Annotated in this window: 82 protein-coding genes and 2 pseudogenes (2 of these 84 running past the window's edge); 40 read left to right on the top strand and 44 right to left on the bottom strand. The window is 70.5% G+C overall.

The features are described 5' to 3' along the window. Positions 1-396 carry the 3' end of an alpha/beta hydrolase gene (locus OG521_38820; GenBank protein ID WUW26403.1) on the top strand. The gene continues 402 nt to the left of window position 1, outside the view, so 396 of the gene's 798 nt are visible here — the last part of the coding sequence; its start codon lies off the left edge, out of view; the stop codon is at positions 394-396. A gap of 140 nt (positions 397-536) precedes the next feature. On the opposite strand, the gene OG521_38815 is transcribed toward OG521_38820, so the two are convergent. The 4 genes from OG521_38815 to OG521_38800 form a co-directional block, all read right to left on the bottom strand. Continuing rightward, the gene (locus OG521_38815; protein WUW26940.1) at positions 537-1,199 is read right to left on the bottom strand and encodes a class F sortase; all 663 of its coding nucleotides are present in this window, start codon (positions 1,197-1,199) and stop codon (positions 537-539) included. Positions 1,200-1,289: 90 nt separating this feature from the next. After that, positions 1,290-2,117 carry a hypothetical protein gene (locus OG521_38810; protein ID WUW26402.1) on the bottom strand — a complete coding sequence of 276 codons (828 nt, stop codon included), beginning with the start codon at positions 2,115-2,117 and terminating at the stop codon, positions 1,290-1,292. A 196-nt stretch (positions 2,118-2,313) separates the two neighbouring features. Further along, positions 2,314-2,622, bottom strand: coding sequence for a hypothetical protein (locus OG521_38805; GenBank protein ID WUW26401.1), 309 nt, complete (start codon positions 2,620-2,622; stop codon positions 2,314-2,316). Between the two features lie 426 nt (positions 2,623-3,048). Next, positions 3,049-3,639: a CGNR zinc finger domain-containing protein gene (locus tag OG521_38800; GenBank protein WUW26400.1), complete on the bottom strand. Its 591-nt coding sequence runs from the start codon at positions 3,637-3,639 to the stop codon at positions 3,049-3,051. 107 nt (positions 3,640-3,746) lie between these two features. On the opposite strand from OG521_38800, the gene OG521_38795 reads away from it, so the two are divergent. The 4 genes from OG521_38795 to OG521_38780 all read left to right on the top strand — a co-directional run bounded on the left by OG521_38795 (position 3,747) and on the right by OG521_38780 (position 6,905). Next, positions 3,747-4,385: a LysE family translocator gene (locus tag OG521_38795; protein WUW26399.1), complete on the top strand. Its 639-nt coding sequence runs from the start codon at positions 3,747-3,749 to the stop codon at positions 4,383-4,385. 120 nt (positions 4,386-4,505) lie between these two features. Then, positions 4,506-5,231 (top strand): DUF2625 domain-containing protein, encoded by a 726-nt coding sequence (locus tag OG521_38790; protein ID WUW26398.1) that lies wholly within the window; start codon positions 4,506-4,508, stop codon positions 5,229-5,231. A gap of 70 nt (positions 5,232-5,301) precedes the next feature. Continuing rightward, complete coding sequence (locus OG521_38785) at positions 5,302-5,937, top strand: DUF2461 domain-containing protein (protein ID WUW26397.1); 636 nt, start codon at positions 5,302-5,304, stop codon at positions 5,935-5,937. 293 nt (positions 5,938-6,230) lie between these two features. Continuing rightward, on the top strand, positions 6,231-6,905 hold the full coding sequence (locus tag OG521_38780; protein ID WUW26396.1) for an AIM24 family protein: 675 nt from the start codon (positions 6,231-6,233) through the stop codon (positions 6,903-6,905). Positions 6,906-7,091: 186 nt separating this feature from the next. On the opposite strand, the gene OG521_38775 is transcribed toward OG521_38780, so the two are convergent. Further along, the gene (locus tag OG521_38775) at positions 7,092-8,594 is read right to left on the bottom strand and encodes an MFS transporter (protein WUW26395.1); all 1,503 of its coding nucleotides are present in this window, start codon (positions 8,592-8,594) and stop codon (positions 7,092-7,094) included. 111 nt (positions 8,595-8,705) lie between these two features. On the opposite strand from OG521_38775, the gene OG521_38770 reads away from it, so the two are divergent. Beyond that, a complete protein-coding gene (locus OG521_38770) occupies positions 8,706-9,218 on the top strand; it encodes a MarR family transcriptional regulator (GenBank protein ID WUW26394.1) in 513 nt (170 codons plus the stop codon). 15 nt (positions 9,219-9,233) lie between these two features. On the opposite strand, the gene OG521_38765 is transcribed toward OG521_38770, so the two are convergent. Continuing rightward, a complete protein-coding gene (locus OG521_38765) occupies positions 9,234-9,953 on the bottom strand; it encodes an MBL fold metallo-hydrolase (GenBank protein ID WUW26393.1) in 720 nt (239 codons plus the stop codon). A gap of 168 nt (positions 9,954-10,121) precedes the next feature. Here OG521_38765 and OG521_38760 point away from each other — a divergent pair, with 168 nt between their 5' ends. The 3 genes from OG521_38760 to OG521_38750 all read left to right on the top strand — a co-directional run bounded on the left by OG521_38760 (position 10,122) and on the right by OG521_38750 (position 13,721). Further along, entirely contained in the window at positions 10,122-10,565 is a 444-nt protein-coding gene (locus OG521_38760) for an SMI1/KNR4 family protein (protein WUW26392.1), read from the top strand. Between the two features lie 671 nt (positions 10,566-11,236). Then, complete coding sequence (locus OG521_38755) at positions 11,237-11,908, top strand: enoyl-CoA hydratase-related protein (GenBank protein ID WUW26391.1); 672 nt, start codon at positions 11,237-11,239, stop codon at positions 11,906-11,908. A gap of 409 nt (positions 11,909-12,317) precedes the next feature. Then, positions 12,318-13,721 (top strand): DHA2 family efflux MFS transporter permease subunit, encoded by a 1,404-nt coding sequence (locus OG521_38750; protein ID WUW26390.1) that lies wholly within the window; start codon positions 12,318-12,320, stop codon positions 13,719-13,721. Positions 13,722-13,960: 239 nt separating this feature from the next. Here the strand turns inward: OG521_38750 and OG521_38745 are convergent, their stop codons facing one another. The 3 genes from OG521_38745 to OG521_38735 all read right to left on the bottom strand — a co-directional run bounded on the left by OG521_38745 (position 13,961) and on the right by OG521_38735 (position 16,941). After that, positions 13,961-15,331, bottom strand: a complete 1,371-nt coding sequence (locus tag OG521_38745) for an NtaA/DmoA family FMN-dependent monooxygenase (protein WUW26389.1) — start codon at positions 15,329-15,331, stop codon at positions 13,961-13,963. 10 nt (positions 15,332-15,341) lie between these two features. Then, the gene (locus OG521_38740) at positions 15,342-16,454 is read right to left on the bottom strand and encodes an LLM class flavin-dependent oxidoreductase (protein WUW26388.1); all 1,113 of its coding nucleotides are present in this window, start codon (positions 16,452-16,454) and stop codon (positions 15,342-15,344) included. Between the two features lie 346 nt (positions 16,455-16,800). After that, positions 16,801-16,941, bottom strand: a complete 141-nt coding sequence (locus tag OG521_38735) for a hypothetical protein (protein WUW26387.1) — start codon at positions 16,939-16,941, stop codon at positions 16,801-16,803. A 235-nt stretch (positions 16,942-17,176) separates the two neighbouring features. Between OG521_38735 and OG521_38730 the strand changes: the two genes are divergently transcribed. Continuing rightward, a complete protein-coding gene (locus tag OG521_38730) occupies positions 17,177-17,998 on the top strand; it encodes a DUF1684 domain-containing protein (protein ID WUW26386.1) in 822 nt (273 codons plus the stop codon). Positions 17,999-18,143: 145 nt separating this feature from the next. Here OG521_38730 and OG521_38725 read toward each other — a convergent pair whose 3' ends face one another. Continuing rightward, the gene (locus tag OG521_38725) at positions 18,144-19,049 is read right to left on the bottom strand and encodes a S41 family peptidase (protein WUW26385.1); all 906 of its coding nucleotides are present in this window, start codon (positions 19,047-19,049) and stop codon (positions 18,144-18,146) included. 57 nt (positions 19,050-19,106) lie between these two features. Between OG521_38725 and OG521_38720 the strand changes: the two genes are divergently transcribed. After that, positions 19,107-19,649 (top strand): winged helix-turn-helix domain-containing protein, encoded by a 543-nt coding sequence (locus OG521_38720; GenBank protein ID WUW26384.1) that lies wholly within the window; start codon positions 19,107-19,109, stop codon positions 19,647-19,649. 150 nt (positions 19,650-19,799) lie between these two features. On the opposite strand, the gene OG521_38715 is transcribed toward OG521_38720, so the two are convergent. From OG521_38715 to OG521_38690, 6 genes are all read right to left on the bottom strand, one after another. Continuing rightward, the gene (locus OG521_38715) at positions 19,800-20,711 is read right to left on the bottom strand and encodes a carbohydrate ABC transporter permease (protein ID WUW26383.1); all 912 of its coding nucleotides are present in this window, start codon (positions 20,709-20,711) and stop codon (positions 19,800-19,802) included. Further along, positions 20,708-21,649, bottom strand: a complete 942-nt coding sequence (locus OG521_38710) for a sugar ABC transporter permease (protein WUW26382.1) — start codon at positions 21,647-21,649, stop codon at positions 20,708-20,710. Before OG521_38710 ends, OG521_38715 begins: the two co-directional genes overlap by 4 nt. Then, entirely contained in the window at positions 21,646-23,037 is a 1,392-nt protein-coding gene (locus OG521_38705; protein ID WUW26381.1) for an extracellular solute-binding protein, read from the bottom strand. The genes OG521_38710 and OG521_38705 overlap by 4 nt, the downstream gene beginning before the upstream one ends. A gap of 110 nt (positions 23,038-23,147) precedes the next feature. Next, positions 23,148-24,245: a racemase gene (locus tag OG521_38700; protein WUW26380.1), complete on the bottom strand. Its 1,098-nt coding sequence runs from the start codon at positions 24,243-24,245 to the stop codon at positions 23,148-23,150. A gap of 85 nt (positions 24,246-24,330) precedes the next feature. Further along, positions 24,331-27,636, bottom strand: a complete 3,306-nt coding sequence (locus tag OG521_38695) for a discoidin domain-containing protein (protein ID WUW26379.1) — start codon at positions 27,634-27,636, stop codon at positions 24,331-24,333. A gap of 468 nt (positions 27,637-28,104) precedes the next feature. Continuing rightward, positions 28,105-28,926: an FCD domain-containing protein gene (locus tag OG521_38690; GenBank protein ID WUW26378.1), complete on the bottom strand. Its 822-nt coding sequence runs from the start codon at positions 28,924-28,926 to the stop codon at positions 28,105-28,107. Between the two features lie 363 nt (positions 28,927-29,289). On the opposite strand from OG521_38690, the gene OG521_38685 reads away from it, so the two are divergent. The 7 genes and pseudogenes from OG521_38685 to OG521_38655 all read left to right on the top strand — a co-directional run bounded on the left by OG521_38685 (position 29,290) and on the right by OG521_38655 (position 35,387). After that, positions 29,290-30,132, top strand: coding sequence for a fumarylacetoacetate hydrolase family protein (locus OG521_38685; GenBank protein ID WUW26377.1), 843 nt, complete (start codon positions 29,290-29,292; stop codon positions 30,130-30,132). Position 30,133: 1 nt separating this feature from the next. Further along, the gene (locus OG521_38680) at positions 30,134-30,919 is read left to right on the top strand and encodes an SDR family oxidoreductase (GenBank protein ID WUW26376.1); all 786 of its coding nucleotides are present in this window, start codon (positions 30,134-30,136) and stop codon (positions 30,917-30,919) included. Between the two features lie 122 nt (positions 30,920-31,041). Next, positions 31,042-31,366: pseudogene (locus OG521_38675) on the top strand (L-rhamnose mutarotase). A gap of 111 nt (positions 31,367-31,477) precedes the next feature. Continuing rightward, positions 31,478-32,314, top strand: a complete 837-nt coding sequence (locus OG521_38670) for an amidohydrolase family protein (protein WUW26375.1) — start codon at positions 31,478-31,480, stop codon at positions 32,312-32,314. Between the two features lie 30 nt (positions 32,315-32,344). Next, entirely contained in the window at positions 32,345-33,310 is a 966-nt protein-coding gene (locus OG521_38665) for an aldo/keto reductase (protein WUW26374.1), read from the top strand. Positions 33,311-33,416: 106 nt separating this feature from the next. Next, positions 33,417-34,643: a low temperature requirement protein A gene (locus OG521_38660; protein WUW26373.1), complete on the top strand. Its 1,227-nt coding sequence runs from the start codon at positions 33,417-33,419 to the stop codon at positions 34,641-34,643. 189 nt (positions 34,644-34,832) lie between these two features. After that, positions 34,833-35,387, top strand: a complete 555-nt coding sequence (locus tag OG521_38655; protein WUW26372.1) for a hypothetical protein — start codon at positions 34,833-34,835, stop codon at positions 35,385-35,387. A gap of 103 nt (positions 35,388-35,490) precedes the next feature. On the opposite strand, the gene OG521_38650 is transcribed toward OG521_38655, so the two are convergent. Further along, positions 35,491-35,931 carry an ATP-binding protein gene (locus OG521_38650; protein ID WUW26371.1) on the bottom strand — a complete coding sequence of 147 codons (441 nt, stop codon included), beginning with the start codon at positions 35,929-35,931 and terminating at the stop codon, positions 35,491-35,493. A gap of 260 nt (positions 35,932-36,191) precedes the next feature. Here OG521_38650 and OG521_38645 point away from each other — a divergent pair. From OG521_38645 to OG521_38635, 3 genes and pseudogenes are all read left to right on the top strand, one after another. Further along, positions 36,192-37,079 (top strand): annotated as a pseudogene (locus tag OG521_38645) (serine/threonine protein kinase). A gap of 33 nt (positions 37,080-37,112) precedes the next feature. After that, positions 37,113-38,669 (top strand): MFS transporter, encoded by a 1,557-nt coding sequence (locus tag OG521_38640; GenBank protein WUW26939.1) that lies wholly within the window; start codon positions 37,113-37,115, stop codon positions 38,667-38,669. Between the two features lie 213 nt (positions 38,670-38,882). Then, a complete protein-coding gene (locus OG521_38635) occupies positions 38,883-39,665 on the top strand; it encodes a VOC family protein (GenBank protein ID WUW26370.1) in 783 nt (260 codons plus the stop codon). Positions 39,666-39,821: 156 nt separating this feature from the next. Here the strand turns inward: OG521_38635 and OG521_38630 are convergent, their stop codons facing one another. Then, entirely contained in the window at positions 39,822-40,607 is a 786-nt protein-coding gene (locus OG521_38630) for a metalloregulator ArsR/SmtB family transcription factor (protein WUW26369.1), read from the bottom strand. A 233-nt stretch (positions 40,608-40,840) separates the two neighbouring features. Between OG521_38630 and OG521_38625 the strand changes: the two genes are divergently transcribed. After that, positions 40,841-41,446 (top strand): maleylpyruvate isomerase family mycothiol-dependent enzyme, encoded by a 606-nt coding sequence (locus tag OG521_38625; protein WUW26938.1) that lies wholly within the window; start codon positions 40,841-40,843, stop codon positions 41,444-41,446. Positions 41,447-41,546: 100 nt separating this feature from the next. Here the strand turns inward: OG521_38625 and OG521_38620 are convergent, their stop codons facing one another. Together OG521_38620 and OG521_38615 are read right to left on the bottom strand one after the other, a co-directional pair. Next, positions 41,547-42,683, bottom strand: coding sequence for a beta-N-acetylhexosaminidase (locus OG521_38620; GenBank protein ID WUW26368.1), 1,137 nt, complete (start codon positions 42,681-42,683; stop codon positions 41,547-41,549). 151 nt (positions 42,684-42,834) lie between these two features. Next, the gene (locus tag OG521_38615) at positions 42,835-43,716 is read right to left on the bottom strand and encodes a GH25 family lysozyme (GenBank protein ID WUW26367.1); all 882 of its coding nucleotides are present in this window, start codon (positions 43,714-43,716) and stop codon (positions 42,835-42,837) included. 463 nt (positions 43,717-44,179) lie between these two features. Here OG521_38615 and OG521_38610 point away from each other — a divergent pair, with 463 nt between their 5' ends. Then, positions 44,180-45,427, top strand: a complete 1,248-nt coding sequence (locus tag OG521_38610; protein WUW26366.1) for an FAD-dependent oxidoreductase — start codon at positions 44,180-44,182, stop codon at positions 45,425-45,427. A gap of 174 nt (positions 45,428-45,601) precedes the next feature. Here the strand turns inward: OG521_38610 and OG521_38605 are convergent, their stop codons facing one another. The 3 genes from OG521_38605 to OG521_38595 form a co-directional block, all read right to left on the bottom strand. Beyond that, positions 45,602-47,383 (bottom strand): ThuA domain-containing protein, encoded by a 1,782-nt coding sequence (locus OG521_38605; GenBank protein WUW26365.1) that lies wholly within the window; start codon positions 47,381-47,383, stop codon positions 45,602-45,604. Next, a complete protein-coding gene (locus tag OG521_38600; GenBank protein WUW26364.1) occupies positions 47,380-50,202 on the bottom strand; it encodes a PQQ-dependent sugar dehydrogenase in 2,823 nt (940 codons plus the stop codon). The genes OG521_38605 and OG521_38600 overlap by 4 nt, the downstream gene beginning before the upstream one ends. A 291-nt stretch (positions 50,203-50,493) precedes the next feature. Continuing rightward, positions 50,494-51,759, bottom strand: a complete 1,266-nt coding sequence (locus tag OG521_38595; GenBank protein ID WUW26363.1) for an MFS transporter — start codon at positions 51,757-51,759, stop codon at positions 50,494-50,496. A gap of 100 nt (positions 51,760-51,859) precedes the next feature. Here OG521_38595 and OG521_38590 point away from each other — a divergent pair, with 100 nt between their 5' ends. Further along, complete coding sequence (locus tag OG521_38590; GenBank protein ID WUW26362.1) at positions 51,860-52,312, top strand: helix-turn-helix transcriptional regulator; 453 nt, start codon at positions 51,860-51,862, stop codon at positions 52,310-52,312. Positions 52,313-52,401: 89 nt separating this feature from the next. Here the strand turns inward: OG521_38590 and OG521_38585 are convergent, their stop codons facing one another. Further along, entirely contained in the window at positions 52,402-52,731 is a 330-nt protein-coding gene (locus OG521_38585) for a UBP-type zinc finger domain-containing protein (protein ID WUW26937.1), read from the bottom strand. 387 nt (positions 52,732-53,118) lie between these two features. Between OG521_38585 and OG521_38580 the strand changes: the two genes are divergently transcribed. Then, positions 53,119-53,700 carry a fasciclin domain-containing protein gene (locus tag OG521_38580; protein WUW26361.1) on the top strand — a complete coding sequence of 194 codons (582 nt, stop codon included), beginning with the start codon at positions 53,119-53,121 and terminating at the stop codon, positions 53,698-53,700. A 219-nt stretch (positions 53,701-53,919) separates the two neighbouring features. On the opposite strand, the gene OG521_38575 is transcribed toward OG521_38580, so the two are convergent. The 3 genes from OG521_38575 to OG521_38565 form a co-directional block, all read right to left on the bottom strand. Continuing rightward, positions 53,920-54,969, bottom strand: a complete 1,050-nt coding sequence (locus tag OG521_38575; protein WUW26936.1) for a spore photoproduct lyase family protein — start codon at positions 54,967-54,969, stop codon at positions 53,920-53,922. A 532-nt stretch (positions 54,970-55,501) separates the two neighbouring features. Then, complete coding sequence (locus tag OG521_38570) at positions 55,502-57,106, bottom strand: serine/threonine protein kinase (GenBank protein ID WUW26360.1); 1,605 nt, start codon at positions 57,104-57,106, stop codon at positions 55,502-55,504. Positions 57,107-57,343: 237 nt separating this feature from the next. Then, positions 57,344-57,964, bottom strand: coding sequence for a TetR/AcrR family transcriptional regulator (locus OG521_38565; protein ID WUW26935.1), 621 nt, complete (start codon positions 57,962-57,964; stop codon positions 57,344-57,346). A 142-nt stretch (positions 57,965-58,106) separates the two neighbouring features. Here OG521_38565 and OG521_38560 point away from each other — a divergent pair, with 142 nt between their 5' ends. Next, complete coding sequence (locus tag OG521_38560) at positions 58,107-59,153, top strand: aldo/keto reductase (GenBank protein ID WUW26359.1); 1,047 nt, start codon at positions 58,107-58,109, stop codon at positions 59,151-59,153. A 51-nt stretch (positions 59,154-59,204) separates the two neighbouring features. Here OG521_38560 and OG521_38555 read toward each other — a convergent pair whose 3' ends face one another. Both OG521_38555 and OG521_38550 read right to left on the bottom strand, forming a co-directional pair. Beyond that, on the bottom strand, positions 59,205-60,101 hold the full coding sequence (locus OG521_38555; GenBank protein ID WUW26358.1) for an aminoglycoside phosphotransferase family protein: 897 nt from the start codon (positions 60,099-60,101) through the stop codon (positions 59,205-59,207). Between the two features lie 112 nt (positions 60,102-60,213). Beyond that, positions 60,214-61,230 (bottom strand): LuxR family transcriptional regulator, encoded by a 1,017-nt coding sequence (locus OG521_38550; GenBank protein ID WUW26357.1) that lies wholly within the window; start codon positions 61,228-61,230, stop codon positions 60,214-60,216. 202 nt (positions 61,231-61,432) lie between these two features. On the opposite strand from OG521_38550, the gene OG521_38545 reads away from it, so the two are divergent. From OG521_38545 to OG521_38520, 6 genes are all read left to right on the top strand, one after another. After that, positions 61,433-64,243, top strand: a complete 2,811-nt coding sequence (locus OG521_38545; GenBank protein WUW26356.1) for a M4 family metallopeptidase — start codon at positions 61,433-61,435, stop codon at positions 64,241-64,243. Between the two features lie 220 nt (positions 64,244-64,463). Beyond that, positions 64,464-66,359 carry an MBL fold metallo-hydrolase gene (locus tag OG521_38540; protein WUW26355.1) on the top strand — a complete coding sequence of 632 codons (1,896 nt, stop codon included), beginning with the start codon at positions 64,464-64,466 and terminating at the stop codon, positions 66,357-66,359. Between the two features lie 85 nt (positions 66,360-66,444). Further along, the gene (locus OG521_38535) at positions 66,445-67,464 is read left to right on the top strand and encodes a DUF389 domain-containing protein (protein WUW26354.1); all 1,020 of its coding nucleotides are present in this window, start codon (positions 66,445-66,447) and stop codon (positions 67,462-67,464) included. 180 nt (positions 67,465-67,644) lie between these two features. Then, a complete protein-coding gene (locus tag OG521_38530) occupies positions 67,645-70,179 on the top strand; it encodes a S8 family serine peptidase (protein ID WUW26353.1) in 2,535 nt (844 codons plus the stop codon). After that, positions 70,179-73,103, top strand: a complete 2,925-nt coding sequence (locus OG521_38525; GenBank protein ID WUW26352.1) for an FG-GAP-like repeat-containing protein — start codon at positions 70,179-70,181, stop codon at positions 73,101-73,103. Before OG521_38530 ends, OG521_38525 begins: the two co-directional genes overlap by 1 nt. 186 nt (positions 73,104-73,289) lie before the next feature. After that, positions 73,290-73,970 carry an AroM family protein gene (locus OG521_38520; GenBank protein ID WUW26351.1) on the top strand — a complete coding sequence of 227 codons (681 nt, stop codon included), beginning with the start codon at positions 73,290-73,292 and terminating at the stop codon, positions 73,968-73,970. A 5-nt stretch (positions 73,971-73,975) separates the two neighbouring features. On the opposite strand, the gene OG521_38515 is transcribed toward OG521_38520, so the two are convergent. Beyond that, positions 73,976-74,758: an IclR family transcriptional regulator gene (locus tag OG521_38515; GenBank protein WUW26350.1), complete on the bottom strand. Its 783-nt coding sequence runs from the start codon at positions 74,756-74,758 to the stop codon at positions 73,976-73,978. Between the two features lie 253 nt (positions 74,759-75,011). Here OG521_38515 and OG521_38510 point away from each other — a divergent pair, with 253 nt between their 5' ends. From OG521_38510 to OG521_38500, 3 genes are all read left to right on the top strand, one after another. After that, positions 75,012-76,634, top strand: coding sequence for an OPT/YSL family transporter (locus OG521_38510; GenBank protein WUW26349.1), 1,623 nt, complete (start codon positions 75,012-75,014; stop codon positions 76,632-76,634). Positions 76,635-76,705: 71 nt separating this feature from the next. Beyond that, a complete protein-coding gene (locus OG521_38505) occupies positions 76,706-77,770 on the top strand; it encodes a DUF917 family protein (GenBank protein WUW26348.1) in 1,065 nt (354 codons plus the stop codon). Further along, complete coding sequence (locus OG521_38500) at positions 77,763-79,223, top strand: M20/M25/M40 family metallo-hydrolase (protein WUW26347.1); 1,461 nt, start codon at positions 77,763-77,765, stop codon at positions 79,221-79,223. Before OG521_38505 ends, OG521_38500 begins: the two co-directional genes overlap by 8 nt. Before the next feature lie 95 nt (positions 79,224-79,318). Here the strand turns inward: OG521_38500 and OG521_38495 are convergent, their stop codons facing one another. The 6 genes from OG521_38495 to OG521_38470 form a co-directional block, all read right to left on the bottom strand. After that, the gene (locus OG521_38495; GenBank protein WUW26346.1) at positions 79,319-82,903 is read right to left on the bottom strand and encodes a S8 family serine peptidase; all 3,585 of its coding nucleotides are present in this window, start codon (positions 82,901-82,903) and stop codon (positions 79,319-79,321) included. Between the two features lie 19 nt (positions 82,904-82,922). Then, positions 82,923-86,513 carry a S8 family serine peptidase gene (locus OG521_38490; GenBank protein WUW26345.1) on the bottom strand — a complete coding sequence of 1,197 codons (3,591 nt, stop codon included), beginning with the start codon at positions 86,511-86,513 and terminating at the stop codon, positions 82,923-82,925. A gap of 416 nt (positions 86,514-86,929) precedes the next feature. Continuing rightward, complete coding sequence (locus OG521_38485) at positions 86,930-90,673, bottom strand: S8 family serine peptidase (GenBank protein ID WUW26344.1); 3,744 nt, start codon at positions 90,671-90,673, stop codon at positions 86,930-86,932. A gap of 147 nt (positions 90,674-90,820) precedes the next feature. Next, a complete protein-coding gene (locus OG521_38480) occupies positions 90,821-91,678 on the bottom strand; it encodes a helix-turn-helix transcriptional regulator (GenBank protein WUW26343.1) in 858 nt (285 codons plus the stop codon). A 222-nt stretch (positions 91,679-91,900) separates the two neighbouring features. Continuing rightward, a complete protein-coding gene (locus OG521_38475) occupies positions 91,901-95,197 on the bottom strand; it encodes a S8 family serine peptidase (GenBank protein WUW26342.1) in 3,297 nt (1,098 codons plus the stop codon). 269 nt (positions 95,198-95,466) lie between these two features. Next, complete coding sequence (locus OG521_38470; protein ID WUW26341.1) at positions 95,467-99,219, bottom strand: S8 family serine peptidase; 3,753 nt, start codon at positions 99,217-99,219, stop codon at positions 95,467-95,469. A 195-nt stretch (positions 99,220-99,414) separates the two neighbouring features. Between OG521_38470 and OG521_38465 the strand changes: the two genes are divergently transcribed. Continuing rightward, positions 99,415-100,245 carry a helix-turn-helix transcriptional regulator gene (locus tag OG521_38465; GenBank protein WUW26340.1) on the top strand — a complete coding sequence of 277 codons (831 nt, stop codon included), beginning with the start codon at positions 99,415-99,417 and terminating at the stop codon, positions 100,243-100,245. A 25-nt stretch (positions 100,246-100,270) separates the two neighbouring features. Here OG521_38465 and OG521_38460 read toward each other — a convergent pair whose 3' ends face one another. From OG521_38460 to OG521_38430, 7 genes are all read right to left on the bottom strand, one after another. Next, a complete protein-coding gene (locus OG521_38460) occupies positions 100,271-104,362 on the bottom strand; it encodes a S8 family serine peptidase (protein WUW26339.1) in 4,092 nt (1,363 codons plus the stop codon). A 341-nt stretch (positions 104,363-104,703) separates the two neighbouring features. Then, positions 104,704-106,191 carry a long-chain fatty acid--CoA ligase gene (locus OG521_38455; protein WUW26338.1) on the bottom strand — a complete coding sequence of 496 codons (1,488 nt, stop codon included), beginning with the start codon at positions 106,189-106,191 and terminating at the stop codon, positions 104,704-104,706. A gap of 117 nt (positions 106,192-106,308) precedes the next feature. Then, positions 106,309-108,021 (bottom strand): aldehyde dehydrogenase family protein, encoded by a 1,713-nt coding sequence (locus OG521_38450; GenBank protein WUW26337.1) that lies wholly within the window; start codon positions 108,019-108,021, stop codon positions 106,309-106,311. A gap of 70 nt (positions 108,022-108,091) precedes the next feature. After that, on the bottom strand, positions 108,092-109,393 hold the full coding sequence (locus OG521_38445) for an MFS transporter (protein WUW26336.1): 1,302 nt from the start codon (positions 109,391-109,393) through the stop codon (positions 108,092-108,094). Between the two features lie 167 nt (positions 109,394-109,560). Next, positions 109,561-110,490, bottom strand: a complete 930-nt coding sequence (locus tag OG521_38440) for a TauD/TfdA family dioxygenase (protein ID WUW26335.1) — start codon at positions 110,488-110,490, stop codon at positions 109,561-109,563. A 412-nt stretch (positions 110,491-110,902) separates the two neighbouring features. Next, positions 110,903-111,505 carry a TetR/AcrR family transcriptional regulator gene (locus OG521_38435; protein ID WUW26334.1) on the bottom strand — a complete coding sequence of 201 codons (603 nt, stop codon included), beginning with the start codon at positions 111,503-111,505 and terminating at the stop codon, positions 110,903-110,905. Between the two features lie 106 nt (positions 111,506-111,611). Then, complete coding sequence (locus OG521_38430) at positions 111,612-112,121, bottom strand: NUDIX domain-containing protein (GenBank protein ID WUW26333.1); 510 nt, start codon at positions 112,119-112,121, stop codon at positions 111,612-111,614. Between the two features lie 176 nt (positions 112,122-112,297). Here OG521_38430 and OG521_38425 point away from each other — a divergent pair, with 176 nt between their 5' ends. Together OG521_38425 and OG521_38420 are read left to right on the top strand one after the other, a co-directional pair. Then, positions 112,298-112,723 carry a hypothetical protein gene (locus tag OG521_38425; GenBank protein WUW26332.1) on the top strand — a complete coding sequence of 142 codons (426 nt, stop codon included), beginning with the start codon at positions 112,298-112,300 and terminating at the stop codon, positions 112,721-112,723. 170 nt (positions 112,724-112,893) lie between these two features. Then, on the top strand, positions 112,894-113,295 hold the full coding sequence (locus tag OG521_38420) for a hypothetical protein (protein WUW26331.1): 402 nt from the start codon (positions 112,894-112,896) through the stop codon (positions 113,293-113,295). A 68-nt stretch (positions 113,296-113,363) separates the two neighbouring features. Here OG521_38420 and OG521_38415 read toward each other — a convergent pair whose 3' ends face one another. Continuing rightward, entirely contained in the window at positions 113,364-113,786 is a 423-nt protein-coding gene (locus OG521_38415; GenBank protein WUW26330.1) for a GFA family protein, read from the bottom strand. A 185-nt stretch (positions 113,787-113,971) separates the two neighbouring features. Between OG521_38415 and OG521_38410 the strand changes: the two genes are divergently transcribed. Both OG521_38410 and OG521_38405 read left to right on the top strand, forming a co-directional pair. Next, on the top strand, positions 113,972-114,511 hold the full coding sequence (locus tag OG521_38410) for a winged helix-turn-helix domain-containing protein (GenBank protein ID WUW26329.1): 540 nt from the start codon (positions 113,972-113,974) through the stop codon (positions 114,509-114,511). Then, positions 114,508-115,343 carry the 5' portion of an MFS transporter gene (locus tag OG521_38405; protein ID WUW26328.1) on the top strand. It continues 499 nt past the right edge of the window, so only the first 836 of its 1,335 coding nucleotides appear in the window; the start codon lies at positions 114,508-114,510; its stop codon lies off the right edge, out of view. The genes OG521_38410 and OG521_38405 overlap by 4 nt, the downstream gene beginning before the upstream one ends.

The following is a 115,343-nucleotide window of genomic DNA, read 5'->3' as shown; positions in this document are numbered from 1 at the left end:
CGCGACCTGCTCCGCTCAGGCGACCTCGAACGTCTGGCCGCGTTCGTGTCCCTGATCGGGCTGAGCGCCCCTGCCTTGGAGGCCATCGGTCAGGACGACCTCGACACTGCCTTGAAGACCACCGCGACCACGATCCCGCCCGGCACACTCGGACAGCTGGACCTGCTTATCGATCAGGTTGACGTCCGCGAAGACCTGGCTGCCGTCACGGTGCCGACCCTGATCATCTCCACCACGTTCGACCAACTGGTCACGCCCTCCCACCACCGGCAACTCGCAGACACGATCCCGGGTGCCGAGTACGCCGAGCTCCCCACGGGGCACCTGCCTTTCGCCGAGCGCCCCGAGGAATGGTCCGCGCTCCATCTCGACTTCCTCGGCAACATCTCCACCTGACGGCGGCCCCACGGCCACCCAAGACGCGTGGTGGGCGAGCATCGCACCGAACTCGCAAGCTTCCCGGTGTCGGTGGCCTCGCAGGCCCCACGAGCTGAACAGCCCAAGGCCGTTCACACGTCACAGACACCAAACGATGTCTAAGTGTGGCTGCCGGTGAGCGTGGCGTAGACGACGACGTTGTCGGTGTAGCGGCTGTCCTTCTTGGAGTAGTCGCCGCCGCACGTGATCAGGCGCAGTTCGGCGCGGCCGACATTGCGGTAGACCTCGACGGTGGGGAACCGGTCCTTGGGATAGCGGGCGGTTCGGTCGACGGTGAACTCAGCGGTTCGCCCGTCCGCGCGCCTGACGTCGATCCGGTCGCCGGGGTCGAGCCGGCCGAGCGCGAAGAACACCCCAGGGGTGCCGTTCCACGTGACATGCCCAGCGATCACGGCGGGGCCGGTCGCTCCGGGAGCGGCTCCAGGGCGGTACCAGCCGGCCTTGGCCGGGTCCCGCGGGGTCTCCATGGCCCGGTTCCTGCCGAGGTCGAGCATCTCCAGTGTCGAGGACACCTTGAGAGAGGGGATCGCGATGCTCACGGGGCGGGATACGGACAGAGCCGCGGTGTCCGGCGCGGCCGATGATGTCGCGGGCGGGTCCGGCTGCGCGGTGGGTTGTGCGGTGGCGACCGCCCGGCCCTTGTCGGTGGCAGGAGGCGGGGTGGGCTGCTGCCGGCTGGTTCCCAGAGCCAGCAACAGCCCACCGGTCAGGAGGAGGGCGACAGCGGTGACGGCGATCGTGACGTTGCGCCGCCCGGACATCGTGCGGTGCTCGCCGTCGTCGCGTGTGCCCTTCATTGCTTCACCTGTCCCTGCGTCCGGCTGTTACGGGGCGTCGATCGGTGCGAAGACTCAGCTGTCGTGCCGGACCGATGCCGGGCGCGTCCGGCGGCGCAGTACGAACAGCCCACCTGCGGCAAGGACGGCCGCGCCACCCGCTGCGAGCAGACCGGGCGCCTCCACGCCCTCGGTGGACCCACTGCCGGTCTCGACACCGCCCACGGGCATGGAGCCGACGGCAGCCCCCTTGACCATGCCGCAGCTCGCCGGAGCCGTGGCCTCCTGCGGAAGCTTCGGGTCGAGCTCGCTCTTCCCCTTGCCGAAGTCGTACTTGGCGTTGCCGTTCGGGTCGATGCCGTGCTGGACGACGTGCAGATCCTTGATGTGATCGGCGACGGCCTGCGAGACGGTGATCGTCCGGGAGTAGCTCAGTTTGCCGTCCTTGTCCGCCACGGGCATCCGGTCGACGGCGAGGCCACTGCCCTTGGAGGTGTCTCCCTTGGTCGTCAGGGAGATGTTGATGTCTCCGTACATCGGCAGGCCCTCGGCGGTGGTGATGATGCCGTCGCCGTTCTTGTCCGCGCTCTTGTCCGGGCAGCGGAAGTCATGGCCGTCGGTCGAGCCGTGGATGTGCTGGGCGTGCGGCATGCCCGGGACCAGGCCCTCGGCCTCGATCTTGACGGTGAGCTTGTCGCCCTCCACGCTCACCAAGGCCGTGCCACTCGCTCCGGAGTCGTTCAGTTGCGCCAGGTCGATCTGGTACGTGTCGCCGTCTGCGGCCTTCGTGGTGTCGCCCGCGACATGGCCGTCGTGCGCCATGGCAGGTACGGAGATCCCGAGGGTCAGTGCGGCGGGCACAACCAGCAGAGCGGTGCAACGAGTTGAACGGCGGAGTATCACGTAAACGCATCCCCTTCCGGCGGTTCCAGTACGCAATCGGAACCGCGTTCGGTCGCTGATGTCGTCTATTCGTCGCCGCCGACGGAAAGGATTGGTCCGAGCACGACAATTTCGGCCGCACGAGCCCACTGGGCGCGTGGACCGGGACGTGATCGAAGAGGTGGACGTGCACGTGGGGCTGGCTGTTGACCCACTGTCAGAGGTCGCTGTCGATCCCGGTGACGGCAGGCGTCCCCAACGGTGCGTCCTCCTCCGCCAACCCCGTCTCCCGCAGGGCGCGGGATACCAGCCCCACGGCATCCAGCTCCGCCTGGTACCGGTCCCCGGCCTCGACTTCGAGGCGGATGGAGAAGGTGCCGTCATCGTTGACGCTGAGCAGGTCGAGCCCTTCACTCTCGCTCAGGTCCGTGTGCTGACCGGCCAGCTTGCCCTCCAGAGTCGCGCGGGACGTGTCCGTGATGCCGGCGACAAAGGTTCCGGGCACGGTGATGAAAAAGGTGGTCATGACAGCTCCTCACGTACGGCGGATGATTTACACGTATCGCTCCGGCTTCCCTGATTCTCGGAAGTTATCGAGGAAGTCGCCGTGAGACCGATGATCAGGCACCGCGGCCTGTCCGTGCCGCAACGACGCCGACAACCCTGGCCCTGCCACGGCCCTGCTCATCGAGACAAAGCCCGGCCTCCTGCGCGCCTCGGGCACTCTCGTACTCCGCCCGGAACGCCGTTCGGGCATTCACCATGGATGGGCAGACGAAGGGCCGGCCTTCCACGACGCACGCGGCCTGGTCCCATGCCTGAGGCTCGACCAAGGAACGTTCGTGCCCCGAGAGGCCCGCCGTCGCCCCAGGGCGCTCACCGCACTCACCGCATGGGATACCGGCCAGTCATGGCCGGGGACGCTGCTTCAGCGCCCCAACCCCGCCTCCGGTCAGCTCCCATCGGTTCGCGGAGCCCTCGTTGTCCGGCTGGCTGTCGTGCGGGAGGTCTCTTCTGTCTGCCGGCTGCGGAAGGCCGCGACGCGCGCGCGGTTCTGGCAGGTGACGGAGCAGAAGCGGCGCCGGCCCCCTGGCGATGCGTCGATGTAGACGTCGGCGCATCGGCGTCCGGTACACAGGCCGAGCCGCTCAGCACTGTGGTCGGAGAGGTACTGGCGCAGGGTGATGGCCGCGGAGGCGAGGACCGCGTTCCCGCTCGCCTCGACGAACCATCCGGGCTGCAGACGGTCGGTCATGGTCCGCACGGTCGGACGGACTGCGGTGTCCGTCAGAAGCGCAGCGATCAGCCGGGCGCGCTCGGCGAGATCGGGAGTGGCGAACACGGGATGCAGGCGATCCGCGGTCTCCGCCAGTTCCCGTTCGGTGAGCACAGCGCTGACCGGCATCAGACCGGCAAGGCGCTCGGCCATACCCGCGCAGTTCGGATACGCCTGTCCTCCGCGGCCGTCCGCGACGCGCGGGGCGGTACCCCACTCGTTGACCAGTGCGGCCAACGTCTCCAGCGGCATCGCCTCGATCATCATCACCATGTCCCCACCGTAACGCGAAGGGTGGGACCTATGCGTTGCACGCTTCATTGACATGACGTAACGTATTGAAAACATTCTACGCGTTACAGGGGTGGTTTGACGTGATCGATCCCGCGGTTCTCCCCGGATATCTCACGGCAGTGCTGCTGGTCACGGTCCCTCCCGGGCCCGACAACGCGTACATCGTCGCGGTTGCCGTGGACCGGGGTCCCCGCGCCGGCGTGCTCTCCGCTCTGGGGATGTCGCTCGGCATGGTCGTGCATGTCACGGCGGCTTCGCTCGGGCTGGCCTTCCTGCTGCAGTCGACACCGGCTGCTCTGACCGTGATACGCCTGGGTGGAGCCGCCTATCTGACCTGGCTCGCGATCACCACTCTGCGAACTGCCAGGCAGTCCGGCCTTGTCGCGCAACCCGCGCCCTCGGATCGGCGAATCCTGGGGCAGGCTGTCCTCACGAACCTCACCAACCCCAAAATCATTGTGTTCTTCGCCGCGTTTCTGCCGCAGTTCGTGCGACCTGGGAACGGTCCGACCGGCGTGCAGTTCCTCACCCTCGGCGTGATCTTCCTGCTGGTGGGCCTCACCTGGGACAGCGTCATCGGCCTGTTCGCGGGACGGCTCGGCGCAACCCTCAGACGCGGAAGCCGCGCAGCCACCGTTCTCGGCATCTCGGCGGGAGCAACTTTCGGGGTACTGGCTCTGCTCCTGATCCTTCAGATCGTGCACCCCGATGCCACATGACCCGGACGCGAACCCCGTCGCACGCCGGTTGACGAACCCTCCGCGAACGGCTCCAGGCCGGCACGTGGCCGAGCCCGTGATGAGGTGCTGAGGCGCCGAGGGAGGTGCGACCATCCTGGGATGCGAGAGATCGACGAGTTGGTCAATGTGGATGATCCGGCGTGGCGGGAGCTTGAGGAGATGCTTTCGGCAAGCTCCGTGCCCGTTCAGGCGCTGCCGGTCGATGTTGACGAGGGCCGCCGATGTCTTCTGCAGTTGCAGGTCACGGCGCGTTCGATGCTGGGTGCTCTGGCGTTGAACACCGGCGGGCTGCTCGTCGACAACGGATGGATGCGGGTGTTCGGTGGGGGTTCGGTCATCAGCGGAGGGCTCCCGAGCCTGGGGACGACCAACCGCTTCCCCGCCGGCTTCGATCCGGTCTGGCACCCCGCGACGGGTCTGGTCGTCGGCCATGACGTCGTGGGTGGGGTGTTCGCGCTGAACGGTGGTGATCCTGCGGCTGCGGGCCGGCCTGGAGGGCCCGGGCAGATGACCTACTTCGCTCCCGACACCCTTGAGTGGGAAGCGATGGAAATGGGCCACTCCGGATGGGTTTCCTGGTTGCTGTCGGGCCGGTTGGAGACGTTCTACGACGGCCTGCGATGGCCCGGCTGGCGTGAGGAAACTGCGGCCCTGGCCTTCGGTGAGGGCATCTCCGTGTATCCGTTCCTCTGGAGCAAGGAGGCGCGGGACGATCTCGCGGCGACGAGTCGGCGACCTGTGCCGATGCGTGAGGTCGTCGGAGTCGCTGCGGACTTCGCCCGGCAGATGGGGCCGTCCGACCCCGGGTTCCTCGGCGACGTGTGACCGGGCCCCGCCGTCACAGGACACCGGGCGTGATGGCCCGCCGGGCCCACCGGTGAGCTATCCTCCGCGCATGCGCGACCAGTTCACCGGATGGCCGGAGCAGGCCATGGACGTGTTGTGGCAGCTCCAGGGCGAACCGGCCCAGGCGACCCGCGAGCGCCTCCGCGCGGACCGCGAACGCCTGGTCCGGCAGCCGATGATCGCCCTGCTCAACGAGCTCGCGGACGCCGTCCCCACGTACGAGGACTTCTCCGTCTGGCACTACCGCACCGACTCCTGGTGGTGGCAGCACCAGAGTGCGGTGATCCGGCTCGGCCGCAAGATCGAGATCGGTCTCCGGTTCTCTCTGGACGGCCTGCGGATCCAGGGCGCCTGGTGGTACCCCGACCCCGGCCAGGTGGACACGTTCCGCACGGCCGTTGCCTCCGAGGGCAGCGGTCGCGAGCTGTCCGCCATCGTCGACGAGCTGCGGAAGAAGGGCTACGACATCTCCGGGGACGTGATGAAGCGTCCCCCGCGCGGCTGGCCGACGGATCATCCCCGTGCGGACCTGCTGCGCCACCGCTCACTGATCGCCGCCCGCGATCTCGGCTGCGAGGAGTGGCTGCACACCCCCGAGGCGGTCGACCGGGTGCTGTCGGCCGCCGCGGACCTGGACGCCCTGTTGTCGTGGCTGGTCCACCACGTGAAGCGTGCCGCTTCCTGACGGCGGGGGGGGGCGACATGCGGCACGGGAGCCCACACCCGTGATGCCGGTGACTGCATGGGGTGCGGATCTCTGGCGCACGGCCAACGCCTCGTGGTCCCCGGTGGCGGGATGGTCTCGACGGGCCTTCCCACCCCGGGCGAGGGCTGATCGGGACCAGGATCGGGCAGGAGCCGATCAGGCCCCAGGCAGACGACCTCGTCGACGGTGTGCAACACCTTGGTTCTCTGCGAGCCCTAAGCGGAGTTCGCCCGTCCGTGACTGCGTGGTTGCGGTGGGGGCACCCGAGGCTCATGCAACGAAATCTCTTCGATCCCGAGAACATCATCCAGCCGGCCGAGACCCTCGGTCTCACGCAACAGAACCCGATGGCGGTGCGGTACGCGGTCAAGGGCGATGCATACGCACGCCAGGGCACGATGGTCGCCTGGCGCGGCTCCCTGGAGTTCGAGCGGAAGGGCCAGGGCGTGGGCAACTTCCTCAAGCGCGCCGTCACGGGGGAAGGCCTGGCTCTCATGAGGGTGACCGGCGAGGGCGAGGCGTGGTTCGCCTCGGACGCGGCCCACTGCTTCCTCATCGACGTGGACGAGAACAACGGCCTGACGGTCAACGGCAAGAACGTACTGTGCTTCGACGCCTCGCTGAGCTACGACATCACCACGGTGAAGGGCGCCGGGATGGCGGGTGGCGGCCTCTTCAACTGCGCCTTCACCGGTAGCGGCCGACTGGCGCTGAGCAGTGCGGGCATCCCCCTGGTACTGCCGGTCTCCCCGCACGCACCAGTGTTCGTGGACACCGATGCGGTCGTCGCGTGGACCCCGCGGCTGAGCACGTCGCTGCACCGTTCGCAGGGAATCGGCTCCATGCTGAAGGGCGGCTCCGGAGAGGCGGTCCAGCTCAAGCTGGAAGGCGAGGGAGTCGTCGTCGTCAACCCGGGTGAGCCGAAGCCGGCGCAGCAGGCGTCCTGACCGGCTACGGGAAACGTCTTCCGCCGAAGACCTCCCGGACGAGGACGAACCAGGCCGTCATCGTCGAGTCCGCTCACCGCCGGATGTTCGCTCACTCGGTGGCCTGAGCCGCTCCGCCCTACGACGGCGGCCCGAACCCGTACGGGCTGACCGGGCCGCTCGTCGTACGCCTTCCCCGGGCCGGACTCACGCGGTGAGGTGCTGCTTGGTGACGGAGCCGCCGGCAGCGGCCTCAGGTGCAATGCCGTGCTGTTCTTCTTCAGGACGGGCGTTCTTGGGCAGCAGGAAGGTGATGGCGAGGAAGACCAGCAGCAGACATGCCTGGACGATCAGCGCGCGGTGGAAGCCGCCGGTGAAGTCACCGGTCTCGGCCCGGGCGAAGAACACCGAGCCGAAGACCGCGACGCCGATGGAGCCGCCGACCGCCTGGACCGCCGAAAGGACACCGGAGGCGGATCCGATCTCGTCGTCGTCGACTGCGGCCAGGATGAAGCTGAACAGGGCGGCGATCACCATGCCGGCGCCGATGCCCGCCACCGCCACGCCGGGAACGATGTCCCAGATCGAGAACGAGGCTGCGTCGAGGCCGTCCAGTTCGAACCACAGCACGGCGGCGCCGCACAGCTGAATCAGTGGTCCGATCTGCAGCACCTTGCGGCCGATCCTGTCCGCGAGGAACGCTCCGCTGATGGCGCCCCCGATCGCGGTGCCCACCGCGAGGGGCAGGTTGCCGAGTCCCGCCTCACCGGCGGTGAAGTGCCGGCCGATCTGGAGGAACAGGGTCAGCACGAGCTGGGTGCCGATCAGTCCGCCGAAGAACAGAGCGATTCCGCTGAGGCCGACGGTGAAGGCCGGCTTGCGGAGCAGGCCCGGGGTCACCAGCGGCTCGCGGCCCGCGGCGGCCGTGCGGCGCTGCTGGAGGGCGAAGAGGGCGAAACCGATCGCCGAGGCGGCCATGGACAGCCACGTCCACAGCGGCCAGCCGTTCTCCTGTCCCTGGTTCAGCGGCAGCACCAGCAGGGCGCAGGACATCACGACCAGGGCGGCCCCGGTCATGTCGACCCGTACCGTTCGGTCGCCCGCCTTCCTGGGCACGAACTTCGCGGCGACGACCAGCGCCGCGATTCCGATGGGCAGGTTGACCAGGAACACCGACCTCCAGCCCAGGCCGAAGAAGTCGCCCTCGATGAGGAAGCCGCCCAGGACCGGGCCGATGATGCCGCCCAGACCGAGGACCGGTCCGAAGATCGCGAAGACCTTGGTGAGCTCGGGGCCGGAGAAGTTCTCCCGCAGCAGGCCCAGGCCCTGGGGCAGCAGCATCGCTCCGGCGATGCCCTGCAGCAGGCGGAAGGCGATCAGCGACTCGATGTTCGGCGCGATCGCACACAGAAGCGAGGCCGCGGTGAAGGCGGCCAGGCCGATCAGGAACATCCGACGCCGGCCGTACCGGTCGCCGAGCCGGCCTCCGAGCACGAGGCCGGCGCCCAGGGTGAGGGCGTAGCCGCCGATCACCCACTGCAGTCCGACGGAACCGGCCCCGAGCGATTTCTCCAGGTCCGGTCCGGCGACGTTGACGATCGAGGCGTCCAGGAGATCCATGATCTCCGCGACGATCATCACTGCCAGGATCAGCCAGCGCCACCGGTAGGGCTCGGTCGTCTCGTCGGGGGTGGGAGATGGGTCACGCACGCCAGATACCTCCATGGTGAAGTAATTCCACGATGAAGGTAAAGTGATGGCGGTAGGTTGTCAAAGCGAAGCGACTGTGCGGACCGCACGGCAGGGAAGAAGGGCAGAGGCATGGAGGAAGCCGTGCGCGACAGCGTCGCGGAGCAGCGCGAACGGCTGATGGAATCGCTGAGGATCTACGGCGGCCACTACGCCGAGTTCGGCCGGCGCTTCGCCGCCTGGCTGGACCTGCACTCCACCGACGCAACCGCGGTCCTGGAGATCGCCGCCGCCGAGGAGCGTGGCACTCCCCTGTCGCCGGCCCGGCTGAGCGAGCGGATCTCCCTGTCCACGGGCGCCACCACCGCACTCCTGAACCGCCTCGAAGCGGCGGGGCACATCACACGCACCCGCGAGCACTCCGACCGGCGCGTCGTCACACTCCGCAGCGGCGCGCACATCCAGGAACGAGCGGACGAGTTCTTCGACCCGCTCTCCCAGCGCCTCGACGCCGCGATGTCGCACTACCCGCCCCAGCTCCTGGAACGGTTCGAAACGTTCATGGCCGACCTGAACACCGCCATGGACAGCCACCTGAGGGATCAGGACTCGGTGACACCGCCTCCGCCGTCCCGGTCGCAGTAGGCGGATGAGCTCGGCTCACACCCAGTCCTTCTCCGGAGTCGCCGCCCGCAGCACCTCGCTCGCACCTTTCAGCACCGGCTCGCCGTGCGGGACGCACAGTGCTTCCACCTCCAGTGAGGCCAGCCGCCTGAAGGAGGCGATGGCCTGCTGCCTGTCCACGTTGAACGGACCGAGGATCGCCCGCCCCTGCGCGGTGGCGACGATGTCGCCCGGGAACAGGACTCCACTGGAAGGGAGGTGCAGCGCGATGCTTCCCGGGGTGTGTCCGGGCACGTGCAGGACCTGGACGGGCTCGCCCCAGCCTTCGATGCTGCCTCCGTCGTGCAGTTCCACATCCACCGCCACATGTTTCAGGGGCTGGCCGTACGCCTCGGAGAACCCCGCCACGATCTGCTCGTGGAGCGCGCGTTCCGGGCCGGTGTGTACGGGCTGGGGTTCGGGCGCCGTGCCGCGGATGAACGGGGCGTCCACGGCTCCGGCGAGGACGCGAGCGCCGGTGGCCTCAACGAGGTCCGCGGCCGAGCCCATGTGGTCGATGTGCGAGTGCGTGAGCACGATCTGCCGCAGGTCCTGCGCCCGGCCGCCGAGCCGCGCCAGAGCATCCAGGATCGCGGGTGCCGAACCCGGCATGGCGGTGTCGACCAGGCCGAAACCGTCGGGCAGGCGCACGAAGTGGACGTGTCCGACCGGGAAGGCCAACTGCCAGATGGCAGGGGTGACCTGGGTGAGTTCCATGGCTCGACGCTAGCGTGGGGGCCGGACAATGTCCGGGCACTTCCGCCGCCGGCGAATTGCGCGCAGCGTGAACGCGGAGGCCGGACCGCGCGGGCACGACACGGGCACGCCCCGCCGGGTGCTTGCGGTTGCATTGCCTTCCCCGACGATCGATACGATCATCGACCGATGTGGAACGAGTTGATCACTCAGCACGCCGGCACGGACGAGGTCGGGTTCACCGCTCCGGCTACGGATGACGCGCTGCGCGAGGCCGTCGAACTCCTTGGGCACCCGCTGCCGGACATGTTGGCCTCGGTGCTGCGGGAGAGCAACGGCATCCTGGGCGAGGACGGCTTTCATCTGGTGTCGCCGCTCGAAACGATCATTCAGACGAACCTGGAGCTTCGGCGCTCCTTCTCCGACCAGTACATGGCCTTCGATCAACTGGTCTTCTTCTCGGACATCCCGGGTAATGGCGATCTGTTCGGCATCGTCCTCGTCCCCGGGCAACATGATCAGGTGTTCCTCTGGGAGCACGAGACGGACAGCCGCAGGTGGGCAGCCCCTTCGGTCGACGAGTTCCTGAAGCGATGGCTGAACGGAGTGCTTCCCGAGCAGCTCGACCGTTGATCCGGGGCCGGTTCAGGTCGCGCATCACGGCCGACCGCACCACCGGATCCATGCCGGCAGCTCAGCCGGCGTTCGCCCGTCACGGCAGGCCCGGCGACCCTTGCGCTGCGCCGACGTCGGCGGCCGCGCCGACCCCGCGACCTGGCTTCTGAAGCGCCCTGCGTCGCAGGAGACAAGGCCCGCAATCACCCTCGCCGCCGAGCCCTTTCCGTACGCATGCGACTCCGCCAGAGCCGAACGATCCACGGAACGGATCCCACCCATGCCGCCACCCCTCTTGCGTACCCCACGACAGACCCCATAAGTTACCGGCAGGTAGGGACAGTTGAAGTGGGCCCCGCACATTCGGTCGGAAGGGTGGTGGGACCGTGAGGCCCCGCAACCCCGCAGGAGTGACGGCCGCGACCAGGTTCTCGGCGCCACTGTGCTGCCACGGAGATACGAGGCGAGCGCGACCGGCATCGACCGCGTCCTCGCCCGTCGCCGAGCCCCTCGGGTCCGGCTTGCCACCACTCCCCCATCGACGACCCTCTCCTCCACCCCCTGCATGACCGCCCGAGTACCGATCCCGCGTTCCGACCCAAGGCGTAGCCCGCAGACCTCGACCCGGATCACCTCACATCAGGCCAGATCTGACCTGACCCGACCTGACCAGTCACGAAAGAGACGTCATGCCCTCACTCGACCGCCAAGACAACGTCTTCGTCCTCGACCTCGGAGACGGGGAGAACCGCTTCCATCCCGACTGGCTCACCGCCGTCGCCGCCGCGCTCGACGAGGTGGAGAAGGCGGAAGGCCCTCGCGCCCTGGTCACCGCAGCCACCGGCAAGTTCTACTCCAACGGGCTCGACCTGGACTGGCTGTTCGCCCACGCCGACCAGCACCAGGAGTACGTCGCCTCCGTCCACGAACTGTTCGCACGGATGCTCTCGCTGCCGGTCGTCACGGTCGCCGCGCTGCAGGGGCACACCTTCGCCGCCGGTGCGATGTTCTCCCTCTCCCACGACTTCCGTGTCATGCGCGCCGACCGCGGCTACTGGTGCCTGCCCGAAGCCGACATCAACATCCCCTTCACTCCCGGCATGTCCGCGCTCATCCAGTCCCGCCTGGCCCCGCAGACCGCGCACAAGGCCATGCTCACCGCCCACCGCTACGGCGGCGCCGACGCCGCTGCCGCCGGGATCGTCGACCAGGCCCTCACCGAGGAAGCCGTGCGCTCCACCGCGATCGAGATCGCCCAGGCACAGGTGAACAAGGCCGGCGACACCCTCGGCACCATCAAGGCCCGCATGTACGCCCCGGTCCTGGCCACCCTGCGCGACACCACCGACCCGCTCGGCTGAGCCGGCGCCCCACCGACGTCACCACTCCCGTCTGCACAGCGGAAGGCCTCGACCGGGCTCCGACGTGCCTGCCTGCGCACACCCCATTACCGGCCTCATGCCGGCGGAACAGCGGGTGGTACGGTCCTGCTCAATAAAGGTTCATCGGTTTTCCGAACCATCATGTAGTCCGGTGTGAGGGTGGGGGCGCCCGGTTGCATTCCGACCTCAACAGGGCTGAAGTCTCCCGTTTGAGCAAGGCTCCACGACGGTCGCGGCCATCCGGCAGCTCCAGGGCGTGGACGGGCCAGACGACCGGGATGGTTCTGTCTTTCCCTGGAAAGGTTGAGAAGTGACCGCTTCACAACAAAGCGAGAGCAGTCCCCCCAAGGCCGACTCCCAAGACCGCCTGGACAAGAGCGTTCTCCTCGTGGCCGGCGTCATCGTGCTGGGCGGGATCATGTCGATCCTCGACATCACGGTGGTGTCGGTCGGACTGCAGACGTTCCAGAAGGAGTTCCACGCGACCTCGGCCCAGGTGGCCTGGACGATGACGGGCTACACCCTGGCTCTGGCGAGCGTCATCCCGCTCACCGGCTGGGCGGCCGACAGGTTCGGCACCAAACGTCTCTACCTCCTGGCGATCGTGCTGTTCGCCGCCGGCTCCGCGCTGTGCGCTGCCGCCACCTCGCTCGAGATGCTCGTGACGTTCCGCGTCCTCCAGGGCCTCGGCGGCGGCATGTTGATGCCTCTCGGCATGACGATCCTGACGCGTGCCGCGGGCCCCGAGCGGGTCGGCCGGGTGATGGCAGTACTCGGCATCCCGATGCTGCTCGGCCCGATCTTCGGTCCCATCCTCGGTGGCTGGCTGATCGACGCCGCCTCGTGGCACTGGATCTTCCTGATCAACGTACCGATCGGTGCGATCGCCCTGGCCTATGCGGCGATCGTTCTGCCCAAGGACCGTGTGCAGCCGTCGGAGACCTTCGACTGGCTCGGCATGGTGATGCTTTCGCCGGGGCTCGCGACCTTCCTGTACGGCGTCTCGTCCATACCCGAGACCGGAACGGTCTGGGCCGCCAAGGTGCTGGTTCCCGCAGGCATAGGGCTGGTGCTCATCATCGCGTTCGTGCCGTGGGCCCTGCACCGGCGCAACCTTCACCCGCTGGTCGACCTGCGCCTGTTCCTCAACCGGGACATGAGCATCTCGGTGATCGCGATGTCGCTGTTCGCCGTCGCGTTCTTCGGCGCCAGCCTGCTGTTCCCGCTCTACTTCCAGCAGGTGCGCGGCGAGTCGGCGCTGGACTCCGGACTCCTCCTCGCACCGCAGGGCGTGGGGGCGATGATCACGATGCCGATCGCCGGCATGCTCGCCGACCGGATCGGCCCCGGCAAGATCGTGTTGACCGGCATCGCGGTGATCACGGTCGGCATGGGGATGTTCACGCAGCTGGCCTCCGACACGTCCTACGCGTACATCATCACCGCGCTCTTCGTGATGGGCCTCGGAATGGGTGCCTCGATGATGCCGATCATGGCATCGGCGCTGGCGACTCTGACGGACCACAACGTCGCCCGCGGCTCGACGCTGATGAACATCGTCCAGCAGGTCGCGGCCTCGATCGGCACCGCCCTCTTCTCGGTGCTCCTCACCAACGGCCTCAAGGACGTCGACGCGACCACGCCTTCCGGGATTCAGGCACAGATGGGTGACGCGTTCGCCTCGGTGTTCCTGGTGGCGACCGTCCTGATCGCCTTCTGCCTGGCCCCGGCCGCCTTCCTGCCGCGCAGGAAGGTCAAGAACGCGGACCCGACCGTGCTGGTGGGCCACTGAGCCGGCGGCCTCAACGAGATAGGTGACGTCGGCGCCGGTCTCTTTCCTGTCGACGCGGATTCGGCCGTAAGGCGGTTCCGGCACGCTGAGAGGGAACGTAGGCGGGTTGCCGCGGCGGGCGATGTCCGGCTGAAGACCCTGGCGCCGCCCGCGCCTCCTATGTCACCGACGGCGGCACCACCGTGGCCCGCGCCCTTCTGTGGGCGCGAGGCGCGGTGGTTTCGTCGTCTCCGGGTACGTCAGACAGTGCCGGCGGCGGGCAGCGGGGGCAGGTCGAGGTGGTCCCGCAGGGTGGTGCCCCTGTATGCGGTGCGGTACACGCCCCGCTCCTGGAGCTCCGGGACGAGCTTGTCGACGATGTCCGTGATCGACGCCGGCAGCAGATGCGGGAGCAGGTTGAAGCCGTCGACGGCACGCGTGCGCACGTAGTGGGCCCATTCGTCGGCGATCGTCGAGGGGGTCCCGACGAACGTCGGGTGGCCCGGGGACACCTCACGCACCAGCTCGACGATCGACAGGCCGCGTTCGGCGGCCATCTCTCGCCACTTCCGGATGAGGGCCAGTTTCCCGCTGCGCAGCTCGATCGCGATCGTGCCGCGAGAGGGGTCGAGTTCCCCCTCCACCGGCTCGATGCCGGGGAGCGGGCCGTCCGGATCGTAGGCGGACAGATCGGTGCCCCAGTACTGCTCCAGATACGCGACGGCCCGCGGGCCGTTGACCTGCTCGTCGCGCACCCAGCGCGCCTTCTCCTCCGCGTCCGCCCGGGTGTCGCCGAGGACGAGGCTCGCACCCGGCAGGATCCGCAGCGACTCCGGTGAGCGGCCGTGGCGGGCCAGCCGGTCGCGCAGGTCAGCGGCATAGGCGACCGCCTTCCCGTACTCGGTGTTGGCGGAGAACACCACGTCGGCGTGACGGGCGGCGAGTTCCCGGCCCCCGTCCGAGTCCCCGGCCTGGAACAGCACCGGGCGCCCCTGACGGCTGCCCGGCACAGTGGCCGTGGCGCGGAATCGTACGAGGTCGCTGTCCCGCTCCACCGGGCTGATCGCGCCCGGCCCGGCCCATCCTGCGGCCCGCCCGTCGGCCGCCACCGCGTCCGGCGCCCAGGAAGCCCACAGCTCCTTTGCCGCATCGACGAACTGTCCGGCACGCTCGTAACGGCGCTCGTGCTCCAGCCAGCCGCCGTGGCGGAAGTTGGCCCCGGTCCAGGCGTTGTCGGTGGTGACGATGTTCCATCCGGCCCGCCCCTCGGACAGCAGGTCGAGGCTCGCCAGCCTGCGGGCCAGGTCGGCCGGGTAGTTGTAGGTGGTGTTCTGCGTCGCCACGAGACCGATCCGCTCGGTCACCGCGGCGAGCGCGGACAGCTGGGTGATCGCGTCGGGGCGGCCGGCGACGTCCAGGTCGAAGACCCGGCCGCGGTTCTCCCGTACCCGGAGCCCCTCGCCGAGGAAGAACGCGTCGAACAGGCCGCGTTCGAGCGTCTGGGCGATCTCGACGAAGGTCTCGATCGCCGTGTGCGAAGGCGCGTCCGGGTCGGACCAGATCAGCTGGGGACCGACGCCGGTGAAGAACACACCGAGGTGAACGTGGGCTTCGGGGTTGCGTTCGTTCATGGCACTCACCTCAGGAGCTCGCGGCCGCCGCGGCGGCGAACCGGTTGGCGGGACGGGGAAGACCGAGCGTTTCGCGCAGGGTGTTGCCGGGCCGGGGTGCGCGATGCAGTCCGGCGGCGGCCAGGGCCGGCAGCACATGTTCGGTCAGGACCGGCAGGTCAACGGCGAGTACGGCGGGGTGCAGCCTGACACCGTCGACCGATTCGGCGAGTTCGCGGAGCAGTTGCACCAGTGCCTCGGCGGAGCCGACATGGCGCAGCCGTCCGGACTCGGGCCAGTCCGCCGCTTCGTTCAACGCGGCGAGCCGGTCGGTGGCGGGTGTGTCCGCGTCGAGGACCACCTCCACCTCGGCGAACACCAGCGGCGCGCCCGCCGCCCTGGCCTCCGCCGCGCGGGCCGCCAATGCGGCGGCGTCGGGGCGCCCGACCAGGACCACGTCGGCGCGCGCGTCGGCGTCCAGTGCGTCCGGGACCAGGACGACGATCTGGCCCTGCGGTGGACGCGGCGTGATCAGGGGGCCCTTGACGGTGAAGGAGGCGCCCTCGAAGTCGATGTGGTGCACCCGGTCCGCGTCCAGGAACCGGCCGGTCGCGACGTCCTTGATGACCGCGTCGTCCTCCCACGAGTCCCACAGGGCGCGGGCGGTGTCGACGACGTCGGCGGTCTCACGGAGCTGCGCGGCGGCGGGAAGCGCCTCTCCCCCGACGGTGGCGAGGTCGTCCGCGCCGGCCGCCGCACCGACCAGCCAGGCGGCCCGGCCGCGCGAGGCGTGATCGAGACTGGCCAGTTGCGTGGCCAGGTGGAACGGTTCCGTGGTGGTGACGTGGAGGGTGGGGGCGAGCCCGATGCGGTCGGTCAGCTGCGAGACGTACGCCGCCCGGGTTCCGGCCTCCACCCGTCCGGCCGCACCCGGACCCGTAGCGGGCGGGAGTGGCGAGTCGTCGAAGGTGGCGAGGGCGAAGCCCGCCTCCTGGGCTGCGGCGACCACGTCCCGCAGGGCCCGGGGAGCCAGGATCGCTCCGGGTGGACGCCCCGAGTGGCGCCAGGCGGCAGGGTGGGTGCCGTCGCCGTCCACCTCGAGGGCGAGGTGCAGGCCGGGACGGCCGGCCGCGTGGTCAGACATGGAACTGCCTCCGGTTGAAGTCGGTTCAGCAAGGCGTCTACGGGACGTGGGCGCGAGTGGGACGTGAGCAGGCGTGGGACGGCGGTGGCGCCCGATGGCCTGGAAGCCGGAGTGAATGGCGCGATCAGCGCGTTGGGACGCGGCGGCCGCGCCGTCCGGGACCAGTGCGGCACGCACACACCCACACCCCGGCAGGCCCGCCAAGCCGGACGCGGCAGTCGTGGACCACGGGCGTCGCGACAGGCGTCAAGCCGGGTGGGTGCGAGGGTGGATGGCGTGGCGGGACGCGTGAGGCGCGTTCAGGTCTCCACGTTCGACGGCGGAAACGGAGACGGCCGGGGCGCGGTCAGCGGCCGGTGGAGGTCCTCGGACACAGCGCGCTGCTCACGCGGAGGAGGTCGACATGGCGCCGGGCCACTCGCAGCTCGAAGGACCCGCCGTGGTGCGGCACGGCGCCGTCGCGCTCGTCGGTCGCTCGCGTCTGCATGCCGGTCACCTCGCATCCCTCGGCCCGGTCAGCAGCTCGGGATCTGCTGCTGATGCCAGTGATTTCGGCTCACGTTAGCCGTTCGGCTCGCGTTGAACAATGCCGTGCCAGAGGACCGGTCAGGATCCGGTGACCGATCCGGGAATGGGGCGCGGGCCCCGGGGAGTTGCATGATGCGGCAGTACGCCGGCCGGGCAGTCGGGCCCGGCCCATGAGCGCACACCGAGGAGTGGACATGACCGTCCAGGACATCGACCGGGTGAGTTTCGTCCAAGAATGGGAGCAGTGGCACCGCGCCCACGAGGCGGTACTCGCCGCACCGCACGGGTTCCTCGCGATCACGAGCCTGCACTGGCTGAGCAGCGAACCGACCCGCTTCGATGACGCCCCCGGAGTCTGGTCGACCTCGGCGGACGGGGTGGTGGTCGACCTGGCGGAGGGCGAGGAGCTGACCGTCGACGGCACAGCGGTCCGCGGCCGGTACGAATTCGGCGTCCTCGCCGAGCGCACCGGCGTGAACGCCGGCTTCGGTGACGCGGTCATCGAGGTCGCCAAGCGCGGCGGGCACGACATCCTGCGGCCCCGCCACCCCGGGAACGCACTGCGCACCGCCTTCACCCGCACCCCCGTCTACGCCCCCGACCCCCGCTGGCTCGTCACCGGACACTTCGTCCCCTTCGACGAACCACGCCAGGTGACCGTCGGCGCGGCGGTCGAGGGCCTGGAGCACGTCTACGACTCCCCCGGCCGGATCGAGTTCGCACTGGGCGGTGCGGTGCACCGGCTCACCGCGTTCAACGGCAGGGATCCCGGCAGCCTTTCGGTGCTGTTCACGGACCGGACCTCGGGTGTGACCACGTACGCGGCGAACCGGTCCCTGCAGGTCGCAGCCCCTGACGGGGAGGGCAGGGTGGGCCTCGACTTCAACCGGGCCGCGAACCTGCCCTGCGCCTACACGGACCTGGCGACCTGCCCGCTGCCGCCCGCGGAGAACCGGCTGCCGGTGGCGGTCGAGGCCGGGGAGAGGATCCCGCTGGAGCGCGGCGGACAGCCCTGATCACCGGGGACCGAGGGCTGCGCCCGCGGTCCCCGACGGGCGGCGCACGGCGGCAGATTCTTCATACGAATGAAACGACGCGGCCGGACGTGCGCCGCAAGCGCCGTCTCCCCGTGTGAAGGGGACCGTCGAAGGTGTGCGCGGGTCAGCCTGCCAGCCGGGCGAGGGCCATCGCGTGTGCGTGGTCGAGGGAGTCATCGGCGGCGCACGGGACGTCCGGCTGCACACCGGTGCCCTCCCAGTTCGTGCCGGAGACCGGGTTGATGGCACGGCCGACCGGGACGGTGGCTTCCAGGTGCGGGTGCACGGTCCAGCCCTGGCAGGGATGCGCGCCGCCGCGGGTGCGCTCGCCGACGACCACGGCGCGGCCGAGCTGCTGGAGGTCGTACGCCAGCTCTTCGGCGGCGGAGAACGTGCTGGTGCCGGACAGCACGTACAAGGGCTTGCTGCCGCCGAAGCGCGCGCCGGGGACGTACGGCAGGCTCCAGGACTGCTCGCTGCGCTCGCCCGCGCGCCAGTACATGGAGTTGAGGTGGGTGCGCTCGTCCAGGAGGTAGCTGCACACGAAGGCGACCGTGTCCGGGTCGCCGCCCCGGTTGCCGCGAAGGTCCACGATCAGCGCCTGGGCGCGGGAGGCCACGGTGAGGGCGGCGCTCAGCGGCTCCGCGGCCCACTCCAGCGGAAACAGCATCGGTGCCAGCTCCACCACGGCGACGCCTCCTTCGAGCAGTTCCACCCGGGGCGCACCGCCCAGCGAGGCGTCGAAGTCGCGCCGCATCGCGTCCAGCGTGGCCGCTCCCTGCTTCGGGGGCACCGGGTCGGCGTGGTGCTTCAGCCTCAGGTGCCGGTCGCCGTTGAGGGACTGCAGGTCCGCGGTGACCAGAGGAGCGAGTTCCCCGGCGTCGCCGACGTCGTAGGCGCCCTCCGTGAGGCGTCGTTTCAGCAGGCCGGCGAGCTGCTCGGCTATCTCCGGGAAAACGTAGTGCTCGGTCAGCAGCCGGGCTGTCTCGTCGATGACGGAGGCGGGCTGAAGCTTCGGCAGAGTCGTCATGGCAGGGAGTAGAGCACCACCCTTGCGAAAGCGTCAACAATTTTAGACACTTTAGGTATGCGCGATCAGCCTTCCTATCCGCCGCCTCCCGAGGACGTTCTGGAGATCGGCGCACCTGAGCAGTTCGCGGCGCTCTCCCACCCGTTGCGCCAGCGGTTGCTCTTCGCCCTGGGCCACCGGCCTGCCACCGTCAGGCAGCTGGCAGCGCAGCTCGACGCGAAGAAGGGCAACGTGGCCCACCACCTCAAGGTGCTCCGCGATGCCGGGCTGATCCACGTCGCCGAGACCCGCCAGGTCCGCGGCGGCACCGAGCAGTACTACCAGCGCACGGCCCGCCACATGCTCGTCGCCGAGCCCAGGGCGGCAGGCACCGCCGCGATGCTCGCCGCGGTGGCGCAGGAGCTGGACCTCGCTCCCGTGGAACCCCACCTGACACTGCGCCACCTGCGGCTCAGTCCCGAGAAGGCGCGAGAGCTCGGCGAAGCCCTCGCCGCTCTCGTCGACGAGGCCGAGGAGGGCGCTGAGGACCAGCCGGTGCACGGGGTACTGGTGGCGTTGTATCAACAGGCTTCGCCGGCCGGCGCTCCCGGTTCCGTCTAGCGTCCGTTGGCATCGGGCGCCGGCGCACCGGATCAGCGGGATCGACCGGACTTCGTCCACGAGTCGTCGGCACCGCGCTCGGACGCCGCGACGCGGCGGGTGTTCCTGACGCCCTCCGAGGGCTCGGACACCCGCCGCTGCGGCGTGCGCTCACTCCTTCGTCGCTCCCGCGAGCATGCCGGAGACGAGGGTGCGCTGTGAGAAGAGGAAGAGGACGAGAACCGGGAGGATCGCCACGACGATCGCCAGCGCCAGCTCGGGGATCGTGATGTTGAGGCCCGCGCCCGCGACCGGGTTGAAGCTCGGCGTCGAGGTGAGGAGCTGGTTGAGGCCGACCTGGACCGGGAACTGGTCGCTGTCCGGCAGCACGAGGTAGGGCAGGAAGAAGTTGTTCCAGTTACCCACGAAGCTGAAGAAGGCGACGAGCCCGACGACCGGCTTGGCCAGCGGCAACGCGATCTTGGTGAAGAGCTGCCACTCGTTGCAGCCGTCCATGCGCGCCGCCGAGAGCAGGTCGCGCGGCAGGCTGCTGCCGAAGTAGATGTACACGAGATACACGCCGAAGGGGTAGAACGAGAAGGGCAGGATCACCGACCAGACCGTGCCGATGAGGTGGAAGTTGTTCAGCTCCAGGAAGACGGGGAGGACCAGCGTCGCCTGCGGCATGATCATGGTCACGAGGGTGACGGTGAGCAGCGTCTTGCGGCCTTTGAACTTGGTGAGTGCCAGCGCGTAGCCGGCCGTGATGCTGACGGCGAGCGTCAGGATCAGCGAACCGCCGCTGTAGATCGCCGAGTTCAGCAGCCAGTGCGCCATGACGCCGTCCTGGAAGTCGAACAGGTGCTTCCAGGCGGTGCCGATCTGGCCGAGGGAGCCGAAGGAGAGCGGGTTGTCGTGCGTGATCTGTCCGGCCGTCTTGCTGGGCGCGAGCAGCAGCCAGATGACCGGCAGCACGAAGAAGACCAGCAGCACCGCGAGGAGCGCGCCGATCACCGCGAACGAGAGGAACTTGGAGGGGCGTGCCAGCCGGCCGGTGCGGGCGGCGAGGGGGATGTCGGTCATTTGTCGTCCAGGGAGAACAGGTTGGAGCGTGCGACCAGCAGACCCGCGGCGATGAGACCGAGGCTCAGCAGGAAGACCGAGATGGCCGCCGCTCCGTTGAAGTCGCCCTGCTGGAAGGCGAACACGAAGGCGAGCTGGTTCGGCGACCACGTGGGGCTCACGCGGCCGAGGCTCGCGGTCTGGAGCAGCTGGGGCTCGACGAAGAGCTGGGTGCCGGTGGCGAAGGCCATGATCGCCATGTAGACGATCCACTGGCGGATCATGGGGATCTGGATGTGCCAGACGGTGCGCCAGGGTCCGGCCCCGTCCATCCGGGCGGCTTCCAGGACCTCGTCGGGGATGTTGTTGAGTGCCCCGTACATGACGACCATCCAGCCGCCCGCGCCGGTCCAGAAGGCGATGAGCATGAGGATGACCGGCAGGTGTCCCGGTGCGAGCACCGCCGCGAAGGAGTGCATGCCCATGGCTTCGAGGAGCCAGGAGACCGGGCTCACGTCCGGGTCGAGCATGAAGAGCCAGACGAGGACGCTCGCCACCCCGGCGAGGGCGCCGGGGATGTAGTAGAGGAAGCGCAGCAGGGCGGAGGTGCCGGGGCGGATGCGGCCGCGCAGGACGACCGCGACGAGGACCACGAGAACGACGAGGACCACGAGCCACAGCACGAGGTAGACCAGCATGTGCTCGAAGGCGGGCAGGAACCGGTAGTCCTTGGCGACCTTCGTGAACTGGTTGAGGCCGGTGAACTGGCCCCGGTCGTTGGTGAAGGCGAGGTAGAAGGAGTAGGCGGTCGGGAAGACGCCGAAGGCGAGCAGGAGCACCGTGTATCCGGCGACGAAGAAGTAGCCCGCGTTGAGCCGGCGGCCCCGCGGCCGCGACGGCGCGGAGCCGTCGCGGGGCGGAGTGCCGGTGGAGACGCGGGGGGTCTCCAGGACGGTCATTCGTTGGTCACCTGGTATCCGTCGGCCTTGGCCTCGTTGCTGATCTCCTTCTGCCAGTCGGGCAGCACCGAGGTGAGGCTCTTGCCCTCGGTCAGCTTGGGCAGCACCGCGCTTGACCAGGCGGTGGCGTCCGGGAACTTCGTGTTCGACCAGCCGGTCCACACCGCGTCGGCGGCGCTCCGGAAGACCTCGCTCACGTCACCGGCGAAGTAGGAGCTGTTCGCCGGGTTCTTCAGCCACGCCTGGGCGGCCTTGGTGTACGCGGGGTAGGTCGGCGCGGCGCTCTGGTTCTCGTCCGAGGTGGTGAGCCAGGTGGCGAGGTCGGTGGACGCCTTCAGGTTGTTGCTGTGCGAGGAGACCATCCACACACCGCCGCCGACGTTTCCGGTGCTGGCGGTGGTCTCGCCCTGCCACTTGAGCGGGGGCGCGACGGCCATCGTCTTCGAGGGGACCTTGAAGGCGGTCTTGAAGAGGTACTGGCCGTACCAGGACGGGCCGTAGGCCATCAGGACCTTGTCACCGCTGTTCTTCGCGAAGCCCTGCGAGAAGAAGCCCTTGGTGGTGACGGCCTTCGCGTCGATCAGGTTGTCGAGGAGCTTCGCGGTGCGCGTGCAGTTCTTGTCGGAGAGGTTGCTGCGCAGCGTGTCGGGCTCGGTGAGCTGGTACGCGGGGCACTTCGTGGACCAGAAGTAGGACTCGTGCGAGTTGGTGTCACCGACCGATCCGACGAGGTAGCCGGGGTGCTCCTTGCCGACCTTCTTGCCGAGCGCCTCGTACTCCTCCCACGTCGTGGGGACCTGGTAGCCCCACTTGTCCATGAGCGGCTTGTTGTACCAGAGGACGACCTGGGCGATGTCGTTGCGCAGGCAGTACGTGTGACCGTTGAACTCGCAGGGGGTGAGGGAGCCCTTGGCGAATCCGTCCAGGGTCGCCCGGGGGACGAGCTCGTCGTCGAGCGGCGCGGCGAAGGGCTGCGCGCCCGGCTTCGTCGGCTGCGAGGCCCAGGTGACGTCGGTGGGGGAACCGAAGACGACGTCGGGCCAGCCCTTGTCGGTGCGGTCGAAGAGCTGCACCTTCGACTGGAGGTAGGTGGAGCCGTCGGCCCCGCCGTCGTAGGTGACGATCTTCATCTTCGTGTCCGGGTGTGCCTTCTGGTACGCCTGGACGGAGGGCAGCCGGGTGGAGTCGGCCCACACGGTGATCTGCGAGCCCTCCTTCTGCTCGGCCTGCTTGAAGTCCTTCGCCGTGGCCGGGGAGCTGCCGGTGTCCGAGGTGGTGTCCGCGCTGGCGCAGCCCGCGAGGAGCGCCGCGGCGGTCAGGGAGAGCACGGCGGCGGCGGTGCGGGTGGCACGGGCCCGGCCGGCTCCGGCAGATCGGAGAGACCTCATTGTCCTGCCTTTCGTTGTACGGGGAGTCTGCGGTGAGGGGGCGGTGCGCCGGTGGGGCGGGCGCCGGGGTGTCCGCCCGCACGGGGGCGCGGGCGGGGCACCCACGTCGTTCAGCGCGGGGTTTCGACGAAGGGCTCCAGCGTCTTGCCGTAACCCAGACCGAGCGGGAGGGAGATGCCGGGTGCGGTGGGTGCGTGCACCAGGCCATCGGCATCCACGTGGCGCTCGCGCACGACGTGCGCGGAGGTCACGAGGGACTCGTAGTAGGTCGTGTTGGGGATCGCCATGCACAGGTGGTGGTTGGGCAGGTCCGAGCCGTGCACCTCGGCGCGGAGCTGGAAGGAGTCCGCGAGGTGCGCGATGCGCATGGCCCCGGTGACTCCGCCGCGCAGGTTGGTGCTGGCCCGTACCCCGAAGGTGGCTGCCCCGGCCTTGATGAAGTCGGCGGCGTTCATGTGGGCGCCGTCGGAGGTCTCGGCGACGAGCAGCGGGATGTCCACGCACTCCGCGAGCCGCCGGTAGGAGCTGATGCTGAACTCCCGCATCGGCTCCTCGTACCAGAGGTAGTCCGCCTCCGAGAGCGCCCGGCCCAGGTGGATGGCGTCCGGGAGGTCGAAGCCGGCGGAGCCGTCGTACATGAGCGGGACGTCGGGGCCGACGTGCTCGCGCAGCGCGAGGCAGAGTGCCGCGTCGCGGCGGGCGTCGCCCCAGGCGTGGAGCTTGATGCCCCGGTAGCCCAGCGCGAGGCTCTGGTCGGCGACGTCGAGGAACTCCTCGGTGTTCGCGAAGGTCGAGGTCGAGGCGTAGGCCGGTATCGATGTGCGGTAGCCGCCGAGCAGCCGCCACACGGGTTCGTCGTAGTAGCGGCCCGCGAGGTCCCACAGGGCGGTGTCGATGAGGCCCAGGGCCGGGAGCGGGAGTTCGTGGATGCGGTCGAGCTCCCAGACCCGGTGCCACAGCCACTCGCGCTGGAAGGGGTCCGCGCCGAGCAGTTCCTCGCGGAAGACCACGTCCACGAGGCTCGTCAGCATGGCGTACGCGCCCGGCCGGGCGAACAGCGCGACGCCTTCCGCACCTTCGTCGGTCCCGAGGTGCAGGACCGCACCGTCGCCCACCCGGGCGCTCCCGGCGAGCCCTTCCCGCCACAGGAAGGGAGGGTCGGCGGGCGGTACCTCGACCCGGTGCACTTCGACGCTGGTGATCTTCATGAGTGGCTTTCGTCTCGTCTTTCCTGTGCGTCCGCGATGACGGCGGCGGGGTGGGGGCCCGTCGTGGGACGGGCCCCCGGCTCCCCTAGAAGCCGCCGTAGGCGCGGATTTCGTAGATGCTGGCGCCGTTGCCGCTGGAGCCGGTCACGGTGAGCCGCAGGTAGCGGGCCTCCACCGGCTGTTCGGCGACGGCGTTGTCGGTCTGGGTGGTGGTGGCCTTGTCCGTGCGGTCGGCGAAGGTGGACCACTCCTTGCCGTCGGCGGAGTACTCGACGCGGTAGCGGTAGCCGCCGCTCTTCTCGAAGGTGGTGACGACCGCGGAGACCGGGGTGCTCGTGCCGAGGTCGACCTGGATCCAGGAGGGGTCCGGCAGGAAGAGGCCCTGGGCCCAGCGGGTGCCGTTGTCGCCGTCCACGGCCTTGGCGGGCGTGTTGCCCTCGGAGTCCGAGGAGGCGGTGGCCTCCTTGTGGAGGGCGAGGTCGGTGTCGGCGGGGGTGGTGACGACCGCCTCCGGGCTCGCGGGCGAGGTGTTGAGTGCTTCGTCCCGCGCGGTCACGGTGAAGGTGTAGCGGGTCTCGGGTGCGAGCCCGTCGATCCGCAGCGAGGTGTCTCCCGTGACGGCGACGCGCTTGCCGTCCTGGAGGACCGCATAGCTGGTGACACCGTTGTCGTCGGAGACGGCCGGCCAGTCGAGCCGGACGCTGCCGGGGAGCAGGACCTTCGCGGTGAGGGACGTGGGCGCGGTGGGGGCGGTGCGGTCGGTGACCTTCGCCTTCGTGCCGTAGACCCGGAAGTCGAAGATGCTGCCGCCGTTGCCGCTGGTGCCGGTCAGGGTGAGCCGGACGTAGCGGCCGGTGACGGGGGTGGTGGCATGCGCGTAGTCGGTCGCCTCGGTGGTGTCGGCACCGGTGCGGTCGACGAGCGGCTTCCAGTGCACCTCGTCGGGCGACACCTCGACGCGGTAGCGGTAGCCCTTGCTCTTCTCGAAGGTGGTGATGGCGCCGTTGACGTCGTACGAGGCGCCGAGGTCCACCTGGATCCAGGAGGGGTCAGGCAGGCCGAGGCCCTGGGCCCAGCGGGTGCCCGGGTCGCCGTCCACGGCCTTCGCCGGCGTGTTGCCCTCGGAGTCCGAGGAGGCGGTGGCGGGGTGTCCCAGCGCCAGGTCGTCGCCCTTGGGTGTGCGTACGACGGTGGTGGTGCTGTACGGGGACTCGTTGCCGGCCGCGTCGCGGGCCCGGACCTGGAAGCGGTAGGTGGTGTTCTGCTTCAGGTTCGCGATGCGGACCGCGGTGGAACCGGAGGCGCTGACGAGCTTGCCGTCGAGGTGGACCGTGTAGCCGGTGACGCCCTTGTCGTCCTTGGACGCGGCCCAGCTGAGATCGGCCACGGTCGGGAAATCCGTCGTGACCTTGGGTGCGCCGGGCCTGGTGGGCGGAGTGCGGTCGGTGACGACGGGACCCGGGTCGAGGTGCTGGTAGGCGGGCTCCAGTCCGGCGTTCTTCACGATCGAGGCGGGGAGCTGGTCGCAGCCGCCGACCTTGACGTTGTCCTGGACGGTGTTGTCGAAGCTGCCGCCCTGGACCGAGTAGCCCTGGTTGTCCGTGAAGTTGCCGGAGGCGTTGTTCTCGATGCCGTGGTTCATCAGCATCCACTGGTACGCCACGCCGCAGAACGCGTTGTTCGTGTTCGTCCAGCCACGGCTCATCTCGTCGTGGTAGACGGCGCCGTAGGCGGGCTCGGGGACTCCGTGGATGTAGTTGTCGCTGACCCGGCCGCCGGGGTTGGCGCCGAGCGTGTAGACCGCGCCACCGTCCGCCTGGTGCTTCATGATGTCGCCGATCTCGTTGTACGAGATGACGGTGTTCCGGCTGGTGGTCGGTGTCGTGGCGACGGGGACCTTGCCGTTGCCGACGTACGAGGGGTTGCCGCCCTTGTCGGTCAGGCCCCAGCCCCAGCCCGCCGAGATGCCGCTGTAGGGCAGGTCGTAGACCTTGTTGTGCGTGATCGTGGTGTGGTCGGTGTAGCCGGCGAGGATGCCGAGCGAACCGCGGTACTGGTCGGCGGCCCGGGTCACGACGTTGTCGGTGACGGTCGTGTCCTTGACCACGTTGCGCTTGTCGGCCGGGTGGGCGTCGTCGTAGTAGTCGACGCCGCCGATCTGGATGCCGGTCGCGGATATCTGCCGGAACACGTTTCCGGTGATCTCGGTGGACTGGCTGCCGGTGTTGAGGTTGAGCCCGGCCGCGCCGAGGTGCGTGAAGGTGTTCCCGGTGAAGGAGACGTCCCGGGTGAAGCCGGTGTTGACGGCGCCCGGTGTCTTCTTCCAGTCGAGCCTGGTCGAGTCGAAGTCGGGGTTGTCCGCGCCGACCATCCGGAAGCCGGCCTGGCCCTCGACGTGGCCCTCGTCGGAGCTGGGGTCCAGCCAGGTCGAGTGCGAGAAGGTGAGGCCGTCGAAGGAGACGTCCCGGACGGGAGCCGCCGCGGTGCCGTTGAGGTCCACGAGGTCCTGCACGGTGGGCACGGTGACCTCGGCCTGGCCGATGTCCTGACCCTGCTTCGGGTAGTAGAAGACCTCCCCGGCCGCGTGGTCGATGTACCACTCGCCAGGTGTGTCGAGCAGCTCGCGGGCGTTCTCCAGCCAGGTCGGAGTGGTGATCTCCTGGCCTTCCTGGAGGTTCGCGTTGTTCCAGCACGGCTGCCGCATGGTCATGGTGTGGCCGTTGACCGACTCCACCGGGCAGCGCATCAGCTTCCAGCCCCAGCTGCTCACGACCTCCAGGTCGGAGGGGTGCTTGAGGTGGGTGAGGCTGTCGTCGGTGAACGTGTAGCCGGTCTTCGTCTTCTGCCAGCCGCCGGGCCACTCGTTCTCGGTGCGCGCACGGGTCTGCGGCTCGCCGTCCACGTAGAGCTGCCGGGCCTGGAGGTCACCGATGGGTGCCTTGAAGACCTTGCCGTCGCCGTCGGCGGGCTGCCAGCCGGTGATCTGCCTGCCTCCGCTGATCACGGGGTGCGCGCCGCGGGCGGCTGCCCAGGTGACGGTGGAGCCGTTCGTGCCGGAGTCGCGGGAGTCGAGGACGAGTGTGCGGTTGAGGCGGTACGTGCCGTCGGCCAGCTCGATCCGGATGTCACCGTGCACGCGCTTCTTGACCGTGCGCACGTGGTCACGGGCGTGTTCGAGCGTCTTGAAGGGGCGCGCGGCGGTGCCGGTCCCGGAGTCGCTGCCGTGCGGGGAGACGTGCACGGTCAGGGCCGGGCGCGGTGCCGCGGCGGGCGCCGCGGAGGCGGCGGGGGCGAGCGGCAGCACGAGGGCGGCCGGGGTGATGAGTGCTGCGGCGAGTGCGGCTCTTCGCAGCCTGGTGGGCAGGGCGTTGTTCTCAGGGCGTGTGGACACGGGTATCCCATCGCGTAAGGACAAGCTGTCCGGACCCCGGAGCGGCTGGCTCCGGGTCTGGGGGCCGGGCCGGCCGCTCCGGGGCCGCGGGGGCGGCGGCCGGGGGCATGGCACCGGGAAGGTGGCCGGAGCGATGCTCAGGCCGAGGACCGGTGTCCGTCCGTCCCGGAACGGGACACCGGTGTGCGGGGAGGGGCTGTACGGCCGCCGGCGGCGCGGATCAGGTCACGCGCGGACCGGGAGGGCCGAGGGCCCGGAAGGGGCCACCCCACGGGGGATGCTGTTAGGCGGTATCGAGGTGTGGCTGCGGTGCTGCCTTTCGTGGTGCGGGCTCCCCGGGCGGGTGGCTAGCGGGGGTACGTGCCGGGCGGGGGCGCCCCGTCCTGACGGGGCGCCCCGCGCGGCCCGCGGTGGCTCGTGCTGCTCGCGGGGGCCGGTGGGCCGCCCTCGCGCGGTGGTGGGTGGGCCTCAGGAGGCCGAGGCGGCGGGCGGGTCGGCCTGCTGCCCGGGTGATCCCGGCGGCTGCGTCCGCTCGTCCATGTGGAAGAGCCGGTCGCGGATCTTTCGTTCGAACTGCCGCCGGGTCGTGGCGATGTGCTCGGCCATGAGCACGGCGGCGCGTTCCGCCTCGCCGGCGGCGACGGCCTCGGCGATGGCGAGGTGCTGCTCCGCCGCCACGTCCAGCGAACCCGGCGCGTCCCCGTGGAAGAGCAGGACGTCGGACTGGGACGCCAGGCGGCGGATGTTGCCGATGCTCGACCGCAGGAACACGTTGTGCGCGGCCGCACCGACGGCGTCGTGGAAGGCCGCGTCGGCCGCCGCGAAGCCGTAGGCGTCACCGGCACGCGCGGTGCTCGCCGTGGTGGTGGCGCTGTTCCTGATCTCGCGCACCTCCAGCGGGGTGGCGAGCGAGGCCGCGCGACGGGCGGTCTCGGTCTCGATCACCGTGCGGTAGTCGAGCAGCATCAGCACGTGCTCCATGCTGGTCGGCCGGAAGTGCACGGTCTGGTCGCCGTCCACCAGGCCTCCGGCCGACTCGGCCACGAAGATGCCGGCGCCGCGCCGCACGCTCAACCTCCCGATCCCCGCGAGGGTCTTGACGGCCTCGCGCGTCACGTTGCGTGAGGCGCCGAGGAGTTCGGCGAGCCTCTGCTCGGTCGGGAGCCGGTCCCCGGGGCGGAGCTGCTGCTCGGCGATGTGATTGAGCAGCTGTTCCGCGACCCGTTCGTACCCGGGCCGGTAACGGCCCGGTTCGTGGCTCCCGTCCGGCGTCTGCCTCGGCGCTCCCACGGCACTCCCCTCCAGTGGTGATGGATTAATCAGGTTCATCGGCCGCCGCAACTATTGCATCTGCGTTACGCGTTCGGAAGATGTGGCGGAAAGAATCTTTTAGTCACCTGATCAAAACGGATTATAGGCTCATCAAAAGGGCTTTCAATCGGCCGCATTGCGCCAAATGGATCAGACTCTTATGGTCCTGGCGTACCGAAGTACGCCGGATGACGCCGCTCGACGCCCGCCGGCCACGCCTGCCGGCGCACTTTCGCCGGCGCACCTCCGGTCCACCCTCCGGCAACGCCTCCGGTCGTCTTCCCCGACGACCGCGCGTCCCCCTCGCTCACAGCCCTCGCTCCTCCCTGCGAAAGGACCGCGATGAAACTCGCACGCATCGGCGCCCCCGGCGCGGAACGGCCGGTGGTCTCCGGCCAGGACGGCACCTGGCGTGAACTGGCGCCCGTGCTGGACGGCGCCGACCTCACCCCGGCGTCGCTCGCCACCGCCCTCGCCGTACGCGACCTCGGCTCGCTCCCCGAGTTGACCGGTCCCGTCGAGCGCTTCGGTCCCCCGCTCGTATCCATCGGCAAGATCGTCTGTATCGGCCTCAACTACCGTCAGCACGCGGCCGAGACCGGCGCCGAGGTCCCGGGCGAGCCGATCGTCTTCCTCAAGACCCCGGACACCGTCGTCGGCCCGGACGACGAGGTGCTGATCCCCCGCGCCTCCGTCAAGACGGACTACGAGGTCGAACTCGCCGTCGTCATCGGCCGCGAGGCCCGCTACCTCCCCGACGCGGCGTCGGCCGACGCCTGCATCGCCGGATACGCCATCAGCAACGACGTCTCGGAGCGTGAGTTCCAGCTGGAGCGCGGCGGCCAGTGGGACAAGGGCAAGAACTGCGACACCTTCAACCCGCTCGGCCCCTGGCTCCTCACCGCCGACGAGGTGCCGGACCCGCAGGCCCTCGGCCTGCGCCTGTGGGTCAACGGCGAACTCCGCCAGGACGGCGGAACGCACGACATGATCTTCGGCGTCCACGAGATCGTGCGCTACCTCAGCCACTTCATGACCCTGCGCCCCGGCGACATCATCAACACCGGCACCCCGGCCGGTGTCGCACTCGGCAGCCCCGAAACGCCCTACCTGCACCCCGGTGACGTCATGGAGGTCGAGATCGACGGCCTCGGCCGCCAGCGCCAGACCCTCGGAAAGGCATGAGATGACCACCGCCCCGGACTCCACCGCCACCGTCCCCGCTCCCCTCGCCGGGCTGCGCGCCCTCGTCACCGGCGGCGCCTCCGGCCTCGGCCGCGCGACCGCCCTGCGCCTCACCGCACACGGCGCCCGCGTCGTCGTCCTGGACCGCGCGGGCGAGGCCCCCGAAGGCACGGCCGGACTCGTCCGCGCCGACCTCGCCGACGACACCTCGGTCCGTGCGGCCGTCGCCGAGGCGCTCGGCGTGCTCGGCGGCCTCGACATCCTCGTCAACAACGCGGGGATCGGCGCCCAGGGTGCCGTGGAGGACAACGACGACGCCGAATGGCACCGCGTGCTCGACGTCAACGTCGTCGGCCTCGTCCGCGTCACCCGCGCGGTTCTGCCCGCGCTGCGCGTCTCCGCGCACGGCGCCGTCGTCAACATCGGCTCCATCGCCGCGACCGCCGGGCTCCCGCAGCGCGCCCTGTACACCGCGAGCAAGGGCGCGATCCTCTCGCTGACCCGCGCGATGGCCGCGGATCTGCTCCCCGAGGGCATCCGCGTCAACGCCGTCAACCCGGGTACGGCCGACACGCCGTGGGTCGGCCGGCTCCTCGCGAGCGCCGACGACCCCGCCGCCGAGCAGGCCGCCCTCGCCGCCCGCCAGCCGCACGGCCGTCTCGTGAGGGCCGACGAGGTCGCCGAGGCGGTCGCCTACCTCGTGTCACCCGCGGCCGCCTCCACGACCGGCACCGCCCTCGCCGTCGACGGCGGCATGGACGGCCTCCGCCTGCGCAAGGAAGGGTGAGCGCCGTGCCCGAACAGCCCTCCGCTCCCGCATCCGCCACTGCTGCCAGGGGCGCTGCACCCGGGACAGGTGCCCCGACGCCCGGGGACACCGGGTCCGATACGGCCTGCGCACCTCGTAGCGTGCGCCGCTTCGCCTCCGTCATCCGGCTGCGCCCGGAGAAGGAGGCCGAGTACCGCGCCCTGCACGCCGACGCCTGGCCGCAGGTCCTCGCCACCCTCAAGCGCGCCCGGATCGGGAACTACTCGATCTTCCTGCGCGACGGACTCCTCTTCTCCTACCTGGAGTACTACGGCGAGGACTACGACGCCGACCAGGCACTCATCTCGGCCGACCCCGCCACACTCCGCTGGTGGGAACTGACCGACCCCTGTCAGCAGCCGGTGGAGAGCGCCGCGTCCGGCGAGACCTGGGTGCCCCGCCGAAGAGGTCTTCCACCTGGACTGAGGCCCGGGGGCACCACTCCCCGGGGCCCCGGCCCGTCCCGCACCACCCGCACACCCCCGTGCCGTACGCGCCCGCACCGCCGCACGGCACGGGCCGGCCCGAAGGACGACCGTGCGCATCGACGCCCACTTCCACCTCTGGGACCTGGGCCGGCACGAACACGCCTGGACCCGCGAGAGCCCTGTCCTGCACCGCAGCTACCACCCCGCCGACCTGCGCCCGGCGCTCGCGGCGGCCGGTGTCGACCGCGCCGTCCTCGTACAGACCGTGCCCGAGCCCTGGGAGACACCCGAACTCCTGGCCCTCGCCGAGGAGGAGGAGTTCATCGGCGCAGTCGTCGGCTGGAGCGACCTCACCGACCCCGACCTGCCCGCCGCCCTCGACCGGCTGCGCGGCCGGCCCGGCGGCCGTTTCCTCACCGGGCTGCGCCACAACGTCCAGGACGAACCAGGCACCGCGTGGTTCACCCGTCCCGAGGTACGGCAGGGGCTGCGCGCGCTCGGCGCGGCGGGACTCGCGTACGACCTCCTCGTCCGCCCCGATCAGCTCACAGCGACCGTCGCGCTCGTCCGCGCGCTGCCCGATGTGCGCTTCGTCCTCGACCACGCGGGCAACCCCGTCATCGGGCCGCGCCCCGCCCCCGGGTGGACCGCAGCGATGACGGCCCTCGGTGAACTCCCCAACGTAGCCGTCAAGTTCTCGGGTCTCCTGACCCGTACCGGGGAGACCGGCCCCGCCACCGCCCTCGCCCCCTACGCGGCGACTCTGCTCGGCGCGCTCGGCCCCCGCCGCGTCCTCTTCGGCTCGGACTGGCCCGTGTGCCGTCTCACCGCCGAGTACGACGAGGTCCTCGCCGTCACGGAGGAACTCCTCGCCCCGCTCGCCCCCGCCGACCGGGCCGCCGTGCTCGGCACCAACGCGGCCGCGTGGTACGCGGTACGCGACTGAATCCCCCCGGTACGGAGTACGGAGTCCACCATGACCAGCCCTCACCGCACCCTCGGCCGCAGCCAGGTCAGAGTCAGCCCGCTCGGCTTCGGCGCCGCCCCGCTCGGCAATCTCTACTCCCCCCTCGACGAGGAGACCGCCCGCGCCGCCGTGGACGCCGCCTGGGACGCGGGCGTCCGCTACTTCGACACGGCCCCGCATTACGGCCTGGGGCTCTCCGAACGCCGCCTCGGTGCGGCCCTGCGGGCCCGCCCGCGAGCGGAGTTCACCGTCTCCACGAAGGTCGGACGCCTCCTCGAACCGCACCCGTCACCGACCGGATCCGACCTCGCCGCCGGCGGCTTCGCCGTCCCCAGCACACTGCGCCGCCGCCCCGACTACAGCCGCGACGGCGTCCTGCGCAGCCTGGAGGCGAGCCTCGAACGCCTCGGCCTCGACCGCATCGATCTCGCTCTCGTCCACGACCCGGACGAACACATGGACACCGCCCTCGCCGAGTCCCTGCCCGCCCTCACCGAACTGCGCGCGCAGGGTGTCGTCGGCGCGATCGGGATCGGCATGAACAGCGTGGAACCGCTGCGCCGCTTCGTCGCCGAGGGCGACCCGGACGTGGTGATGGTCGCCGGGCGCTGGACCCTCCTCGACCGCACCGCCGCCCCGCTCCTCGCGGAGTGCGCCGCGCGTGAGGTCTCCGTCATCGCGGCGGCCCCCTTCAACTCCGGTCTGCTGAGCACCGATCACCCCGGAGCGGGCGGGCGCTACGACTACGGCACGGTGCCCGCCGCCGTCCTGGACCGGGCCCGGTCCCTCGCCACCCGGTGCGCGGAACACGGTGTCCCCCTCCCCCGCGCCGCCCTCTGCTTCCCTCTGCGCGAGCCGGTCGTCGCCTGCGTCCTCGCCGGCTTCCGCACCCCGGCGGAGGTCTCCTCGGCAGCCACCCACCTCACGCACGGGGTCCCGGAGCACTTGTGGCACGAACTGAACGCGACGGACTGACGGTCCTCCGCACTCCGCTCCCCGACACGGGCGGGCCGCGGTGGCCACGTGGGACGGATGGCGTGGCTGGGCACCCCTCGGAACGGGCGCCGATTATGGTGACAAAGTGTCATATGTACAGAGAGCTGAACCCTCGCAGCGGCCCACGGCCGAGGAGCGCCATGCCACATGGCTGGAGCTCTTCTTCGATCTGATCGTCGTGACCGGCACGGCGCAGCTGGCGCACGTGCTGCACGGTGAGCCGTCCCTGGCCGACGTCGGGTTGTTCACGCTCCTCTATCTGGCGTTCTGGACGATCTGGATGTGCTTCACGGTCTACGGGAACGTCGCCGGTGACCGGGCGCGCACCCGGACCATGCTGCTGGGCATGCTCGGCATGGCCGTCCTGGCCGCGTCCGTGGCGGGCGTACATGAGGGCGAGCACCTGCGGGCGTTCGCCGTCACCTACGTGGTGCTGCGCTTCGTGGCGAGCGGGGCTTGGCGGCGGCGCGGCCAGATGCTGGTGGACTGGCCCGTCGCGCAGTTCAGCGCGGGCGTGACGCCGTGGATCGTGTCCATCTGGGTGGACGGCCGGGCGCGTTACTGGCTCTGGGGTGCGGGTCTGGCCATCGACCTGTGGGCCACGCTCAGCTTCTCCGCCCACAAGCTCCAGGAGAATGCCGAGGCCCGCCGCGCCGCGGTCGAGCGGCGTGCCGAGAAGCGCGGCGGCATCAGTGAACGCGACAGCCAGCGGCTCGACTTCACGCTGGCCCACGTCGATCCGGTCCATCTCGGTGAGCGGCTGGGCCTGTTCACCATCATCGTGCTCGGCGAGGGTGTCGCCCAGCTCGTGACGGTGGGCTCGGAGGCGGACTGGGATCACACCCTGCGGTCGATCGGAATCGCCGGATTCCTGCTGCTGGTGTCCATCTGGTGGCTGTCGCTCGTGCGCGGCTACGGCGGCGTGCCGAACCTGCGCGAGTCCGCCCTTCCACCGCGCCTGGTGCTCCTGCTCCACTGCGTCACCAACGGCGCGCTCACCGCCCTGGCCGCCGGCCTCGGCGCGTCGATGGAACACCTCCACGGCGAGCTGACGGAGAACGTGCGCTGGGTACTGTGCGGGAGCTTCGCCACCTACCTGGTGATCAGTCTGGTGGGTGCGGTGGTGTCGCGGCGGGCGGCGAAGGTTCCGGTCGGCTGGGGCGGACTGCTCGGCCACGTGCTTCCGCCCCTCGCCCTGTCGCTGACGCTCGGAGCCTTCGGGGGCAGGTTGCCCGCGGTCGCAGTGGTGTGGCTGCTGGTCGCCGGGGTGGGCTGGAGCCTGCTGGGGCATGTGGCGCGACGACGTACCTGATCACTGCCGCTGGTTTCAGGCTGCCCACCTCGCCGCGCAGCGCCCGGCGTACCACGGAGCCGATGTTTCCTGCTGCCCGGTGATGGCCACCGTCCCCAGCCCCACTGCACACCTCCGCCGTTCGACCTCGGCGACAATCCTCTCACCACCAGCCACGGCACCCGCCGCACGGGAAATAAGGGGGAAGCGATGACATTGCATTCCGATGTGGCCGAGTTGCTCGCAGGGGCCGGCATCCTCGACGTGAACGTCGACGATGCCGTCGCGGACGAGCACGTGCGATCGTCCGCGTACCGGCGCGTCGTGCTGGTCACCACTTCCTCGCGCAGCCGCGACGGAGATCGCAGGATCGTGGCCACGATCCTGCGCGATCCCCTCGAAATGGTGTCCAAGTCGGCCGTGGTCGCCCTGGTGGACGGGGTCGCGACGAAGGTGACCGGCCCTGCCGAGTTCCGGCAGTGGGCGGCCGGACTGCTGCCGGAGATCGCCGCGCTCAAGACGGAGGGGTACCGCGAGTTCATCCGGCGTCGCGTCCACGACTGGCTGTTCCTGCTGTCCATCGAGGACGGCCATGTGCCGACACCGGTCGAGCTGTCGGAGGTCACGGACTGGATGCAGCGCGTCCTCGCCGAGGGTTCGACATCGCCCGCGGTACTCGCGCTGCTCGCCGAGGCGGGCAGCAGGAAGAAGATCCGGAACATCGCGATGAACCGAGCCGGGAGCCGCGAGCTGAGATCGCGATGAGTCGGCGGTGGCCATGGGCCGGTGCGCGGGCTGCCTCACTCACGAGAGGGGCGGGCGTCATGTCCGAAGCCGATTCCGGCCTCGGGCCGCTTCGGCCCGGGGCTCAGCTGACGTCCCCGTCGTGCCGGGGCTTCGGAGCCCCTGGTGGCACGAAGCAGGCGGTGACGGTCTTTCCCGACGCCTGCGGATGCGTGGCCCAGCCGTCGGCGAGGGCGTCGACGATGGCGAGTCCCCGTCCTCCCGTCGTCGTGAGGTCCTCCGCCCGCTTGGCAGGGGGAACGGGGTCCGAGTCGTGGACGCTGACGTGCAGACAGTGACTGTCCCAGGTGAGGACCAGCTGGGCGTCGCTGTGCGCGTGCACGTGTGCGTTGGTGATCAGCTCCGAGACGCTGAGCAGAATGTCGTCCACTGTGTCGGGGGCCTTCTCGGTCCACTCCAGGGACATCAGGTGCCCTTGCGTCCAGCGGCGGCCGGCCCGCACTCCTTCCGACACCGGAAACGATTGTGCCCATCCCACCGCGCGCAGCGACGTGTCCTTCACCATCTTCCCTCCCTGGCTCTGTTCCCCTCACGCCTACCCCGGGCCTCCAAGAACACCCGGGGCTCCGGCCACACAGGCGGGCGGGCGAGCGGTGCGGGTTCCGGCGCAGTGAGTACGGTCAAGCGACCGCCCGATCCGAAGTCGCTTTGAATGAAGGCCACTTCGAGGATGTCAGCGGAGAGGGCGCCCAGCCGGACCAGGATTGCGGTGACAATTCTCCCGATCGCGCTCCGCCATAGGATAGTTGGCCTATCTTACTCCTCGTGAATCCTCTGACCTCCGAAGACCCGGCCCGGCTGGGCCCGTACCGTCTGATCGCCCGGCTGGGCGAGGGCGGCATGGGCCTGGTCTATCTGGGCCGGTCCGAAGCCGGACGCACCGTGGCCGTCAAGGTCGTGCAGGCCGAGTACGCGGGGAACCAGGAGTTCCGCAGGCGATTCGCCCGTGAAGTGGCGGCCGCGCGCCGGGTGGGCGGCCGCTGGACCGCGGAGGTGCTCGACGCGGATCCCGACGCCGCGGTCCCCTGGGTGGCGACCCAGTACATCCCGGGCCCCGACCTGAGCACCGTGGTCTCCAAGGACTTCGGCCCCTTGCCCGAGCACTCGGTCCGCACTCTCGCCAACCGCCTCGCCCTCGCTCTGCAGGCGGTGCACGAGGCGGGTCTGATCCACCGTGACCTCAAGCCGTCCAACGTCCTGGTCACCGTCGACGGGCCCCGGGTCATCGACTTCGGCATCGCCCGGGCCATGGACAGCCTCGCCGGGGACAGCCTGCACACGCGCACGGGCATGTTGATCGGTTCCCCGGGCTTCATGTCGCCGGAACAGGTCCGCGGCCTCGACCTCACCCCGGCCAGCGACATCTTCTGCCTGGGGGCGGTCCTCGTCCACGCGGCCACCGGGCGTCTGCTCTTCGGCGCTGCCGACACCGGCCTGCCTGCCCATCTGTTCCGGATCGCCGAGGACGAGCCCGACCTCACCGGCGTGCCGGCGAGCCTGGCCGATCTCGTACGCGCGTGCCTGGAGAAGGACCCCGCGAAGAGGCCCACCCCCCAGGAGGTGGCCGCGCGCACCGCTCAGGACTCGACGGCGGAATGGCTGCCGGGCGCGGTCCTCGCGCAACTCGGTCGCCACGCGGCCCAACTGCTGGACTACGCACCCGAACTGCCCGTCGACGCCCCCGAGGTGCGCCCGGACCTTCTGGTCAAGGCCGCGCTGCCCCCGCCGCCCGCCTACGCTCCGACGGCCCCGGCGCAGCACGCCCCGCCACCGGGATTCGGGCCGCCGCCCCCGGGGACCTGGCCCACCCACTCCTCCCCCGCCCTTCGGGACGAGGCGCCGCCGCATCCCCTGCGCTGGTGGGGGCTGGCGGTGATCGCCCTGGTGCAACTGATGGTGCTGTTCGACGCGACGGCCTTCAACATGGCCTCGCCTGCCGTCCAGGCCGACCTGGGGATGAGCGGCGACGGCCTGACCTCGTTGTTCACCGCGTACACGGTGTCCTTCGGCGGCCTGCTGCTGATCGGTGGGCATCTCGCGGATCGCGCAGGCCCCAGACGTGTGTTGGTCATCGGCCTCGTCGGATGCGTGCTGGCGTCCGCGATCGCCGGCGTAGCCGGCGGTTCCGGGCAGCTGCTCCTGGCCCGCTTCCTCCAGGGCGCCTCCGCCGCGCTGCTCACACCGGCCGCGCTGTCCCTGGTGAGCACCGGATTCGCCGGCTCCAAGGAACGCGGCAGAGCGATCGGGATCTACGCCGCCGTCGCCGGTGGCGGCTCGGCACTGGGACTTCTCACCGCCGGTTGGCTCGACGCGCTCTCGTGGCGCGTCACGTTCTACGCCGGCGCCGGCCTCGCCGTCGTCGCGTTGATCGGTGCGGCGACCCTGGTGCATGAGCGTCCGGGGCGGACGGACGCCCGACCGGACACCGCCGGGATGCTGCTCGGCACCGGTGGGCTCATCGCCCTCTCCTACGGCCTCACCCAGGCCGATCCGCGCGGCTGGAGCGACCCGCTGGTCCTGGCCCTGCTGGCGGTGGGCACGGTCCTCCTCGCGGCCTTCCTGCTGCGGCAGACGGTCCGGACGGCCCCGTTCCCTCAGGAATCCGGCGCCTCGGGGCTCGACCGCCTCGGCGCGTTTCTGGCCGTGCTGCTGGCCGGATTCGGAATCATGACCTCGTTCGCGGTCGTGGAGTTCTTTCTGCGGAGCGTCCGCGGCGACTCCCCTCTCACGGCCGGTGTGGCCTTTCTGCCCATGGCCGCCGCGGTCGCCATCGCTTCCACGCAGGTGTCCGCCCGGTTGCTGCCCCGCGTGGCGCCCCGCGGCCTGATCGTGAGCGGGCTGGCGATCACGGCCCTCGGCATGGTGCTCCTGACCCGTCTCGAACCGGACGGCGCCTACGTCACCCAGGTGCTGCCCGCCCTGCTCCTCACCGGTTTCGGCACCGGTCTCGCCCTGCCGCCGGTCTTCGCCACCGCGACCGCGGGCCCCGGACTCTCCGGTGAGCGTTCCGCCGCCGTCACTGCGGGCCATCAACTGGGCCTGACGCTCGGCAACGCGCTGCTCAGCGCCGTTCTCGTCGCCGAACTGCGTCATATGTCGGCGTCCGACGACCTGACGAGTGTGTTGTTCGGGGCCTACTCCACCGCCCTCTGGTGGGCGGTCGGCGGCATGGCCCTCGCCTGTCTCGCCACCGGTCTGCTGATCACCTCCAAGGCACCCACGGAGCGTCCCCCGGGCCGGTGAGCGGCCGGGGGCGCAGTCGTCCGGCTCGGCGCACGTGGCGCGCGAGCCCGTGGGGCGGCGTCTCTCCGTGGGGCGGGCCCTTGTTGATGATCTGCTGCATCCAGGCGGTGTTCCAGGACACGCGGGCGTCGAGCGTCACTCTCGGCGCAATGGCCAGTAGCAGGGGGTAGCGTTCGACGCCACGTCGCCGGACCTCACCCAGGAGAGCACGCAATGCTCGGTACCGACTTCCGCACCGGATCGCCCAACTGGCTGGACCTCGGCAGCCCCGACGTTCCCGCGGCCGCCGCCTTCTACGGAGCCGTACTCGGCTGGCAGTTCGTCTCGGCCGGACCGGAGGCAGGCGGCTACGGATTCTTCCAGCGCGAGGGCCGTACTGTCGCCGCGATCGGTCAGCTGACCGAGGAGGGCGCCGACTCCGCGTGGATGCTGCACTTCCACACCCCCGACGTGCAGGCCACCGCCGCCGCCGTGCGCGACGGCGGGGGCAGCGTGCGGATGGAGCCGATGGACGTGATGGGCGAGGGCCGGCTTGCCCAGTTCACCGATCCGCAGGGTGCCGAGTTCGCCTGCTGGCAGCCCGGCCGCACGGCCGGGTTCGATGTGGCATCGGCCGAGAACACGCTGATCTGGGCCGAGCTGCACGTGCCCGATCCGGTGGCCGCCATCGGCTTCTACGCGGGCGTCTTCGGCTGGCGCTCGGCGGAGATGCAGGCGCCGGGCATGACCTACCGGGTGCTGAGCATCGCCGACGGCGACCAGGAGGACGGCTCCTTCGGCGGGGCGGCCCCGCTTGCGGGCGACGGCGAGAAGGCCCGCTGGGTGCCGTACTTCCACGTCCTCGACGCGGACGCGACCACCGCAGCGGTCACGGCGAACGGCGGCTCCGTGCTGATGCCCGCGGCCGACGTGCCCGAGGTCGGCCGGATCGCCTGGGTCGCGGACCCGGCGGGCGCCGTGTTCGCGCTGCTCACCCCGGACCCCCGGATGGGCTGACCGGCAGCCGGGACCCGGCCCACCGGGGACGTCAACCGTTGGGCCGGGTTTCTGCGGAGCCTTCGCGGCGCCGGCACACATCGCCAGAGGTGATGCGGCGGGGCATGCTCCGTCAGCTGTGTGCCCTCGGCACCGGCCCGTCCGGGACCGGAGCGGTCAGTCCTTCTCCAGGATCGTCTTCAGTTCCGACATCATCATGGTCCAGCCGCCGCTGACGCCCTCGAGCATCTTGGAGTCGGCCGAGGTGAAGCCGTCGTGGGTGATGGTCAGCTTGACGCCCACCTCCGCCACCTCGGCGGGCTCGATGTCGAAGGCGACCGTCGAGCGTTCCTTGACCGCCTCGGCGAACTCCGCATCGCTCATGCCGAACATCTCCTGATGCATCGGCTGCAGCGTGTGCCAGGTGTAGGCGAGCCGCTTGCCGGGTTCCGCCGCGGTGACGACCTGGCCGAGGTCCTGCGGTTCGCCGCCTTCCTCGACCGGCCACAGCACCTTCGAACCGACCTTCCAGTCGGAGGAGGGTGCCCAGCCTCCGTGGTACTGCTTCAGGAACTCCGGGCTGGTGAGCCCCTCCCAGAGTTTCTCGGGCGTGGTGTGGACGTAGATCGTGTAAACGAACTCGGGCTTGCTCATCGCCGTTCCTTCCAGGGCCTGCTTCAAGTTGCTGAGCGCGGCCATCCGGCCCCGCTCGTACTGGCCGATCCAGCGGTCGGCCAGATCGTGGATCGGCACGGGATTGAGGTAGTGCAGCCGCTCCCGGCCACGCCGTACCGTCGTGATCAGGCCCGCGCCCTCCAGCACCGCCAAGTGCTTGGACACCGCCTGCCTGGTCATGCCCAGCCCCGCACCCAGTTCGACCAGGTTCTGCCCGGCCCGCTCGTTCAGCCGGTCCAGCAGCCGCCTCCGGCTCGCATCCGCGAGCGCCTTGAACACCTCGTCCATGCCACCCGACCCCCTGATCCCCCTCACCTACAAATTGGCAACTATTTGGTTGCCTGTCAAGCCGTCGGACGGCTGTGTCGGCCCACACCGGCTGCGTCCGGGCTGCGGCTGTACAGGGCGATGAGTTCCAGTAGCCCCGGCAGTCCTACGTGGCAGAACCCGGGATCACGGAACCCGGGATCCGTGCCGCTGTGATCGACGAAGGAGAAGCCGTGACGGTCGACGTCTGGTCGATGGTTCATACAGAGCGTGCGGCCCTGATCGAGGACCTCGCGCACCTCGACGACGAGCAGTGGGCCACACCGTCTCTCTGTGACGGGTGGACGGTGCACGACGTGGTCGCCCACCTGGTGGACACGGCCCTGACCACGCGCCTGGGATTCGTCGTGGGCCTGGCCCGGGCACGGTTCGACTTCGACCGTCAGAACTCCCTGGGAGTGGCGCGCCGGCGCGGGGCCACGCCGCAGGAGACCCTGGAGCGGCTCCGTCGGGCGGCTCCGCGCAAGTCCACGCCGCCGGCCCCCCTCGACAGCCGCCTGGTGGAGGAGGTCGTCCACGGTGAGGACATCCGCCGCCCCTTGGGGCTCAGCCGCACCTACCCGCCGGAAGCCGTGGTCCGATCGCTTCGTCTGCAGACCCGTACCCCGGCGTCATTCGGCGGGGCCAAGGAACTCGTGGCCCGCGTCCGGCTCACGGCGACCGACGACGACCTGACGCTCGGCACAGGGCCGGCGGTGACCGGCCCCGCGCTCACCCTGCTCCTCGCCGTTTCCGGGCGCCGATCGGTCCTGGGCGAACTCGAAGGGCCCGGCGTCCGCACACTCGCGACGGTGGGCTGACACCGCCAGGCCGCCAGGCAGACCGGCGACTGTCGCAGGCGCCGGCTGCCGAGGAGGCCACCTGGCGTCCCTGTCCGGCCGGCCCGGGTCCTCCCAGCCCTCACAGCCCGGCGCGAAGGGCGCTCACCCGTGCGGCGGCGGCGTCGAAAGCGGTGCCGTCGAGCCGGCCGGACGTCAGGGCCTCGCTCAGCGCGGTCACCGCCTCGTCGCCCTGGGAGACGCTGCGGGAGGAGCAGAGGACGAGGTCCATGCCCGCGGCAGCGGCCAGGACGGCACGTTGCGACGTACTGCCGAAGGACTGGAGGGCGCCGGCCTCCAGAGCGTCGGTGATCGTGACTCCGGTGTAGCCGAGCCGGTTGCGCAGCTCACCGACGACGGTCGGGGAGAGGCCGGCGGGCCGGCTGGAGTCCAGGGCGGTGTAGACGGCCCAGGACAGCATGACGAGCTTGGTTCCGGCCGCGATGGCATCCCGGTACGGCGCCTCGTCTACGCTGCGGAGGCTCGCCGCGGAGGTGGTGAGGGTGACGGATCGGAGATCCGTGTTCTGGCTCGCGGATGCGGGGCCGAGGCCGGGGAAGTGCTTGGCGGTGGCGGCGACACCCGCACTCTGCTGGGCGGTGATGAAGGCCGATCCGCAACTGGCCACGGCTGCGGCGGACTTGCTGTAGGACCGCTCGTACTGGTCCGTGAAGTCGCCGTCCGCGCGGTAGACGTCGAGGACCGGCGCGAGGTTGACGTTCATGCCGACGCCCGCCAGGTTCATGCCCGCACCACTGCCGGTGAAGTCGGCCCACTGGTGCGGGTCGGCCGAGGCGCCGACGTCCTTGGCGGACATGACGGGCTCACCGGGCAGGCGGCGGATGGCGCCGCCTTCCTGGTCGGTCATCAGGAGCAGCGGCTGTTTCACGGGCGAAGAGGCGTGCGCCGCGTTCATCGACTGGATGACGCTCTCGATCTGGCTCAGGTTGTCGATGTTCTCCCCGAAGAAGATCACGCCGGCGGTGCGGCCTTCCTTGATGGCGCTCATCAGGGAGGCGGGTGGCGTGAGTCCGGGGTAGGAGTGGATGACGCACTGCGCGGCGCGCTGCTGGGGCGACAGGGCGGCGGCACGGAGGCGGGCGTTCTCGGGCATCCGCACGGCCGCTTCCGAACCGGTGGCCAGTCCCAGCCCGCCGGCCAGGGCCGCGGCTCCGGCGACCAGGGCACCGCGCCTGCTGAGGGGTGGTGTCGCACTCATGGCTTGCTCCTTCACGAACGGTCGTGGGACCGGGCCGGACCCCGGCAGGGAACGCGTGGGCCGGAGCGACCGGGTCCGGCCGCTCCGGCCCACGCCCTCGCACGGATGCCACGACCCGGAGGGTCACCGCGGTCCGGCACCGGCACCGGCATCACGGGGTGTTGTTGGCCAGAGCCAGCAGGCGGGAGCGGTCACCACTGAAGCGGTCGCGGTCGACGTTGCCCGAGACGCCGCTCACCGCGCCGGTGGAGCTGTACTGCCAGACCGTCCAGAACGGGAAGCCCGCCGGAATGCTGGGGCTGCCGGCCGTGGTCCAGTGCGCCACCCACAGGGGGCTGAGGGCGGACATGCCGTTCCAGCCCCCGGTGCAGGAGTTCCACCAGCTCGGGCTGGTGTAGATGACCACGTCACGTCCCGTGCGGGCCTTGTACGTGTTGTAGAAGTCGAGGACCCACTGCCGCATGGCCGCCTGGGAGTAGCCGTAGCAGCTGCCCTCGATGTCGAGTACGCCGGGGAGCGTGAGGTTGTCGCGGGACCAGGCGCCACCGTTGCTCGCGAAGAAGTCGGCCTGCGCCGCGCCACCGGAGACGTCCGGCCGTGCGAAGTGGTACGCGCCGCGGATCACACCGGCGTTGTAGGCGTTCAGGTAGTTGGCACTGAACGTCGGGTCCTTGTACGTCAGGCCCTCGGTCGCCTTCATCCAGGCGAACTCGATGCCCGCGCCACGGACCGAGCTCCAGTTGATGCCCCCCTGCCAGCTGGAGACGTCGACGCCCTCGGGGTTCGCCTTGAGGCCGGCGTCCGTCCCGGCGTCGAGGTGCAGTGGGCGGGTGTCCGGTTTGAAGTCCTCGCTGTCCTGGACGTAACCGACGCCCATGTAGCCCTTGCCGTACGGCACGGGGCTGTCCGGCAAGGGCGCCGATGACGCAGTGCCGGACATCAGGGCGAACAACAGCGTGGCGCTCGTACCGACGACACCAACCGCGGTGAGTCTCTTCTGGACGGACTGGAGGGAGATGCTCCGGGTCGACAAGACGGCCTCCTGCTTGTGGGGGGAGATGCGGTTCCGCGACGGTCTACGCGCGTCCAGTTGTCGCGAACACGACACAGTGAGCCACAGGAACGCATGCGCGGTAAATAGTTTTCTCGTTTCGTTAGTGGTCTATACCAGCTTCCGTCCGGATGAGCTGTACGAACGGCCGACGCCCGGCAGAAATTTTCAAACGGCGGGTACACCGTCGCGCTCCGCCGGGCAGATCTTCCGGGGGTGCATGACCGCGGTGTCGCCTGGATTCGGCGGACGGAACGTGTTCGGGTGGGGTGGTGAGGCCGGCCCGTTCATCTCGCACACGAGGAGTCGGGGCGACGCGCTCCGCGCACTCGGCGCATTCCGCTCAGGAGCGCCTCAGATGTGGTTCACCAGGCTGACGCGAAGGCGGGAGCATTCGCCTTCGCCGTGCACAGATCCGTGCCGGAGGAAGAGGAACATGACGGACATGACCACTCGGCATCGCCGGACTCCGGACGTCGTCGTCGTAGGAGCGGGCCTCGCCGGGCTGGCCTGCGCCCTGGATCTGTGCGGCTCCGGGCAGCAGGTGGCACTTCTCGAGGCGTCCGACGGCGTGGGCGGCCGCATGCGCACGGACCGGGCGGACGGGTTTCTGCTGGACCGCGGGTTCCAGGTGTTCAACACCGCCTATCCACAGGTGAAGCGGCGTCTGGCGTTGCGGAGCCTGCGGTTGCGGCCGTTCACTCCGGGCATCATCGTGCACACGCCGACCGGTCCCGTCTCTCTCGCCGACCCGACTCGGCGGCCGGAGAAGGCCGGAACGCTGCTGCCCGGCAAGGTTCTGACGGGCCGGGACCTGGCCGCGATGGCCGCGCTCGCCGCGCGTGACTCCCTGCTGCCTGCCGCATGCGTCAAAGGGCGGCCGGACCGTTCCACCGCTGACGCCCTGTCCCGCGCAGGGCTCTCGGCCAAGGCGGTCGACGAAGTCCTGCGGCCGTTCCTGTCCGGTGTGTTCCTGGAGGACCGGCTGGAGACCTCCGCCCGCTTCTTCCACATGGTGCTGCGGAGCATGGTCCGGGGAACCCTCTGCCTGCCCGCCGACGGCATCGGCGCAGTTCCCGCCCAGCTGGCCGCCGGTCTGCCCGACGGTGTCCTCCGGCTGGAGACACCGGTCGCCGGGGTCACCGCGTCGGGGGTGCTTCTGGCGGACGGCCGTGAGCTGCCGGCCGGATCCGTCGTGGTGGCGACGGAGGCCGCCGCGGCGGCCCGGCTGCTGCCCGGCCTGCCCGTGCCGGAGGGCCGCACGGTGACCACGTACTACCACGCGGTCGCGAGCTCGCCCCTGGCCGAGCCGACCTTGGTGGTGGACGGCGCCGGAACCGTACTGAACACCTGCGTGCTCACCGAGGTCGCACCCACCTACGCCCCGCCCGGAACCGCGCTCGTCTCCAGCTCGGCCCTGGGCGCCGACCGGCCCGGCGCGGGCGAGGCCGTGCTTCGACGGCTGGCCGACCTCTACGGCACCGATACCGGCCGCTGGCAGCAGATCGCCGTCCACACGGTCGAGAGGGCCCTGCCCGCGATGAACCCACCCTGGCCGCTGAGCCGTACGACACGCTTCTCACCGGGCAGGTACGTCTGCGGGGACCATCGGGCGACCGGCTCCGTACAAGGCGCGTTGGCATCGGGAGCACGGGCCGCCCGCGAAGTACTGGGCGATCTCGCGCACGGTTGACGGGAGGCGGTCCCGACCGGCTCAACGGCCTTACCAAGCGGCTTGTCGGAGAAGTGGACGAGGAACGGCGGCAGGGCGCTTCGGCGTCGTGCCCTGCCGCCGTCACCGGCCCATGGGAGCGGCCGGTCCCGGCACCGGCGCCCTCCGCGCCGTTGCCGGTGTCGAGCGGGTCACTCAGCTGGGGAGGACCCATTTCTGGTTGGCGCCCGTGCCGCACGTCCACAGGTGCAGCCTGGTGCGGTCGGCGGAGGAGACGCCCTCCGCGTCGAGGCACTTCCCGGACTGCGGGTTCCGCAAGGTTCCGTCGGCGCCCGCGGTCCACTTCTGTGCGCCGGAACCGTTGCACCCGTAGAGCTGGATCTTGGTGCCGCTCGCCGAACCACCTCCGCTGACGTCCATGCACTTGCCCAGCGCCCGCAGCGTGCTGTCCGTACCGACCGTCCACTTCTGCGCGGCCGACTGATTGCACGTGTACAGCTGGATCTGCGTGCCGTCCGCCGACGCGGCCGCGGCCACATCGACGCACTTCCCGCCGATGCCCGTGATGGCTCCCTCCCTGGGGCCGGACGCGGCGCCGAGTTCCTTGATCCGGACGTTCCGGAAGGAGACGTCGTCCCCGTCCCCGTGGTTCTGCAGGCCGATGTGGCCCTGTTGGAGGCTGCGGGCGGGGTCGGTGTTGGTGAAGTCGTTGATGCGGCGGCCGTTGAGGAAGAGCTGGAGGCGCTCGCCCTCGACCCGGATCTCGTAGGTGTTCCACTCCCCCGGCGGGTTCAGGGCCGCGTCGCGGGCGGCGAGGTCGGCGGACTTGAAGCCGTAGACGGAGCCGGTGGTGCGGTCGGGGGTGTCGGTGGCGTCGATCTGGATCTCGTAGCCGTTGTTGACGGCCGACCAGGGGTCGTCGGAGGCGGGGAAGCCCACGAAGACACCGGAGTTGTCGTCGCCCGCCTGGCGCCAGTCGAGTTTCAGGGAGTACGACGTGTACTCCTTGGCCTGGTACCAGAGGAGCCCGAGGCCGCCGCCGGAGGTCAGGGTGGCGTCGGATTCGGTGAACGCGCCCGGGCCCGCCTGCTTCCAGCCGGCGGTGCCCGCGGTCCCGTAGAGGGTGGTGTAGCCGGTCTCCGGACGGCAGTCGGCCTCGGTCAGTTCGGCCGCCCAGCGGATGCCGCCGAGCAGATGGCGGCGGAAGGCCGGGTCGGTGTACGACTCCTCGGTGTGACCGCCGCCGGTGTAGAAGGCGCGCCCGCCGGCGTAGTCCTTGCACCAGGCGATGGGGTGGTCGCCGCTCATGCTGCCGCCGCTGTAGCTGGACTCGTCGAGCGAGGCGAGGACATGGGCCGACGTACGCGGGTTGGTGCGGTAGTTGTACCACTCGTCGGTACGCTGCCAGGTCGGGCCGAGGTGGGCCGTGGCGTCGTGGGCGCGGTCCTCCACCTTGACCGTGGCGGGCTGGATCGCCGGGTGGGACTGGAACAGCGCGCCGGCCAGGCCCGCGTACCAGGTCCAGTCGTACTCCGTGTCGGCCGCCGCGTGCACGCCGACGTAGCCGCCGCCCGCCGCCATGTAGCCCTCGAATGCCGTCTGCTGGGTGGCGTCGAGGACGTCGCCGGTGGTGGAGAGGAAGACGACGGCCTCGTATCCGGCGAGGTTGGCCGGAGTGAAGGCCGCGGCGTCCTCGGTCGCGGTGACGGTGAAGTTGTTGGCCGCGCCCAGCTCGCGCAGGGCGGTGATGCCTTCGTCGATGGAGGAGTGGCGGAATCCGGCGGTCTTGGAGAAGACCAGCACGTCGTAGGCGGGATCCGCGGCGGCGGCCTTCGCCGGGGCTGATGCCGGGAGCTCGGTGGAGGCGGGTTCGGGGGTGGCGGTCGCCACAGCCGTGGGCAGCGCCGCGGCGCCGAGCAGGCCGCAGGCGGCCCAGCAGGCGAGGCGGCCGAGAGGCCGGACCGGTCGTCGTCTCATGGCAGGATCCACTTCTGGTTGGCGCCGGTGCCGCAGGTCCACAGGTGGAGCCTGGTGCGGTCCGCGGAGGACACGCCCTCCGCGTCCAGGCACTTGCCGGACGCCGGGTTCTTCAGCGTCCCGTCGGCCTGCGGGGTCCACTTCTGGGCCCCGGAGCCGTTGCACCCGTAGAGCTGGACCTTGGTGCCGTTGGCCGTGCCGGCCCCGCTGATGTCCATGCACTTGCCGAGCGCGCGAAGGGTGTCGTCGGTGCCGACGGTCCACTTCTGGGCGGCCGTCTGATTGCACGTGTACAGCTGGATCTGCGTCCCGTCGGCCGTCGCACCGGCGGCCACGTCGACGCACTTGCCGCCGATGCCGGTGATGGCGCCCTCCCGCGGACCGGTGACGCCCGAGGTGGTGACGGCGAACTCGTCCACGTCGAAGAGGGCTCCGCTGCCGCCCTTGAAGACGAGGTGCAGCGTCGTGGTGCCGGCCGGGCGGTTGGCCAGGTTCGTGGAGACGTCCTGGAACGTCTCCCAGCTTCCCGTGACGGGAACGGCCACGGACCCGAGCAGGGTGCCGGTGGGCGAGCCCGCGCGCACTTCGAGCGTGCCGCCCGCCCCGGCGGAGGAGACGCGGGCGGTCAGCTTGGTCGCGTTGTCGAGCGCGTAGGGCTTGAAGGAGATCCAGTCGCCGTTCTCGATGTTGCCCACGGTCTTGCCTCCGTGGGCCGCGGTGTGGCTGACGACCGTCACCCCGGCGGAGCCTCCGTAGTGCTCGGCCTGGCGGTGGCTGGGCTGGCTGATGTGCTCGTCGTGGCTGGTCAGGGCGGGCTGCCCGTTCGCGCCCTTGTCGGTGTACTCGGCGTCCCAGACGCCGAAGATGTTGGCGTTGGGGTCGTGCTCGCCGTCGGCGATGGTCTGTACGGTGCCGGAGCAGCCGGTCGCCGAGGTCTGCGGGTGACCGTGGCTGTCGTGGCCGATGATGAAGGTCACCTTGACCTTCGAGCAGTCGATGGTGCCGTCCTCGGGGTCGGTGACGGTCACCTTGAACGGCACCGCGGCGCCCGGGTCGACGATCTTGCCGTCGACGGGCAGCTCCAGCTTCACCGTGGGCGCGGTGTTGCCCACGGTCACGGTGACGGATGCGGTCGCCGTCCGGCCGGTGCCGTCGGAGACGGTCAGCTCAGCGGTGTACTGACCGTTGGCGGTGTAGGTGTGCGCGGGGTTGGCCGACGTGGAAGTGCCGCCGTCACCGAACTTCCAGGCGTAGGACAGCGGGTCGCCATCGGGGTCGGAGGTTCCCGCCGAGGAGAACTGCACAGCGAGCGGGGCCTTGCCGGAGGTGCGGTCGGCCGAGGCCTGGGCAAGCGGGGACCGCCCGCCGCTGACGTTCTCGATGCGGTAGACCGCGCTGTTCTCGTCCCCGTTGAAGTAGCCGGTGCCGTAGTCGAGCACGTACAGCGCACCGTCCGGGCCGAAGGCCATGTCCATGACCTGGGTGCCCTGCCAGGGGAAGGCGCTGATGGACTGCACGGTGCCGTCGCCGGTCTGTTCGATGCGCTTGATCCACTTGCGGCCGAACTCGCCCGCGAAGAAGTCCCCGTCGAAGCTCTCGGGGAACTTCACCTCGGAGGTCGAGGCCGCGTCGTAGTGGTAGACCGGGCCGCCCATGGGTGACTCGGAACCGCTGCCGAACTCCGGGACCGAGCCTCCGTCGTACGGGATCCAGGCGGGCTGGACCGGGGGGAGGTCGGTCAGGCCGGTGTTGTTCGGCGAGGTGTTCTTGGGCGCCGAGCAGGAGAACGCGGAGCCGGACGTCGAGGTGGCGAAGTTGTAGTCGACGTAGGCGTCGTTCTTGCCGGTGCAGTAGGGCCAGCCGAAGTTGCCGGCCTTGGTGATCCGGTTGAACTCGACCTGCCCGGCGGGCCCGCGGGTGGCGCTCGCGGTGCCGGCGTCGGGGCCGTAGTCGCCCAGGTAGACCGTGCCGGTGGGCTTGTCGACGGTCATCCGGAAGGGGTTGCGGAAGCCCATGGCGTAGATCTCGGGCCGGGTCTTGGCGGTGCCGGGGGCGAAGAGGTTGCCCGCGGGGACGGAGTAGCCGCCGTCGGCGTTGACCTTGATCCGGAGGACCTTGCCGCGCAGGTCGTTGGTGTTGCCGGCCGAGCGCTGTGCGTCGTACGCCGGGTTGCGGGTGGGCCGCTCGTCGATGGGGGTGTAGCCGTCGGAGGCGAAGGGATTGCTGTCGTCGCCGGTGGAGAGGTAGAGGTTGCCCTGGGCGTCGAAGTCGATGTCGCCGCCGACGTGGCAGCACAGCCCACGGCTCGCGGGGACGTCCAGGACCTTCTTCTCACTGGCGGTGTCCAGGGTGCCGTCCGCCTTCAGGACGAACCGGGAGAGCCGGTTGACGCCGTCGAAGGGAGTGAAGTCGGCGGCCGAGCCGTCCGCGGGGGCGTCCCCGGAGGGAGTGGTGAGCTTCGGGGCGTAGTAGAGGTAGACGAAGCGGTTCGTGGTGAAGGCGGGGTCGACGCCGACGCCTTGGAGGCCTTCCTCGTCGTGCGAGTAGACGTCCAGTTTCCCGGCGACCTTGGTGGTGCCGGCCGCGTCGGTGAGGCGCAGGGTCCCGTCCCGCGACGTGTGCAGGACCGACCGGTCGGGCAGGACGGTGAGCGTCATCGGCTCGCCGGTCTCGGCCACCCCCTTGGCGAGGGTGACCTGCTGGAACTCGGGTTCTGCGGCGGCCGCTTCGGCCTGGTTCTGCTGGACGGTGAGGGCGCCCGCGGCAGCGAGCAGGGTACTGGCGAGCGCCGCGAGTGGCCGGGTGAGTCTCCTGTGCACGCGCATCCTCCGTAAGGCAACGGGGCTGGGGGGTCTCGCACAGGCGCGCGCCGTCGCGCCGGGGACACGGGCGCCCTGGGAGGGAGTCGGGCGAACGCGTCCTTGTTATCCGGTACAGAGCAGGAAGGTAATGGCTTTTTCATCAGTCAGAAACCCCTTTGACACGCCAGGCTCGAACTTTTATCTGTGGGGGGACAAAGTGTCGACGTCCGACTGCCCGGCTCAACTCCGTTGCAGCGGAGGAAGGTTGCCCTCCGGTCGCCCTTCGGATCACTCGCGGACCGAGGACGGTCAGCCTTCGCCGCGAGAACCCGCCTCGACGGCGGGACCCGACGAACTGCGCCGGGTGAACACCCACAGCGCGAGGCCCAGGCAGCTGAACCCGGCACCCAGCAGGCATACGGCGCCCCAGCCGGCCACCGCGTAGAGAGAGGTTGCGGCGATGGCGCCGGTGGCGCTGCCGACCGAGTAGAAGACCATGTATCCGCCGATCAGCCGACTGCCGGCGTCCGGATACAGCGCGTAGATGAGGGTCTGGTTGGTGACATGGACCGCCTGTACGGCGAGATCGAGAAGGATCACTCCGACGACCAGCGCCCCGAGCGAGCTACGGGTGAAGACAAGGGGAAGCCATGAGGCAACGAGCAGCGCCAGGGCGATACCCGTGGTCCGTCGGGAGAGTCCGCGGTCATTCAGCCGGCCGGCCGCGTTCGCGGCCAGGGCGCCCACGACACCGACAAGTCCGAGTGCCCCGATCTCGCTGTGGGACAGGAAGTACGGGGCTTCACTGAGCGGTAGCGCGATGCTGCTCCACAGGGTACTGAAGGCCGCGAAGATCAGCAGTCCGAACAGAGCCCGGAGCCGCAGCAGTCGTTCACGCGCGAAGAGTGTGATCGTGGAGCGCAGGAGCTGCCCGTAGCGCAGGGTCGTCGGACGGGCGCCGATGTCGCGTGGCAGAACTCGGTACAGGACCAGGGCGAGCAGAGCGGTGAGCGACGCCGAGGCGAGGTAGACGGAGCGCCAGCCCGCGAAGTCGGCCATGAGGCCGGAGGCGGTGCGGGCGAGCAGGATGCCGATGACCACGCCGCTCGTGACCAGACCGACGACCCGCCCGCGCCCGGCGGAAGGGGCCAGCGATGCCGCGAAGGCCACCAGCGTCTGCGTGACGACCGCGAGAAGCCCCGTCGCGGCCATCCCCGCCAGCAGGATCACCGGCGTACGGGCGGAGGCCACCACGGCCAGCGCCACCACCAGAAGCAGCAACTGGGCGGCGATGAGCCGCCTGCGGTCGACCGCGTCACCCAGCGGAACGAGAAAGAAGAGCCCCAGCCCGTATCCGACATGCGTGAGGGTGACGACGCTGCCGACGAGTCCCGGGCTCATGCCGAGGTCGCGCCCCATCGTCACCAGGAGCGGCTGGGAGAAGTAGACGTTGGCCACCGCCGCCCCGCAGGCGACGGCGAACAGAATGAACACGCCGCGGGACGGAACGGGCGCAGCACCGCCCGCACTTCGCACCTCGGTCCGCCGTGCAGCCGTCTCGCCCTTGCTGGACATCAGCCCCCCTCGACCCATCCGATCCGGTTTCATCTTGCTACCAACGGTGAAGGTAGCTTTTTTGGTAGCATGTTGCAACCGGCATGGAAGGAGAGGCGTCATGGTGACCAGGACACGTTTCGACGACAGCGAGTGCCCCGTCGCACGGTCGGTGGACGCGATCGGCGACTGGTGGTCCCTGCTGATCGTGCGGGACGCCTTCGACGGCAGCCGGCGCTTCGGGGAGTTCCAGCGCAGCCTCGGCGTGGCCAAGAACATCCTCACCGCGCGCCTGCGCACCCTGGCCGCCGGCGGCGTCCTCGAAAACGTCCCCGCCTCGGACGGCAGCGCCTACCGCGAGTACGTACTGACCCCGAAGGGCAAGGCACTCTTCCCCGTCATCGTGGCGCTGCGGCAGTGGGGCGAACAGAACTCCTTCGCCCCCGACGAACCGCACTCAGAATTGGTCGACAGCCGAGAGGGGCAGCCCCTCCGCGCACTCGAGGTATTGTCTGCGGACGGGCGACGGCTGGACCCCGACGACACGATCGTCCACAAGCTATCCACCGGGTGATCCGGCGGAGGCCGGGCGTCGAAATTCCGATTCGCCGCGTCGGGTACACGTACGTGTGCTCTTCTACCTCTGCCTCTGGGGAACAATCCTCAGGTCGCCATGCCCGGACCACCGTTCGGCGTGAGAAACAGCTCGTCCGCGTAACACCAAGCCCAGTCTTCGCCGCGCTCAATCGACCGAGCCACTGGATGGCCGCTGCTCTCGGCGTGATCCTGAGCATGCTTTCCGCGCGAGCTGTCGCAGCAGCCGACGTGACCACAGCTCAGACACTGTCGAAGATGAAGCCACCTCTTCCCCGATTCAAGGCACTCCGAACAGCCGTGTACTGCCGGATCTCCTGGGGAAGTCAGCTCTCCCAGGTGGATGCAGGTACGACCGTCCGGCCTTCCCGCGTCGAAGGCGACGCGATATTCCGTCATCGATGGCTCAGCTCCCTCGGCCTTCATTCCTTTACGGTACGTCGCCACCGCATACGGAAAGGGCTATAGGCTCTGCGGCGCCGCGACGTGGGTAAATCGGCGTCGCGCGAGGATACAGAACCGCATGCGCCGACTACCCATTTCTTCGTTCCGCGCACATGGTGTAACAGGTCACGCGCGCAGCGCGATCGAGATCTCCAACGAGCGCAACGGAATTCGCCGAATTCTGCGAATCCATACCAATCCGCACCGTATTCGGCGTCGAATCACTTGATGAGGGCTGCTCGTTTGCCCTGTCGGCAGGGGCCCGCCCGGGGACGGCCCCTCCGGCCTCCGCGGAATCGTTCCAACGGTTTCGCCGCACCTCTCTCACCCGAGGAACCCACCATGACTACGCATCGCACCATTCGGACAGCAGCCGCTCTCGCGGGTGCTGCAGTCGCACTGCCCGTGTCGATCGGCCTGCTGGCCCCCGCGGCCCACGCCACCGACAGCGGACCCTTCGGGCCCGCCTGCGCCTCGCTGCCGAAGGAAGGTGCCGGCAGCGCCGCGGGCATGGCCAAAGACCCGGTAGCCACCGCCGCGTCGCACAATCCGGCACTGTCCACGCTCGTCACCGCCGTCAAGAAGGCCGGCCTGGTCGACACGCTGAACAACGCGAAGGACATCACCGTCTTCGCGCCGACCAACGATGCCTTCAAGAAGATCCCGAAGGCAGACCTGGCCAAGGTCCTGAGCAACAAGGCGATGCTCACCAAGATCCTCACGTACCACGTGGTGGGCCAGCCCATTGCGCCCAGCGAGCTGCCGAACGGGTCGTTCAAGACCTTGGAGGGCAGCAAGCTCACGACCGACGGCTCGGCCAAGTCCTACGAGGTCAATGACACGGCGAAGATTGTCTGTGGCAACGTCAAGACCGCCAACGCCACTGTCTACATCATCGACACAGTCCTCATGCCGCCCAAGTGAGCGCGGAGCCGCGAGCTGCGCAACGAGGTAGGAAGGCGGCGGGCAGGGAGGCAGGAAGGCTCCGCCCAGGGGAGGATCGATCGCACCTTGCGAGGCGGTCCGACTCGGCGGAGCCGAGGAGGGCGTGCCTCGCCACATCGAGGTCCCACCCGCCACTCCCGCGCCCGCGGTCCGAACGAGGACACCAGCCCTGCGGGGCCTGCTGGGCGAGAGGCGTCCTCAGAAGGCGTACCTGACGCGCAGCCACGGTGTGTGCGTGGACAGCAGCTGCTGAATCCGCGTCAGTGACTGCCGCTTGATCTCCAGGGAGTACCGGACATTGAGTGCTCCGTTCTGCGAGCGCTTGGTCTCCTGGGCGGCGGGCTGCCACAGCACCTCCTCGGCGCGAGGGTGCCAGCCCAGGTTGACCTCGTGCAGTGCCTCGTTGTGGGTCAGCATGATGATCTCGGCAGCCGCCTGCCGCTTCACGCGTGCGGGCACGACGTCGTCCAGGTGAGTGAGCAGGGCGGCCCAGTCCCGCTGCCATCCCGGTCGCAGGACGACGGGCGAGAGGTTGAAATGGACCTCGTAGCCGGCATCGAGGAAGTCGGCAGCCGCATCGATCCGCTCGGCGACCGGGCTGGTACGGATGTCCAGCAGCCTGGCGTCCTCGGGCGGCATGAGGGAGAAGCGCACCCTGGTGCGGCCCTGGGGATCGAGTGCCAGCAGGTCGGGATTGACGAACTTCGTGGCGAAGGAAGCCTTAGCCGTGGGCAGGCCACGGAACGCGGCGATGAGATCGGCCGTGTTGTCACTGACCAACGCGTCGACGGAGCAGTCGCCGTTCTCTCCGATGTCGTAGACCCAGGCCGCGGGGTCGCACTGGTTGGGCTCCGTCTTCGGCCCCTGGGCCCGTACGTGGCGGCGGATGTGGGCCACGATCGCCTCGATGTTGGTGAACAGCGTGATGGGGTTGGCATAGCCCTTGCGCCGGGGGACGTAACAGTAGGCGCATGCCATCGCGCACCCGTTGGAGGCGCCGGGGGCGATCCAGTCGGCCGACCTGCCGTTGGGGCGCGTCCCGAGCGACTGCTTCACCCCGAGGACGAGCGTTTCCGACTTGATGCGGACCCATCGGGAGATGTTCCCGTCGTTGCCGTGCAGGGAGGGGATACGCCAGTGACTCGCGACCTCCGTCACGCGCGCACCCGGGACCCGGGACATGATCTGCCGCCCTCGCGGTGAGTCCAGGGCCGCCGGCTCGGCGTAGACCTCGCGTACGTCGAGCATCCGGCGCGCCTCCGGGGAGTCCCGGAACTTGGGCGACGTGCCCGTCTCCGCGTCCGTGTCCGTGTCCGTGTCCGCCCACCCGAACAGCGCCTGCTGCTCGGGCTCACTCGGGGTGGTGTCATCCACGTACTTGTCCTTCCTGCACCCCTGGGGACCTGAGGCCGGGGCTCACATGCGGGCGAGGGTGGGGCGGCGTGATGTCCGTCGTGCTGAGGGAGGTGTCCGTCAGGGGGGTGGCGTTCCGGGGCCGGAACACTCCAACGAAGCACTGTCCGCTCCAGTTGATCCCTATCCGGGGGTCGCTCTTGGCCAGATCCGACAAAACCCCTCCTCGCCAGTGATCCAGGGGCATTGAAACAGCACGAGGCGTCCATACGGCACCGCACCCCGGGCTCGCCTGCCCGACACCAGCCTTCTGCAGCACGCTTGAGAAGAGCGGGAGAGAGGAGTTCCGCAGACCGGTGGTGTGCGGTGTCCGCATCCCGGATAGCGCCGGAACGCAGTCGAACCCCGCCCTTCAGCCCCCGTCGTCCTATATGGCCACGACCGTCAGTAGTCGACCATCGGGGAACAGGACCTCCTCGCCCGACTCCGTGCGGCCCACGAGACCGGCCTCGACGAAGTGGCTCGGGACGATGACGTACGTCACGCACCCACCGCCCTCCGGTTCGAAGACGACCTCGATCCGGCGGCCCTTCCGCATGGCCCAGCGGACGGCGGTTAACGCTTCGGCCCGCTCGTTCGTCCACGACCACCTGCCGAGGTGGCGGTCGATCCGGCGCGGTCGCCAGACCTCGACGTACATGCCGTGCGCGGCGTACAGGACGCCGAACAGGACGAAGGCGGCGAAGCCGCCCATGACGATCAGGCCGGAAGTGCCCGCGGACTGTCCCGCCCCGCGTCCCGTCATGATCAGGATGACCGCCACCAGCCCGACCAGAAGTACCAGGACGCCGGCGACGAACCCCAGGAGCTGTCCCCAGGTCAGGCTGCGGGAGATCACATCCCCCGGGCCCGAGGGGGTCCGCTCCGGGGCGCCGGACCGGATTCCGGTGGGTGGGTGGACCGCGGGCACCGGCACCTCCTTGTGCGTCACCGTGTGCGCGGCCCTCAGATCGGACGTCTTGGCCGCCGCGCCCGGCGCAGGTTCCGGCGGACCGGACTCGTCCCGTGTCACCGCGGCGGTCGCCACCGCGTCGGGATCGACAAGGGTCGCGCCGGAACCCTGAGCCGTCGCGGATGCGGCCTCGGGCGGGACGGAGTCGCGCGGCAGGTCCTCGGCGGGCGCGGCCCGCGGGAGGGGCAGGGCCGCAAGCCGCTCCCGTACCGCCCGCGCAGTCGGGGGACGGTCCTCCGGCTGCTTGGCGAGGAGCTCCAGCAGCAGGGTGTCCCACTCCGGCGGAAGCCCACTGCGCCGCAGGCCGGGGGCGGCGGGGACCTCGTCGAGATGTCGCAACAGAATGCGCTGCCAGGGCCCTTCGGAGAACGGCGGCCTGCCCACAAGTGCGGCGTACAGGAGACAGCCCAGGGAGTAGAGGTCGCTGGGTGCGCCGACCTCTCCCCCGCCGCCCGCCTGCTCAGGGGACATGAAGGCGACGGTGCCCAGGACATGGCCGGTGCGGGTGAGTGTCGTCAGGTCGATGCCGGTGGCGTCGAGCCGCGCGATGCCGAAGTCCAGCACGGTCACATGCCCGTCGGGGCCGATCATCACGTTCGCCGGCTTCAGGTCCCGGTGCACGACTCCCTCGCCGTGCATGGCGGCGAGCGCGTCGCAGATCTCAGCGCCCCATCGGGCGATCTCGGCCAGCGAGGGGCTTCGCACGGCGAGCACCCGGCTCAGCGGCTCACCGGGGATCTCCTCCATGACCAGGTACAGCACCGGGCGCCCGTCCACGACCGCCTCGCCGGCGTCGTGCATCTCCACGATGTGCGGGTGGTGCAGCCGGGAGGCGACCTGGACCTCTCGGCGGAACCTGCCGGTGGTCTCCGAGGTCATGCCCTCGGCCAGGCCGGTCACCGTCTTCACCGCGACGCCACGCTGGCGGTAGGTGTCCGTGGCCCGCCACACGGTCCCCATGCCTCCGGAACCGATGGGATCGCCCAGCCGGTAGCGCCCCGCGAGCAATGCGCCCCGCATGCCCTCCCCCTCCGTACGGAATGCCGAGAACCGCACCGTCGAGCGAGGAAGCGAGCGACTTACCGCCGACGCCCAAACGCGTTATGCCGAAGCATAGTTGGCGAACCATGGTCCTGATCCTGGCGCCTCGCCTTCCGACCTGTGGAAGCCTCTCCGTCCGGATGGGCCGAGCGAGCGCTTCCACATCCCGCCCCTCTGCGCGCCGTCGGTCACGGGGAGGACGCCTGTACCCGGCTCTCAGATTCCGGTCTGCCCGGCGAGTCCGGCGGGAGTCCCGGCGCCCCGCAACAGCGTGTCCACGACCCGGGTAGCGAGCGCGTCCGTGTCACCGCCTCCCGCTCCCTCCTTGGCGGCCTCGTGGATGAGGGCGTAGTAGACGCGCCGGGTCCAGTCGAGTTCGATGTCGGGGCGCAGCACGCCCGCTTCCTGGGCGCGACGGAAGAGGTCTACGCAGGTGGCTCGGACCTCGGCGTGGATGCGGGCCGCCTCGGGGTGGGTGTCCTCGGCCGCGCGGTTCATGGCGAACGACCAGTCGGTCTTCACGCGGAGGACGTTGGCCGTGACCTGGTAGAGGGCGACCAGCGGCGGTGCGGCGTCCGGCCGGGCACTGTCGACGGCGGCCGCGAACTGCCGGGCGGCCCAGCCGGTGAGGTCGTCCAGGAGTGCCTCACGCGTGGCGAACCGGCGGTGGACCGTGGTCCGGGCGACACCGGCGGCCCGGGCGAACTGTTCCATGGTCGCCGCCGGGTTGGTGGCCAGGACGCGCTCGGCCGCCTCCAGGATCGTCCGCACGGTCCGTTCGGTGTCGGCCCGCAGGGGCCGTTTCGCCTGCTGTTCCGTTTGCTGCTTCTTCCGCACCGTCACACCGACATGCTACATCGGAACTCCTCCAGAGAGGTTACTTGCAACATTCGTGACGCATGTTCTAGGTTCTTGGCGTCGGAGAGGTAGCAACTCCGTCCCGTCCTGCGGGAGATGCGACAGCAAGGAGCAGTAAGTGATGCAGCACAGGAAGCTCGGCCGCACCGGCATATCGGTCAGCAAGTTCGCGCTGGGCACCCTGCGGCTGGGGGCGTGGGGGAACGCGGACCACGACGATGCGGCCCGGTTGATCCACACGGCCCTGGACGCCGGGATCAACCTCATCGACACCGCCGACCAGTACTCGGGCGGCGAGGCCGAGGAGATCGTGGGCAAGGCCGTCCGCGACCGTCGCGACGAGGTCGTGCTCGCGACGAAGGGTCACTTCTCGGTCCGCTTCAAGGACACGGATCCCAACCGGCAGGGAAACTCCCGCCGTTGGCTCACCAAAGCTCTCGATGACAGCCTGCGCCGCTTGGGTACGGACCGCATCGACCTCTACCAGGTGCACCGCCCGGACCCGGGTACGGACATCGACGAGACGCTCTCGGTCCTGTCCGACCTGGTGCGCGCGGGCAAGATCATGGCCATCGGGACATCGGACTTCCCCGCCGAACAACTCGTCGAGGCCCGGTGGACCGCCGACCGCAGGGGCCACATCCCCTTCCACACCGAGCAGCCCCCGTACTCCGTCTTCGTACGCGGGATCGAGGCGGACGTGCTGCCCACCGCCCAGAAGTACGGGCTCGGCGTACTGACCTGGAGTCCGCTCAACAGCGGCTGGCTGACCGGGCGGTTCCGCCGCGACAAGCCGATCGAGATGAACTGGTTCCGGCAGGCTGTCGCCCACAAGTTCAGCCTCGACCTGCCGGGCAACCAGCGCAAGCTCGACGCCGTCGAGCAGCTCTCGGCCTTGGCGGACGAGGCGGGAATCTCCCTGACGCACCTGGCGCTTGCCTTCGCGACGACCCATCCGGGCGTCACCTCGGTGATCCTCGGCGCCCGCACGGTCGAGCAGCTCACCGACCAGCTCGCCGCCGCCGAGGTCCGGCTCGACGACGAGGTCCTGGACCGCCTGGACGAGATCGTCGCCCCAGGCGTCACACTCAACCCCGCGGACATCGACTACCGGCGGCCGGCCCTGACCGACCCCGAGCAGCGCCGCCGGCCCGCCCATCACCGCTGACGGCGGCCCGGCGGCGACGAGGAAGTGCCGTGGGACCGCACTCGGTCCGCCTCAGACGCCCTTCAGAACACGATCGAGTGCCTCCCGGCCCGCCGGCCCCCAGTTCGGCTTGCCGCCGGGAAGGCCCCGGTCTCCGTTCTGCCCCATGAGCATCAGGAAGAGGCTCTTCAGCGCGGCCAGCCCGCGGGCGCGCCGGATCGCCGCCTCGTCCGCCCGCGCATACGTGTCGAAGAAACGTGCGGCACTGCCCGCGGGCAACAGCACCCATGCGGCGGCGAGGTCCCACGCCGGATCGCCGGCGAACATGTCGCCGAAGTCGATGATGCCCGAGAGCGTTCCGTCCGAGACGACGACGTTCGCGGGATGGAGATCGCCGTGCACCCACACCGGCGGGCCGTCCCACGCGTCGGCCACGGCGGCGTCGTCCCAGACGGCCTGGATGTCGGCCGCGAGCTCCTCGGGGGCAACGGCCCGGTAGAAGTGCTCGAAGCTGTCCGTGCAGTCCCTCGGATGGGCACCGCGGCCCGCATTGGTCGGCGCATCGGCGGGCGCCTCCACATGAAGCGCCCGAAGGAAGCCCGCCAGCGTGTCGGCGGCGTGGGCGCCGCGGCTGATCGAGCCGTGGTCCAGCGGCTCGCCGCTGACCCACGTCATCACGGTCCAGTGCTTGGGGAAGCGCTCGGACGGCTCGCCCCAACGCACCGGTGTCGGCACCGGGAGCGGCAGGCGAGGAGCCAGCACGGGCAGCCACTTCCGCTCGTTGAACTGGAGCTCCGGGGTGGGGTCCATGCGCTGCATGCGCACGGCCAGCTCGTCCCCCAGCCGCCACATCTGGTTGCCCCAGCCACCCGCCACCTCGCGGATGGCCAGGCCCGCGAGGTCCGGATGCTGCTCCCGCAGCAAGTCACGTACCAGGTCTGCGGTGATCTCGATCTCGGTGTCGGTCATACGAAGCCACAGTACCGAGGGGGGCAGGCGAGGCGGTGCCCAGGTGTCCGCTCACCGTCGGGCGGCCGGGCGGGCACACCTTCGGTGTGGCCCTGAACCGGCGGCCGGTGCCTCACACCGTCAGCCAGCCCCGGAGCGCGGCCTGCACCCCGGCCTGGAAGCGGGTCTGCGCGTTGAGGTCGTGCATCAGCCGGGTGATACGGCGGCGGACCGTATGAACGTGCATGTCCAGGCGCCTGGCCATCGCCTCGTCCTTGAAGCCGGAGGCGAGCATGGTCAGCAGCTCCCGGTCCTCGTCCGTGATCTGGTTGTGAGTGACGGACCCGATCGGGAGCGCCCGCTCCCAGACGGACTCGAACAGCGGCACCAGAGCGTTGCTCAGCAGCGAGTCGCTCACGACCAGGGCCGAGGCCGTCGGGTCCGCCGCGTCCGTCGGCGGCAGCAGGGTCACCCGGCGGTCGACGGTGATCAACTTCGTCGGCAGATCCGTGCCCACCCGTATCTGTACGCCCTGCACGGCCAGATCGCCCAGACCCCGGGCGCGTCCCTGGAAGCTGAGCCCCTCTCGGTCCACCGCGACGCGCACCCGTACCCCGCGCCGGACCGGCTCGGCGACGTCGAGGGGAGCGGGCATCCCGTCCGGCCGGCTGGCCGCGTAGGGCGGCCGGTCCAGGAGTGCCACCTCCTCGCTCGCCGACACCAGCAGCGAGGCAACCCGGGCGGCGATCGCGGCGCCGCCGCGGACCGTCTCGATGCCGGTGGCGCGGGGAGTGTTCACGGAACTCAGCAGCTGGGCGGCGATCCGGTCGACGGAGCCGGTCAGCTCCTCCAACTCGGCTGACCTGTGCAGGACTTCAGCCTGCCTCAGGTGAATCAGGTTCCGCAGCGCGGTTGCGGGAGCCACGGCGGCGGGCAACCCCGCCGCCCCTCTGGCCGGGTGGGTGAAGCCGTGTTCGGCCAGCTGATCGAGCGCGTTCGTGACCCGGCGTGCGGTCAGCCCCAGCGACTGAGCGAGGGCGGTACGGGAGGGGTGTGGTTCGGGTATGTCGAGCAGCGCTTCGTACACCCGGAGTTCGTCCGCCCCGAGCCCGAGCGCCTGCCATTGCGTGTCCCACCCAGTCAGCCCCACTGGCCGGATTCTCGCCTGTCAATGCAGGCCACACAAGTGTGGACGTCCACAAGTGCACACCCGGAACGCATTGTTCACACCCCTGTTCCGGTACTTGCATGTCCGTATCCGATATCCGTTCATGCAGAAATGGCACCGGAGGAGCACCGTGCGGAGTTCAGCACGCAAGAGATCAGCCAGAGCAGGACAGGGGGCCGGCAGCATGGTCGTCGGTCAGGGCATAGCCGCAGTGCTGGCCGCCGCAGGCCTGTTGGTGACAGCGATACCGGCCGCCCACGCGGACACCGCGACCGCGTCCGTCTCGTCCGAGGTGACGCCGGGAGCCGAGACCGAGACTCCGTCGCTCGTCACCGATCTGCACGAGTCGGTGACCGCCACCGGCAGCGCCGCCGACGCCGCGCGCGGCCACCTGAAGGCGAAGAAGAGCCGGTACCACATCGCCGACACCTCGGCCACGGACCTGACCTCCGTCGGGACCACCACCGAGAAGGGCGGCAAGGAGACGGTCCGCCTCCAGCAGAAGTACAAGGGCGTCGAGGTTCTCGGCGGCCAGTACCTGGTCCGGATGACCAAGAAGGACGGCAAGCGCGCCGTCACCGGCACCTCGGGCAACTACTTCACCCAGCTGAAGCTCGACTCGGTCACCCCGAAGGTCTCCGAGAAGACCGCGATCGAGCGCGCCGTCGGCGCCGTCACCACCCGGTTCGGCGGCGGCCTCCTGCGCGCCCCGGCCAAGGGCGAGAAGCAGGCCGCGGCGGAGTTCACCGGCACGGCCGGCGACGTCACGATCCTCCCGCAGGGCACCGGCGTGCTCACCCGGCACATCACCGTCACGGGCACCAACCCGGCCGACGGCTCGCCGGTGCAGCAGGAGGTGTACATCGACGCGCAGTCCGGCTTCCCGGTCATGCAGTACAGCGGCATCAAGACCTTCGGCGCCACGGGCACGGCCACCGGCGCGACGGAAGGCGTCGCGGCCCCCGCCGACGCCTCCACCGCGGCCGCCGACCAGCTCGTCGTCAAGGGCAGCGGCGTCCGCTACAACGGCCAGAAGGTCGACATCAATCTGTACAAGGACACCAAGGGTCTCCTGCAGATGATCGACTACAGCAAGCGGGCCGCGGACGACTCCCCGTACGCGGGCCCCATGCTCGCCACGTACGACGCCCGAGGCCGTGAGGCGTCCAGCGCCTCCGGTGTCTGGCCCACCGGCATCAAGTACTTCCAGCCGGCCACCCCGGAACTCGGTGAGGAGTACACCAACTCCGGCGCCGTGGACGCCCACTGGGCGGCCGGCAAGGTCTACGACTACTACAAGAACCACTTCGGCCGGAAGGGCCTCGACGGCCAGGACGGCTACATCTACTCCCTGGTCGGCGTCGTCCAGCGGGGCCAGCCGTACAACAACGCTTTCTGGGACGGCCAGAAGATGGTGTATGGCCAGGGTGGCGGCGACTACCGCACCTTCTCCGCCGATACCGACGTCGTCGGCCACGAGATGACCCACGGCGTCGTCGAGCACACCGCGAACCTGGTCTACGCGGGCCAGTCCGGCGCCATGAACGAGGCGATCGCCGACTACTTCGGCAACGCCATCGACCTGGAGGCCAACGGCCAGTCGATGGACGACCCGGACGCCGGTCTCCTCGGCGAGGACCTGTGCACCACCGCGGGCCCCCGCGAGTGCGCCCTGCGCGACCTGAACGACGGCGCCACCACGTCGAAGAACTTCATCGGCGTCACCTACAGCGGTGACAACGGCGGCGTCCACCTCAACTCGACGATCTTCTCCGGCGCGCTGTGGGACATGCGCCAGGACCTCGGCGCCGAGCTCGCCGACCAGTACGTCTACCGTGCCCTGTCCGCGTACATGACCCCCCTCGACGGCTTCACCGAGGGCCGCGCCGCGGTCATCGCCGCCGCGAAGGAGCTGGGCGCCACCAAGGCCCAGCTGGCGACCGTCAAGCGGTCCTTCGACGCGCACGGCATCGTCCCCGGCTGGGAGAAGGCCCTCGGCGTCGACACCGACACGCTCATCTCCAAGGTCAACGTCGCCAGCACCGGCGTGGGCGCGGCCGGCGGCAAGTACGCCGTCTCCCGCTCCAACGAGGACGGCAGCGAGCCGTACTCGGTGTGGCTGGGCAACACCTCCGGCAAGGGCCAGCCGCAGCTGGTGAGCGCCAACAACGGCGACTACAACGTCTACGCCAACACCGACGGCAAGACGGTGGTGTGGGCCGACTACAGCAGCCAGGGCATCTTCATCATGGCCCGCCCGGTCGGCGGCGGCCTCGCCAAGAGGATCGACGGCATCGGAAGCGACGTCACCGGCCTCGTCGTGGACGGCGACTGGGTCGCGTACACCGCCCTCAACCCGCAGTACGGTGTCACGAACGTCCGGTACGTCAACATGAAGACCGGCGAGTACGGCCTGGTCGACGGCGGCCGTCCCTACAACATCTCGGGCCTGGCCTCCATCAAGGACGGCAAGATCGCCTACGCCAAGGTGGCCCCCGACGCGAACGGCAACATGAAGGTCGGCGTCGAGGTCTTCGACACGGCGACCCACACCAAGACGACGATGCCCGCCTCCGACGACACCATGGGCATCGGCCAGACCGCGATCACCGACGACGGTGTCTTCTGGATCGAGGACGACGACGCCACCGACACCGGCAAGGCCGCGGTGCGCCGCGCGGACCTCGACGGCTCGAACCCGGTCACCGTCACCCCGGAGGCGGGCGAAGGCTCCCTGTACGCCTACTCGCTGACGGCCTCCGACGACGCGGTCAGCATCTCGACCGTCCCCCCGGCCACCTCGTGGGCCAACGACACGATGATGAAGCTGTACCAGATCGCCCCCGACGGCAAGGGCGGCGCGCAGCGCGTCTCCTGCAACCGCGGCGAGCAGACGTTCGGCGCAGCCGACGAGGGCCAGCGGGTCCTGTGGCTTGACGGCACCACCGGCTACACGAACCTCGTGAAGCGCGACCGCCCGGCGGGTCGTTGCTGATCGGGACCTGACACTCACGGGAGAGGCGGCCGGGCTTTGGGGAGCCCGGCCGCCTCTCCCGTGCTCGGCCGGGAGCGTGCGCCCCCGGCTGGTGCTCCGGCGTCCGCGTTCGCGCCTGATCCGTTCGGAGTAGCTCCGCTGGCAGCGGAGTGACGCCGCGGCAAGGCTGGCGGACGGGGTCGCCGACGGGCTGCCCCAGTCTGCCGCGAGGGAGCGCACCATGTCCGGGAACACCCAGTCCAAGCCTGCCCAGTCCTCGATCAGCCGGGCCAACGAGGAAGTTCGGAGCCGGTTCCCGTTCGATGACACCCAGGACATGGACGACGCCCGGCGCGGGTTCATGGGAACGGCGGAGAGCAGCGAGATCAGCACGGCCGACGGCACGTCCGTCTGGAATCTCGACGCCTACGGGTTCCTGGCGCAGGAGTGCCCGCCCACCGCCAATCCGAGTCTGTGGCGGCAGAGCCGCCTGGTCGCCGATCACGGTCTGTTCGAGGTCGTGGAGGGCATCTACCAGATCCGCGGATTCGATCTGTCGAACATGACGGTGGTCGAGGGAGAGCGCGGCGTCCTGGTGATCGACCCGCTGATCTCCTCAGAGACCGCCGCCGCGGCCCTGGCGCTCTACCGCAGCCACCGCGGCGACCGCCCGGTCACCGCGGTGCTGTACACGCACAGTCATGTCGACCATTTCGGTGGAGTGAAGGGCGTGGTCACCGCAGAGGAGGTCGCGGCCGGGGTGCCGGTGATCGCACCGGAGGGCTTTCTGGAGCACGCGGTCAGCGAGAACGTGTACGCGGGAACGGCGATGGCACGCCGCGCCGCCTACATGTACGGGGCCGCCCTGCCCAAGGGCCCGCAGGGACAGATCGGTGCAGGGCTGGGGCAGACGACCTCGACGGGTTCGGTCGGCCTGATCCCGCCGACGCTCGATATCACCCGCACCGGGCAGACGGAGACCGTCGACGGCATCCGCATGGTCTTCCAGCTCACCCCCGGCACCGAGGCCCCCTCCGAGCTGAACATCCACTTCCCCGACCATGCGGCACTGTGCCTCGCCGAGAACGCGACCCACAACCTGCACAACCTGCTGACCCTCCGGGGTGCGGAGGTCCGCGACCCGCGGGTCTGGGCCATGTATCTGACCGAGGCGGTCACCCTGTTCGGCGACTCCACCGACGTCGCCTTCGCCTCCCACCACTGGCCCGTGTGGGGCCGGGAGAAGGCGCAGTCGTTCCTCTCCGAACAGCGCGACCTGTACGCCTACCTGCACGACCAGACACTGCGGATGATCAACCAGGGCATGACGCCCCTGGAGATCGCCGAGGCGATGGAGATGCCTCCGGCGCTGGAGCGGGCCTGGCACACCCACGGCTACTACGGCTCCGTCAGTCACAACACCAAGGCCGTCTACCAGCGGTACATGGGCTGGTTCGACGGGAACCCGGCCCATCTGTGGGAGCACCCGCCCGTCGAGGCGTCGAAGCGGTATGTGGACTTCATGGGGGGCGCCGACGAGGTGGTGCGCCGGGCGCGTGACGCGTTCGCCGAAGGCGACTTCCGCTGGGTCGCGCAGGTCGTGAACCATGTCGTCTTCGCGGACCCGACCCACGCGGAGGCCCTGGCTCTGCAGGCGGACGCGCTGGAGCAGCTGGGGTACGGCAGCGAGAACGGGACCTGGCGCAACTTCTACCTGACGGGTGCCCTGGAACTTCGCCGGGGCCCGGTCGGGTCGCCGACCACCACAGCGTCTGCGGACTTCCTCCGCGTCCTCTCGCTGGACCAGCTCTTCGACGCCCTGTCCATCCGGGTCGACGGTCCTCGCAGCTGGGACGCGGACATCACCGTGCGCTGGAACGTAACGGGCGGGGAGCCCGTCACCCTGCGGCTGCGCAACGGCGTGCTCACCCACATCGCCGGGACCGGACCGGCCGTCTCCTCCCCCGACGTCGAGGTTGCTCTGGACGAGGCCGCGCTGCGTGCCGTCCTGCTGGGCAGCCTCCCCCCGTCGGAACTTCCGGGACGCGCCACCATCACCGGTGACGCGGCGAAGATCACCGAACTCCTCGGCCACCTCAGCCCGCCGGACCCGGACTTCACCATCGTCACTCCCTGACCCGACCGGCCACGGCGGCGCGGACCGGCACGGGCCGGTCCGCGCCTGCCTGGTCCCCGAGCTGTTTTCGGCAAGGAGAACGCCCATGGCATCCGTCGACGCCGCCACCCTCCGCCGGATGAGCGACGCGCTCTTCATCGAGAAGGGGCTGCGCAGCCCCGGCTCGACCCGGTTCTGGGGGCTGCTCGTCCTGGCCTCGGTCATCGCGAGCGCGGGCGTGGTCGGCGACTCGACGGCGACCGTCATCGGGGCGATGATCGTGGCTCCGCTGATGACTCCGATCCTGGGCAGCGCACTGGCGCTGGTCCTCGCCGACCGGTCGCAGGTGGTGCGCTGCGTACTGCTGGTGCTGGGCGGTGCGCTGGCCGTGGTGGCGGTCGGCATGCTTCTCGGGTGGATCGCCGCTCCGCCGGACGCGTTCGCTTCCAACAGCCAGGTCACGTCCCGGATCAGCCCGCGTCTGATCGACCTGCTCGCCGCGCTGGCCACCGGCACCGTGGGCGCCTTCGCGCTGGTGCGCGCGGACATCTCGGACACGCTGCCTGGTGTGGCGATCGCTATCTCCCTGGTGCCGCCGCTGGCCGTGACCGGGCTCCTTCTCACGGTGGGCCGCTATCACGACGCCGGAGAGTCCACGCTGCTGTTCGCGACGAACGTGGCGGCCATCGTGGCGACCGGCACGATCGTCTTCCTCGTCTTCGGCGTAAGGGGCGTGGCGCAGGAGTCGGGCTTCGCCGTGGGCCGGTTCCACGGTGGTTCGCTGGCGGCCGTGGTGGGGCTCATGCTCCTGATCGCCGTGCCCCTGACCACCGGGACGATCACCGTGGCCAGGGACCGCTCCCTGGCTGCCGACGCCCGCCCGGTCGCCGAGAGATGGGCCGCCACCGGGAAATGGCAGATCGCCTCCGTCGAGGGCCGCAACGGCGTCGTGGTCATCGGCGTACTCGGGCTGCCGCCCCAGCCGGCACCCACCGCGCTGCGTGCCGCCCTCGACCGCAACGGGATGCGGGACGCGGATCTCGAACTGCATCTGGTGGGCGGCCGCACCCACTGGTGCCCGGCGGACACCGACACCTGCACCGTGCGGGACTCGGCCATCGGCTGACCGCGTTCACGCCGCGCCCGGGCACCAGCCCCTGACACGGCGTCCCGCCGCAGAACCGCGGACGGCGGACCGTCTCGGCGGGCTTGTCCGGCAATGGCGAGCCCGCCCTGTAATGCCCGAGTAACGGCGTCTGTCTAGTGTCCGAGCTCCCCCGTACCGTTTCTGGAGGAGCTCACCCCGATGCACCTGCACCAACCGCCGTGGCGTGGCCGCGCCGTCTGGGCGGCGGCCGCCTTCACCGTCTCCGCTCTGCTGACCGCACCGCTTTCCACGGCCGCGGCAGCCGACGCCGCGCCGTCCCCCAAGGTCGACTCCGCGCTGCTAAACGCCGTTGACGGCGGCGGCCAGGCCTCCTTCTTCGTCGTCCTCAAGGACCAGGCGGACCTGTCCGCCGCCAAGAAGAAGCAGTCCCACGCCGCGAAGGCCAAGTCCGCGTTCAGCGAGCTGCGCTCCCACGCGAAGACCAGCCAGAAGTCGCTGAACACCTTCCTCGACAAGGAGAAGGTCGGCCACCAGGACTACTGGATCGCCAACGCCGTCCAGGTCACCGGCGACCAGGCCCTGGTCGACCGGCTCGCGAAGCGGCCGGATGTCGCCCGCATCGTCAAGGAGCAGACCTACAGGCTCGACGAGACGGAGAGCAAGGTCTCCGCCGCCACGGGCGGCACGGCTGCCGACGACGCCCCGGAGTGGGGTGTGAAGGACATCAAGGCCGATCAGGTGTGGTCGCAGTACGAGGACCGCGGTGAGGGCATCGTCATCGCGAACGTCGACTCGGGTGTGCAGTACAACCACCCGGATCTGGTGGCGAACTACCGGGGCAACAACGGCGACGGCTCCTTCAGCCACGACTACAACTTCTACGACCCGACCGGGAACTGTGCATCCGACGGCACCCCGTGCGACAACAACGGCCACGGCACCCACACCATGGGCACCATGGTCGGCAAGGGCGGTGTCGGCGTCGCACCGAACGCCAAGTGGATCGCGGCCAAGGGCTGCGAGAGCGACGAGTGCTCGGACGAGTACCTCCTGAAGGCCGGTCAGTGGATCCTCGCCCCGACCGACCACACCGGGCAGAACCCGCGCCCCGAGCTCGCGCCGAACATCGTGAACAACTCCTGGGGCGGCGGTGACACCACCTTCTACCAGGACATAGTCGAGGCGTGGAACTCCGCCGGGATCTTCGAGGCGTTCGCCGCCGGCAACGACGGTGACGGGGCGACCTGCTCCACCGCCCACGCCCCCGGCTCGCAGGCACCCGCCTACGGTGTCGGCGCCTACGACGTGAACGGCAAGATCGCCGGCTTCTCCGGTTTCGGCCCCTCGCTGGTCGACAACTCGATGAAGCCGAACATCTCCGCTCCCGGCGTCGACGTCCGTTCCACCTGGCCCGGCTCCTCGTACATGGTCGAGTCCGGTACGTCGATGGCGACCCCGCACGTCGCCGGCGCCGTCGCGCTCCTGTGGTCGGCCGCGCCCTCCCTGATCGGGAAGATCGACGAGACCCGCGCGCTGCTGAACCAGGGCGCTTCCGATGTCGACGACACGCACTGCGGCGGCACCGCCGGAATGAACAACGTCTGGGGCGAGGGCAAGCTCGACATCCTCTCCTCCATCGACAAGGCCCCGCACATCGCGGCCACCATCACCGGCAGGGCCACCGACACGGCCACCGGCACCGCCCTGGCCGGCGTCACCGTCAGCGCCACCACCGACGGCACGACGCGCAGCGTGACCACCGGCGGTGACGGCACCTACCGGCTGACCCTGGCCGCGGGAACGTACGACTTCTCCTACAGCGGCTACGGCTACGCGACCGGTAGCGACAACGATGTCACCGTCGCCGAGAGCCAGTCGCTGACCCGGGACATCACCCTGGACGCCGTGCCGCAGCACGCCGTGTCGGGCACCGTCCTGGACGTCACCGGCAAGCCGCTGGCCAAGGCCACCGTCGCGGTCGAGGGCACACCTGTCCCGGCCGTCACCACGGACGCCACCGGCAGGTTCACACTCCCCCGGGTGTCCGAGGGCGCGTTCACCCTCACCACCACCCCGCCCGTCCCGGTGCGGTGCAACGGTGTGGACAGCACCGAGCTCAGCATCGACGCCGACAAGACGGTGAACGTGCGGCTCCCGGCCCGTTCCGACGCCTACGGCAACAGCTGCACCCCGGGCACGTACGCCTGGATCGCGGGTTCGACGAAGGTCGCCGTGTCCGGTGACGAGGACGCGAAGAACATCGCGCTGCCCTTCCCGGTGAAGTTCTACGGCGCCTCCTACACCAGTGCCGCGGTCACCACGAACGGTCTGATCAACTTCCTGGCCCCTCGTGTCGGTGACTACGTCAACACCGCCCTGCCCGCCGCAGCGAAGCCCGACGGCATCGTCGCCCCGTTCTGGGACGACCTGGTGCTCGACAACAAGTCGTCCGTGCAGACCGCGACCACCGGCAAGACCGGCAAGCGCACCTTCGCCATCGTGTGGAACAAGGCGCTCTTCGCCGACGGTGGCACCGACCGCGTCACCTTCGAGGCCGTCTTCGAAGAGGCGACCGGCGCGATCACCTTCCAGTACAAGACCGTCCCCGGCAACGGCGGCAAGGCCACCGTCGGCATCGAGAACCAGACCGGCACCGACGCCCTCCAGTACTCCTTCAACCAGACGGTACTGACCAACGGTTCCGCCATCCGCATCGCGCAGGGAGCCAAGTAATGACAACCCGCACCTCAAGGCGCGCCCTGCGCCTGGCCTCCACCCTGGTGGCCGCCGGCCTCGCCCTCACCGCGGCCCCGCACGCCCTCGCCGCCACCGGCGACGACGGCTCCGCGATGAAGCTCACCAGCCGGCAGGCCGACGAACTCGCCACCCACATGGGCGTCGACGTCTACGGCGACAACCTCAAGTCCATCAACGCCGGTGACGTCACGGCCGGTGCCGCCGACGACGCTCCGGTCTCCGGACTCGACGCGGCCGGCACCGATGCCTCCGCGCCTGTCACCTTCACCAACACCTCCGCCCTGGAGGGTGTGCGCGGTCTCGGTGCGACGATTCCGGCGGGCTCCGACGGCAGCTACTTCACCGTCCACAGCCTCGGCAACGTCCAGCTCCACAAGGCCGACGGCACCACCGCCTGGGCCCGCAGCAACGCCTCGCTCTACACGGACTGGCAGGCCGAGCCGCAGCGCGTGTGGCAGGTCGAGCCCTACCCGGCGCACGTCATGATGGGCTACAACGCGGTCAGCCCGTTCACCCCCGCCTCCGACCAGGGCTTCGATGCCGGAGACCTGACCGGCGACGGCACCCCCGACCTCGTCTTCTCCGCGAGCGTCGGCTCCTCGCCCTACCGTCCGATCACCTCGCCCGGCTCCACCCTGCCCACGGGCACGTTCGTGACCGTCCTGGACGGCAGAACCGGCAAGATGCTCTGGTCGAAGCTGTACTCGTACGCGACCTCGGTCAAGCTCGTCGAGGGCACCCTGCTCGTCGGCAACACGCCCGCGTACAACCAGAACGCCCCGGCGGACGAGACGGCCACCCTCTACGGCACCCGCTTCTCCTACGCCGACGGCGCACTGACCCCCACCACCACCTGGGCCTACGACACCCAGCACACCGACGCGACCTGGGGCGCGCTGGAGTCCGCCGGTGACGGCAAGGCCTCGGTCTCCTGGGACCTGCAGAAGACCGCCACCACGCCGAGCAGCAGCCGCACGCTCGTGCTCGACGTGACCGACGGGTCCGTCAGCTGGCACACCGACAGCGCCCTCTACAGCCGCCAGCTGCACCTGGACACCACGCGCAACCGGCTCGTCGCCCTGGAACAGGCCGACCCCGCCGACGGCGTCCGCTACGAGATCGTCTCCTACGCCGTGGGCACCGGCGCCCGCGCCACCCTCGACAGCCGCTCCAACGTCGTTCCCACGGCCATGACCATCGGCGACCTCAAGGGCACCAAGAAGACCGAGTACGCGGTCGCGGAGTCCAGTTTCGATCCCGACCTCTACGTCAACGCCTCCACCGTCCGCGTCCTGGACGGCACCAGCCCCGATACCGCGCTGTGGTCACACACCACCAAGCGGAACGCCGACAACCTCGAGGACGGTGCCAGCACCTGGCGCCTGGACATCGTGAACGGCAGCCTGGCCGCCTCCGCGCAGAACGACACCGGCATGGACACCGCCGAGAACGCCGGCGGTGGCGGCAGGGCCGACCTGACGGTGTTCAACGGCAAGGGCGCCGTGCGCTGGGAGCACCGGGACAACACCGCGTCGCCGATGTTCCAGCAGGTCTTCAGTGACAAGAGCGGACAGCACGTCCGGGTCGTCGACCAGGAACAGAACGTCCGCACCTTCGACCTCGCCAAGGGTGCCGAGCAGAACCTCACCCCGCTCCAGGGCGAGCTGTCGTTCGCGAAGGCCCTCGACGTCGACGGCGACAAGAAGCAGGACGTCGTCGCCGGCGGAACCTCGCACGGTGTGTGGGCCTACGAGGGCGGCTCGCTGCTCAGCGGCAAGCCGAAGAAGCTGTGGCAGGCCACCGTCACCGGCCAGGTCCACGCCATCGAGACCGGTGACGTCACCGGTGACAGCAAGCCCGAGATCATCGTCGCCGCGGACACCGCCACCGTCGTCCTCGACGCACGCACCGGCAAGACCCTCACCACCATCGACGGCGGCAACAGCGCGGGCACCTTCGTCCGCTCCGTCACCGTCGCCGACGTCAACGGGAAGGGCAAGGACGAGATCCTCGTCCCCACCGACGCCCTGCGCGCCTACAACGGCAACGGCAAGAAGCTCTGGCAGTACGCGGCACCCACAGGCTCCGGAGACGTCGTCTTCTCCGACACCACCGCCGCCGACGGACGCGTCTACACCCAGTACACCAGCGTCGGCGCGATAGGACTCGACACCGCGGCGGTGGACGGTGTCGCACTCAACGGCAAGAACGGCAACGTCCGTTGGACCGCCTCCCCCAAGGCCCCGGCCGAAGCCGTGGACGGAAAGATCCACGGCGCGCTGCTGGACCACGGCGTCTATGCCTCGCCGAACATCCCCTACGCCGACGGCCACGCCGTCGTCTACACGTGGATCGTGCAGGCCGTGCCGGACTTCGACTCGACCTCTGCCGCGTCCGCCTACGTCGTCGCGGAGATCCGCGACGGGCGCACCGGCGAGCTGCTGCACCAGACGGTGACCGGCAGCCCGTGGTCGCACGGCAACTTCTTCACCGGTGACGCGGACGACGGCCTGCTCGCCACCAGCTTCGGCACCATCCGTGTGTTCGGCGCCGACGGCAAGGACGGCAAGGGCTCGGTGTCCGCGCCACTGCGCACCACCCAGTTCATCACCGGCCCCGGCGGGCGCAAGCTGCTGGCCGGCGGCGTCGAGGGCGGCGTGGGGGCGTGGGACCCCGCGCTCCTCACCAGTGGCGACTCCTTCACGGGCGCCCTCGGCTCCGGTAACGCATCGGGCGGCCGCAACTACCTCGCCGTCGACCTCGACGGCGACGGGGCGGAGGAGATGATCTCGCTCAACTTCAACACCACCGGCTACGACCGGATGGCGGAGGAGCTGGGCGGGCGCGTCCTCAGCCCGGACAACAACATCCACCAGATGACGACGTTCAAGCTGTCCTGACCCCCTCCCGGCTGATCGCCGGGAGTCCACGCCGCGATCCCCCTGGGCCACGCCCAGGGGGATCGCGGCGTGCAGAGGCCGTGTGAGTGTCCGGGCGTCACGGACCTCTACCCACACGCGGAGCCTCCGACTACCTTAATTCGGAACTCATATCCATTATCTGGAACTCATGAAAGATGAGGCGCCGTGCACACGCTCACCTTCCTGACCATCGGTCAGGCCCCGCGTCCGGACCTGTCCGAAGCCATCGAGGCACACCTGCCGGCGAACGCACACGTCCGGCACGCCGGTGTGCTCGACGGTCTGACCCGCCAGGAGGCCGAGTTCCGCTTCGGGGCGACGGCGGGTCGCGCGACCCTGCTGAGCCGACTGGCCGACGGCAGCTCCGTGACCCTGGACGCCGAAGCCGTCGGGGCCGGGCTGCAGACCCGTGTCGATCAGGTGGAGGACGCGGGCGCCGACGTCGTCGTGCTCCTGTGCACCGGCGCGTTCCCCGGACTGCGGACCCGGCGGGCACGGCTCGTCGAGCCGGATGCCCTGGTCACGGGATATGTCGGGACCGTCCTGCGGGGCAGCCGCGTCGGGTTCGTCGTACCACTGCCCGAGCAGGTGACCGAGGCGCGCGAGAAGTGGCGGTCCGTCGTCCCGGACCCCGCGTTCACCACGGCCTCGCCGTACGCCGACAACGACGCGGCCCTGCTCGCGGCGGCCTGCACCCATCTCGAGGCGGGCGCGAACGTCCTGATGCTCGACTGCATGGGCTACGGGGTGCGGCACCGCCGGTCACTGCGTGCGGCGGGGCTCACCGTGCCGGTCCTGACGCCGGGTGCGGTGGTGGGCGCCGCCCTCGGCCCCCTGCTGGACTGAGGGCCTCAGCGGTCGGCGTCGGTCTCGACGTACCGCAGCCAGTACGGGTCGCCGATGCGCTTGCCGACGCGCAGCGCGGCGTCCCGTACCGCCCGGCCGAAGCGGGCCGCGTTCCCGTCGTGCAGCTCGGGCGCGGGCAGCGCGACGCCTATGCCGAAGATCTGCCCGGTGTCGCTGTCGAGGACGGCGGCGGAGACGCCCGCGACGTTCGGCACGTACTCGCCGCGGGATGACTCCCAGCCGTCGGCACGGACGCGGGCCAGGCAGGAGGTCAGCTCACCGGGGGTGCGCGGGGCGGAGCCCGTGCTCTGCTCCAGGCGCGCGTCGACGAGGCGCAGCACCTGCGCGTCGTCCAGGCGGGCGAGCAGCGCCCGGCCCATGGAGCTGGCGTAGGCCGGGGCCCGGGTGCCGGCCGGGGTGTACGCCTGGAGGGCGCCGGTCGTCCCGAGCCGCATGTGGAGCACGAGCGACTCGGGACCGTCGAGCACGTCCACGTATCCGGTGTACCCGATGTCGGCGACCAGCCTGGCCAGCTCCTCCTCCAGGAGCGAGGCCGTGCTGCGCGAGGCACGGAAGTGGTATGAGGCCTCCATGACGAGTACGCCGGGGCGGTAGGCGCGGCTCGTCGGGTCGCGGTCGAGGAAGCCGTAGTCGGCCATCATGCTCAGCGTCCGCGACACGGAGCTCTTGGGCAGGCCCAGCGCCCCCGCGACATCCGTCACGGTCAGGTCGCGCTGCAGACGTGCCATCAACTGCAGGACATCGCGCGCGTTGGCGAGTGTGCTCACCGTTCTCCCGCCTCCCCCGAGCTCACCCGAGTCGTGTCGTCCGATCGTAAAGGGCGCCCGGGCGCCCCCTCGACCGCCCCTCGTCCGCGACTCCGGACCGCCCACATTTCGAGAATCCCGGCTCAGCCCTTGACGGCGGAATGCGCCATATGGATGATCCAAAGAGATCCAGATATTCAGATGCTGTTCCATATTTTAGAACTTTCCCAGGCGACTGACAAGGCGCCCACCCGTACGGGAGCACCGAAGACCCATGAGCACTGACGCCTCTCCCCAGGCAGAGACCTCGCACTCCGCGAGTGAGGGCCTGCGCCATCCCCGCGCCCTCGCGCCCGGCAACCTGATCCTCACCGTGGTGCTCAGCGTGTTCGGCGCGATCGTGGGCGTACAGCTGCTCGCCACGCTCGGCGTCACCCCGAGCACCTCGCTGATCGGCGCGCTGGCCGCGATGACGCTGGCTCGCGTACCGCTCGTCTGGTTCCGCGGATTCCGCTCGGTGCACGCCCAGAACCTCGCGCAGACCAGCATCTCCTCGGCCACGTTCGGCGCCGCGAACAGCCTGTTCCTGCCGATCGGCATCCCGTTCCTGTTCGGGATGGACGACATGATCATCCCGATGCTGATCGGCGTCTCCGCCGCCATGCTGGTCGACGCCTGGCTGCTCTACCGGATGTACGACACCCCGGCGTTCCCCGCGAAGAACCCCTGGCCGCCCGGTCTGGCCGCCGCCCAGGCCATCAAGGCCGGCGACGAGGGCGGGCGCCGCGCCAAGGTGCTCGGCCTGGGGCTGGTGACCGGCCTGGTCGGAGCCGCGTTCACGCTGCCGATGTCGGCGTTCGGCGTGGCCCTGATCGGCGGTTTCGGTGCCATGGCCGCCTTCGGTGTCGGCCTGCTGTTCAACCAGTACGCCGACCCGCTGTTCGGCCTCGACCTGGGCGCCATGTACCTGCCTCACGGCATGATGATGGGGGCGGGTCTGGTCGCCCTGGTCCAGGTCGGCCGCACCATCGTGAAGGTCCGGCGCACCCCGGCGGACGACACCCGCGCGGCCGGCGCGCCGGAAGGCGCCCGGCGTCTGGGGCGCTCCATGCGGCTGGGCTTCGGCGCCTACCTCGTGATCTCGGTCCTGCTGGCGTTCGGCACCGGTGCCGCCACGCACATGAGCCCCGGCATGCTGATCGGCTTCCTGCTGTACGCCTCCGTCGCCGCGTTCCTGCACGAACTGCTCGTCGGCATCGCGTCGATGCACTCGGGCTGGTTCCCGGCCTTCGCGATCGCCCTGATCACGCTGCTGCTCGGCATCCTCATCGGCTTCCCGCCCGAGGCGCTCGTCGTGCTGTCCGGTTTCACCGCCGCGACCGGCCCGGCCTTCGCCGACATGGGGTACGACCTGAAGGCGGGCTATCTGCTGCGCGGCGAGAACGCCGACCCGGCCTTCGAAATGGAGGGCCGCCGTCAGCAGCTGATCGCCGCCATGATCGGATTCGGCGTCGCCATCGTCGTCGTCCTCGTCTCGTACCGGATGTTCTTCGACAACGGGCAGACCGCCCCGATCGATGCCGCGTACGTCGCCGCGATCAAGGCGGGCCCGTCCGCGGAGACCGCCCGGGACCTCGCCCTGTGGGCGATCCCCGGCGCGATCGTGCAGCTCATCGGCGGCTCGAAGCGCCAGCTCGGCATCCTGCTGGCGACCGGGCTGCTGATCACCACACCGATGGCCGGCTGGATGGTCGCCGCCGGCATCGCCGTCCGCGTCCTCGCTCCCCGCGTCCTCGGCCCGAAGGCCAAGGACGACCTGGAGGTCTTCGCCGGCGGCGCGATCGCCGGTGACGCCCTCTACTCGTTCGGCAACGGCGTGTTCAAGGCCGCCAAGTAGGCCAGTGGGCCCAGCCGGACGGCCCGTACGTCCTCTCGCACCCCTGTACAGAACCACCCTGGGAGAACCCCGTGAAGCGACAGTTGACCCATGACGACATCCGCGCGGCCGTGTACGGCGGTGCCGTACTCGGCGGAGGCGGCGGCGGATTCGTCGAGCGGGGGCTGCGCACCGCCGAACTGGCCCTCCAGATCGGCATACCGGAGCTGTGGTCGGCCGACGAGTTCGCGGCCGACGACCTGACCGCGACGGTGGCCCTGGTCGGCGCCCCCGCGGCGCCCGACCCGCAGGTGTTGCCCACGCACCTGCTGCGCGCCCTGGAACTGCTCCGCCGTGACCTGCCGCGCCCGCTCGTCGCGATTCACACGAACGAGAACGGCGCCGAGACCACCATCAACGGCTGGTTCCACTCCGCGATGACCGGCCTCCCCGTCATCGACCTGGCCTGCAACGGCCGCGCCCACCCCTCCAGCGTGATGGGCGCGATGGGCCTGCATCAGGAGGAGGGCTACCTCTCCTCCCAGGGCTACGCGGGCGGCAAGCCGTACGCCTACGTCGAGGGCTCGGTCTCCGGCCGTCTGGACGCCACGTCGAACGTGGTCCGGCGCGCCTCCGTCGAGGCGGGTGGCTGGGTGGGCGTCGCCCGCAACCCCGTCGAGGTCGGCTACGCGGTGCGCAACGGCGCCCCGGGCGCGATCGGTTCCGCCATCGAACTGGGCCGCCGCTTCCTGGCGGGCGGTGTGCTCGGCGCCGCCCAGCATCTCGGCGGCGAGATCGCCGTGACCGGCACGGTGCGCGAGTACCGCTGCGAGCAGCGGGAGGGCCTGGACGTGGGCGTCGCGGTCCTGGACGACGCGGCGCGCACCACCCTGTACATCGTCAACGAGTACATGGCGCTCGATGTCGCCGGTGTCCGCCGGGCCACGTTCCCCGATCTGATCACGACGTTCGACGAGGACGGGCAGCCGCTCGCGTCGGCACACGTCGAGGTCGGCAAGCAGGTCAGCGTCCTGGTCGCCCCGGCCGAGAACCTCCTCCTCTCCCGGACGATGTACATGCCCGATGTGTACGCGCCGGTGGAGGAGCTGCTCGGCATCGAGTTCGCCCCGGCCGCACGGGTCCTCTCCGATGCCTGAGCAGGCCCCGGCCGGTGTCGCCGAGGACGGCTCCGTACGGGAGTTCTGTGACGCCCAGTGGGAGACGGAGGTGCTCCCCCTCGTACGGCAGCACATCCGCGTCCCGGCGGTCAGCCCCGCGTACGACCCGGACTGGGAGGCCCACGGCCACCTCGACCGGGCCGTCGACGCGGCGGCGGCGTGGCTGCGGAACGTACCGCTGCCCGGCCTGCGGGTGGAGGTCCTGCACGCGCCCGGACGTACGCCGCTGATCTTCTTCGAGATACCGGGCGAGGGCACACAGGCCCAGGAGACCGTCCTGTTCTACGGCCATCTCGACAAGCAGCCCGAGGGCGACGGATGGACCGGGGGCCGCACCGCGTGGGAACCGGTCTTCGACGGCACCCGGCTGTACGGCCGCGGCGGCGCCGACGACGGATACGCGCTGCCCGCGTCGGTGACCGCGGTGCGGGCGCTGGCCGAGCAGGGCGCGGCCCGGCCGCGCTGCGTCGGCGTGTTCGAGGCCGGTGAGGAGTCGGGCAGCCCCGACCTCGACCACTGGTTCGCCGTGCTCGCGCCGCGCATCGGCGAGGTGGGCCTGGTGGTCTGCCTGGACTCCGGTGCGGGCGACTACGAACGGTTGTGGCTGGTCACGTCGTTGCGCGGGGCCTGCGGCGGGACGCTCGACGTCCGGGTCCTCGGCGACGGCGCGCACTCCGGGGACGCGGGCGGTGTGGTGCCGTCGTCGTTCCGGGTGCTGCGGCGGTTGCTGGACCGGCTGGAGGACGGCGCGACGGGTGCGCTGCGCCCGGACGTTCTGCACTGCGAGGTGCCGGACGAACGCCGGGCCCAGACACGTGAGGCGGCGGCGCTGCTGGGCGAGCAGGTCTGGGGCCGCTTCGACTGGTACGGGAACGCGTCCCCGGTGACGCGCGATCCCGAGGAGCTTCTCCTCAACCGGGCCTGGCGCCCCAGTCTGGAGGTCACCGGAGCGGACGGGATTCCTCCGGTGGCATCGGCGGGCAACGTGCTGCGTCCGCACACGCGTGTGAAGGTCTCGCTGCGGCTGCCGCCCACGGTGGACAGCGCGGCGGCCCTCGCGGAGGTCGGCCGGATCCTCGAGGCGGACCCGCCGTACGGCACGTCGGTCCGGTTCACGCCCGACCGGGTCGTCGCCGACGGCTGGCACGCACCCGCCGAACAACCGTGGCTCCGGGCGGCGCTGTCGGCGGCGAGCCGGTCCTGCTTCGACGGGGCGGATGTCGCCCGGATCGGTCAGGGCGGCACGATTCCCCTGATGGGGAAGCTGACCCGGCAGTTCCCCGAGGCGCAGTTCCTGGCCTGCGGTGTGCTGGGCCCGGGCGCGAACGCCCACGGCCCGAACGAGTCCCTCCATGTCCCGTACGCACGACGCCTCACGTCGAGCCTGTCGCTGATCCTCAACGACTACGCCCTCCGGCCCCGGCCTGAGTGAGCCCGCCCCCGCGGGCTGAACGACGCGTGGAATCGCGAGGGCCCGCCCCGGAATGCTTCCGGGGCGGGCCCGTTCGCGCCTGTGGACGGGCTGGATCAGCTCGTCAGGTCGGGGCGCTGGGTCACCCGGATCGAGTTGACCAGCGTCGTGCCGGTGACCGCCTTGAAGCCCACCTCCAGCCGGCCGTCGGTGACCTTGACCGTGAACGTCCTGGACAGTTCGGTCCGGGCACCGCCCGACTCCAGGCGGACGTCCACGTCCGCGACCTTCTCCACACCTTCGGCCGTCACGTCGAAGACACGCTGTCCCGGCTTCACGCCCGCCGGCTCGGCGAAGCCCAGCTCCACCTGGTAGACGCCGTTCGGGACGGCACCGAAGCGGTACTCGCTGACGCCTTCCCGGCCCGAACGCAGCAGTTGCTGCTCCTGGGAGCTGCCGGCACCCGCGATGTCCTTACGGGTGTAGGTGAGGGCGGTGCTGTCACCTACGTACCCGAACGAGCCCTCCACGTACGGCCGGTCCTGGGTCCAGGTGTCTCCGAGTGCGTCCAGGGACGCGGTGTCCGCACCCACGTCCACACCCTTCTGGTACGCCGGGACGACCAGCTTCAGCGGCAGCGAGAGCGACGGTGTGCGGGCGCTCTCCGATGTCAGCACGAGGGTTCCCGAGTACACCGTGCCGGGCTTGGCCGCGGCCGTGTCGAAGGTCAGCGTCACCTGCTGCCGCGCGCCGGCACCCAACGTGCCGGACGCCGGGGCGATCTTCAGCCAGGAGGCGCCGGACTTCTCCGCGACGGTGTACGCGGCGGACGAGCCGCCGTTGGTGAGGGTCAGGGTGCGCCGGCGCTGCTCGCCCGCCGGAACGACCAGCTGCCACCCGGACCCGTTGTCGGCCCGCACCGCTCCCGTGGTCAGGGCGGATTCGGTGCGCAGCGCGGACAGGCTGCCCAGTTCGGCCGTGCGGGTCGCGGTGGCGTAGTGCGGCGCCGTGATCGTGACCTTGTGGTCGGCTGCCGCGTCCACCGGGACCTGCGTCAGGTACGCGCCGTCGGAACGGGTGGTCGCCGTGCCGACGCTCGTCCCGTCGCGGGTGACGGTGACGGTGGCGCCGGCGACCGGCTTGCCGTCGTTGGCGTCGGTCACCGTGCCGGAGACGACGGCGTGACCCTCGGGCCGGAAGCTGATCGCCATGCCGTCGCGGACGGAGAGCTGGTCGTACGAGTACTGCAGGGCGTCGGTGCCGTCGTGGTTCTCGGCGCCGATGGTGGCGCCGGTGGCCTGCTCGAAGCCCTTGGCGCTCGGGTCGATGCCCTTGTAGTGGAAGGTGTATGTGCCGTCCTCCCCGATCACCGCGGCGAAGCCGATGCGCCGGGTCGTGTCGCGGGCGATGAGCATGTCGCGCCACTCGACGACGTACTCACGGTGCGGGGCGTTGCCGCGTACCGCCGTGTAGATGCCGGAGGAGGCATCCATGGCGAGCTGGTCCCAGAACGGGGAGAGCGCGCCGTTGGCCGGGGCCTTGTCCGGCAGCGGGGTGTTGTCAAGCAGGGAGAGGTAGCCGAAGATCAACTGGCCGTCACGGGTGACCCAGCCCTTGTCGTACGTGTGGCCGTACAGGGCGACCGGGAAGGGCGGGGTGACGGCCGTGTACGACGTGATGCCGAGCCTGGTGTCGCCCGCGGGGAACTCCTCGGAGACCTGACGGCATGTGGTGCCGAAGGCGTCGGTGCGGGTGGCGAGGGCGACGTCCTTGGTGGCCGTGCCCGTGGCGACGTCGGTCACGATGCCGATGGTGGCCGCGCAGTGGTTCAGTGGGGTCAGGCTGATCCGGTAATCGCCGCCCACGGGCAGCGTCAGCTTGTAGCTGCCGTCGGCTGCGGTCGTGGCGCGGACCGGGGTGCCCTGCACCTTGATAGCGACGTCGGCCTCGGTGCCGGATTCGCTGCGCACGGTGCCCGTCAGGGTGCCCGTGGGTGCGGTGGCGAGCGCCGTGTCGTGGGTGGCGGAACCGCCGTCGGTGACGGTGAGTTCGGCGGTGTCGGTGACATAGCCGAACTTGTTGACGGTCACCGTGTACGCACCGGAGACCAGCCGCGGGAAGGCGTAGGTGCCGTCCTTCTTCGTGGTCAGGGTGGCGTGCGTGGGACCGGCCACGGAGACCTCGACGTCGGCGGTCCGCTCGCCGCCGATGGTGACGGTGCCGGTGAGGGCGCCGACGTGGTCGCGCGGGGCCGCGTTGACGGCGGCGTACGCGTCGAGCCGGCCTTCGCCGTAGACGTTGTTGAAGGCCGCGGTGCCGCCGCAGGTGGTGTCGTCGACGTCGATCGCGGCCTTGTTCAGCACCGCTTCGGTGGCGGTGATGTCACCACGCAGTGCCGGGGCCGCCGACCAGAGCAGAGCGACGGTGGCCGCGGTGTGCGGTGAGGCCATCGATGTGCCCGACTTGGCCGCGTAGCCGCCACCGGGGGTGGCGGAGCGGACGTTGACGCCGGGGGCGGCGATGTTCGGCTTGACGGTGCCGTCGACGCCGGGTCCGCGCGAGGAGAACGAGGCGATCTTGTTGTTGCTGTCGAAGGCACCCGAGGCGTACGTGTTCGTGTAGGCGCCCGGGGAGCCGGCCGTGTCACAGTACGATCCCGCGTTGCCGTTGGAGAAGGCCGGGAAGATCCCGGCGTCCCGCCACGACTGCACCATCGCCTGGTACCAGGTGTCCAGGCTGTCGGAGCCCCATGAGTTGTTGATGACGTCGGGGGCGCGATCGGGGCGCGGGTTCTCCCCGTCGGCGTCGGTCGGCGCGACCATCCACTGCCCTGCGGCGAGCAGCGCGTCGCGCGGACAGCCCTGCGGGGTGCAGGCCTTGGCCGCCATCCAGCGGGCGCCGGGTGCGACGCCTGTGGAGTTACCGGCGCCGTCCTCACCGACCATGGTGCCCATCGTGTGGGTGCCGTGCCCCAGATCGTCGCAGGGCTGTGCCGCACCGCAGGTGTGGGTCGCGTCGAACCAGTTGTAGGCGTGGTCGTACGTGCCGTCGGTCTTCAGCCCGCGGTAGGCGGCGGCGAGGGCGGGGTGCTGGTAGTCGACGCCGGTGTCGATGCTGCCGATGACCGTGCCCTCACCGCGAACCCCGTACTCGTTCCACACCTTGGGGGCGTTGATGCGGTCGATGTTCCACTCGATGCCGTCGACCTTGGCCTCGTTGGTGCCGTTGACCGCGGGCGGGAGCGGGACGGTGTCGTCGGCCTCGATCGACGCGACGTCGGATCGGGCGGCGATCTTCGCGGCCAGGGCCTTGCTGCCGGTGACCTTGACCGTGTTGCTGATCCAGTACGACGTGTAGGACGCGTCGGCCTGCTTCAGCAGTGCGGTGAGTCCCTGCTGCGAACTTCTGGCGTAGGCGGTCTTGGCCTTCAGGACTGCGCGGCCCTGACCTGTCTTGGTGGTGGCTCTCTTCGCGGCCGAGGTGTCGGCCTGCGCGTCGAGCTGTACCCAGAACGAGACCTTGTCGTGCCGGGTGAAGTCCTTGAGCAGGGCGCTGTCCGCCTTGCTCTGCAGGGTGCTCGGCGGGACCGGTTCGGGGTCGGCGGCGACGGCCGGCAGGGCGCCCAGGAAGGGGGCGCCGAGGGTCGTGGCAAGCACGGTGGTGAGCAGTCCTCGCCACCGGGGTGTTCTGTGTCGGTTCACGTCTGCATTCCTCATCGGGTCAGCTGCTCAGGTCGGGACGCTGGGTGACACGGACGGCGTTGACGAGGGTCTTCTCGGCGCCGGTGGCGACCAGCCGGACGTTCAGCTGGCCGTCGGTGACGGTGACCGTGAAGGACTTGGCGAGCGCCCGGTAGCTGCCGCCGGTCTCGGCGACGATGTCCAGGTCGGGCAGGCGGACGGAGCCCTCGGCGAGGACGTCGGTGAGACGCTGTCCGGCCGTGACCTTGCCGAGCTCCGCGAAGTCCAGCTCGACCTGGTAGGTGCCGTTCGGCACCTGGTCGAAGCGGTACTCGAGAGCGCCCTCGCGGGCGGTGCGCAGCAGCTTGTCGTCGGTGGTGTCCTCGATGGCGTTGGTGGTGCTCGTCTTTGTGGACTGGCCGACGAAGCCGTACGAGCCGGCGGTGTACTTCCGGTCCGGGGTCCAGGCGTCGGACGCGGAGTCGGTGTACGCCTTGGCCCCGCCGGCGTCGATCGCCGTGCGGTAGGCGGGCACGGACACGGTGACCGGAATCTTGATCTCCGGGGCGCGGCCACTGTCGGAGGCGATGACGACGGTGCCCTTGAGAGCGGTACCCGGCGCCACGCCGTGCGTGTCGAAGGTCAGGACGACCTTCTGCTCGCCGCCCTTGGCCAACTGCCCCTGTGCGGGCGCGGCGCTGAACCAGGAGGCGCCAGTGGCCTCGGTGACCGTGTAGCCGGATTCGGAGGCGGAGTTGGCGAGGGTGAGGGTGCGCTGGCGGCTCTCCTCGGCGGGAACGACGACGGTCGTCGCGGCGGCCGGGGTGGCGGTGACCTTTCCGGTGGTCAGCGCGGTGGAGAACTGTTCCGTGGAGCCCGTGGCGAGGGCGACGGTACGAGTTCCCGCGCCGTAGTGAGCGGCGGTGACGGTGACGTCGTAGTCGGTCTTGTCGCCGGTCACCGGCGTCTGCACCAGGTACGTGCCGTCGGACCCCGTGGTGCCGGTGGCGACGGGCTCGCCGTCACGCGCGACGGTGACGGTGGCTCCGGCGAGCGCCTTGGAGTCGTTGGCGTCGATGACGGTGCCGGTCAGGGCCGCGCTGCGGGTGGGCCGGAACTCGACCGCCAGGCCGTCGCTCACGGACGCCTCGTTGTACGAGTACGCCAGTGCGTCGGTGCCGTCCGCGTTCTCGGCCCCGATGGTGGCGCCCAGGCCCTTCGCGTAGTCGCCGCCGGTGGGATTGCGGTAGTGGAAGGAGTACGTGCCGTCCTCGCCGATCACCACGGAGAAGTCGAGCCTCTGCGTGCGCGCGGCGGACGTCACCGCGTTCCGCCACTCCACGACGATCTCGCGGTGCGGGGCGGTGCCGCGGGCCGACCAGTAGATGTCGCCGCCGTCACTGGCCAGCTGGAGGTTGTCCCAGAACGGGTAGAGGGAGCCGTTGGGGAGCCCCGGGTAGGGGACGGTCCGGTTGGCGCTGAGGTTGTTGGACGTCTCGAAGCTGAGGTAGCCCTCAATGTTCGCGCCGGCCTGCCGGTACGTCTTGCCGTACAGCGCCACCGGGAAGGGGAACTTGACCGTGGCCGAGCCGTCGTAGTCGCTGCTGGTGCTGAGCTTGGTGGCGCCGGAGGGGAACGTGGTGTCGTGCGTGGTCCGGCACACGGTGCCGAACCGGTCGCCGCGGTTGGGCAGGGTGAGGTTCTTGGCACCGTCGCCCTCGACGACCTGGACGCCGAACGAACCGATCGTGGCGCACCGGGAGACCGGGGTGATCGTCAGCTGGTAGTCACCGGCCGGGAGCCGGAGCGCGTACGTACCGTCGGCCGCCGTCTTGGTGGCGGTGTCGGCGGGGGCACCCGCCACCACGATCTTCGCGCCGGCCTCGGGGCCGGACAGCGTGGTCACGGTGCCGGTGAGCGTGCCGATGGGCGCGAGGGCGAGGGCCAGGTCGCGGGTGGCGGTGCCGCCCTCCGTGACGGTGGCGGTCGATTCGGCGGTCGTGTAGCCGAACTTGGTGACCTTCACCTTGTAGTCGCCGACCATGAGCTTCGGCAGGCTGTACGTGCCGTCGGCGCGGGTGTCGGCCAGGGCGTTCATCGGCCCGTCGAGTTCCACGGTGGCGCCGGCCAGCGGTGCGCCGGCCGAGGTGACGGTGCCGGTGAGGCCGCCGAGCGGGCCGCGGGGAACGGATGCGACGGCCTCGTAGGCGTCGAGTCGGCCTTCGCCGAAGACGTTGTTGTTCTCGGCGCTGCCGCCGCAGGTGGTGTCATCCACGTCGTGGGCGGTGCGGTCGAGGAGACGTTCGGTGGCCGCGACGTCGCCGCGTATCGCCGGGGACGCCGCCCACATCAGGGCGACGGTGGCGGCGGTGTGCGGTGAGGCCATCGACGTACCGGACATGACGGCGAATCCGCCACCGGGGGCGGCCGAACGGACGTCGACGCCGGGGGCGGCGATGTCCGGCTTGACGGCACCGTCCTCGCCGGTGCCCCGGGACGAGAAGTACGCGATGTCGCCGGCGCTGTCGAAGGCACCGGTGGCGTAGCTGTTGGTGTAGGCGCCCGGGGAACCTGCGGTGGCGCAGTCGGGGCCGGCGTTGCCGTTGGAGAACGCGGAGAAGATGCCCGCGTCGGTCCACGCCTGGACCATGTCCGTGTACCAGGTGTCGATGACGTCGGCACCCCAGGAGTTGTTGACGACGTCGGGGGCCAGGTCCGGGCGCGGGTTCTCGCCGTTGCGGTCGGTGGGCGCGAGGATCCACTGGCCGGCCGCCATCAGCGCGTCCTGCTCGCAGCCGAGCGGGGTGCACGCCTTGGCGGCGATCCACTGGGCGCCCGGCGCGACACCGATCTTGTTGCCGTCACGGTCGTCCCCGACCATGGTGCCCATCGTGTGGGTGCCGTGTCCATGGTCGTCGCAAGGGGCGTCGCCCGGGCAACTCGCGGTGGCGTCGAACCAGTTGTACTCGTGCTGGTATGCGCCGTCGGCCTTCAGGCCGCGGTACTTGTTCATCAGTGTCGAGTGCTGGTAGTCGACGCCGGTGTCGATGTTGGCGACGACCGTGCCACTTCCATTGATGCCCAACTCGTCCCAGACCTTGGGCGCGTTGATGCTGTCGAGGTTCCACTCGACGCCGTCGACCGTCGGCTCCTGCTCGGCGGGCAGTTCGTCGGGCAGCTGGAGGAGCTTGTCGGCCGCGATGGAGGCGACCTCCGGGCGGGCGGCGATCTTCTGGGCGAGGGCCTTGTCGCCGGTGACCTTGAGGGTGTTGCTGATCCAGTACGAGGTGGAGTGCGCACCCGCCTTCTTCACCAGGGCCTCGATGCCGGCCTGGGTGGTGACGGCGTGCTGCTTCTTGGCCGCGATGACGGCCTTGTCCCGGCCCACCCGGGTCTTCGCCCGCTTCGCGCCCGTGGTGTCGGCCTTGGATCCGAGCTGCACCCAGAAGGTCGTGGTGTCTTTCTTGTCCAGTTGCTGGACCACCTCGGTGTCGGCCTTGGCCCGCAGGTCGGCCGCGGGTGACGGTGCGGGGTCGGCGGTGGCGGGGACCGCTGCGAGGAGCGGCACCCCCATGGCCACGGTGAGCGCGGCGGCCAGCAGGCCGTGCCGTCGCGCGAGTTGCTGTGTCACGTGCGAACTCTCTTTCCGGAGGATATGAGCAGGGGCGGGCCGGGGCGTGGGCCGGCCGGGGCCGTCACGCCGGCGAAGGGGCGGGGGTCAGCCCGGGGCCCGACTGCCTTGGCAGGCCCATGACACCCAGGGGCGAGGAGGCGACGATGACGCGTCGCCGTGAGGGAAGTTGCCGCAACACGCACGCTCCTTCACAGGAAGTCCACGCATGAGTCGTGGGACGTTCGCAAGGGGGTGACCACACAGCAGTATGGGTCGGACACAGCAGGTCACCGGGGGTGCGGGGCTGGCGAGTTGGCGACATGACGCGCTCTCGCCAACCGTTCGTCCGGACGGGCATGGGAATGCCGCCGGGACGCCGGGTGCCCCCGGACGCGATGGCGTCCGGGGGCACCCGGCGGGGCGGGCCGCTCCCGTCAATTCACGGCGTACGCCCGGGTGATGGTCTGCTGCACCGAGTTGCCGTCGGCGTCCTCGGCGCCGATGCGCAACGACACGAAGCCGGAGCCCTTGGGGTGGTGGGCGGAGACGGTGAACCGGCCGTCGGCGCCGCCGGTCACCCCCGCCCTGTGCCAGGTCGTTCCGTCGTCGTACGAGACGTCCGCCGTCAGCGTCCTGGCCCGCACGGGGCCTGTGGTGCCGGGCTCCTCGGTACGCACGGCGAAGCTGAACTTCTCGCCTGCGGGCGCCCGGTTGAGCAGGTCGAGCGGAAGATCGTAGTAAAGCTGGAGCAGCGGCAGCGGAGCGGTCCCCGACTCCGGGCGGGCCGAGGTGAAGCGCCATTCGGAGTGGGTGCGCGTGGACATCTTCCAGTAGTCGGCGGTTCGAGCACTGTCCATGGTCAGCGTGTACTCGGTCGGCTCGGCGTACGGAGCGGGGAACGAACCGACGGCCGTGATGTGCTTCGCCAGCACCTCGCCGTGTGCGGAGAGCTGGGTGGAGAACGTGTCGGTGGCGTACGAGTACACGCCGTCGTGACCGGCCTCCGAGTCGGTCCAGGGGGTGATCGCCGGATTCATCGTGGCGGGACCGCGCACCGGGATGTACTCCGGGTCGTTCTCGGGGACGGCGGGGCGGGCCACCTGCTTGAGCCAGTCCTCCTTGACGACCTGGCCAGGGCTGTAGTCGGTCATCGGGCCGCTGTAGTGGCTGCCCCATTCCTTGTCCAGATAGACGAGGTGACGCCACGTCACTCCGTTCGCCGACACCCATTCGGTGCGGTGGATCGGCGCGGGCAGGGGTCGCGGCGTGGTCCAGGAGGTGGCGATCACCTGGCCCGGCCGGTAGGCCCAGCGAAGGTCCTGGGCGGCGGGGTGCTCGGTCTGGGAGTGGTAGTCGGCCTCGACCCGGGCGGTGGTGGTCGTGTCGACCTTGAGCGTGGTGTCGTCGGGGATCTGCCCGTCCCACGGGAACATCAGGTCGTAGGCGTACCGGCTGTCGGCCTCCGCGGCGATCAGCAGGACCTGGTGTCCGGACGCGGCCTGCCGGGCCAGTGTCCGCCCAGGACCGGCGTCGAGCGTGAGAGCGGGCACCGGCAGGGTGGCCGTACCCGCCGAGGCGAGGTACCGGCCGGGCTCGGTGGTGTAGAGGATCACCGCCCTGGCTCCGGCCTTGGCCGCCGCCGTGACCTGGTCGGTGAGCGAGAGGTCCGCCGAGGCGCGGACCAGCGCGATCCTGCCGGACAGGTTCACGCCGGTGAGCTCGGCCGGCGAGGCGGTGCCGACCGGTACGACCCGGCGCAGCGAGACACCGTCCAGCTTCGGTGAGCCGACCACATACTCCGGGCTGCGCACGGCTCCGTGTCCGACCGCGTCGATGCGGATCTCGGGGGTGTACATCACCCACTGGGTGAACAGGGTGAAGCTCTCGCGGGTGGTCTTCTCGGTCGGCAGCGCGTACACGTGGTCCACGTACTGGTCGAGCTGCGCGATCTGCGTCGCCGAGCGCGATCCGCTGGAGCGTTCGTACCCCACCATCAGACCGCGGTGCTCGGCCGGGGTCGGTGTCCTGACCTTGATCTCCTTCGCGGCGGTGCCGTCGAGGGTGACCGTGCGGTCGCTGTCGACGACCATCTGCGGGTCACCGGCCAGCGTGAAGTCGATGACCTGCTTTCCCGCCTCGTCGAACCCTGCGAGGAAGCCCATCAGGCTGTACGTGCCCGGCTTCACGCGGAAGACCACGTCGCCCTTGGCATTGAGGGGAAGCGTGGAGAGGGCGCCGGTGTCCAGGTTGTAGAGGCTCACGTCGCTGTTGCGGTAGGCGAGCTGCCCTGTGTGGTTGACGGCGTGCACGGTGAGGGCGACCGCCCGGTCCTCCTTCACCAGACCGAACTCGGTGTGCACGGTGGCCGATCCGTCTCGCGCCTCGGCGGCCAGCGTCCCGCTGATCCGGCCGCTCGGTCCGGCCGCGGGATCTGCGGTGAGGCCGACCTCGGCCGTGCCGTGCGCCGGCACGGTGACGGTGTCGGCGGAAGGGGTCACCATGCCGGCGGGCAGCGGGGTGCCGAGGCCGTTGTCACCGCGTACGGACAGGTCGAGGATCTGCGCCATGTCACCGTCGTTGCGGTAGGTCACGGTGCGGGCGACCGGCTCGTTCGCCGCGCCGTACTTGAAGAAGCCGAAACCGACGGAACCGGTCGCGAAGAGCGTCCGGGCCGTTGTCCGGCCGATGTCCACCCGACCCGCGCCCTGCTCGTATCCCGTGGCCCCCGCCACGGACTCGGAGGTCGACATCAGGGCGTCCTTCAGCCGCTGCGGCGACCAGTCGGGGTGCTCCTGGGCGAGGATCGCCGCCGCGCCCGACACGTGCGGGGTGGCCATGGAGGTGCCGCTGAGCGCCGTGTAGTGATCGTCGACGATCTGGCCCTTGGAGGTACCGGCGGCGCGGGCCGCGACGATACCGACGCCGGGCGCGGCGATGTCGGGCTTGAGCGAGCCGTTGGTGAGCGGGCCCCGGCTGGAGAACGACGCGGTGGCGTCGTTGTGGTCGACGGCCGCGACGGCCAGGGCGGAGGGGGCGGCGGCGGGGTTGGAGACGGTGTTCGGCGCGGGCCCGTCGTTGCCGGCCGCGATGACGAACAGCGCGCCGGTCTCCGCGGTGAGGCGTTCGACGGCCAGACTGGACGGATCGTCCCCGTTGCCGGGGCCGCTGCCCAGGCTCATGCTGATCACCTTGGCACCGGTGTGCGCGGCCCACTCCATGGCGCCGATGACGGCGGACGTGCTCCCCTGGCCGTTCTTGTCGAGCACCTTGCCGATGACGAGCTGCGCGCCGGGGGCGACGCCCTTGTACTTCCCGCCGGAGGCTGCGCCGCTGCCGACGACGGTGTCGGCGACATGGGTGCCGTGGCCGTTGTTGTCGACCACCGACGCGGTGTCGCCCTCGGTGGTGAAGTTGCGGGACTCGACGACCTTGCCGCTCAGGTCTGGGTGGGTCGCGTCGATGCCACTGTCGAGCACGGCGACCTTCACGCCCTTGCCGTCGTAGCCGGCCTGCCAGGCGGCCGGGGCACCGATCTGCGGGACGCTCCGGTCGAGGGAGGCCGTGACCTTGGCATCGAGCCAGATCCGGGTCATCCCCCCGTCGAGCGCGGTCCTCGCGTCCTTGCTTCCGGGGCGCACCGCCTCGTCCCAGAACGTCCGGGCCCGCTTCTTGCGCGCACGGAGCGCGGCGGCGCCGAGGCTTGTCAGCGTGCGGGTGCGCGCGGCGCCGTCGGGCACGGCGGCACGGGCCGCGCGGGCGCCGGAGCCGTAGGAAACGATCAGTGGCAGGTCGGCGGAGCGCGCGTCGTCGTACCCCTGCTCGACCAGGGCGCTGACGTTGAACAGCCGCGCGTCGACCTTGCCGGCGTCGACCAGTTCCTGCGCCTGTTCGGGGATGACGAACAGGCCGTCGGACGATTCGCTGATGAACGCGTTGTGGCGGACGGTGCCGCCCTCCGCGGGGACGAGCATCGCCGAGCGGCGGCCGTCCGGCCACTGGGTCAGACGCACCACGTCGCCGGTGACGAGCGTGACCTGATGCTCCGTGGGCTGCGCTGCCGGGCCGGGGCTTTCGGGGACGGACGGGGCGGCCACGCCTGGCGTCTGGCCGAGGCCGCTCACGCTCAGGGCGAGGGCGGCGGCCGCCGCCAGTAGAGGGAACCGTCTGGATCCGGGCACGCGGGGCTCCTTGTCGACACGGGGGAAGTGCAGGGAGATCCCCGGAGCCTCGCGGATGCCCGCGCGCCACGACAAGGTGTACCGGTGGCGAGTGTGCGACAGCGTGCGCGCTGTCGCCGCTTCGCCACCCGGTGGTGCGGCCGGCCGTCACATCCAGTTGTTGCGCATGGCGTACCAGCCGAGCTGGAGCCGGGACGTCACCGACGCCAGGTCCATCAGCGCCCGCAGTCTTCGCTGGACGGTGCGCGGCGAGGTGCCCAGTTGCTTGGCGGTGGCCGCGTCCGTGAGGCCGGAAAGCATCAGCTGGAGGATCTGCCGGTCGACCGGGGCGAGTTCGGCGACCTCGCGCAGATAGGGACGGGAGTGCCGCCACGCGGTCGCGAACAGCTCGGTGACCAGCATGGTGAGCGGCTGCCGCAGCAGCACCGCGCGCTCCGGGCCGAGCTGGACCATGCCGACCTCACCGTCGGCGATGGCCAGTTTCAGCAGAGGGCTGTCGATCACCCGGACCTGCTCACCTCGGCGCACCCGCTCCTCCAGGGCGGCCACCGCCGCCGGTTCGGCGAGGAAGTCGCGGTCGACCAGGAGCTGGTAGGTGACCCCGGGGACCGAGTCGAACCCGGGCGGCGCAGCGTCCGCAGGCGACGTCAAGGTCCTCGGGACCGGTGTGACGGTGTTCAGTCCGGTCAGGAACGCCTGGAACGTGTGCCGGGCGCCGGTCTCCAGCTCCAGGACCCTGCGCCCTTGGTCCACCGGGCCGTCGACGGTCTCCACGTACACCAGACCGTCGTCCGCGGGCCGGGCGCGTACGAGGCCGGCCACGGCCGACTCGGCGCGCCGCAGGTCCTCCCCCAACTGCCGGAAGACGGCCCGCAGTCTCTCCTCCGTCTCCTCCGGCGCCTCGTCGTGCGCGGGGTAGCGGGCGAGCGGACGAGACGCACGCTCCGGCACCTCGGTGGGCCTCGCGGGATTTCCGGGATCGGGCGGGGGCTTGGACGTGGACATGGGCCTCAGTCTCGCCGACGGCCACAAGCACCTCCCCGGGTCCGGAGCCGCCCGGCGGAAGCACGGAAGGGCCCGTTCACCTTGGGATTACCGGCCGTTGAGCGGCGCGCCACTGTCCGGGAGGCGACGATGGCGAAAGTACGTCATGTCGTATCCTCGCCACCCCCGCGCACGTGAAAGCGGGCCGGCTCCCCAGCAGGAGCCGGCCCGCTCGGGTCCCGTCTAGCCGAGGGACTTGTTGACCCGGAAGGCCCGGGTGACGGTCTGCTTCACCGAGCTGCCGTCACTCGCCGCGACCGTGGCGCGCAGGGTCGCGTACGAGGCACGGAGGGGGGCGATCAGATAGGCGTGCTCCGGCGAACCATGCTTTCCAGCAGTCACCTTGACGGTGTGCCAGGTGACCCCGTCGTCCCAGCTGACTTCCAGCCGGGTGGGACCGACGGCGGCTTCGGCGGCGCCCGGGGCACGCTGGACGGCCAGGTCGACTCGCGTCACGGCGAGGAACCGTGCTCCGCCGGACTCGTCGAGACCGTGCGGGGTGAAGCGGACGGCCATCAGCGGCAGGACGGTGCCGGCCCCTGCGTCGGTGTCCGAGTCGAAGGCCCACTGCGCCTGCACCCGGGTGGACAGGGCGGCATAGGCCTGGTCACGGGTGAGGTCCGCGTCCAGGGTGTACCGGCCCGGACCGGCCGGGGCCGCGACGGACTTGGCGCTGCCGATGGCACTCCACTGGCTCACCTGCTGCCCGTCCTTGGCGAGCTTGAGCGTTCCCGTGGCGCCCCAGTCGGAGCCGCCGCGGGTGCCGTCGCCGTCGACGAACCACGGCGTTCCGGCCCAGACCACGGTGTCGTCGACCCGGTAGGCGGCCACGGCGGGCAGCGCCGGTCCGACCACCGCGGCCGCGAAGTCCAGTCGGCGCAGGGCGTGCGGGCCGAAGGTCTGTGCCGAGGTCGCGATCGACTGACGGCCGGCGATCGTGGCCCGGTCGAGCCACTCACCGGCTGTGCGGTAGTCACGCACGATCGAGGGGAAACGGACCTGCTGGTCGATGAAGAGCGGCAGCAGGGCGTCGTCGTCCGGCGTAGCCCCGGTGGTACCGGCGGCAGGAGCGCCCTGGGCGTTGAGGTGGACGCGTACGTCGGTCAGGTCACGGCGGTGGACCGAGAAGGCGGGGCCGGCCGGCACACCGTCGTTCCAGGTCCGTGCCACATGGTAGAAGAACGGGCTGGGTGCCTGCGTGGAGGCGTCCTTGGACGCGAACACGGCGAACGTACGGTACTTGGCGTCCCCCTCTGCGAACGGCGTCGCGTACAGGGTGTGTCCGGCACGCTCGCCGGTGGTGACCACGCTCAGCGTGTACGTGCCGGTGCCGGCGGGCAGCGCGAGCGCGGCCTGTACGGCAGTGGCACGGGCGGCCGGGTCGTGGACGTCGACGGCGACCGGGACGGCGGTGCGGGCGTCGAGGTCGACCGTGGTGTCCTCGATCGGGGTGACGGAGGTGGCGGCCATGGTGGTGGTGCGCTCCGTGCCGGTGCCGCTGGTGATCGTCATGCCGATCCAGTACTGGGCCTCGGGCACGGTCAGCGCTCCGGTGCCCGCGGTGAGGCGGACCGGGTAGCGGTCGCCGGTCCAGCGGTTGACCAGCAGGGCCGTGCCGGTGGCCGGCGTGCCGTCGCGCTGCTCGGCGTGGACCGTCACCTGGTGGCTGGGCACGGGGCTGTTCACGGCGAGGATCGTACGGGTGACGGGCGTGCCGTCCTGCGAGGCGGTAAGGACCGCGGACCACGGGCCGTGCGGCAGCAGGGTGGCGCGGGTGGTGACGGTCGCGGTCGCGGTGCCGTGCGCGGGGACGGTGACCTGGTCGCGGTCGACCGAGAACTGCCCGGCGTTGCCCGGCTGGGCGGTGGGCGAGAGCGGCTTCTCGATGGCCAGGTCGAGCGTCGTGGCGCTGTCACCGTTGTTGGTGAAGGTGATGGTGTGCTCGGTGTCCTTGCCGGCGCCGTCGGACCAGCCGGCCGTCGTCGTCAGGTTCGCCGGGGAGGCGAGGACCGTCTGCCGCACGGCGGTGCCCACGTCGACGCGGCCGGTGCCCTGCTGGTACGGCGCGCGCTTGGTGTTCGGCTCGGCGCTGTTCATGAGCGCCGTCTTGATCTGTTCGCCGTTCCAGTCGGGGTGCGCCTGGGCGACGAGCGCGGCGGAGCCCGCCACGTGCGGCGTCGCCATCGACGTACCGCTCTTGGAGGTGTGGCCGCCGCCCATCTTCGCGGCGACGATGCTGACGCCGGGTGCCGTGATGTCGGGCTTGACCGCGTTGTCACCGGTGCGCGGGCCTCGGCTGGAGAACGCTGCGAGTTCGTCGTCGGCGTCGACCGCGCCGACGGCGAGGGTGGCGTTGGCGATGGCGGGCGCCCCGACCGTGCCGGTGCCGTACTCGCCGTCATTGCCGGCGGCGACGACGAAGAGCGTGCCGCTGCTCGCCGACAGGTCGTTGATGGCCGCGATGGCGGGGTCCGTCTCGTCGGCCGGCCCGCCCAGGCTCATGTTGACGACCTTGGCGTGGACGGTGTTGACCGCCCAGTCGATGCCGGCCAGAACCGCCGAGGTCGGGCAGGAGCCGGTGTTGTCGCAGACCTTGCCCACGGCCAGCGACGCGTCTGGGGCCACGCCGCGGTAGGTGCTGTCGACGCCGGCGATGGTGGAGGCCACGTGGGTGCCGTGGCCGTTGTCGTCCTCGGCGGTGTCGCCGCCGAGGAAGTTGGACGAGACGCTCACCCGGCCCGCCAGGTCCGGGTGGTCGGAGTCGTAGCCGCTGTCGAGGACGGCGACGGTGACGCCCTTGCCGGTGTACCCGTCGGACCATGCCTGCGGAGCGTTGATCTGCGGGACGCTCTTGTCCAGGGCAACGTGCATCCGGCCGTCCAGCCAGAGCTTGTTCGCACCGCCGGCCAGCGAGCGGCCGGTGCCGGTGAGGCGCTTCCAGGTGGCGGCGGCGTCCGTGCGGCCGCGCGGGTCGAGCGAGGTCAGCCCCAGGCGGGGGATCGCGTGGCCGGGGCGGGCCGAGACGCCGGCCGCCGTACGGGCCTTCCGCGCGGCGCCGGCGCCCTTGGCGTGCTGGACGATCATGCCCACGCCGCCGTCGGCGGTGGTGCCCTTCGTGCCGTAACCGGCCTCCAGCAGCGCCTTGACGTCGAAGAGGCGGGGGTCGAGCCGGCCGGCGGCGAGCAGCGGATCGGCGTCCGAGGGGATGACGCTGACGTCGTCCGATCCCACGGAACTGGTGGTGAAGGAGACGTCCTCGCGGCCGGGTGCCGGGCTGACGGTGGCCGAGCGGATGGCGGCGCCGGAGCGTTCGACCGTGACGGTGTCGCCGGTGGGCAGCGGCACCGTGAAGGTGGCGGGCACCTCGGGCCGGGCGGTGGTGCCGGCCGGGCCAGGCGGGCCGGCTGCGTGCGCGACGGTGACGGGTATGAGCGTCGCTGCCACCAGACCGGCGGCGGCGACGATGGATCTGACCTGCATGAAGGGAACCCCCAAGGTTCATGGAGCATGGATTCGTCGCATCCTCGCAGCGCAGGGACCTTCAACAACGCTTGAGTGGTGGCGACTTGACGACGCGTCGTAGACCCGCCACCGCGCCGGGGCACACGAAAGGGCCGGGCCGTCGTGTGACGGCCCCGGCTCGGTGGCGTACATGTCGTGATCCTCGAATTCCGAGGACGTCCTGCCGTCCTTGGCCGATGTCCGTGCGCCGCGGGGCCGTCCCGGAAGGGGTGGCCCCGCGGCGTGTCTCAGCGGACCTCGTACGCGCGGATCATCGTCTGGCCGACCCGCGCCCCGTGTCCGTCGGCGAGCGTGACGCGCAGATGGACGAAGGTGCCGGCGGGGACGCCACCGGGCACGACCGCCTGCCAGGTCCCGTGCGACCGCTTCATCCGTGCCGGGTGCCAGTCGGTGACCGCGGCCGTGGTGGCCTGCTCACCGTAGCCGTACTCGACGCGGGCGTCCTGCAGGGCGACCGGTCCGTCCGCACCGTCCACGACCGCGCCGACACCGATCGTCGTCGCCTCGCCCGCCGGGCGGGAGTTGCGCAGATCGGACGGCAGGTCGAGCACCGGGACGAGGAGGCGCTGGGCACCCTGGTCGGCGGCGCCGGAGCGGAAGTTCCACTCCGTGCTGTAGGCCAGCCCGGTGCGGTCGATGCCGGTGGCGGGCCGCTGCCACGACTGGCGGAACGTCACGTCGGCCTGCTCCCGGGGCATCTCGTAGATGCCCGAGACCTGGGCCTGCGGCTCGCCGTTCACGAGCAGTTGACGGGTGCCGGAGTCGAGCCGGGCGATGGTGGAGTCGTGACCCCCGGCGTCGCCGAACGGGGCGATGGTGAAGGTGAGCCGGTTGCTGTTACGGGTCATCAGCGCGGGGCTGTAGGTGTTGCGCACGGGGCCGTACGGCGACTTGTACCAGTTCGCCGTGGACGCACCCTGCCGCACCGCGCGCGGTCCGTCGTACGCGGTGCCGCTGGTCGTGCCGAGGTCCCGGCGCATCAGCGTGGTCCAGGTCAGCCCCTCACTGCCGGACGGCGTGAAGTACTCGGTGCGCTGCTGCGGGGCGTGCAGCGGCAGCGTCGTGCCACCGGCCCACACGGCGGCCAAGCCGGGCAGGCCCACCTTCACATCGGACCAGTACGTCGTGTCGCCCGTGGCCTGCTGCACGTGGTAACGGGCGTCGGTGACGGCGAGCTTGCTGTCACGGACCCGCTGGATGCCGGGGCGGATCGCGTCCTTCGAGGTGTACGCCAGGTTGTAGACGTACGGACTGTTCGCGGTCGCCGTGCCGGACCAGCTCAGCTTCGCCGAACCCGTCTGCCCGGCCTCCGCCTTCAGCGTGAGGGCGTCGTCCCAGGTGATGGTGGCCTGCGGAAGACCCCCCTCGGGGCCGGTGATCTGGAAGCGGCCCTTGCTGTCGGGGACCGCGGCCAGCACACCGGCGGCTCCGGCCTTCCTGGCAGCGGTGTCCCACAGGTAGGCGTTGCCGCCGCCCGTCCCGGCGTCCACCAGGGCGACCTTGCCCTTCAGGTCCTGGGCCGCGAAGTTGGCGTCCGTTCCCTTGCCGATCGCGACGACCTCGGCGGATCCCCGGCCGTCGAACTCGGTGGCCTTCTGCACCGGCAGCGAGTCCAGGACCCGTCCGCCGCCCGTGGTGAACCGGGCCTGCGGCGCGGTCTGCCGTACGGAGGCGAGGAAGGTGACCTTGTCGGCGTGCCGGACCGGCTGGGCGTAGATCTCCTTGACGTACGACGGAACCGAGGTCGCGTAACCGGCGAGCATCCGGCCGGTGTCGTCCAGTCCGTAGGTCAGGCCGATCGCGAAGCCGTTGGGCCGGCTCGCCCGGTCGGTGTCCCACGCGACCCGCTCGGCGTCGCGGGCGTCCAGGGTGACGGTGGTGTCTCCGGAGACGGTGAGCTCCGGCCGGTAGAGCTGGGACACCGAGGCCACGCTGCCGATGTCGCCCGGCTCGTCCCTGGTCATGATCATCCCGCTGAGGGAGTAGCTGCCGAGCGGCACCCGGATCGTGGTGCTGCCGGCCTCGGGGTAGCCGATGACGTACCTGCCGGCGGTGTCGCGGTGGTCGTCGAACAGCTGGAATGACGAGAGCGACGACGCCGGGTCGCCGTGCCGGTCGAAGCCCTTGACCGTCAGGTCGGCCGACGGCACCTCCAGGTGCACGCCGAACGGAACGGTGACGCGCACGCCGTGCGCGCCCGTGCCGACGAGGCGGCCGGTGAGGGTGCCGTAGTCGCCGGCGTCGAGCTTCGCCGCGGGGTCGATGCGCACCGGAACGTCGGCGGTGCCGTTCGCGGGGACGGTGACCCGGGTGCGGGCGGCCGAGGCGAAGCCGCGGACGCGGGAGCCGTCGTCGCCGCGGACGTCGCCGACGGCGACGGTGAGCGTGACGTCCTTGTCCGTGACGTTGGTCAGCGTGACCGCACGGTCGACCGCGTCGAGTCCCGCCTGCGGGTACGCGAAGTCGCCCAGCAGCGGATTGGGGTCGCCGACAACCGGCTGGGTGGTCGCCCGGGCCACGTCCATCGGCCCGGCGCCCTGGTCGAGGACGGGGGCGTCGGTGCCCTTCGCCGACGAGGTGAGCAGCGCCTTGAGGCGGGCGGGGGCCAGGCCCGGGTGCTGCTGGAGCAGGAGCGCGGCGCCGCCGGCGACGTGCGGGGTTGCCATGGAGGTGCCGGACATCGACTGGTACGCCTGCGCGTCACGGCCGCCCGCGCGGGCCGCGACGACGTCGACGCCCTGGGAGGCGATGTCGGGCTTGGCGTTGATCCCGTCGGCGGAGGGTCCGCGGCTGGAGAAGGACGCCGTCTCGTTCTTGCGGTCGACGGCGCCGACGGTGAGGGCTCCGGGTGCGCAGCCCGGCGTGGAGACGGTGCCGCGCAGCGAGGCGTTGCCCGCCGCGATGACGAACAGGGCCTTGCCGCTGAGCCGCTGGACGGCTTCGACATCCGGCCCGGTGCAGCTGGTGGAGCCGTCAGCACCGAGGGACATGGAGACGATCTGGGCACCTTCGGCGACGGCCCACTCCATGCCGTCGACGATGCCGCTGAGGGCGCCGGAGCCGTCGTCGCCGAGCACCTTGCCGACGAGGAGGTCTGCGCCCGGGGCCATGCCCGCGTACCGGCCGGCGGAGGCGGCGCCCGTTCCGGCGATCGTGGACGCGGTGTGGGTGCCGTGGCCGGTGCGGTCCTGGGCGTCCTGGTTGAGGACGAACACCTTGGTCTGCTTGATCCGGCCCGCGAGGTCGGGGTGGCCGGCGTCCACACCGGTGTCCAGGACGGCAACCTTGACGCCGGACCCGTCGAGCCCCGCCTTGTGCGCGGTGGCGGCTCCGGTGAGGGGGACGGTCGGGGTACCGAGTGCGTCGACGGCGTTCCCCCGGACCTTGGCGTCGAGCCAGATCCTGGTGACGCCGCCGGCCGCACGGGCCGAGTCCTTCGCCGGGGCCAGGTCCTTCCAGGCGTCGGCGGCGGACGTCTTGGTGACGGCCAGTCCGGCGCCGCCGATGGAGTCGAGCGCGGCGGTCGTCCTGACGCCGGGGCGGGCGGTGCGCGGCATGCGGCCCCCGGCGTATTCCACGATCACCGGCATGGTGGCGGAGTGGACGTCGTCGTAGCCGTCGGCGACGAGCCGGCCGATGTCGAAGAGGCGCACGTCGACGAGTCCGGCGTCGACGAGCTTCTCGACGCCCTGCGGGAACACGTAGGTGCGCTCGCCGTCCTGCCATACGGCGGCGGGGTGGTCGGTGCCGTCCACGGGGCGGGGCGATGCCGAGAGGACCCGGCCGTCGTGGTCGACCCGGGCGTCGACGACGTCACCGGTGACGAGGGTGACGGTCACGGTGCGGGCGGTGTCGGTCCCGCTGCCCGTGACAGGTGTGGTGGTGGCGGGTCCGGCCTGAGCCGCGGGTATGCCGACGCCCAGCAGGGCAACGGCCGCGAGCCCGGCGGCGGTGGTCCGCCATGGTCTGATGCGTCTCACAGGGAACAACTCCTGGTCGAAAGGGTGCTGAACCAGAAGCGTCACCAATTCCGGTGCCTCATAGGGGCGTTCGGGCTGGCGAGAGGCCGCCATGGCGTAATCACGACAGGGCGGGCACCGCGGACCCGCACGCCGCTGACGTGCCGCGACAGGGGTCCCTGGCCGGGTGTGTACGGGAGCGGCGAGAATGGGCGCATGTCGCCCGTCCCAGGAACACCCTCCCAGCGGCCCGCCGGCTCCGCGCCGTCCGGTCCTGCCCTGCGCGCGTCGCTCACCGAGTTGCAGGACCATCTGCGGGGCGCGGACGCCGCGCTGGCCCGGTTGCTCGGGCAGTGGGGATCCGGCGCCGGCGGGAGCGACGACCATATCGTCCGGGTCCTGGAGAGCCGGGAGGAACAGGCACGGCGCATCTACGACATCGAGTACGCCGCCCGCACCACGTTGTGGGGCTTCCAGTCGGGGGCGAACACGGTGGCGCCCGTACCGACGACCCTGCCGGACGGGCCGGACGGACCGGACGATCAGCGGCCGGACGGAAATGGACCGCCGATGCGCAAGGACGGCAATCCGGACGCTTCCTACCGCATCGTCGTGGACCGCGACTTCCTCTCCGAGCCGGCCGCGCTGCGCGCGCTGGACCTGCGGGTGGAACGGGGCCACCTGGTCCGGGTCGTCGACCAGCCGTTGATCAAGCTGCTCATCGCGGACGGTGAGACGGCCATGGTCCAGGTGGAGCCGGGACGGTCGCTGGAACTGCGGCCGCCACTCGTGGTTCTGGCGATCGAGCTGTTCGAGTCGGTGTGGCGCCGCTCGCGCCCGTATCTGCGCGAGGACGGCGACCTGAGTCCCACCGACCGCCGCATTCTGCAGCTGATGCTGTCCGGACTCACGGACGCGGCGACGGCCCATCAGCTGGGCACGTCGCCGCGTACGGTGCAGCGCCGGGTCCGGGCGCTGATGGATCTGGCCGCCGTGGCGTCACGCGTCCAGCTGGGCTGGTACGCGATGCGCAACAACTGGGTCTGAGAACCCCGTCACGACGGCCGCCCGGCTACATCAGGTCCAGGTAGTCCTCCAGCGACTTGCCGCGCAGGCGCTTGACCGGGTCGGTGTACCGGTCGGCCCTGCTGTTCTGCGCCAGGTAGTTGTCCTTCACCCAGGCGAGGTCCTTCGCGCCGACGGTGCCGTCGTGGTCGATGTCGGCGGCGCGCTCGGCCGTCCCCCGCGCCGCGTACACGGCTGCCGCGTCCCGGACGTCGACGACGTCGTCGCCGTTGACGTCACCGGCGACGAGGGCGGCCGCCGAACTGGCGGTGTTGCCCGCGACGCCCCAGGTTCCGTCCAGGCCGAGGTCGATGTCCTCGGTCCAGGTGAAGTGACCTGGCGCCGTGACCCGGAACCGGTACGGCTTGTCGGACGGGGTCAGCCCGCTGACGGAGATCCGGCCCGCCTTGTCCACGGCGGCCTCGCGGCTGGTGCCGTCGGGTGCGGTGAGGGTCGCCTCGATGCCGTCGGCGGTGTGGTCGCGGACATTGTCGTAGGCGCCTTCCCGGGTCAGCAGGGCCTGGACGGCCGGGCGGGCGACGAAGGTAGAGGTCGGGTTGAGCATCCGCACCGCACCGTAGAACAGGATGTTCAGGTTCGTCTTGGTGCCCGCCGTGTCGACGGCCGAGGTGCTGCCCGTGCTCAGGCCGGCGTTCGCCGTCACCGTCCCACCGGTCACCTCGTACGTCACCTTCGCCAACGGCATCGCATCGCCGCTGAGGCCCGCGCTGTCGGCGACATCGAAGGAGAGCGTGCTGTACGAGGACGATCCGGCCGATACGTCGGTGCGGCGGATCGTGGAGGGGCCGTGGGCCTTCAGTTCCGCGGTCGGTTCGATGGAGACGAGCTTGACGTTCCGGTCGTCGTAGCGGATCTGCGAGGTGAACGTCTTCCAGTTCTTCAGCTCGTGTGCGGTCAGCGTGTACGTGACACGGTCCCCGGCCCGCGCCGAGGACGCGCTCGCGTCGCCGACCACGTAGGGCGTGCCCTTCCTCATGATGTTGATCTGGCGGATGCCGCTGATGTTGCCCGCCGCGTCCGTGGGCCACAGCTTGAGATGCGTGACGGGCGGGCCGACGGGGGTCTTGACCTGCCCGTCCACGGCCCCGTCGGACGCCACCGGCAAGCTGCCCTCGGGTGCGTTCGGGCTGTAGAGCGAGTAGTACAGGCGGTTGTCGCTCTGGCCGATGTCGAGGCCCGCATCGCGGATGTCGTCGGCCTGGGCGTCCAGCAGAGTGCCGGTCACGGGGAACGTCGTGGCGTCGGCGGGCTGTTCGACGACGGTGGGGTGGGCCGGGTCCCAGGCTCCGTAGGCGTCCTGGTACGAGGGAAGTTCCGAGTCCACGTACACGTCACGCAGTTCGCTGTCGGTGCCACCGGCGGCGTCCGTGCCGACGATGCGCAGCTTGTAGTGGCCGTCGTCGATGAAGCGGCCGCGCGGGTCGAACGGGGTGGCCTTGTCACCGGTCGACGGGAAGTACCAGGGACCGACCGTCGCGGGGCCGTAGAGGACACCCTCGGTGAGACCGACGGTGTTGATGCCGCCGACGTAGCCGAGGTCCTTGCCGTCGGCGTCGGTGAGGAAGATGTCGATGCTGCGCAGCTGTCCGGCCATCCGCAGGTTGAAGGTGGCCGCGCCGGACCCTACGGCTCCCTCATCGGAACCCCGTCCCGTCGACATGACGGACTTGGTCATGTCGACCTCCGCGAACCCGGAGGCGGCGACACGCATGCCGAACGGGACGTGGAGGGCGGGCAGCCCGTTGCCGCTCCGCGGTGTCAGCGTGACCGTGCCCTCGTAGTAGCCGGCCGGGGCTCCGGCGGGCACGCGCAGGGCGGCGGCGACGGACTTCTTGCCGTGGGCTCCGACCTTGATCCGGTCACTGGTGGTCAGGGTGATGTGCGCGGCGTCTGCGTCCGCGGAAGCGCCGGAGCCTCGGCTGAAGGCCGTGCGCACGTCGTACGTGACGGGCCTGCCGCTGTCGTTGACCACGCGCAGGGTGCGCTTGAGGCTCGTGGCACGCCCCACCGGCAGCACACCGAGGTCCAACGCGCCGGTGACGGCGTCGACTTCGGTCTGCGTGCCGTCGACCGTGACGTGCGGGGTGGTCTCCGGGACCTGTACGGCGGTGGTGGCGTGCACGGCCGCGTACGGGTCGACCGCTCCGGCACCGGCCTCGAACACGCTGACGTCGCCGGGCAGCGGCGTCGCCGTGTTCATCAGTGCCGTCTTGATGTCGTCGGGGCTCAGTCGGTGGTCGTGCTGGAGCATCAGTGCGGCGGTGCCGGCGACGTACGGCGCGGCCATCGAGGTTCCGCTGAGGCGGGCGTACGCGTAGGTGTAGTCGCCGCCGGCCGGGTCGACGATGTCGGCCGGGACGGACGACAGGACGCTGACGCCCGGCGCGGTGACCTCGGGCTTGATGGCGGCGCTGCCGTAGACCGGGCCGCGCGAACTGAAGTCGGCCAGCGACCCGTCGCCGAGGCGGAAGGTTCCGGCCGACGTGAACGAGACGTCGGCACCGGCCGCCATCAGCGCGGCGCCGTCCGCTGCGGTCAGTGAGAACGCCGGGACGTAGTTCGGGTTCTCACCGATGTAGAACGGGATGTGCCCTTCGGCGGCGTTGTCGTTGACGAGGAGAACGGCCGCGGCGCCCTTGTCCTGTGCGCGCCGCACCTTCTCGTCCAGCGGAATGCCGCCGCGCCGGACGAGGGCGGCCTTGCCCGTGACGTCCTTGCCGGTGTAGCCGGCGGCCGTGCCGGTGCCGACGTCGACGACGTCGAGGGAGCCGTCCGTCAGCTTGTCCAGGGCGTCGCCGTAGGGCTGGGCGAGCAGCCGACCCTCCGCCGTCACCGATCCGGCGCTCAGCTTGTACGAGGGCAGGGTCAGCGGTTCGGAGTGGGCGCCGACCGTCAGCGGGAGGGCGGCGGCGGCCGGCGTGGCGACGGTGCCCGCATTGGGGCCGCTGTTGCCGGCTGCGATGACTGTGGTGACGCCCGCGAGGACCAGGTTGTCGGCGGCTATGGACTGCGGGCTGAGCGGGTCGTTGATGGCGGCGCCCAGCGACATGTTGACGACGTCCATGCCGTCGTCGGCCGCCTTGTCCATGGCGGCGAGGATGTTGCTGGTACTGCCGCTGCCGTAGGGACCGAGAACGCGGTAGGCGTGCACGGAGGCGTCGGGGGCGACGCCGTGCGCGGCGCGCGCCTTCGCGTCGGCGCCCTGCCCGGCGATGATGCCGGCGACGTGGGTGCCGTGCTCGGTGTAGTACGTGGAACCGGCGTTGGTCTCGGCCTGGCCGGAGGCCTTCCAGTCCTCGTACGTGGTCTCCATCGGGTCGGCGTCGTCGTCGACGAAGTCGTAGCCGCCCTTGTACACGCCCTTGAGGTCGGGGTGCCGGTAGTCGATGCCGGTGTCGATGATGCCGACCTTGACGCCCTTGCCGGTGATGCCCTCGGCGTGCAGGCGGGCCACGCCGTCCTCGGCGCTGCCGGTCTCCTGGCTGCCCGCCGAGGTGGTCTCCGGGTCGGAGAGCGCCTTCACGGCTGTGTCGGGCCACACCGAGGCGACCTCCGCGTGGTCGAGGAGCTCGGCGACCCGGTCACCCGGCAGCCTGAGGCTGACCCCGTCGAAGCTGTGGGTGTAGCTGCGGTGCAGCCGGGGCGCCTGGGACTGCCGGCCGGACTTCCCCGCGGTCGCCTGCTTCGCGGGGAACATGTCCTTCAGCACGTCACGGAACGCACTCTGGGCCTCGGTGACCGCGGCGCTCGCGTCCGTCTCGCTGAGGCTGCGCCCCTCGGCGGCGGCGAGCAGACGGGCGGTCCTGGCGGGCGGCGTCCGCAGTTGCACGATGACGTCGACGGGGTCGGCGGACTTCAGCGCCTTGTCCGTGACGTGGAGTCCGCCCAGGTCCAGGGTGGCCATCCGGTGCAGTGCCTCTCGCTCCTGGCCGTCCAGGGAGGCGAGCACGCTGCCGGCGCTCTGCGTGGAGCTCGGGTTCGGTGCGGCGACGGCCGCGGGTGCCGCGCCCGCCACGGCGGCAAGGACGGCGGCCGCCATCACCAGGGACAGGCCTCTTCGTTCCGGGACGTGCGTCATCTCTGCCTTGCTCCGCTCTGGGCTGCGCCGGGGACGTTCGCACGATCATCGGCGCGTGGCGGAGCAAGACGGAAGGGCCGCCGCTGGCGGCTTCACGACGTGTCGTCAAACCGCCATCACCGGCGAGGCGGTCCTGATCCGGCCGACGGGCGTGCGGGACGAGGGGGCTGGGGGGGCGGTTGCGTCCCGGAAGGTCCATGGGACGAAGCCGGACCGCGGGCAGGGGCCCGGGGTGGCGGGTTGCCGGCATGCCTTAAGGACGCCGGCGGGAAAGGGCCTCGGCGGCCTCGCCCCGTCCACCGGTTCGGCGGCGGACGGGGCAACGGTGTGCCGGTGCGCGGTCAGGGGCGGGTGGCCGCAACCTCACGCTTGAGGATCTTGCCGGTGGCGCCCTTGGGCAGGTCGGCGACCACCCAGACGACGCGGGGGTACTTGTACGCCGCGACCTGGCCCTTGACGAACTCCAGGATCTCCTCGGGAGTCGCCGCCTCGGCACCGGGGCGGAGGGCGACGGCCGCACCGATCTCCTCGCCGAGCGTCTCATGCGGAAGGCCCACCACCGCGGCCTCGGCGACGGCGGGGTGCTCGTACAGGACCTCCTCGATCTCCCGGGGGTAGACGTTGAACCCGCCCCGGATGACGAGGTCCTTCTTCCGGTCGACGATGTAGTAGAAACCGTCCTCGTCGACCCGGGCGAGGTCACCCGTGTACAGCCAGCCGTCCCTGAGGGCCTCAGCGGTGGCGTCGGGCCGGTCCCAGTAGCCCTTCATCACGTTGTGGCCGCGGACGCAGAGTTCGCCGACGCCGCCGACGGCGTCGTCGAGGCGCATCTCGACGCCCTCGATGGGGGTTCCGACGGAGCCGGGCCTACGGGGCCGGTCGAGGTGGTTGAAGGAGGCGATGGGCGAGGTCTCCGACATGCCGTATCCCTCCAGCACGGGGCAGCCGAAGATCTCGCCGAAGTCGTGCAACACCTCGACGGGCAGGGACGCGCCGCCGGACAGACAGAGCCGCAGGGACGAGGTGTCATGAGCACCGGGCTGGCGGCGGCCGGCGGTGAGCATGGCGGCGTACATGGTCGGCACACCGGCGAAGACGGTGACGCCCCGCTCCGCGATGACCCGCAGCGCCGCGACGGGTTCGAAACGGTGCAGCAGGACCAGACGGGCGCCGACGGCGACCGCGGTGTTCATCGCGACGACCTGGCCGAACGCGTGGAAGAGGGGCAGGCCGCCCAGCAGTACGTCATCGGGCGTGAGGTGGAACAACGTGCGGGCGGCCGTCCCGGAGTTGCGGCCGATGTTGTCGTGCGTCAGTTCCGCACCCTTGGGAAGGCCCGTCGTTCCCGAGGTGTAGAGGATCACGGCCGTGTCCCCGTCCGCACCCCTGGACGTGGTGAGGGGTTCGGTGTGGCCGGCGAGCAGCTCGGGGAGGGAGCCCTCGGCGACAGGTACGACCACCGCGTCCGATCCGGCGGCCTCCGCGCCCGCGGCCACCGTGGCGGAGAGCGACGCGTGGGCGAAGACCAGCGAAGCGCCGGAGTCCCGCAGATGGTGCGCGATCTCCCGGGGCTTGAGCAGCGGGTTCATGGGGACGACGACTGCTCCGGCCCGCAGCGTCGCGTAGTAGAGCACAGGAAATTCGAGCAGGTTCGGCAGCATGACCGCCACCCGGTCGCCGGCTGCGATGCCGTGGTCGCCGAGCAGTGCGGCAGCCCGGCCGGCCAGGGTGTCGAGCTCGGTGTAGGTGAGTGAGGCGTCGCCGAGTTCCACCGCGGTGCGGGGGCCGTGTTCCGCGGCGGTCCGGGCGAGAGCGTCGGCAAGGTTCACTGAGGGGTCCTGTTCTGGTGGGTGCGTAGGGCGAGAGGTTCCGATGCGCCGGTCGTACGGCGTGGGCGGGTGGGGACAAGGCGGTCCGGGGTGCCGCCGAGGGAACCATGGGCAGGCTCAGCCGCGCAGCGCGGAGAGGAGGATGCCGGGCAGCTTCGACAGTTTCGGCTCGGCGGTGAAACCGGTGAGCCGCCGCATGGTCGTGCGGCCGGTGCGGTTGGTGACGAAGTAGGGCGGGCGCGGAGAGAGCGAGGGCGACCCGGCGAAGAGGCCGCGCGGCGACGGCGCGAACGGGGCCCGGAGCACCGTCTTCTCCACGTCCTCCAGCATGAAGGCGTTGTGCACGAAGCCGATGCCGCTGCCGATGTCCCGCCGCGTGTGCCCCGGGAACGCGCCCCACGGGGTGTAGCCGAGGAGGAAACCGAAGGCCGACCAGCAGTTCACCCCGAGGGTTCCGTACCGCAGTTCGGCGATGGCGGCGTTCACGGCGCCGCGGTGCGCGCGCTCGGTCCGGGGGTGGACCAGCAGGGTGGCGCCGAGTGTGCCCGGCAGGGTCTCGTTCGCGAAGTCCGTCGCCCTGCGCAGGAACTCGGCCGGGTCCTTCCCCTCCATCCGTACGACTCCGAGGGCACTGGCGAACACCTCGTCGGTGAGCATCGGGTCGTCGGCCCCGGTGATGTCCGCCACGAGCACCCCGTTCGCCTTGCCGGCGAGGACCTCGGCCCCGGGGTGGGCGTCGACGACCGCCCTCAGTCGGCCGGCCGCTCCCGGGTAGTAGTCGGGGCGGGACGGGAGCCGGCGCAGTACACCGCGGATCTCGTCGAGGAGTCGCTCGGTGCCGTCCCAGTCCCTGGGCACGACGAGGATCTGACTGGCGACGCAGTTGTGACCGGAGTTGTTCATCTTGCTGGTGACGATGTGCTCCGCCTGGAAGCGCAGGTCCGCGTCGCTCCACGGCCCAGGGGTGACGATGCACGGGCTGACTCCCCCGAGTTCGCTGGTGAACGGCTTGCCGTTCAGGGGTGTGTCGTCGCGCCGGCGCCGCGCGGCCTGCTCGTCCGTGCCCCAGACGATGGCGTCGTGCGTGCGCTCGCTCCCCGTGACGTGGATGGTGTCGACACCGTCGTGCGAGGTCAGGTACGCACCCTCGGCGGCCCCACCGTCCACGAACCGGACCCAGCCACGGTCCACGAACTCCGCGAACACCGCCTCGAAGTGCGGCCGGAGGTAGGAGTTGACCGGGTTCATCTTCGCGATGACGACCTGGTTGTCCAGGTAGAGCTTGTGCAGGATGTCGAGCGGGGTGATGGCCGCTACGTTCCCGGCCCCCAGCACCAGGGCGACGCCGGGAGTTCCGGGGCGGCCCCGGTACGCGCCCGCCGCCTTGGCGAGCACCTCCTCGCGGGTGGTGCCCGGCAGTGTCCACACCTGTGCGGTGAAGCCGCTGAGCAGCAGTCGGTCCGCCCCGGTGGCGGGGAAGACGTCGACCACGGTACGGCCGTCCCGCTCCCGGACGGCCCGGGCGGGTACGGGGTCCAGCCCGTCGGACAGCCTGCGCAGCACGTGGAGGTAGGCGCTCACCGTCTGGGCCAGGGCCCAGGGCGCGGCCACCCAGTCCTCGGCGGCCGAGGCCGAGGTCGCTTCGTATCCCTTGGCCCGTGCCGCGTCGGCGACCATGGCCGGGGCACCGTCGGCGATGCGGGGCAGCAGCCGTTCCAGCAGAGCGATGCGCTCGGCGGTCCCGGTTCCGGCCCAGGCGTCCATGCCGTCGCGCAGCGAGGTCACGGCCAGGTCCAGCGGTGCGGTGTCGGGTACCGGTATGACGCTCACAGAACTACTCCTCGACGGGGGGTGGTTGGCCGGGCCGGCACGTCGCCGGCCCGGGTGCGGCAGAGGCGGGTCAACGGCTCAGCCGGACGATGTCGCGGGCCGGGTCGATCAGGAGGAAGGAGGCCGCGGCACCGATCACGAGCAGCACTCCCGAGAACGTGACGGCGAGGTGGTAGCCGTTGTTGCCCTGGGCGTCGACCAGCGCACCGACGACGGCGGGTGCGGCGAGACCGGCGGCCGTGACGACCGCGTTCATGGCACCGAGCGACCCGCCGCTCCGGCCGGCGGGGGCGATCTCGGCCACCGTGGTCGCGGCGACCGTCGCGTAGGACCCTCCGAGGCCGAAGCCCAGGGCCACGAGCACGGTCTTCCCGTCGGAGCCGTCCACCAGCGTCTGGGCCAGCAGGCAGGCGGCGCCCACAGCGAGGAGCCAACCGCCGACCCAGCCGCGCGCCCGGCGGCTGCTGACACCACGTCGCATGAGCCGACCGGTGATGCCGGCCTGCGCGAGCAGGGCCACGGCACCGATCGCCCAGGGGGCGACGACGAGGAGGGCCGCCGTGTGTGCCGGGTGCCCGAGAGCGTTGCGCAGGTAGGACGGCAGCCAGACCAGCATCAGCGCCACCGACCAGTAGCTGGTGAAGTAGGCGAGCGTGGCTCCGATCCAGGTACGTGTGGCAAAGATCCGCCTGTACGGAACAGCCGACGGAACGGCGGTCGGAGCCCCGTCCCCCGGAATCGCCCGCGTCTGCCCGGCGCCCGCTCCATGACGGCCGTCCGCTCCGAAGGCCTTCCAGGCCAGGGCCCATACGAGACCGGCCCCCGCGAGAACCCACAAGGCCGCTCGCCAGCCGTGGTGCTGGATGACCCAGGACAGGCCGGGGGCGGAGACGATGACGCCGAGCGTCACACCGAGGGTGATCAGGGCGCCGGGCAGATTGCGCCGGTGGTTGGGAAACCAGGCCAGCGTCGCCTGCTGGGCCACGGGAAAGGCCGGCCCCTCCGCGGCCCCGAGGACCACCCGTGAGGTGATCAGTACGGCGAGGCCGCCGCCGAACGCCGCGGGCGCCTGGGCCACCGACCACAGAACGGCCATCACCAGGAGCAGCAGTCTGGGCGACACCCGGTCGGCGACGAGGCCGACGACGACGGCCGAGAGCGAGAAGAGCAGGAAGAACGCACTGTTGGCGAGGCCGAACTGAGTGGCGCTCAGATGGAGGTCAGCCCGGATCTCGTCCGCCGCGAGACCGAGTACGGACTTGTCGGCGAAGTTGACCATCATGAAGACCACCAGCAGCGCGGTCACGGTCCACGCTCTGCCGCCCCCGCCGTGGGGGCGGTCCGGGGCCCCGGAGGAGGACTTCTGGGACATAGTCGGTGCCGTGCTCATGGGTCCTCCGTGCGGGGGCGGGCGGGGTATGGACGAGTGGTGGGGACCAAATGCGGCTGTGCCGCGGGGAACGGCAGCCCGGCCGGCGGTCCGCGCGAAGAGGGCCCGGGCGCGCGGACCTCGGCTCAGGGCTGCGGCGCTTCAACGCTTCAGGACAGCGGTACTCCGGCGACGGCGATGCGCTCCATCACCCGGCGCTGCGGGTAGTAGTCGCTGATCGCGTAGTGCTGGGTGGCGATGTTGTCCCAGATCGCCACGGAGTCCTGCTCCCAGTGGAAGCGGACCTGGAACTCCGGGACGCGTGCCTGGAGGACCAGCTCATCGAGAAGCTCCCGGCTCTCGGCGTCGGACAGGCCCACGATGCGCGTGGTGAAGGGCTCGTTGACGTAGAGGAGCTTGCGACCACTGCGCGGGTGGCGCACCACGATCGGGTGCTCGACCGGCGGGAGGCTCTCGCGGAAGTGCGCGATCTGCTCCTCGGTCATGGTCGAACCCCAACTGGGCACCCAGTCGTGCACGGCGGTGAGGCTGTCGATCCGTGCCTTCATCCCGTCGGAGAGGTTGTCGTACGCGGCACCCATGTCGGCCCACATCGTGTCGCCCCCGGCGGCGGGCACCTCGACGGAGCGCAGGACCGAGCCGAGGGCGGGCGCGGCCATGAAGGAATGGTCGCTGTGCCAGATGTTCTCGTTGCCCACGGCCATGGCGTCCTTCGCGAGCCGTGACACCCCGGCCGTCTCGGCCTTCGGGAAGAACGGGTTGGCCTCCGGCGGCCCCCAGACCGCGGCCAGGTCCAGGTGGTGCTGCGGCTCCAGCCCCGTCTGCCCCCGGAAGAAGATCACCTTCCATTCGAGCAAAGCCTGGCGCAGTTCCTCGGCGAGCGCCTCGTCGATCGGCCGGGACAGATCGACACCGCTGACCTCCGCTCCGATGTGCGGGGTGAGCGGGCTGATGCCGAGGACGCGGTACTGCGGCGTCTCGGCACCCGGTGCGAGCCGGTCCAGTGTCCGGCGGCCGTAGCGCATCAGCGGCTTGTCGAGTACGGGCTTCGGACCATCGGTGGTGGCGCTGGCGGCCATGGGTTCCTCCCACAATCGACTTGATTACGTAACCGGCAGTATCGATATTGGAAAGCCGCAGAGCAAGGGGGTGGGGAGAAAAGATTCCGGAGCGCCTTCGGACCGGCGCACACCTACGGCAGGGAGTCACCGCACGGAGCAAGTGGCGCCCGCCGGGTGGTCATACGTGTGCCGAGCGGGCTGATGCGGCATCCCGCGGCTACGGACTCCGATCCGCGCGCCCGCGAATGCGGCTCCGATCTGCGCGCCCACGATCAGGCACACTCCCGCCGGGCACCGGGCAGGGCAAATGAAGCAGCGCGGACGGCAGGGCGGCGCGAGGGTCCGGCCTGCAACACAGACACGCCGGCCACCACCCGGCCCGTCCACCCGCGCAGCGTTCAGACGGGCGCGGGCACGGTTTCCCTCAGGGTCAGGACGGGACCCCGACGGCGCGGCCGATCAGGTCCACCACCGACTCGACGAGCGCCTCGTCCGGGATCTGCTGTTCGCCGACCAGCCGGAACAGGAGCGATGAGGCCACCAGCGTCGCAGCGGCGGCGAGGTCGGCGTCCGGCCGCACGTCCCCCCGGGCGACACCACGCTCCAGCAGGTGGCGGGTCTCGCTCATCACCCGTGCCGTGTAGTCACGGTAGGCACCGGGCTCCGCCTCGGCCTCCGCCGCCGAGCCGATCACCCCGGCCAGCAGGCGACCGACACCCGGCTGCCCGTACGCCTGCGCGCGCGCCGTCAGCACGGCGCGCAACTCAGCACGGAAGTCCCCCATGTCGGGCACGGACAACGACCCGATGCGCGACTCGGCCGCGGCGATGACCAGATCCTGTTTGGTGGCCCAGCGACGGTACATGGCGGGCTTGCTCACACCGGCGCGCGCCGCCACAGCATCCATGGTCAGGGCACCCATGCCGCGCTCCGCCACCAGATCGACGACGGCATCCAGGACCGCGCCCGTGACACGTTCCTCCCGGGGCCGACCCGGCCCTCTGCGCGACTGCTTCACCTGGTGCTCCGCCATACCAAGACCCTACGCCGCCACGACCACCAGCCCCGGGAAGGGGCCGTCGCTCGGGCCGCCGGGGCGGGCACGCGCTGGGTCCGGGGCTCGGAGGACGTACCCAGGACTACAACTCGTCCGGACGATCCGCGATGGCGATGGCCCTGGCGATGAGGTCGTGGATCAAGAACTCGCCGGGTTTTCGGTTCTCTTTGAGACGGGCGAGATTGTCGTGATTGAACCAGTCGTAGGCAGAGTGCTTGGACCATTCCAATGCCGGACGGCCCAAATCGCCGTCGACCTCGACGAGATAGTCGGCCTCGTGCCGGAGTCCACCGCCGTCGTCGCCGGTCCAGGTGGTGGCACCAAGGAACCGCCGCACGTGGCTCAGGCGCCAGCCGGTCTCCTCCTCGACCTCACGCGCGAGAGCCTCCAGAACCGTTTCCCCGGCCTCGACATGGCCACCCACGATGTCCCAGCAATCGGGAAACAGCCGACGGTCCGGGCCGCGCTTCTGAGCGAAGGCCCGCCCGTCCTGGTCGAGGATGACGGCGCCGACGGTCCAGAGCTCGCCCGAGGCGGGATCGGGCACCTCGACGTCGTCGTTGACGGTGAACGACGCGTTGTCAGTAGGCATGCCCGACAGCGTAGGACGGACGCTCCCGCGACTTGCCGGTTTCGATGTGGTGGGCGTGCAGGGGCGGGAACCCGAGTGACTCAGCACCGGATGGTTCAGGGAGCGTGGAAGGAACGGTGCGACAACGACGCCCGGAACCCCTGACAACCTGCCGCACGGCGTGCGATCGTTCGCAAATGACTGACGCCGCCGGCGGGCCGACGGGCTCGGCACGACCGGACGACCGCACCGCATCCGCCCTGCGTTTCGCCACGGAACTCATCGCGTGGGTGGCGACCCCTTGGGCTCTGACCGACCACTCTTGGCTGCTGGCCGTTCTGTCCGTGGTGACCCTGATAGGCCTGCCGACCCTCCTCTCCACGCCGGGAGACAAGGCCCACGTGATCATCGCGGTGCCGGGGTGGGCCACGGTCCTGCTGGTGCTGCTCCAGCTCACGGCAGCAGTGATCTCCTCATGGCTGGCGTGGCCGGTCTGGGCAGCGATCTCCGTAACCGTGCTGGCCGCCACCACACTCGTCACGGAACGACGGCGCTGGCGGTGGCTCGTCACCCCGAACACTCCAGCCACTGAAGCGTCCACTCCCGGCCGGGGCACTGAGTGACTCTCGGCTCGCGTCTTCGCGACGGAACGTTCCACGAAGAGCAGTTCGAGCTGCCGGGTGGCCGCACGGTCGCTCGTTGGAGCCACCCGCTGCCCGTGTCGAGCTGCTGCTGACCTCGTACGACCCCGAGCTCGACCCCGAGAACTTGGCAGGCGCTGGCCGCGATCACGGTGGAGGACGAGGCGTTCCGGCTCACCGTAGGCGGCAGCGACGAGGAGGCGATCTGCTCGGCTGCAGACAAGGGCGAGGTACCCCGGCGGTGGGCAGCACTGATCGACGAGGTTCACGACCAGTCGGCCACTGCGTGGGGCGTGGACTACGGAGATCTCCACGGCATGTCCTGGACTCTGCCTTCGCTGAAGGCCGGCGAACACTGTGAACTGCCAGTCGTCGCGGCCTGGGCCCGCACCACAGTGGCGGACGACAGTGCGAACACCTGGTACGCCGTCATGCCATCGCCAACAACGCTGCAGCGTCAGGTCACGGCCGAACCGACGACGCGGGCCGAGCGCCTGAAACGGGCCGAAGACCGTCCGGTCCACCGCAGGATCGAGGGCGAAGCGACCTCGTAGGCCGCCAAACCGGCCCCAGGGGTGGGGTCGCGTCCGTCCTCCGAGCGGACCGCGTGGCGGACCGAGTGTCAGCCGCGTGGGCTGCGCCGGGTATCGGCCACCGGAGGCATCCAACCCACCGCGTTCTCAAGGAAGGACGCATTGACCGGCACAAGGTCCGCACCACTGGTGTCGTCGAGGGCCGGGACGTTGATGCCGATCTCCGGGACATCGCAGTCGACCGCCGCAACCCTGGTGCCGCAGACGGGACAGAAGCCGCGCTTCGCCTTGCCCGGGAAAGTCTCGAACCAGGTCGGCTCACCACCCTCTCCAGTCCACATGACCCGCTCGAAGCCGACCCACCACATCAACGGGGCTCCACCGAGCGTCACGCAGTGCTCGCAGTGACATGTGTGCGGGTAGACCGCCGAGCCCGTGGCGGTGAAGCGGATCCGGCCGCACAGGCATCCACCCGTGCGCTCCACCACTCCTTCAGCGGGGGGAACGTTCATCAGTTGATCTCCGCAGCAACGTAGGCGAGTTGAGCCTGCCAGTCTGTCAGCCCCCATTCATTCCTGCGGGCATCGACTGACCGCGATCGACGCTGGGCGGTCAGGTCGACCATCCCCTGCATCCCGAACGAGAAGTCTGAGCAAACCCCTTGCCTAATGGTCAAGAAGTGTTGACCATTGGGGACATGCCAACCGACGATCTCCCCGAGACGTTCCACGTCACCACTGACGCGCAGCTTCGCGCCGTCTCCAATCTCACGCGTCACCGGATCATGGCCGTGCTCCGCTTCGAGCCCGCGACGATCACGCAGATCGCCGAGCGAGTGGGCCTCGCGAAGGGGAGTTCCAGCTATCACGTACGGCTGCTGGAGCGGGCCGGCCTGGTGAAGGTGGTCCGGACACGGAAGGTCAGGGGGGTCACCGAGCGGTACTACGCAATGGCCGCCGGGTCGATCGTGCTGCCGGATCCGGGCGAGGGCGGGCCGGATGTGCTGATGCGGCACGCGGTGGCGGACCTGGAGGCCGCGCCGGCGGATGGCGAGAGGCACGTGAGGATGGCGCATCTGCGGCTCACCGACGAGCAGTTCGCGCAGCTGGGGGCGCGGCTGCAGGCACTGGCGGACGAATACCAGGAGCTGTCCGATCCGGCGCTCCCGGACACGTCGCTCGCGTTCGCACTGTTCCACCCGGCACCGCGCGTTCAGGCAGAGGGGGACGCCAAGTGACTTCAGCCATTCAGAAGTTGCCGACCGGGTTCGGTCGGCTGTGGACTGCACAAACCGTGTCCTCCCTCGGTGACGGGGTATCACATGCCGCGCTGCCGCTGCTCGCGTTGACGTTGACGCACGATCCGATGGCGCTCGCCGTCGTCACCGCGGCCGGAACACTGCCGTGGCTGATCTTCGGGGTGCTCGGCGGCGCGCTGGTGGACCGCTGGGACCGCAGACGCACGATGTGGGTCATGGACGTGGCGCGTGCGGCGCTGCTCGCGATACCGGCGGCAGCTGCCGCGCTCGACATGCTCAGCATTCCCCTGCTCGCGGCCGTCGCCTTCCTGCTGGGCATCGGCGGACTCTTCTTCGACACGGCCGCCACGGCCTACCTGCCGGATCTGCTCGGCCGCGACCCCGCGCTCCTGGAGCGCGCCAACTCCCGCCTGCGCGGCACCCAGACCGCCGCGTCCGGCTTCGCCGGACCGCCTGCGGGCAGTGCCCTGCTCGCACTCGGGCGGGCGGTTCCGCTGGTCGCCGACGCGGTGTCGTTCGCGCTCTCCGCACTGCTCGTACGCTCGCTGCCTGCCGCGCCCCGTCCCGTACCGCAGGTGCAGGAGTCGCTGCTGCGGCAGGCGCGGGCCGGCGCCTCGTACGTGTTCCGGAATCAGTTGCTGCTCGGGCTCGCACTGCGTCCGGCGGTCGGCAACATCGCCTTCCTCGCCGTGGAGACCGTACTCGCCCTCTTCGCGCACGAACGTCTCGGCATCGGCGCCTTCGGCTTCGGCCTGCTCCTCACCGCGGAGGCCACCGGCGGCCTGCTCGGCGCGGGCATCGCCTCCTTCCT

Source organism: Streptomyces sp. NBC_01463 (genome assembly GCA_036227345.1).
Lineage (GTDB): Bacteria > Actinomycetota > Actinomycetes > Streptomycetales > Streptomycetaceae > Streptomyces.
This window is presented reverse-complemented; position numbering and strand designations above follow the sequence as displayed.

What these genes read in the sequence shown, in the direction of transcription:
- OG521_38815 (WUW26940.1), bottom strand. Translation starts at nt 1,199, where the DNA reads ATGTCCGGGCGGCGCAACGTCACGATCGCCGTCACCGCTGTCGCCCTC.
- OG521_38805 (WUW26401.1), bottom strand. Translation starts at nt 2,622, where the DNA reads ATGACCACCTTTTTCATCACCGTGCCCGGAACCTTTGTCGCCGGCATC.
- OG521_38800 (WUW26400.1), bottom strand. Translation starts at nt 3,639, where the DNA reads ATGATGATCGAGGCGATGCCGCTGGAGACGTTGGCCGCACTGGTCAAC.
- OG521_38790 (WUW26398.1), top strand. Translation starts at nt 4,506, where the DNA reads ATGCGAGAGATCGACGAGTTGGTCAATGTGGATGATCCGGCGTGGCGG.
- OG521_38785 (WUW26397.1), top strand. Translation starts at nt 5,302, where the DNA reads ATGCGCGACCAGTTCACCGGATGGCCGGAGCAGGCCATGGACGTGTTG.
- OG521_38780 (WUW26396.1), top strand. Translation starts at nt 6,231, where the DNA reads ATGCAACGAAATCTCTTCGATCCCGAGAACATCATCCAGCCGGCCGAG.
- OG521_38770 (WUW26394.1), top strand. Translation starts at nt 8,706, where the DNA reads ATGGAGGAAGCCGTGCGCGACAGCGTCGCGGAGCAGCGCGAACGGCTG.
- OG521_38765 (WUW26393.1), bottom strand. Translation starts at nt 9,953, where the DNA reads ATGGAACTCACCCAGGTCACCCCTGCCATCTGGCAGTTGGCCTTCCCG.
- OG521_38760 (WUW26392.1), top strand. Translation starts at nt 10,122, where the DNA reads ATGTGGAACGAGTTGATCACTCAGCACGCCGGCACGGACGAGGTCGGG.
- OG521_38755 (WUW26391.1), top strand. Translation starts at nt 11,237, where the DNA reads ATGCCCTCACTCGACCGCCAAGACAACGTCTTCGTCCTCGACCTCGGA.
- OG521_38745 (WUW26389.1), bottom strand. Translation starts at nt 15,331, where the DNA reads ATGAACGAACGCAACCCCGAAGCCCACGTTCACCTCGGTGTGTTCTTC.
- OG521_38740 (WUW26388.1), bottom strand. Translation starts at nt 16,454, where the DNA reads ATGTCTGACCACGCGGCCGGCCGTCCCGGCCTGCACCTCGCCCTCGAG.
- OG521_38735 (WUW26387.1), bottom strand. Translation starts at nt 16,941, where the DNA reads ATGCAGACGCGAGCGACCGACGAGCGCGACGGCGCCGTGCCGCACCAC.
- OG521_38730 (WUW26386.1), top strand. Translation starts at nt 17,177, where the DNA reads ATGACCGTCCAGGACATCGACCGGGTGAGTTTCGTCCAAGAATGGGAG.
- OG521_38725 (WUW26385.1), bottom strand. Translation starts at nt 19,049, where the DNA reads ATGACGACTCTGCCGAAGCTTCAGCCCGCCTCCGTCATCGACGAGACA.
- OG521_38720 (WUW26384.1), top strand. Translation starts at nt 19,107, where the DNA reads ATGCGCGATCAGCCTTCCTATCCGCCGCCTCCCGAGGACGTTCTGGAG.
- OG521_38715 (WUW26383.1), bottom strand. Translation starts at nt 20,711, where the DNA reads ATGACCGACATCCCCCTCGCCGCCCGCACCGGCCGGCTGGCACGCCCC.
- OG521_38710 (WUW26382.1), bottom strand. Translation starts at nt 21,649, where the DNA reads ATGACCGTCCTGGAGACCCCCCGCGTCTCCACCGGCACTCCGCCCCGC.
- OG521_38705 (WUW26381.1), bottom strand. Translation starts at nt 23,037, where the DNA reads ATGAGGTCTCTCCGATCTGCCGGAGCCGGCCGGGCCCGTGCCACCCGC.
- OG521_38700 (WUW26380.1), bottom strand. Translation starts at nt 24,245, where the DNA reads ATGAAGATCACCAGCGTCGAAGTGCACCGGGTCGAGGTACCGCCCGCC.
- OG521_38685 (WUW26377.1), top strand. Translation starts at nt 29,290, where the DNA reads ATGAAACTCGCACGCATCGGCGCCCCCGGCGCGGAACGGCCGGTGGTC.
- OG521_38680 (WUW26376.1), top strand. Translation starts at nt 30,134, where the DNA reads ATGACCACCGCCCCGGACTCCACCGCCACCGTCCCCGCTCCCCTCGCC.
- OG521_38665 (WUW26374.1), top strand. Translation starts at nt 32,345, where the DNA reads ATGACCAGCCCTCACCGCACCCTCGGCCGCAGCCAGGTCAGAGTCAGC.
- OG521_38655 (WUW26372.1), top strand. Translation starts at nt 34,833, where the DNA reads ATGACATTGCATTCCGATGTGGCCGAGTTGCTCGCAGGGGCCGGCATC.
- OG521_38650 (WUW26371.1), bottom strand. Translation starts at nt 35,931, where the DNA reads ATGGTGAAGGACACGTCGCTGCGCGCGGTGGGATGGGCACAATCGTTT.
- OG521_38635 (WUW26370.1), top strand. Translation starts at nt 38,883, where the DNA reads ATGCTCGGTACCGACTTCCGCACCGGATCGCCCAACTGGCTGGACCTC.
- OG521_38630 (WUW26369.1), bottom strand. Translation starts at nt 40,607, where the DNA reads ATGGACGAGGTGTTCAAGGCGCTCGCGGATGCGAGCCGGAGGCGGCTG.
- OG521_38625 (WUW26938.1), top strand. Translation starts at nt 40,841, where the DNA reads ATGGTTCATACAGAGCGTGCGGCCCTGATCGAGGACCTCGCGCACCTC.
- OG521_38620 (WUW26368.1), bottom strand. Translation starts at nt 42,683, where the DNA reads ATGAGTGCGACACCACCCCTCAGCAGGCGCGGTGCCCTGGTCGCCGGA.
- OG521_38610 (WUW26366.1), top strand. Translation starts at nt 44,180, where the DNA reads ATGACCACTCGGCATCGCCGGACTCCGGACGTCGTCGTCGTAGGAGCG.
- OG521_38605 (WUW26365.1), bottom strand. Translation starts at nt 47,383, where the DNA reads ATGAGACGACGACCGGTCCGGCCTCTCGGCCGCCTCGCCTGCTGGGCC.
- OG521_38595 (WUW26363.1), bottom strand. Translation starts at nt 51,759, where the DNA reads ATGTCCAGCAAGGGCGAGACGGCTGCACGGCGGACCGAGGTGCGAAGT.
- OG521_38590 (WUW26362.1), top strand. Translation starts at nt 51,860, where the DNA reads ATGGTGACCAGGACACGTTTCGACGACAGCGAGTGCCCCGTCGCACGG.
- OG521_38585 (WUW26937.1), bottom strand. Translation starts at nt 52,731, where the DNA reads ATGACGGAATATCGCGTCGCCTTCGACGCGGGAAGGCCGGACGGTCGT.
- OG521_38580 (WUW26361.1), top strand. Translation starts at nt 53,119, where the DNA reads ATGACTACGCATCGCACCATTCGGACAGCAGCCGCTCTCGCGGGTGCT.
- OG521_38575 (WUW26936.1), bottom strand. Translation starts at nt 54,969, where the DNA reads ATGCTCGACGTACGCGAGGTCTACGCCGAGCCGGCGGCCCTGGACTCA.
- OG521_38570 (WUW26360.1), bottom strand. Translation starts at nt 57,106, where the DNA reads ATGCGGGGCGCATTGCTCGCGGGGCGCTACCGGCTGGGCGATCCCATC.
- OG521_38560 (WUW26359.1), top strand. Translation starts at nt 58,107, where the DNA reads ATGCAGCACAGGAAGCTCGGCCGCACCGGCATATCGGTCAGCAAGTTC.
- OG521_38555 (WUW26358.1), bottom strand. Translation starts at nt 60,101, where the DNA reads ATGACCGACACCGAGATCGAGATCACCGCAGACCTGGTACGTGACTTG.
- OG521_38545 (WUW26356.1), top strand. Translation starts at nt 61,433, where the DNA reads ATGGTCGTCGGTCAGGGCATAGCCGCAGTGCTGGCCGCCGCAGGCCTG.
- OG521_38540 (WUW26355.1), top strand. Translation starts at nt 64,464, where the DNA reads ATGTCCGGGAACACCCAGTCCAAGCCTGCCCAGTCCTCGATCAGCCGG.
- OG521_38535 (WUW26354.1), top strand. Translation starts at nt 66,445, where the DNA reads ATGGCATCCGTCGACGCCGCCACCCTCCGCCGGATGAGCGACGCGCTC.
- OG521_38530 (WUW26353.1), top strand. Translation starts at nt 67,645, where the DNA reads ATGCACCTGCACCAACCGCCGTGGCGTGGCCGCGCCGTCTGGGCGGCG.
- OG521_38525 (WUW26352.1), top strand. Translation starts at nt 70,179, where the DNA reads ATGACAACCCGCACCTCAAGGCGCGCCCTGCGCCTGGCCTCCACCCTG.
- OG521_38510 (WUW26349.1), top strand. Translation starts at nt 75,012, where the DNA reads ATGAGCACTGACGCCTCTCCCCAGGCAGAGACCTCGCACTCCGCGAGT.
- OG521_38500 (WUW26347.1), top strand. Translation starts at nt 77,763, where the DNA reads ATGCCTGAGCAGGCCCCGGCCGGTGTCGCCGAGGACGGCTCCGTACGG.
- OG521_38480 (WUW26343.1), bottom strand. Translation starts at nt 91,678, where the DNA reads ATGTCCACGTCCAAGCCCCCGCCCGATCCCGGAAATCCCGCGAGGCCC.
- OG521_38475 (WUW26342.1), bottom strand. Translation starts at nt 95,197, where the DNA reads ATGCAGGTCAGATCCATCGTCGCCGCCGCCGGTCTGGTGGCAGCGACG.
- OG521_38465 (WUW26340.1), top strand. Translation starts at nt 99,415, where the DNA reads ATGTCGCCCGTCCCAGGAACACCCTCCCAGCGGCCCGCCGGCTCCGCG.
- OG521_38460 (WUW26339.1), bottom strand. Translation starts at nt 104,362, where the DNA reads ATGACGCACGTCCCGGAACGAAGAGGCCTGTCCCTGGTGATGGCGGCC.
- OG521_38445 (WUW26336.1), bottom strand. Translation starts at nt 109,393, where the DNA reads ATGTCCCAGAAGTCCTCCTCCGGGGCCCCGGACCGCCCCCACGGCGGG.
- OG521_38440 (WUW26335.1), bottom strand. Translation starts at nt 110,490, where the DNA reads ATGGCCGCCAGCGCCACCACCGATGGTCCGAAGCCCGTACTCGACAAG.
- OG521_38435 (WUW26334.1), bottom strand. Translation starts at nt 111,505, where the DNA reads ATGGCGGAGCACCAGGTGAAGCAGTCGCGCAGAGGGCCGGGTCGGCCC.
- OG521_38430 (WUW26333.1), bottom strand. Translation starts at nt 112,121, where the DNA reads ATGCCTACTGACAACGCGTCGTTCACCGTCAACGACGACGTCGAGGTG.
- OG521_38425 (WUW26332.1), top strand. Translation starts at nt 112,298, where the DNA reads ATGACTGACGCCGCCGGCGGGCCGACGGGCTCGGCACGACCGGACGAC.
- OG521_38415 (WUW26330.1), bottom strand. Translation starts at nt 113,786, where the DNA reads ATGAACGTTCCCCCCGCTGAAGGAGTGGTGGAGCGCACGGGTGGATGC.
- OG521_38410 (WUW26329.1), top strand. Translation starts at nt 113,972, where the DNA reads ATGCCAACCGACGATCTCCCCGAGACGTTCCACGTCACCACTGACGCG.